We start from the raw sequence: 111,623 nt of genomic DNA, 5'->3' as shown, positions 1-111,623 counted from the left end.
CCGGTGATCATCCCGGCCACGACCACAATCAGCAGTGGCTGATCCATGGCGAGGGCGATGTTGCAGCCCATGATGGTGAAAACCACAAGACCGATGGCATCGAGCACCAGAAACAGCGCGTGAAAGCGATGCACCACGCGCGCAAGCCCGATGGTCACGAGCGCCGCGCCGCCGGTCAGCAACAGCAGATAAGGGCTTTTCACCCACCACAGCGGATAGTGCCCGAGCAGCATGTCGCGCACCGAGCCGCCGCCGAGCGCCGTGATGCAGCCGAGCATGGCAACGCCAAGCCAGTCCATCTTGCGCCGCCCAGCCGCCAGCGCAGCCGTCATCGCCTCGGCAACGAGCGCGATCATGGCGAGCGGAAACAGCAGGGCTTCGGTATGGGGCATGGGACTCGTCGGCAGCGGATGACGGCGACCTGTAACACAAATCCGTGCATGCGGTGACCGGCGGCGGACAAATCCCCGCCATCTTCCTGAGCCTCCATCACAACCTCACAGCAGGAGGTGTCATGACCCGTCTGTTTCTCACTCTCCCCATTCTGCTCATGGCTGGCGCGGCCATGGCGGAGGACGCGCGGCTGTCGATGCCCTATTACGGCAGCGCCACCATGAATGCCGATGACAGCCTGGTGCTGCATTTCACCCGCACGGTGGACGGCAAGCCGGCTGACGGCTCGCAGACCTTTGCCCCCGGCGATCGCAGCTATGACAACGTGCGTCGCCACCTGAGCGGCATTGAACCCGGCCAGACCAAACCGCTGACGCCCTGGAGAGACTGAGCGTCAGCACAAACGGGCTTGCCCTACCAGTACCGGCGGCGCCAGTAACGACGACGGACCCGATAACGGCGACGCCAGCCCCAATGCCGGCGGCGATAACCCCAGAAACGACGCCGACGCCAGCCGCGGCGACGCCACTGGACTTGTTCAGGCTGGAGACGATCGACGTCGTCCTGCGACGCCACCGCGGCTTGAGGTTCTGTGTCCAGTTTGTGGTTGTCGAGCGGATTCGCCGGCAGCAGCGGCGCGGCCTGAGCCTGCGTGATGGCCTGAGCGGCCAAGCCGACACCCGCGGCAAAGCCGAAGGCGATCTTCAGAAAATGACGGCGTTCCATCGCGATCCCTCCTGATATCCGTGAGGGCATCAGGATCGGACCAGTGGCATGAATGGAAACTGAATGTGCGCGGGAACTCACACATTCGGCATCTCGCCGTTATCGAAAGCCCGCGGCCAGTCCGACGACCTGACCATCGAGGCCGTTGAAACCATGATATCCCCGCGCCTCGCACGGATCGCCGTCGTTGCGTCCGCCGCTCAGCCACGCCACGCGGGCGCGCCCGGCCGACCATTTCACGAAGGGATCGACGCCCGCCGGCGCGGTAAACTTGCAGCCGTCATTGCGATGATGGATGACCAGCGTACGCGGCAATGCCGAGGGCGAGCCGACGATCGACATCACATTGCTGCCGCCACCCGACTCCGCACTGAGAAAGCCCGAGGTCAGCACCAGCGCATCCGGCCGCGCGCCGCGCGCAATCCCCTCGGCGGCACGCTGCGTGCCACGGCTGGTGGCCACCACCGTCACCGGACGCTTGATCGCGGCCATGTATTGCACGGCGCTGGACAGATCGGTCCCAGCATCCACCACCAGCACCGCGAGCCCCCGCGCCGCATAGGCGCCGCGGGTCCGCACCAGCTGATTGCCCTTCAGCCCGTTGATCTCGCCATGCTCTCCCGGGCTGATGGCGCCGCTGCCGCCCGGCATCAGGATCACGCTGGCGCGCGGCGATGCGGGTTTGATGAGCACGGCGCGTGAGCCACCGACGGTGACGGTTTCGTCGGCAATAGCAATACTGTTGGAAAAGCAGATCAGGGTTAGAAAAGCCGCGATCCGGAGGACCCAGACAGGAGCCTTCGTCATGTCAAACCTCGCTGGTCGACTATCAAGGGTGCTGCACCCACTATACTATACTGTGCGCTAATCTGGTAATTTCCCGCCCGCAGCTTGGTAAAAGCCGGCAAGTTGATTTGCCAGCAGTGACGCTAACAGCGTCTCCATCTTGGACACATCAATCTTGCCTTCCCGACACGCGGCATCCGCGGCGTCCAAAGCGTCGAAATATGGTTTGCGATTGTCTACGATCTGATCAGGTATCGTTGGCGTGCCAGGAAGTATCGCTCCCGCTCGGATCGAAAGAACAACATAGGAAATAATGCGAGAAGTTCGTCCGTTTCCATCAGCGAATGGATGGATCCAGTTCAACCGCCACATCAGATAGGCGGCGAGATGGATCGGCGTGCTATCGTTCCAGTGTTCATTGACGTAGTCGCACATGTCCTCGATCAATTCGGGGACAAGATGCGCTCCAACAGGCTCGTGCCTGCTTCCCTCGATAGCAACCCCGCCTGGACGATAGTTGCCAGCGTAAGAGCTTATGCCGACCAGCGCTTCTCGCTGAAGGCCGAGAATCAATGAAGGGCGCAACTTAAACGAACCACGTTCCAACGCGGTTTGGATTGCACCAAGAGCTGCGTCGTATTGCCGAAAGCCGTTGCGGGCTTCGGCTGCAGCCTTCGCTTGCGGATCGGTAATTAACTCAGGCTCGAGCGCGCGGCTATCTCGCCGTTCGCGCTCTTCTCCAGTCATTTGCCTTCCTTGGCAAGCTTTTCGGCTTCACGATCAACCATGTCGCGGGTGATCAAATCGTTCTCGAAATGAGTATTGCCATAGACAAAGCTACGCCGCTGCTGCTCACGGTGCTCAGGGCTTGGCTGAGCAGTTTTTGCAGCATCAAGAAGTTTTTTTAGAGCGTCGGTCATCACTGCAATATAAGCGACTCGCCCGAGGGATTCCACGAAAATTCATCACCCAACTGATGGGTGCACCCAAGTTCCACTCTACAACGGCATATTGTCGTGCTTCTTCATCGGCACTTCCAAATGCTTGTCCTTCAGCATCGCCAGCGCGCGGGCGATGCGCTTGCGGGTGGAGTGCGGCATGATCACGTCGTCGATATAGCCGCGTTCGGCGGCCACAAACGGCGACAGGAAGCGGTCTTCATATTCCTTGGTGCGCGCGGCAATCTTGTCGGCGTCGCCGATGTCCTGGCGGAAGATGATCTCCACCGCGCCCTTGGCGCCCATGACGGCGATCTGCGCCGTCGGCCAAGCATAGTTCATGTCGGCGCCGATTTCCTTCGAGGCCATCACGTCGAACGCGCCGCCATAGGCCTTGCGGGTGATCACGGTCACCAAGGGAACGGTGCACTGGCTGTAGGCGAACAGCAGCTTGGCGCCGTGCTTGATGAGGCCACCATATTCCTGCGCGGTGCCCGGCAGGAAACCCGGCACGTCCACGAAGGTGACGATCGGAATGTTGAAGGCATCACAGAAGCGTACGAAGCGCGCAGCCTTGCGCGAGGCGTCGCTGTCGAGCACGCCGGCCAGCACCATCGGCTGGTTGGCGACGAAGCCCGCAGTCTTACCGGCGATGCGGCCAAAGCCGGTGACGATGTTCTTGGCAAAGGTCTCGGCGATCTCGAAGAAATCGCCCTCGTCCACGACCTTGAGGATCAGCTCCTTCATGTCATAGGGCTTGTTCGGATTGTCGGGGATCAGCGTGTCCAGCGACAGGTCGGTACGCTCGATGTCGTCGAAGCTCGGCCATTCCGGCACGCCTTCGGTGTTGTTGGCCGGCAGGAAGTCGATCAGCCGGCGCATCTGCAGCAGCGTCTCGACGTCATTCTCGAACGCGCCGTCGGCGATCGAGGATTTCGTCGCATGCACGCTGGCGCCGCCGAGTTCTTCGGCGGTGACAACCTCGTTGGTCACGGTCTTCACGACGTCGGGACCGGTGACGAACATATAGCTGGTGTTCTTCACCATGAAGATGAAGTCGGTCATCGCCGGCGAATAGACGTCGCCGCCGGCGCAGGGTCCCATGATGACGGAGATCTGCGGGATCACGCCGGAGGCCTGGACGTTGCGGCGGAACACGTAGGAATAGCCCGCGAGGGCCGCGACGCCCTCCTGGATGCGCGCGCCGCCGGCGTCATAGAGGCCGATGATCGGCGCCCGCGCCTTCATCGCCATGTCCTGCAGCTTGGTGATCTTGAGCGCGTGGGTCTCGGACAGCGAGCCACCGAACACGGTAAAATCCTTGGCGAAGACGAAGGTCTTGCGGCCGTTGACGGTGCCCCAGCCAGTGACGACGCCGTCACCGGGAATCTTGGACTTTTCCATGCCAAATTCTACGGAGCGGTGTTCGACGAACATGTCGAATTCCTCGAAGGACCCCTTGTCGAGCAAAAGCTCAATGCGCTCGCGGGCGGTCAGCTTGCCCTTGCTGTGCTGCGACTCGATGCGCGTCTCGCCGCCGCCCAGTTTGGCGCCTGCACGACGCGCTTCGAGGGTGTCCAGGATGTCTTTCATGTGCTCCAGCCCGTGAATGTCACGTGTTATCGCCCGCGGCGGCCGCGGGGTTTGGGCGAGGTTCTAGCATGGGGTTTTGAGCGGTGGAAACGCCCATCAGGAAGGGTTGAATCCCCCAAAATCGCATGGCGCCGGCGGCGATCCTGCCTATATCCGGATCAGACAAGGGAGAGCGCCGGATGACCAATATCGTGATCAATGAAAATAGTGGCGCAGCCACGGGCGGCGTACGCGATCTGCTGCGCTGGGAAGGCGCGGCACTGTTTGTCGGAATGACGCTGTTCTACTGGATCTCGGGTGGGCCCTGGCAGATCTACGCCTTGTTTTTCTTCGTCCCGGACCTCAGCATGCTGGCCTATCTGGCCGGCCCGCGGATCGGCGCAGGGGTCTATAATCTGGTGCATGCGACCATCGCGCCGCTACTGCTCGCGCTCGCCGGTATCGCTACCGCCGAGCCGATCGCCGGTTCGATCGCACTGGTCTGGTTCGCCCATATCGGCTTCGACCGCGCGCTCGGCTACGGGCTGAAATACGACGCCGGCTTTCGCTTCACCCATCTCGGCCGCATCGGCAAGGATGCGACCGCACCGGCCACGGCGGAAAACCCGACAACCGGCAACCCGATCAAGGCTGCCTGACGCGTCGGCCTCACGGCTCGCCGGGCTTGAACGGCGCCTCCTTGCCGGGCGGTGTGCTCTCCTCGGCCATCGCCAGCAACATCGCCACCATCACATAATTGCCGGCTACGGCCGTGAGATCGACGATCTGCTGATCGTTGAAGATCTTCTTGGCGCGCGCATAGGTCGCGTCGGAGACCTTGTGCGTGCTCGTCAGCTCGGTGACGAAGTCGTACACCGTCGCCTCGTCTTCAGCCATGTTCGCCGGCCGCTTGTTGGCCTTGAGATCGGCGATGATATCGGGCGACAGCCCCGCCTTCTGCGCCAGCGGCGCATGCGCGAACCACTCGACCTGCGAGCGCCATTGCCGGCCGATGATGATGATCGCGAATTCATTGAGCTTGACCGGAACGGACGTGTCCCAGCGCAGATAGGCGAACAGGTCGAACAGCTTTTGCCCGAGCACCGGGCTGCGCATCATCGGATTATAGGGACCGGCGAGCCCCACGCTTGAGACCTTCATTACCTGCTCGCCGAGCGGCTTCTGGCTGGCGTCGAGCTGATCCATGGTGAGCTGCGGAAAACGCGGCTCCTTGCTGGTGGCAGGCTGCGCAAACATGGTGGCGGCAAACCAGCCGCTGGCCGCTGCAAGCGCGAGCGACGACAGTCCGATGGACGACATCCAGAGTGATGGGGACTTCATGATTTCCTCCGTGAGCTTTTTTCTTGTTCACGAAGGCTAGTTCAACGGGCATAGCAGCGCCAGTTCCGGAGCGTCCCAGAACGACCGCCTCGCCCCGCAGAATGCGCGGAGCTCAGTGACCGTTCATCACCAGCGTCTTGACAGGAAGCAACAACGCCTGGATCCGCAGCAACATCGCGTGGACGACCCCAACGGCATCGACGGCATGAAGCGCCAGCCACTTGAAAGAACCGATCCCCTTCGCAGCGATGGCGTCATGATTGCTGGTATAGGCATTGACGATACAACTGCTGCCGGGCGTCACGCCGTCGAGACCGCCCTGATAGATTGGCTCCAGGAATGTGAGGATGGTACCCGGCGCGCGGACTTGCTGCGCTTCCACCAACTGCTCGCCGCCGCGAAACTGACCGGCCGCGATATAGTTCTGGACGCCGGTCACCACCATCGGGATGACGGTCCACGGCTTCGAAATACAGGTCGCCTCGGCAACCATGCCGACCTTCATTACCTGCGCTTCAATCTGCCCAAACCCTGCCGAGAGCACGCGGCCCGCATTCTCCGGAATGAGAATGCCCGCTGATCGCATGACGGGATTGACGACATCGCCGACGCGAAGCGTGAACTGCTCGACGCGCCCGTCCACGCCTGCGCGAATGAACGTCTTGTCGAGATCGACTTGCGCCTCCGCGAGTGCCGCCTGCGCGCTGGCCTTCTCCGCCGGCAGCAGCGCGGAGATACGCGTCATCGCGGATTGTCGCGCGGCCATGGCTGCATCAAGCGCCCCCTGGCGGCCGGTCAGCAGCACCTCGAGTTTCTCGATATCACGTTGCGGCACCATACCGGGATTGCGCTTCTGCAGCTCACGCTTGGTATCGAGTTCGTCCGAGGTCTGCTGATAGGAACCCTTGGCCTCCTGCGCTTGTCCTTCGGCCTTCAGAATATCGGCCTGCGCCGCCAGCATGGCCGCATCGACCTCGGCAATCTTGCGCCGCGCGGTCTCCATCGACGCTTCCTGCTTGGCGTTATCGAGACGAAATATCACATCGCCCTTCCTGACCGGCGCGCTGAACAGAACGTGCACCTCCGCCACCCGGCCATTGACCTCGGGCAGGATCGGCACGGTCCGATAGAACAAGGTCGCGCTTGTCGTCGACGGATGAAAATAGAAGATGACGGTGATCAGAGCGACGGTCAGCATGACGCAGGCCGTGATTCCCCATCTGAGTTCGAACCACACCGAATAGAACGTGATCTCCCGGCCCAGGCGCTTGCCTTGTGCGTAGCGGCGATAGAGATAGTCCGGAAAAACCGTCAGCAGCGAGCAGAGGAGAAGTTCAAGCATGACCGTGCCCTCCGGCTTCGCCGGGACGGCTCGATGTTTCTGCCGTGACAGGGAGCGGTGGTGGTTCACCGGACAGCTCGGTGGTTTCGCTGGTAGCATCGCCGTCGGCAATCTTCCGCACCGATCCTGCGATACTGCGCAGCGGCGTGCTGAAATCCGGCAGATCGATCATCGCCAGCAACAGCCCGATTATCCAGAATAGATGGTTGTGGGTGAACAACGCGATCAAACCCAACACGGCCACGATTTCAAACTGCAGCTTCTGCGACTTGTGCGCCATCCGCTCCGGCATGCTGTGCAGGCGCAGATACAGATTGCCGACCATCATGATGGAGCCGATCAGAACGATTCCGACCACAACCATGAGCGTATCATTCTCACCGGGAGGGGTAATGAAGCCAGGCAGATGATGCGGAGCGTTCGGATGCAGCGTCTCACTCACGTGATCCCCCATTCCCACAGCGTCAGGCGAGCACTAGCCTCTCCCGGGTTTCATAGTTGCACAAAGCTGGGACTTGGCAAGCATCAGCTTGTGCGCGATAGGAAATGCGCTGCAACAAATCTACATTCATGCCGGGCGGACTGAGGGTTGATAGCTCGCGGATGCGAGATCACCAGCCTCGAAAGGTCGACGCAGAACAGTTCAACGATCTGACATGTATCGCGGCCGAATGACGAGGCTAGTGTGCGCGGCCCGACAGCCTGAGCACGAAGACCAGCACTTCCGCGACAGCCTTGTAGAGCTCGGCTGGAATCTCATCACCGATTTCGACATTCGATAGTGCGCCGGCGAGTACTTCATTTTCCTCGATGGGAATATCGTGGGCCTTGGCGACCTCGATGATCTTCTCACCGATCGCGCCCTTGCCTTTCGCGGTGACAACAGGCGCGCCGGTCTTGTCGTAATGCAGCGCGACGGCGAGCGATCTTTTGGGCTGCACGATCATAGCGCGCGATCCAGAAAATGCCCCGCCGATGCCGGCGCGGGCTGCATCGGTGCACCCTCGCGGACCACGATGTCGCCCGGCTGCAGATTGGCGCGGATCAGCGCCTGATTGAGCTGCGCCGTACCGGCCTGCAATTGCAGCGCTGTCGCCGCACGCTCGGCCCACATCCGCACCGACGTCTTGTCGCCAGTCAGCGAGACCAGCGCATGGACCGGGCCAGCGGGCTCGACATCGAGCGAAAAGCGCGCCCGCCAGACCTGCTTGGCAGCTTCAGCCTCGCTGCCATTGCCGCCATCACGCGAAATCTCGAACTGCGCCATGGCGGTGCCGTTCGGTACAGCAAACGGAATTTCAAAACTCCAGCGCGGCGATGCCTGATCGAGCCGCGGCGCTGCAAGACCGTCCGCACGATCCGGCAAGGATGCCACCTGCAGCAGGGTCTGGCGCGCCAGCGCCGCATCGGTATCCGCGAGCAGATGATGCACGGTGGTGCCCAGCGGCGCATTTGCCGGGAGTGTCGGCAAAGCCATCGGCTGTGCCGTCGGCAACCCGCCGCGCAACGGCGGCGGCGGCAGGGTGTTGCGCGCGATGTTCGTTTCGACACCCGGCTGGCCCGCTGGCGCCTTCGTAGCGGGCAGCAGATCCATCATCATGCTGTCGTCGAACACCAGCGATGCCGCACTACCCATGCCCTTGGGAGCCGTCTGCAGCGCGTCGCGAAGCAAGTTGAACGCGGCCCGGTTCGCCGTCAGTTGTGCAGCCGCTTCGGGGGCTTTTGCCACGGCCGGCGCGCTTTGAGCCACAACATCGAGTCCGGGCTCATCTGCAGCGAGAAGTCCAGCCTGCTGCAGCGGATCGTTCTTGATGCTGGCCTTGGGCAACATGGCTGCTGTCGCCGCAGCGGCTTGCGCCTGCTGTACGGTGACCTGCGCCACGACATTGGGGAGCGCGTTTGCCAATGCCGATACTGGCTGCTCCAGCGTCGCTGCATTCGCCGGTACTGACGTCGTGCTCTGGGTCGGACTCGCGGTGGCGAGCGTCGTCGCCAACGCCTGGCGCAACACGATCAACGCCGCTTTCATGTCGGGCAGCCCGCCTTGCGGCAGTGATCCCTTGGCCAGCGATGACTCCAGAAACAGGCCGGAATTCTGGAACGCCGATTTGACTTCCTCGCCGGTGAGCTGGGCGTCGAGCGGCGGACGTTGCGCCAGTACCTGCGCGACCGCCTGCTGGAGCTGCGGCGGCAGACCCGTCAGCGAGGTGGCGGCTCCGAGATTGGCAAATAGCGTGGCCAGGCTCGCCTGCTGCGTCACGGCACTTTGCGTGGCGGTGGAGACCGCCTGTGCTTCCAGCGATGTCAACTGGATCTTGGAGGTCGCGATGGCATTGGCGAGATTGATCGGCAGGTCTGGCGCGAGGGTCACGTCGCCGGAGGACGTACCGCCCGCCTGCCCCGCAGCTGTATTCTGCGGGGTGACGACGGCAAGCTGGACATTGCCGTTGTCCGTCTTCGACACTGCGAATTGTAGAACTTGCCCGGCCTGCAACGGCACCTGCGATTGCACGTCGATCGTGCTGTGCCCGATGGCGAGACGGACCTGATTGTCTGGCGAGACCAAGAGCACGCGGCCGGCAATCACGCTGCCGGGCTGAAACGCGACTTCGCTCGCCACGCCCTGCGCGGAGACAACCGGTAAGATCGAGTTGACGGGAGTCGGCATGGTGAGCGGCACCGGACAATGGTGCAGCTACGCTAGTTAACAGCCGTTAACTTCCGATTAACCCGCTGACGGCGTGACCGCCTTCAGTACCAGCACGGCAGCCTTGAAATCCACCTGCCGCGCCGCGCGCCGCGCAGCGACTTCCTCGTCGAGGCCCCACTTCTCGATGTTCCAGTCCTCGTCGACAAAGGCGGCGGTCCAGACCTGATCGGCATTCAGATGGCCATGGAGCAGCGCCAGCGCGAGCAGCGCCGAGCCGGTGATCGTCGTCACCAGATGCAGCGCGGCGATCGCCCATGGATCGCTCGGCAGCGCCGCACGGGCAGATGCGACGGCCTGTTCGGGCTGGCTGACATGCACGATGCCCTCAGCCAGGATGAAATGCGCGCCGAGATCATCGGCAGCCCAGAACAAGACAGGGTCCCATGCCGCAGCCTCGCGCGCGATAAGCGCCTCGGGATAGCCGGCGCGATAGAACAGCAGATCGGTGCTGAAGTATTTTGCGATATCGTCAGCCACTGCCTGGGTCTGCGCCTCATCGCGGATCGCATCGATTACGCTGTTGGCGAGGCGCGTCACCGGCATGCTCGTGGGATCGATAACATCCTGCTGCGCATCCCATTCCGCAACCATGACCTCGGCAATGGCTGATGTAGGAACGACCAGCGGATGGCGCGACGGCGTGCGCACGGTCTTGTCGTCGAGCATGATGGCAAAGCCATCCGGTGTCTCGCTCATCCCAACGGTCTTGTAGAAGCGCTTGCGCTGCGGACCTCGCGTCGACCGTCGCACCGCCTCTTGCGGATCGAGCTGCGACTGGCCGTACACTTCGTCAAACAATTCACGCATCGATGGTCTCAATTCCTGTTCGCCAGCCGTCAATTTACGCGACAGACGGGCGCCACGCGAGACCAAATCGCTCGTATTAGCGATTGGCGCAGGCTCGCGAATAGGTCGCACGATCATTCGGGCCGAGACCCGCAGCGGCGCCATCCTGCAAACAGTCGGTGATACGATCGCTGAAGGACCTCCGCGCCTGCGGCACATTCTGCTGCCGCGGCAGATCGCCGAGCTGAGGCACGACAGGTACTTCTATCCGCGGCGGTGGCGGTGCGGGCGGCAGTGGCGTGATCAAAGCCGGGTTGCCGGGCACTCCGATAACCTGCGCGACCGCAGGCGCAGCAGAGAGCGCCGCCGCAACGGCGACCAACAGAGCGAATGGGATGGAGCGATGTCTCATTCGTCTCATGTTGTCACGATCCCGCATCACATCAAGTGTCAGCGCCGGACAATGTGATCCGCTGCCGAATGACGGCGTTCCCATCCGGCGCGCTCGAGTTCCGGCCGATCGTCGTCGATCTCCGGATAACCGATGCAGAAATAGCCGATCAACCGCCAGTCACGAGGTATATCGAGGGTCACGGCAATCGCAGCAGGATCGAGGATCGAGACCCAGCCCATGCCGATGCCTTCAGCGCGCGCGGCGAGCCACATGGTTGCGATCGCCGTCACCACCGAATAGTCCGCCATCTCCGGCATGGTGCGGCGGCCAAGGCCGTGGCCGACATCCGTCGCGTGGTCTGCAAATACCGCGAGGTGGCATGGCGCTTCGCGCAGACCGGCGAGCTTGAGCGTCGCATAGCTCTGCGCGAGTTCGCCGGTATAGGCGCTCAACGCCTCGGCATTGCAGGCGCTGAAATTCTCCAGCACCGCCTGACGACGTGACGCATCGTCGACGATGACAAAGCGCCATGGCTGGCTCAGGCCCACCGAAGGCGCGAGGCACGCGGTATCGAGCAGGCGATCGAGAAAGCCCGCGGGCAGTGGATCGGACTTGAAGCGCCTGATATCGCGACGCCACACAAACAGATCATGCAGACGCGCGCGAAACGCGGCGTCGAAATCGGGCACGTCGGCGGTTGCCGACGTCGCGCACGGGATGTTGTCGGAGCCCGACAACGCCCTACTCTTCCGGCGCATTCTCGATCGGATCGAACCGGTCGTGTTCGAGACCGAGCAAGTTCCACGACTGCAGCATATGCGGCGGCAGCGGCGCCGTCGCGTCGATCACGCCGCCGCGCGGATGCGGGATCACGATGCGGCGCGCCAGCAGATGCAGGCGCTTCTGAATGCCGCCCGGCAAATGCCAGTTCTCGATGTTGAAATATTTCGGGTCGCCGACGATGGCGTGGCCGATATGCGCCATATGCGCGCGCAACTGATGCGTACGCCCCGTCACCGGTTTCAGCGACACCCAGGCGAGTTTTTGCGCTGACGTCTCCACCACGGCGTAATAGGTCACCGCATGGCTTGCGCCCTCGTCGCCATGTTTGGCGACGCGCATGATGGTGTCTTCTTCGTTCTCTTCCTTGGCCAGATAGGTCGAGATGCGTCCCTGCTTAGGCTTCGGTACGCCGGCAACCAGCGCCCAGTAGATTTTTCGCGCAGAGCGTTCGCGGAACGCGCCGGTGAGCTTGGTCGCCGCAAACCGCGTCTTGGCGATCAGCAGGCAGCCCGACGTTTCACGGTCGAGACGGTGCACCAGGCGCGGCTTCTGTCCCTTGGCGTCGCGCATCACTTCCAGCATCATGTCGACGTGACGTGTCATGCCCGAGCCGCCCTGCACGGCAAGGCCGGCAGGTTTGTTCAGCACCATGACGTCGGCGTCCTCGTAGATCGTCATCTCCTTGAGCGCCTGTAGAGTCTTGTTGGCAGCCTCGGAGAGTTCACCGACGACCTTCGGCGCATCGAGCTTCAGCGGCGGAATGCGGACGGTCTGTCCCTCTTCTAGGCGATCCTTGCTGTCAGCGCGCTTGCCGTTCACACGCAGCTCGCCTTTGCGGACGATGCGCTGGATATGGGAGAACGACAGGCCGGGGAAATGCGCTTCGAGAAAGCGATCGACGCGCATGCCGTTCTCGTCAGGCGTGACGATTACGTTCTGCACGGCGGTGGGGAGCGGCGCCGGCGCGACTTCCGGCTTCGCCGGTTCTTCATCGAGATAAGGCGCGGGCATCCGCGGCTCACGCAGCGGCGCGTTGCCATAACGCGGCGCGGCCTTACCGCCCGGACGCGAACCGGAAGGACGCGCGCTTGGCGGACGCTTGCCGGCCGGACGCTCGGACCGCTGCGGCGCATCGAAGCGCTCGGCTCGTTCGGCACGCTGAGGGCGTTCGGATCGCTCGGCACGTTCCGGCCGCTCGGCCCACTCTGAGCGTTCACCGGCACGCGCACGCGGCGGACGCGCACTCATCGGGCGATCGCTGCTCACGCGGCCAGCCTTGCCGAATGACGGCCGCTCGCCCTTCGACGCGGCGGCCTTGGTTACAGCGCCCTTCGGGGCGGCACCCTTGCCACGCGGCGCCTTGCTGCGCTCACCACCGGGACCACGCTTGGCGAGAGGCTTCTTGTCGCGACGGCTCATGATTGTCTCTCGTTCCTCAGTCTGGTCCAGTAATCCAGCCGCTTGCGAATCTCGCGTTCGAACCCGCGCTCCGGCGGATCATAGAAGGTCTGACGCCCCAAGGCTTCCGGGAAATAGTCTTGGCCAGAGAAAGCTTCGGGCGTGTCGTGGTCGTATTGGTACCCGTCGCCATAGCCTTCGGACTTCATGAGCTTGGTCGGCGAGTTGAGGATGTGTTTCGGCGGCAGCAGCGAGCCACCCTCTTTCGCAGCCCGCATCGCGGCCTTGTAGGCCATATAGGCAGCGTTCGATTTCGGCGCGGTGGCGATGTAGATCACGGCCTGGGCGATGGCGAGTTCGCCTTCGGGATGGCCGAGAAAATCATAGGCATCCTTGGCGGCGTTGCAGATCACCAGCGCCTGCGGATCGGCGAGACCGATGTCCTCCACCGCCATCCGCACCACGCGGCGCGCCAGGAACAGCGGATCCTCGCCGGCGTCTAACATCCGGCACAGGTAATACAGCGCTGCGTCGGGATCGCTGCCGCGCACCGACTTATGCAGCGCCGAGATCAGATTGTGGTGGCCATCGGCCGACTTGTCGTAGATCGGCGCACGGCGTTGCAGGATGTCCTGCAGTTGCGCGGCATTGAAGATCTCATTGGTCCGCGCGGCGCGCCAGACTTCTTCCACCAAAGTCAATGCAGCGCGGCCATCGCCATCGGCCATGCGCACCAGCACGGCGCGCGCCTCGGCATCGAGCGGCAATGCACGGCCTTCGACCTTCTCCGCATGCGCGAACAGTTTCTCGATGGCGGCCGCATCCAGCGACTGGAACACCAGCACACGCGCGCGCGACAACAGAGCGGCGTTAAGTTCGAAGGATGGATTCTCGGTGGTGGCGCCGACCAATACCACGGTGCCGTCTTCCATGACCGGCAAGAATGAATCCTGCTGCGCCTTGTTGAAGCGATGCACCTCGTCAACGAACAGCAGCGTACCCTTGCCCATCTCGCGGCGGGCACGTGCGGCTTCAAATACTTTCTTCAGATCGGCAACACCGGAGAACACCGCTGAAATCTGCTCGAACTGCAACTCAGTGGCATCGGCCAGCAGGCGCGCGACGGTGGTCTTGCCGGTGCCGGGCGGTCCCCAGAACACCAGCGAACCCAGCGTGCGGGTTTCCAGCATGCGCGTCAGCGCACCATCGGGCCCGAGGATGTGATCCTGCCCGACCACGTCGGACAGCACACGCGGCCGCAGCCGCTCCGGCAGCGGACGCGGCGCGTCCTGCTCCAGCCCGGCTGCGGCAAACAGGTTTGCGGACAGAGTGGGTTGTTTCGGGCTCATCCGCCGAGTGTAACGTTGATCTGCTGACCGCCGCGCACCACCACGATGCGCCACAGCCGCGCGCCGTCGCGCGTCACCTTGTCGAGATCGCTGGTCTTGCCGATCTTGGTGCCGTTGACCGCGATGATGAGATCGCCCTTCTGGAAGCCGACGCCAGCCGCAGTGGCCGAGTCGGTCAGCTCCGTAATGACGACGCCTTCGGTGCTGGAATCCAGCCGCAACTCGTCGGCAACGGCCGGCGAGATATTGGCGACCTTGGCGCCCTGGAATGGCGAACGCGCCGTCAGCGTGATCTCATCGCGGCCGGTGTCGGGCGCAGCTTCGAGCGCAACGGTCAGCTTCACCGGCTTGCCGCTGCGTTGTGCATCGAGCTGCGCAGTGCCGCCGAGCGGGCGCGTCGCGAAGCGATATTCGAACGCGTTCGGATCCTCGATGGCCTGGCCATCGATGGCAGTCACGAGATCGGAGACCTTGAGACCGGCCTTTGCAGCCGGGCTGTTCGCGGTGACATTGACGACCAGCGCACCCGAAGGCGTCTTCAGGCCGAGCGTCTCGGCGATCTCAGGCGTGATGTTCTGCAGCCGCGCGCCGAGCCACGGACGCTTCACGGCCTTGCCGCCGCTCTTGGCGGAGGCCACGACGACGCGCACCATATTCGCCGGGATCGCAAAACCGATACCCTGCGAGCCGCCGGAGCGCGAGAAGATCGCGGTGTTCACACCAACCAGCTTGCCGGTCATGTCCACCAGCGCGCCACCGGAATTGCCGGGATTGATCGCAGCATCGGTCTGGATGAAGAACTGATAGTCGGTGATGCCGACCTGGGTGCGCGCAAGCGCCGACACGATACCGTGGGTCACGGTCTGGCCAACGCCGAACGGATTGCCGATGGCGAGGACGACGTCACCAACCAACAGATCGTCGGAGTTGGAGAAATCCAGCGTCGGGAATTTCTCCTTGCTGTCCTTGATGCGCAGCACCGCCAGATCGGTGCGGCTGTCCTTGAGCACGATCTCGGCCTCGAACTCGCGCTTGTCCGCCAGTGACACCTTCACCTGGTCGGCGCCTTCGATGACGTGGTTGTTCGTAACGACGAGGCCCGATGCGTCGACCATCACGCCCGAACCGAGTGAGCGCTGCATCTGTTCCGGCTGCATACCCTGGCCGCCGAAGAAGCGGCGGAACACCGGATCGTCCAGCAGCGGATTGCGGTTCTGCACCGTCTTGGCCGCATAGACATTCACCACGGCCGGCTGCACCCGCTGCACGATCGGCGCGTAGGACAGCTTCATTTCCGTGGGCGATGTCGGGACCCGGCGATCTTGTGCAACAGCCGGCGCGAGCGCGGACGACAGAACAATGGCGCACAGAGCGGAAGCGGTCGCAGCGTTGCGGAAAAATGGGATCATCGGGGCCTCTTTGAGGAAATCGCGGCGAATATAGGCTGCTGAGCGGGGCAATAGAAGGGCGGGAACTAACTTGCGTCCGCCGGCACATCCTTCTCCACCGGCGCCTTTTTGCCCGGCTGGGGCGCTACGGCCGCGGCCGACTTCTGGCGCATCTTGTGCGCATCACCCCACGCCTTGAGGGCATCGATGACCGGGCGCAATCCGAGCCCGGTTTCCGACAGTGCATATTCGACCCGCGGCGGGACCTCGGCATAGACCGTCCGGACGATCAGCCCATCCTCCTCAAGCGCGCGCAGCTGTTTGGTCAGCATACGTTGGGTGATCCGTGGCATCAGCTTGCGCAGCTCGCCGAAACGCAGCCGCCCCTGCTGCAGATGATACAGGATCACGCCCTTCCATTTGCCGTCGATCAGATCGAGCGTCACCTCGACCGGACAGCCCGGCCCATTGCCGAAATCACGCCGTTTCATCGCAAATATCCAATAGTATCCATTTGGTGACTATATCCCTGAAATGACAGTACTTGCAATTATTGTCGCCTCGGGACACCTCTTCGGGACATTCCCGCCAGGAGCTATGGAGCGCACCCAATGAAGGCAGTCGGCTACACCAAATCCCTCCCGATCGACGCCGCTGACGCGCTGGTCGATTTCGAGGCTCCGAAGCCCGAACCGACCGGTCGCGACATCCGCGTATCGGTGAAGGCGATCTCGGCCAATCCCGTCGATTTCAAGGTGCGCAAGCGCGCGGCGCCAACCGCCGGCGAAACCAAGATCCTCGGTTATGACGCCGCCGGCGTCGTCGATGCTGTCGGCCCCGATGTGACGATGTTCAAGCCGGGCGACGATGTGTTCTATGCCGGCTCGATCCAGCGCCAGGGCACCAATGCCGAGTTCCATCTGGTCGATGAGCGCATTGTCGGCCGCAAGCCCTCCTCGCTTTCCTTCGCACAGTCTGCGGCGTTGCCGCTCACCGCGATCACCGCCTGGGAACTGCTTTTCGATCGGCTCGGCGTCACACCCGGCAAGAGCCTCGATCCACGCACGCTGCTCATCATGGGTGGCGCCGGGGGTGTCGGTTCCATTCTCATCCAGCTTGCACGCCGCCTCACCGGGCTCACGGTTGTGGCAACGGCGTCGCGGCCGGAAACGATCAAGTGGTGCCAGGATCTCGGCGCACATGCGGTGATCGATCACAGCAAGCCGCTGAAGGAGCAGATCGACGCATTGAAACTGCCGCCCGTCGCCCTCATTGCCAGCCTCACGGGGACGGAACAACACTACAAAGCACTTGCCGATCTGATCGCACCGCAGGGCAAGCTCGGACTGATCGACGATCCCGTTGAATTCAACATGTCCGCGTTCAAAGGCAAGGCCGTCTCGGTGCACTGGGAATCCATGTTCACGCGATCGTCATTCCAGACGCCCGACATGATCGCGCAGCATTACCTCCTCAACGACGTCGCAGATCTCATCGACAAGGGCGTGCTGCGCACCACGCTCGACAAGACCTTCGGCACCATCAATGCCGCGAATCTCAAGCGCGCGCATGCGCTGCTCGAATCCGGCAAGTCGCACGGCAAGATCGTGCTCGAAGGCTGGTGATCACGGAACTGCTACCCACGAAATTCCCGCCTGGAGACACCTACGATAACAGAGCGCATCCATGGATGCGCTCTTCTCATATAATAGCTAATTACGATAGCTAATTATCTAAATCGCTTGTGATCGAAAAGCGACACCGCGGTGTCGTTCACTACAATGCGATGCGGGTTTTACAAAACTGTCGCAAAGCTTGCCTAATTTGCCCGCGAGCTCAACGGTAGCTCGCTTGTTAAATGTGAACGGCGCCTGGCGAGAGCCTCCGGACGTTCTCTTTCGCAAGATCACAAACACAGATCCATACGCGTCCATCACCTGCGGAGCAATTCGCGGGGCGTGTCGGATTTTGTCTTCTACAGGGGTACTCCATGTCTTTCACGACACACAAAATCCTGGGCACACTCGGCGTGATCGGCGCGCTGGCCGCAGGCCCGGCGCATGCGCAGTCATCGAATGATGAGATCGCCGTATTGAAAGCGCAGCTCCGCGCGCTGGAAAAGAAGCTCGATAACGTTCAGAAGCAGGCCAACACCACGCAAAAGCAGACGGAATCGGTCAAGCAGAATTTTGCGAATGCCAACGCTGCCATGCACAAGAAGGCTGTGCCCTTCATCAACGCGAACCTGACGATGCCCGGCAACCGTCCGACCTTCTGCACCGACGACGGTCTGAACTGCATCGCCATCACCGGCCGTCTGCACCTCGACACCGCCGCCTATTCGTTCTCGCCGAAGTCCGCCGGCACCAGTCCCCAGAGCGTGAATGACGGCATCAACGCCCGTCGTGCCCGCCTCGGCCTGATCGGCACCTTCAACAAGGATTGGGAATACGGCGTGATCGTCGATGCCGGCGGCACCACCGATGGCGACGTCACGCTCAACAACGCCTATGTCGCCTATAAGGGCATCAAGGGCTTGCTGATCCAGGGCGGCTATATCGACGTGCCGTATACGCTGGATGAAGCGACCAGCTCGAACAACATCATGTTCATGGAACGCGCAGCTTCACAGGTTCTCGCGACCAGCCTCGCGGCAGGCGACAACCGCGCCGCGTTCGGTGGTCAGGTATTCGGCGATCAATACTGGGTCGGCGCTTACGTGACCGGTCCGACGACCGGCCTCAACGTCAATCACAGCCAGCCGCAGCCGCTCGGCGCCACCTTCCGCGCCGTCGGTCTGCCGATCAACAACGAAGTCGGCACCGTCCTCGTCGGTTTCGACGCGCTGTATCTCGCCCAGACCGGTGGAGTGACCAACAACACACTCGGCATGTCCGATCGCATCGAAGTTCGCGTCGATCCGGCGACCAACGCATTGCTTAACACCGGCACTATGAACTTCGTGAACAATGCCCGTGTGCTGAGCGGTGAAGCCGCCGTCAAGTTCGGCAGCTTCATGGCATCGGGCGAATACTTCGACTACAACATCCAGCGCAGCAACGGTCTGTCCGACCTGAGCTTCAATGGCGGTTACGGCCAGGCCAGCTACGTCATCACCGGCGAACAGCACAAGTACAACACATCGGCCGGTGCCTTCGGCGGCATCAACCCGGCTCGCCCGGTCAACTTCGCGACCGGCGATCTCGGTGCGTGGGAACTGGCGGTGCGCTACAGCTATGCCAGCCTGAATGACGGCGTCATTCGCGGCGGCGAGCTGAAGAACACCACGGTCGGCGTGAACTGGTATGTGAACCAGAACATGCGCTTCATGTTCAACTGGATCCACGGCACCGTCGACAAGTTCGCCGTCAACAGCAACGTGAACACCGGTGCTGACTACGACGTGTTCGCGATGCGCACCCAGGTGGCCTTCTAAGCGCACGCATCGTCTCCGCGGTCTCGCGGCATGACGTCCTCAACGAATAAAGGCGGCGCTTCGGCGCCGCCTTTATATCTTTGCGGGGCGTACGCTTATGCGATGGTCTGGACGATCCCGCCTTCCGCACGCAACGCTGCACCGTTGGTCACCGATGCCTCCTTCGACGAGACATAGACGACCATGTTCGCGATCTCCTCGACGGTCGCAAAACGCTGGATCAGCGACGTCGAACGGTGCTGCTTGACGAAGTTGGCAGCAGCCTCTTCGACCGATTGCCCATTCTGTTTGGCGAGATCCTTGACGAAGGTCTCCACGCCTTCCGACATGGTCGGTCCGGGCAGCACGGAATTGACCGTCACAGCCGTGCCCTTGGTGAGCTCCGCGAGGCCACGCGAGATCGCGAGCTGCGCTGTCTTCGTCATGCCGTAGTGGATCATCTCGCCAGGAATGTTCAGTCCGGACTCCGATGAGATGAAAACGATGCGACCCCAGTTGCGCTTCAACATGCCCTGCATGTAGGCGCGCGACAGACGGATGCCTGACATGACGTTGACCTCAAAGAAGCGGGTCCAGTCCTCGTCGGGAATGTCGAAGAAACCCTTGGGCTCGAAGATACCGGCATTGTTGATGAGAATATCGACCTCGGGGAGCGCCGACGCGAGCGCGTTGCAGCCCTCCGCTGTCGACACGTCGGCAGCGACACCTTTCACCTTGGCCCCGGGCACGACCTTGGTGATCGTAGCGATTGCCGCGTCCACCTTGCCCTGACTGCGGCCGTTCACAACAACCTGAGCGCCAGTGGCGGCCAGGCCCTTGGCAATGGCGTGACCAATGCCCGAGGTTGAGCCCGTCACGAGTGCTGTCTTGCCCGTCAGATCGATCTTCATATGCATACTCCCGTTTGAATGACGGAGCTGATATCGGAACGCGGATTGAAAGATGCAACTGCATCCAAAAGACGAAAGCACAACAAAAAAGCGGCGCACAAGGCGCCGCTTTTCCGAAATTCTGATGTGCAGTGGCTTACGCCGCTTCGGAAGCGCCCTGCACCGGACCCGAATCCTTGCCCTTGGCGTCTTCGTCGCGATCGACGAATTCGATCAGCGCCATCGGGGCGTTGTCGCCGTAGCGGAAGCCGGCCTTGATGATGCGGGTGTAACCGCCCTGGCGATCAGCGTAGCGCTTGGCCAATACGTCGAACAGCTTGCGGACCTGATCCTGGTCCTTCATCTCGCTGATAGCCTGGCGGCGCATGTGGAGGCCGCCCTTCTTGCCGAGGGTGACGAGCTTCTCCACGATCGGGCGGAGCTCCTTTGCCTTCGGAAGCGTGGTGATGATCTGCTCGTGCTTGATCAGCGACGCGCACATGTTGGCGAACATCGCCTTGCGATGTTCTGCGGTGCGGTTGAGCTTGCGATGAACCTTGCCGTGACGCATTGGAATATTCCTTATATTTCAGTTTGCCGCGACGGTTCGTCGGACATCATGTTGCAGGTGGGCTGCCTGCGTTCGCCCATAACGCCATGGCCGGGTTAGACCCCGGCCACGCCGCTCGTGATGCTCAGTAGTGATCTTCGAAGCGCTTGGCCAACTCGTCGATATTTTCCGGCGGCCAACCGGGCACTTCCATGCCGAGGTGCAGACCCATCTGGGCGAGCACTTCCTTGATTTCGTTCAACGACTTGCGGCCGAAGTTCGGAGTGCGGAGCATTTCTGCTTCCGACTTCTGAACGAGGTCGCCGATGTAAACGATGTTGTCGTTCTTCAGGCAGTTTGCCGAACGTACCGAGAGCTCGAGTTCGTCGACCTTCTTGAGGAAAGCCGGGTTGAAAGCGAGATCCGGAATGACTTCCTGAGCAACTTCCTTGCGGGGCTCTTCGAAGTTCACGAACACGTTGAGCTGGTCCTGCAGGATGCGCGCGGCGTAAGCGACCGCGTCATCCGGCGTCAGCGCGCCGTTGGTCTCGATGGTCATCGTCAGCTTGTCGTAATCGAGGATCTGGCCCTCACGGGTGTTCTCGACCTTGTACGACACCTTGCGAACCGGCGAGTACAGGCTGTCGATCGGGATCAGGCCGATCGGCGCGTCTTCCGGACGGTTATGCTCGGCAGCGACGTAGCCCTTGCCGCCGGCAACGGTGAATTCCATGCGGATCTCGGCGCCCTCGTCGAGGGTGCAGATCTGCAGGTCGGGATTGAGAACGGTCACATCGCCGACAGTCTGAATGTCGCCGGCGGTCACGACGCCCGGGCCCTGCTTCTTCACGACCATGCGCTTCGGGCCTTCGCCCAGCATCTTGATCGAGATGTCCTTCACGTTCAGCACGATGTCGGTGACGTCTTCACGCACGCCGGCAATCGAGGAGAATTCATGCAGCACGCCGTCGATGTGCACCGACTGCACGGCAGCGCCCTGCAGCGAGGACAGCAGGATGCGGCGGAGTGCGTTACCGAGGGTCTGACCGAAACCGCGCTCAAGCGGTTCGGCAACCAGGGTCGCAAAACGGGTAGGATCGCTGCCAGGGGTTACCTGCAGCTTGTTCGGCCGGATAAGTTCTTGCCAATTTTTCTGGATCGTCACTGTGTCACCCATGCCATCAAACTCACCGGCGTTGGAGATCGCGGATCAGTCCGCGTAAGTCGCATCGCAAAAGCGATCGCGGGCAGCCGAGCCACCCGCGATCAAAAAGTATCAAACGCGCCGACGCTTGCGCGGGCGGCAACCGTTGTGCGGGATCGAGGTCACGTCGCGGATCGAGGTGACCGTGAAGCCCGCGGCCTGCAGAGCGCGGAGAGCCGATTCACGACCCGAACCCGGACCGCCGACTTCGACTTCCAGCGTGCGCATGCCGTGTTCCTGCGCCTTCTTCGACACGTCTTCAGCAGCAACCTGCGCTGCGTACGGGGTCGACTTACGCGAGCCCTTGAAGCCCATCGTACCAGCCGACGACCAGGCAATCGTGTTGCCCTGCGCGTCGGTGATGGTGATGGTCGTGTTGTTGAACGACGAATTCACGTGCGCGATGCCCGATGCAATGTTCTTGCGCTCGCGGCGACGAATACGTCCGGCTTCCTTTGCCATCTCTAACCTTTCTGAGGATCTCAACGCCGCCGTAATGCCAGCGGCTACACCAAAAAATAATTGCAGAAGCGGATGATCATCCGCTTCCGCAAACTCGTATTCGAAAGCTTACTTCTTCTTGCCGGCGATCGACTTGGCCGGACCCTTGCGGGTGCGCGCATTGGTATGCGTGCGCTGGCCACGAACCGGCAGACCGCGACGATGACGCAGGCCGCGATAGCAGCCGAGGTCCATCAGACGCTTGATGTTCATGCCCGTCTCGCGACGAAGATCGCCCTCGACCAGATAGTCGCGGTCGATGACTTCGCGGATCTGCAGAACTTCCGCGTCGCTGAGCTGATTGACGCGGCGTTCAGGAGTGATCTTCACCTTCTCGATGATATCGGCGGCGTTCTTCTGGCCGATGCCATGAATGTACTGCAGCGCGATCAGCACGCGCTTGTTGGTCGGGATGTTTACACCGGCGATACGGGCCACAACTTCTCTCCTGTCACCAGTCCATCACGAACCGGCATTATCATCATTTGTCGGGCGGGTATTCACAAACGCGAACACGACGCCCGTCCCCTGGATTTCAGTGGGGCCCGGCATCGTTGGAATCTTCCGACTGGATGAGGGCCTTATTAAAGTATTCGACTTCGTTTCGTCAACCTGCTCTAGCGTTTGACGCGCTTTTTGCCGGCTTTCTTGGCCACTTTACCGGCCTTCTTGGCCGGCTTTTTGGCCGACTTGCTGGTTTTGGCCTTCGAAGCCGATTTTACAGCCTTTTTGGCTGCTTTTACCGCCTTTTTGACCGTTTTCTTGACAGTCTTCTTTACGGCTTTCTTGGCCGCCTTTGCCTTCTTGGCGACCTTTACCGGCGCCTTCTTGGCCTTCTTGACTGCCTTCGTAGCTTTTTTGGCCGATTTGGCCGCTTTCTTGGCCGGAGCAGATCCACGCTTGGCGGCAGCGGCCTTCTTGGCGGGCTTGCGAGCCGACTTCTTCGCCGACTCATCGGCGGCGAGAATCGCTGCCAGCACGCGGTTGATTTCAGCCGTCACCTCTTCGATGGTCATCATGCCATCGATGGTCACCAACTTCCGCTTCTCCGAATAATAATGCACCAGCGGCTCGGTCGAGGTGCGGTAGCTCGCCAAACGCTTCGACAGCACTTCCGGCGTATCATCGATGCGCACGGTCTCGCCGCGCTCCATCATCTGCGCGACCCGGGCTTCGACACGCTGCAACAGCGCGCTTTCATTGACGCGGAGCTCAACGGCAGCATCGAGATGAAGCCCCTTGGACTTCAGCAGTGCATCCAAGGCTTCAGCCTGCGGCACGGTGCGCGGAAAGCCGTCGAGGATGAAGCCGTTGGCGGCATCCGGCAGCTCGATGCGATCCGAGATGATCCCGATCACAATATCGTCGGGCACCAGGCCGCCAGCGGCCATGATGTCCTTGGCCTTGAGGCCAACTTCGGTCTCGGCGGCCACGGCAGCACGCAGCATGTCACCGGTGGACAGCTGAACGATGTTGTGACGTTCGACAAGACGATGTGCCTGAGTTCCCTTGCCCGCCCCCGGCGGCCCGAGAAGAATCAACCTCATTTGCGCCGGCCCCTCAGCTTCGACTTGCGGATCAAACCTTCATACTGGTGCGCCAGCAGATAGCCCTGCACCTGCGCCACAGTGTCCATGGTGACACTGACCACGATCAGCAGCGACGTGCCGCCGAAGTAGAAAGGCACCGAGGCGTAGGAAATCAGGATCTCGGGGATCAAGCAGACCACGGCGAGATAGGCAGCGCCGAGTACAGTGATGCGCGAGAGCACATAGTCGATGTATTCCGCGGTCCGCTCACCCGGGCGAATGCCTGGGATGAAGCCACCATGCTTCTTCAGATTGTCGGCAGTCTCGGTCGGGTTGAACACGATCGCCGTATAGAAGAACGCGAAGAACACGATCAGCGACACATACATGATCAGGAACAGCGGACGACCATGGCTTAGCTGCGTGGTCAGCCACTGGAACCATTCCGGCCCCTTCCCTGCGTTGAAGCTCGCGATGGTCGCTGGCAGCAACAGCAGCGATGACGCGAAGATCGGCGGGATCACACCCGAGGTGTTGAGCTTCAGCGGCAGATGCGAGGACTGGCCCTCGAACATCTTGTTGCCGACCTGGCGCTTCGGATACTGGATCAGCAGGCGGCGCTGGGCGCGCTCCATGAACACGATGAAGGCGATCACGACCACGGCCATCACGATGACGACCAGGATCAGACCGGTCGACAGTGCGCCCTGACGACCCAGTTCGAGCATATTGGCGATCGCCGACGGGAGCTCCGCCACGATGCCGGCCAAAATGATCAGCGAGATGCCGTTGCCGATGCCGCGCGAGGTGATCTGCTCACCCAGCCACATCAGGAACATCGTGCCGCCGGTCAGCGTGACCGAGGTCGAGATCAGGAAGAACATGCCGGGTTCGCTGACGACATTGCCTGCGCCCTGCAGACCCGCCGCAATGGCATAGGACTGGAATGCAGCGAGGATGACAGTCAGGTAACGGGTATACTGGTTCAGCGTCTTGCGGCCCGCCTCGCCCTCTTTCTTGAGAGCTTCGAGCTGGGGCGACACGGTGGTCAGCAGCTGAATGATAATCGATGCCGAAATATACGGCATGATGTTCAGCGCAAAAATCGCCATGCGGTTGATGCCGCCGCCCGCGAACATGTTGAACATGCCGAGGATGCCGCCGGCCTGCTGCTTGAACACCTGTTCCCACGCGGCCGGATCGATGCCGGGCAGCGGAATATAGGTGCCGAGCCGATAAACAAGCAGCGCACCCAGTGTGAACCAGATGCGCTTCTTCAGTTCATCGGCCTTGCCGAGGGCCGAAAAGTTGAGGTTTGCTGCTAATTGCTCTGCTGCAGAGACCATGTTTGGCTTTCTCCCGCGCCCCTTTCGCCATCATGCCCCGAAAGAGCGGGGCATGCAGCGGAGGCCGGACATTATTTGGTGCTCGGCATTGATAAAATCTACTGCCACATCACGCAAGGCCGCCCACAGACGCAGGCGATGCCGCAGATGTTACGCAGCTTCGCCGTCGGCCTTCTTCGGCGCGATGATCTTCACCGAACCGCCGGCCTTCTCGATGGCTTCGATCGCCGTCTTGGTGGCGCCGTGCACTTCGATGTTGATCTTGGCCTTGATCTCGCCACGGCCGAGAACACGCACACCAGCCTTCGAGCGGCGCAGAACGCCAGCCTTCACCAGCGATTCAGCGTTGATCACGGCCTTGATGTCGATGGTCTTCGCATCGATCGCGTCCTGGAGGCGATCCAGGTTGATCTCGGCGTAATCTAGACGGAAGATGTTGTTGAAGCCGCGCTTCGGCAGACGACGATGCAACGGCATCTGGCCGCCCTCGAAGCCCTTGATGCGGACGCCGGAACGCGCGGTCTGGCCCTTGCCGCCGCGGCCCGCGGTCTTGCCCTTGCCGGAGCCGATGCCACGGCCGACGCGCATACGCTTCTTACGGGAGCCGGCGTTATCGGCGATATCGCTGAGCTTCATCGTTCTTTTCCCTGTTTCGCCCTGTCTTCCCGAGGCTTACCGGCAGATCCGGACCTCGAAGGTCAACAGTGTCATCCCTGCGGCAACCTGGCGGCCGCAGTGAGACGACGTGAACTTACTTATCCTCGACCACGCGGACGAGGTGCTGCACTTTGGTGATCATGCCGCGAACTTCAGGAGTGTCCTGCAATTCGCTGACGCGACCGATCTTGTTGAGCTTGAGGCCGATCAGCGTAGAACGCTGCGAGTGGTGCCGGCGAATTGCGCTGGCGACCTGCTCGACCTTGATCATCTTTGCGGCCTTGGCCATCGTGATAACTCCAAAAAGTCTTTTTAGAGGGCATGATCCTTATCAGAAAAGCGGAGATCCACTTTTCCGAATCATGCCTGTTATTCGGCAACCAGCTCGGCGTCACCGCCAACGCGGCGCGACTGCAGGGTGGACACCTTGATGTTGCGGCGAGCAGCAACCGAACGCGGCGAATCCTGATGCTTCAGCGCGTCGAAAGTGGCGCGAACCATGTTGTAGGGATTCGACGAACCGATCGACTTGGCCACCACGTCCTGGATACCCAGCGTTTCGAACACAGCGCGCATCGGACCGCCGGCGATGATGCCGGTACCAGCCGGAGCGGCACGCAGATACACGCGACCCGCGCCATGACGGCCAGCGATGTCGTGATGCAGCGTGCGACCTTCGCGCAGAGCGACGCGCGTCAGGTTGCGCTTGGCCGACTCGGTTGCCTTGCGGATTGCTTCCGGAACTTCACGGGCCTTACCGTGACCGAACCCGACCCTGCCCTTCTGATCGCCAATGACGACCAGAGCTGCAAAGCCGAAGCGCTTACCGCCCTTGACGACCTTCGCCACACGATTGATGTGGACGAGCTTGTCGACGAACTCACTATCACGCTCTTCCCGGGGGCCCCGGTCGCGTCCGCCGCGTTCGCGTTCACCTGCCATGGTGTTTTCCAATCCTTGCGAAGCTTTCGCTTCTAACCCTGTGTCCGTTCAAATCTGCAACTTGCAAATCAACGAAAGTGAAATCGCTTAGAAGCTGAGCCCGCCTTCGCGAGCTGCATCTGCCAGCGCCTTGACGCGGCCGTGGTACAGATACTGACCACGGTCGAACACCACTTCCTTGACGCCATTCTTGACCGCGCGCTCTGCCAGCAGCTTGCCGACAGCCTGCGCCGCATCGACGTCCGCACCGGTCTTGCCGGTTTCGCGCATCGCCTTCTCGAGCGACGACGCGGAAGCGAGCGTCTCGCCCTTCAGGTCGTCGATGACCTGCGCGTAGATGTGCTTCGACGAGCGGAAGATCGACAGGCGCGGACGGCCATTGGCAGTCCGGCGGAGCGAGAGCCGCACGCGTTGCTTGCGCCGGGCATTCGTAATCTTGAGTTTCGACATGACCGGCTCCGTTACTTCTTCTTGCCTTCCTTGCGGAAGATAAACTCGTCGGAATAACGTACGCCCTTGCCCTTATAGGGCTCTGGCGGACGATAGCTGCGGATCTCCGCTGCTACCTGACCGACGCGCTGCGAGTCGTTGCCGGCGACGTTGATCTCGGTCGGCTTCGGCACCGTGATGGTGATGCCTTCCGGGATCGCGTAGACGACATCGTGGCTGTAACCGAGCGCCAGCTGCAGGTTCTTGCCCTGCAGGGCCGCACGATAACCGACGCCGGTGATCTCGAGCTTCTTCTCGAAACCCTTGGTAACGCCTTCGAGCAGATTCGCGATCTGCGCGCGAGCGGTACCGTACAGTGCACGGGCGCGATTGGTTTCGACGCGAGGAGCAACCTTGATTGCGCCCTCTTCCATCTTCACCACCACGTCGTCGTGCACGACGAACTGAAGAGCGCCCTTGGGGCCCTTCATCTTGACGGTCTGGCCTTCGACGGACGCGGTAACTCCCGCGGTCACCGCCACTGGCTTCTTGCCAACTCGTGACATGACTGATCCTTCCTCAGAACACCGTGAAGAGAACTTCACCGCCCACATTCGCGTCGCGCGCGTCGTGGTCGGCCATAATTCCCTTGGGCGTCGACAAAACGGAGATACCGAGGCCGTTCTTCACGCGCGGCAGGTTCTTCACCGAGACGTAAACGCGACGTCCTGGCTTCGAAACACGCTCGATTTCGCGGATGACCGGTTCGCCATCGAAATACTTGAGTTCAATCTCGAGTTCCGAACGGCCCGACGAATGCTCGACGCTGGCGAAGCCACGGATGTAGCCTTCGTTCTTCAGCACTTCGAGCACGTTGGCGCGCATCTTGGAGCCCGGGGTCGAAACCTTGGACTTGGTACGCATCTGCGCATTGCGGATACGGGTGATGAGATCGCTGATTGGATCGTGGGTCGACATGTTCCGCCCCCCTTACCAGCTGGACTTCACGAGCCCGGGAACCAGGCCCTTCGAGCCCAATTCACGCAGCGCGATACGGCTGAGCTTGTTGATACGATAGACCGAATGCGGACGACCGGTGATTTCGCAACGGTTCATGATCCGAACGGGCGATGAATTGCGCGGAAGCTCGGCGAGCTTCAGCGTTGCGGCGAACCGCTCTTCCATCGGCTTGGTCTTGTCGGCGATGATGGCCTTGAGACGCGCGCGCTTCGGCGCAGCGTTCGCGGACATCTTCTTCCGACGGTTGTTCTTCTCGATCGAACTCTTCTTTGCCATGCTTGGCTCCTGGGTTACCGCGTTTGAGAAGCTTTTCAGCTACTCACTGCCGGAACGGGAAATTGAAAGCGGTCAACAAAGCGCGGGCCTCGTCGTCGGTGCGCGCAGTGGTGCACACCGTGATGTCCATGCCCAGCGGCGTATCCCCGGCCTTGTCGAAATCGATTTCCGGGAAAATGATGTGCTCTTTGAGACCGAGCGAGTAGTTGCCACGGCCGTCGAAGCTCTTGGCGTTCAGGCCACGGAAATCTCGCACGCGCGGCAGAGCGACGTTCACCAGACGATCAATGAACTCGTACATCTTCGTCTTGCGGAGAGTCACCTTGGCGCCGATCGGCTGGTTTTCACGCAGCTTGAAGGTCGCGATAGCAACGCGCGAATAGGTCACGATGGCCTTCTGACCGGCGATCAGCGACAGGTCGCTGGCAGCGGTTTCGGCCTTCTTGCGGTCGTTCACAGCTTCGCCAACGCCCATGTTCAGGACGATCTTGTCGAGGCGCGGAACCTGCATGACGTTTTCGTAGCCGAACTGTTCAGTCAACTTGGCACGAATGGACTTATCATATTCGACGCGCAGGCGCGGAATGTAGACGGTCTCAGACATCGATCTCTGCTCCCGAACGCTTGGCGATACGCACCTTGGTGCCATCAGCCTGGATCTTGAAACCAACGCGAGTCGGCTTGCCGTCCTTGCCGACGATCGCGATGTTGGACAGTTGGATCGGCGCCTCTTTCGAGATGATGCCGCCTTCCTGTGCCTGGGTCTGCTTCTGGTGACGCTTGACCAGGTTGACGCCGCGAACCAGCGCCTTGCCCTCGGTCGGGCGCACTTCAAACACTTCGCCGGTACGGCCCTTGTCGCGACCGTTCAGCACGATGACCTTGTCACCCTTGCGAATTTTGGCAGCCATTACAGCACCTCCGGCGCAAGCGAGATGATCTTCATGTGGTTCTTGGCGCGCAGCTCACGCGGCACGGGCCCGAAGATACGGGTACCGATCGGCTCGGACTGATTGTTGATCAGCACGGCAGCGTTGCGATCGAAGCGGATGACAGAGCCATCCGGGCGGCGAATGTCCTTGCGGACGCGCACGACGACCGCCTTCATGACGTCGCCCTTCTTCACCTTCCCACGTGGGATGGCTTCCTTGATCGATACGACAATTACGTCGCCAACGGATGCATAACGGCGCTTGGATCCACCAATCACCTTAATGCACATGACACGGCGTGCGCCTGAATTATCGGCCACGTCGAGGTTGGTCTGCATCTGAATCATTGATGCACCTCGTCCTCTGTTTATGCGCTAATGCGCGATTTTTAGGCAGTCTTCTTCTGTTCGCCCCGGACAACCGTCCAGTGCTTCAGCTTCGACATCGGCTTGCTCTCTTCGATCCACACCATGTCGCCCGGCTTGAACTCGTTGTTCTCGTCGTGGGCATGGTAGTTTTTCGAACGGCGAATGGTCTTCTTGTAGATCGGGTGCGTAAAGCGACGGTCAACGCGAACAACAACCGTCTTGGCTTGCTTGTCGCTGACGACCACGCCCTGCAGAGTACGTTTCGGCATGTTCGGCCCCTTACTTCGACTTACCGTCGCGCTTCTGCGCGGCGATGGTCTTGATTCGTGCAATATCACGACGCGCCTCACGAAGGCGAGAGGTGTTTTCCAGCTGCCCGGTGGCGCGCTGGAAGCGCAGGTTGAAACGCTCCTTCTTCAGATTGAGGACGGCGTCGTCCATCTGATCGGGGCTCATTGCGCGGATATCGCTGGTTTTCATTTCGGCCATGGCTCTACTCCGCAATGCGCGTAACGAAACGCGTCTTGATCGGCAGCTTGGCGGCAGCGAGGGTCATCGCTTCCTTGGCAATCTGCGTGGTGACACCGTCGATCTCGAAGATCACTCGGCCTGGCTTGACGCGCGCAACCCACAGTTCCGGGGTACCCTTGCCGGAGCCCATTCGGACTTCAGCGGGCTTCTTCGAAACCGGAAGATCCGGGAACACACGGATCCAGACGCGGCCGGCACGCTTCATGTGACGGGTCAGCGCGCGACGGGCAGCTTCGATCTGACGCGCGGTCAGACGTTCCGGCGCCATTGCCTTCAGGCCGAACTGACCGAAAGCCAGCGTGGCGCCCGAAGTCGCAACGCCGTGGATCCGGCCCTTATGCGCCTTCCGGAACTTGGTCTTCTTTGGTTGCATCATGGCTTACGCCCTCAAACCTTCTAATTAAACGCTCAAGCAGCGTCGCGACGCGGCCGGGAATTGTCACCCTCGGCCATGCGCTTGTCCTGAGCCATCGGATCGTGCTCGAGGATTTCGCCCTTGAAGATCCAGACCTTGACGCCGCAGGTGCCGAACGTCGTGAACGCGGTGGCTACGCCGTAATCGATATCCGCACGCAGCGTGTGCAGCGGCACGCGACCTTCGCGATACCATTCCATACGCGCGATTTCCGCACCGCCCAGACGACCCGAGCAGTTGATACGAATGCCTTCGGCGCCGAGACGCATGGCCGACTGCACTGCCCGCTTCATCGCACGGCGGAACGCAACGCGGCGCTCGAGCTGCTGTGCGATCGACTCGGCGACCAGGGTCGCATCGAGCTCCGGCTTGCGGATTTCGACGATGTTGATCACCACGTCCGACGATGTGATGTCGGCAACCTTCTTGCGAAGCTTGTCGATGTCGGCGCCCTTCTTGCCGATGACAACACCCGGACGAGCCGACTGAATGGTCACGCGGCACTTCTTGTGCGGGCGCTCGATGATGATCTTGGCGACGGCAGCCTGCTTGAGCTCCTTATGCAGGATCTCGCGGATCTTGACGTCTTCGTGCAACAACTTGCCGTATTCGTTCTTGCCGGCATACCAACGTGAATCCCACGTACGGTTGATGCCAAGACGCAGACCGATTGGATTGATCTTCTGACCCATCTTATTCTCCTGCGCCTGCTTACGCTGCTGCTTCTGCTTCGACCTGACGAACGACAATCGTCAGCTGCGCAAACGGTTTAAAGATACGGCCCGAACGGCCACGGCCGCGCGGACTGAAACGCTTCATCACGATGCCCTTGCCGACATGCGCCTCGGAGACGATCAGTGCGTCAACGTCGAGGTCATGGTTGTTCTCGGCATTGGCGATCGCCGATTCCAGGCACTTCTTCACGTCGACCGCGATCCGCTTGCGCGAGAACTGCAGGTCGGCGAGCGCAGCCGAGGCCTTGCGGCCGCGGATCATCTGCGCAACCAGGTTCAGCTTCTGCGGGCTCACGCGCAACATGCGGGCGATCGCCTTGGCCTCGTTATCCGGGAGGCTCCGTTCGCGCTTTGGCTTGCTCATGACTTAGTCCTCAGCCCTTCTTGGCTTTCTTGTCGCCGGCGTGGCCATGGAAGGTACGGGTCGGCGAGAACTCGCCGAACTTGTGACCAACCATTTCCTCGTTCACAGCGACAGGTACATGCTTCTGGCCGTTGTAAACGCCGAAGGTGAGACCCACGAACTGCGGCAAGATCGTCGAGCGACGGCTCCAGATCTTGATCACATCATGACGACCAGACGAACGAGCGGCATCTGCCTTCTTGAGCAGCGAACCCTCGACGAACGGGCCTTTCCAGACTGAACGAACCATGTCCGGCGATCCTTACTTCTTCCGCTTGTGGCGGCTGATGAGAATGAACTTGTTGGTCGACTTGTTCGACCGGGTCTTCTTGCCCTTGGTCGGCTTGCCCCAGGGCGTAACCGGGTGACGACCACCCGAGGTACGACCTTCACCACCACCGTGCGGATGGTCGATCGGGTTCATGACGACGCCGCGGTTATGCGGACGCCAGCCGAGCCAGCGGGTACGACCGGCCTTGCCGATCGAGATGTTCATGTGATCCGGGTTCGACACAGCGCCGATGGTGGCGGTGCAACGACCGTGAACCAGGCGCTGTTCGCCCGAGTTCAGACGGATGATCACGTAATCATGGTCACGACCGACGAGCTGGGCGTAGGTGCCGGCGGAACGAGCGATCTGGCCGCCCTTCCCGATCTTCATCTCGACGTTGTGGATGATCGTACCGATCGGCATGTTGCCGAGCGGCATGACATTGCCCGGCTTCACGTCGACATAGCTGCCGGCGATGACGGTATCGCCAACGGCCAGACGCTGCGGCGCCAGGATATAAGCCTGCTCGCCATCGGTGTACTTGATCAGCGCGATGAACGCGGTGCGGTTCGGATCGTATTCCAGACGCTCGACCACGGCCGGAACGTCGACCTTGGAACGCTTGAAGTCGACGATACGATAGGACTTCTTGTGGCCACCGCCACGGAAGCGCACCGTGATGCGACCGGTGTTGTTACGACCGCCAGCCGAGTGCTTGCCTTCGGTCAGAGCCTTGACAGGCTTGCCCTTGTACAGCGCGGAACGATCCACCATGACCAGCTGACGCTGGCCGGGTGTCGTTGGGTTGAATGTCTTAAGTGCCATCGTTGATCGCCCTTACAGTCCGGTCGTAACGTCGATGCGGTGGCCCTCTTCGAGGGTCACGATCGCACGCTTGACGTTCGACTGTGAACCGAGGTTGCCACGGAAGATCTTCGTCTTGCCCTTGCGAACCAGCGTGTTCACGCTCTTTACCTTGACGTCGAACAACTTTTCGACGGCTTCCTTGATCTGCGGCTTGGTGGCCTTGCCGTCGACCTTGAAAACAACCTTGTTGAATTCAGAAGCGACAGTGGCCTTTTCCGTCACCACAGGGGCGACGATCACGTCGTAATGGCGCGGGTCGATGTTCTTCATTTGAAGCGCGCCTCCAACGCATCAAGCGCCGCCTTGGTCAGAACCAGCTTCTGACGACGCAGAATGTCATAGACGTTGATGCCCTGGATCGGCAGCACGTCGATGTTCGGAATGTTACGGGCCGCCTGAGCGAAACCGACATGAACCTCGGCGCCGTCGATGATCAGCGCATTGGTCAGGCCGAGACCCGAGAAGTGACCGAGCAGAGCCTTGGTCTTGGCGGCTTCCAGGTTGGCGTTCTCGATCACGATCAAGCCGCCGTCCTTGGCCTTCGCCGACAGAGCATGCTTCAGCGCGAGTGCACGGACCTTCTTCGGCAGATCGAACGCATGGGAGCGAACGACCGGACCGAAGGCACGACCGCCGCCGCGGAACTGCGGAACGCGAGCCGAACCGTGACGAGCACCGCCGGTGCCCTTCTGCTTGTACATCTTCTTGCCGGTGCGCCAGATTTCGGCGCGGCCCTTGGCCTTGTGGTTGCCCGACTGGCGCTTTGCGAGCTGCCAGTTGACGCAACGCTGGATGATGTCGGCGCGCGGATCGAGACCGAAGATGGCATCCGACAGCTCGATCGAGCCGGCGTCCTTGCCCTCAAGCGTGGTGACGTTCAGTTTCATCTCACGCTCCTTCCTGCTCAGCCGCAGGTGCTTCAACGGTCGCACCCTCTCCTGCCAGCTTGAACTTGCCGGGCTTCGGCGCGTCCTTCGGCAGAGCCTTCTTCACCGCATCGCGAACCGAAATCCAGCCGCCCTTGGAGCCGGGAACGGCGCCTTCAACGAGGATCAGGCCGCGCTCGACATCAAGCTGCACGACGCGCAGGTTGAGCGTGGTGATACGATCGACACCCATGTGACCGGGCATCTTCTTGTTCTTGAAGGTCTTGCCGGGATCCTGACGACCACCGGTCGAACCGATCGAACGATGCGAAACCGACACACCGTGCGTGGCGCGAAGACCGCCGAAATTCCAGCGCTTCATACCACCGGCGAAGCCCTTACCGACCGAGGTGCCGGTGACATCGACGAACTGGCCAACCACGAAGTGGTCTGCCTGGATCTCGGCGCCGACCGGGATCAGCGCGTCTTCCGACACGCGGAATTCCGCGACCTTCCGCTTGGGTTCAACCTTGGCGACCGCGAACTGGCCGCGTTCAGCCTTGGGCAAATACACGGTCTTGCGCGAGCCCGATCCGAGCTGCAGCGCGACGTAACCGTTCTTCTCGCTGGTGAGGTGGCCAACCACCTGGCAGTTACCCAGCTTGAGCACGGTCACAGGGATATGTTCACCGGCGTCTGTGAAGACCCGGGTCATCCCGACCTTTTGTGCGATCACTCCGGAGCGCATCGGCGTGCTTCCTGTTCTTTCTGTCCGTTTGACCGGACGGGACCTAAATACTTAGAGCTTGATCTCGACGTCGACACCGGCGGCCAGGTCGAGCTTCATCAAAGCATCGACTGTCTGCGGGGTCGGATCGACGATATCGAGAAGACGCTTATGAGTGCGCATCTCGAACTGCTCGCGGCTCTTCTTGTCGACGTGCGGCGAACGGTTGACCGTGAACTTCTCGATGCGCGTCGGCAGCGGGATGGGTCCACGGACCTGTGCACCCGTGCGCTTCGCGGTGCTTACGATCTCACGGGTCGATGCATCGAGGATACGATGATCGAACGCCTTGAGACGAATGCGGATATTCTGGCCGTTCATTGCCGTGTCTTTCTTTGAAAGCGAATGGTTGTTGCGAGTAGCGAGTAGCGAGACCCGCTACTCACGACTTCCTGTTCGCGTCCTTACTCGATGATGCTAGCGACGACGCCTGCACCGACGGTGCGGCCGCCTTCACGGATGGCGAAGCGCAGCTTCTCTTCCATCGCGATCGGCACGATCAGGTGCACTTCCATCGCGATGTTGTCGCCCGGCATCACCATTTCGGTGCCTTCCGGCAGATGCACAACACCGGTCACGTCGGTGGTGCGGAAGTAGAACTGCGGACGGTAGTTGGTGAAGAACGGCGTGTGACGGCCACCCTCTTCCTTGGTCAGAATGTAAGCCTCGGCCTTGAACTTGGTATGCGGCTTCACCGAACCCGGCTTGCACAGCACCTGGCCGCGCTCGACGTCTTCACGCTTGGTGCCGCGCAGCAGCGCGCCGATGTTGTCGCCGGCCTGGCCCTGATCCAAGAGCTTGCGGAACATTTCAACGCCGGTGCAGATCGTCTTCTGCGTGGCGCGGATGCCGACGATTTCGATTTCCTCGCCGACCTTGACGATGCCGCGCTCGACGCGGCCGGTCACGACCGTACCACGGCCCGAGATCGAGAACACGTCTTCCACCGGCATCAGGAACGGCTGGTCAACCGGACGCTCCGGCTGCGGGATGTAGCTGTCGACGTTCTTCATCAGTTCGAGAATGGCGTCGTGGCCGAGCTTCTGGTCCGAGTTTTCGAGAGCGGCCAGCGCCGAGCCCTTGATGATCGGAATGTCATCGCCCGGGAAGTCGTACTTCGAGAGCAGTTCGCGCACTTCCATTTCCACGAGCTCGAGCAGCTCCGGATCGTCGACCATGTCGCACTTGTTCAGGAACACGACCAGCGCGGGAACGCCGACCTGGCGGGCGAGCAGGATGTGCTCGCGGGTCTGCGGCATCGGGCCGTCAGCGGCCGACACGACCAGGATGCCACCGTCCATCTGCGCGGCGCCGGTGATCATGTTCTTCACATAGTCGGCGTGGCCGGGGCAGTCGACGTGGGCGTAGTGGCGGTTGGCGGTCTCGTATTCGACGTGCGCCGTCGAAATGGTAATGCCACGGGCCTTCTCTTCCGGCGCCTTGTCGATCTGGTCGTAAGCGGTGAACGTGGCACCGCCCGTCTCTGCCAGCACCTTCGTGATCGCCGCCGTCAGCGACGTCTTGCCGTGGTCAACGTGACCGATCGTACCAATATTGCAGTGCGGCTTGTTACGTTCAAATTTTGCTTTGGCCATGACTCTCTCCGTTTAGTCGTCAACTGTCGCTAACGACAATCAGGCAAACTTCTTCTGGACTTCTGCCGACACATTGGCCGGCGCTTCCGCGTAGTGATCGAATGACATCGAGAACGTTGCACGACCCTGGCTCATCGAGCGCAGCGTGTTCACGTAACCGAACATGTTCATGAGCGGCACCATCGCGTTGATGACGTTGGCGTTGCCGCGCATGTCCTGACCCTGGATCTGACCGCGCCGCGAGTTCAAGTCGCCGATGACCGAACCGGTGTAGTCTTCCGGGGTCACGCATTCGACCTTCATGATCGGCTCGAGCAGAACGGACTTGCCCTTCTGCAGCGCGTCGCGGAGTGCCGCGCGCGAAGCAATTTCGAAGGCCAGTGCCGACGAGTCGACGTCGTGATAGGCGCCGTCAACCAGCTGGACATGAACGTCGACCACGGGGAAGCCCGCGACCACGCCCGAGGTCATGACGCTGTTGAGACCCTTTTCGACGCCTGGGATGTATTCCTTCGGAACCGAACCACCGACGACCTTGGATTCGAACACGAAGCCCGAACCCGGCTCGCCCGGCTCGACCACGAACTTGACGCGGGCGAACTGGCCAGTACCACCGGTCTGCTTCTTATGGGTGTAGTCGACCTCAGCGCGCTTCGTGATCTTCTCACGGAACGCCACCTGCGGTGCGCCGATATTCGCATCGACCTTGTAGGTACGGCGCAGAATGTCGACCTTGATGTCGAGATGGAGTTCGCCCATGCCCTTCAGGATGGTCTGGCCGGACTCGTGGTCGGTCGACACGCGGAACGACGGATCTTCTGCAGCGAGCTTCGCCAGAGCGACGCCCAGCTTTTCCTGGTCGGCCTTGGACTTCGGCTCGATCGCGATTTCGATCACCGGCTCCGGGAATTCCATGCGCTCGAGAATGACCTGCTTGTCCGGATCGCAAAGCGTGTCACCGGTGCGGGCTTCCTTGAGGCCAGCCAGAGCGACGATGTCGCCGGCAAAGGCTTCCTTGATGTCTTCGCGGTTGTTCGCATGCATCAGCAGCATGCGGCCGATACGTTCTTTCTTCTCACGGGTCGAGTTCACGACACCGGTGCCGCTCTGCAGAACACCCGAATAGATGCGGCAGAACGTGATGGTGCCGACGAACGGATCGTCCATGATCTTGAATGCGAGCAGAGCCAGCGGCTCCTTATCGTCCGCCTTGCGGAGGATCTCGTTGCCGTCTTCGTCCGTGCCCTTGATGGCAGGAACGTCAACCGGCGACGGCAGATAATCGACAACCGCGTCGAGCAGAGGCTGCACGCCCTTGTTCTTGAAGGCCGAGCCGCAGAGAACCGGGTAGAACGCGCCAGTCAGCACGGCCTTACGGATCAGACGCTTGAGGGTCGCCTCGTCCGGCTCGGTGCCGTCGAGGTAAGCAGTCATCGCCTCATCGTCGAGTTCGACGGCGGCTTCGAGCAGCTTCTCGCGATATTCCTTGGCCTTCTCGACCAGGTCAGCCGGAATGTCGACGGTCTCGTACTTCGCGCCGAGGGCCTCGTTGTTCCAGATATAGGCCTTCATGATCACGAGATCGACCATGCCGACGAAGTCGTTCTCAGCGCCGATCGGCAGCTGGATCGCAACGGGCTTCGCGCCGAGACGGTCGATGATGTCCTGCAGGCACTTGTAGAAGTCAGCGCCGGTCTTATCCATCTTGTTCGCGAAAACGATCCGCGGAACCTTGTACTTGTCGCCCTGACGCCAGACGGTTTCGGTCTGCGGCTCGACGCCCTGGTTGGAGTCGAGAACGCACACGGCGCCGTCGAGCACGCGCAACGAACGCTCGACTTCAATCGTGAAGTCGACGTGGCCGGGGGTGTCGATGATGTTCAGGCGATGGCCGTTCCAGAATGCAGTGGTGGCAGCGGACGTGATGGTGATGCCACGCTCCTGCTCCTGCTCCATCCAATCCATCGTCGCGGCACCTTCGTGCACTTCGCCGATTTTGTGGCTCTTGCCAGTGTAATAGAGGATGCGCTCGGTCGTTGTCGTCTTACCGGCATCGATATGCGCCATGATACCGAAGTTACGGTAGTCCTCAATGGCATGTACGCGAGGCATGGGATGTTCCTTAAATTCCGGAGTTTCGCCGTTACCAGCGATAATGCGAGAATGCACGGTTGGCTTCCGCCATCTTGTGCACGTCTTCCCGCTTCTTCACGGCGTTACCACGGTTGTTCGACGCATCGAGCAGCTCAGCCGAAAGACGCTCGGTCATGGTCTTCTCGTTGCGAGCGCGCGCAGCGGTGATCAGCCAGCGAATGCCCAGCGCCTGGCGCCGAATGCTGCGGACTTCAACCGGCACCTGATAGGTGGCACCACCGACGCGACGCGAACGAACTTCGATCGTCGGCATCACATTTTCCAGAGCCTGCTCGAACACGCCGAGCGGACCCTGCTTGGTCTTCGCTTCGATCATTTCGAAAGCACCGTAAACGATGGTTTCGGCGGCAGACTTCTTGCCGTCATACATGATCGAATTCATGAACTTGGTGACGATGACGTTCCCGAACTTCGGATCCGGGTTAACTTCACGCTTTTCAGCTGAATGGCGACGAGACATCGATCAGACCCCGGCTTACTTCGGACGCTTCGCGCCGTACTTCGAACGACGCTGCTTACGGTTCTTGACGCCCTGGGTATCCAGCACGCCGCGGAGAATGTGGTAACGCACGCCGGGCAAATCCTTGACGCGACCGCCGCGGATCATGACCACGGAGTGCTCCTGAAGGTTATGACCTTCACCCGGAATGTAACCGATGACTTCGAAGCCATTGGTCAGACGCACCTTGGCAACCTTACGAAGCGCCGAGTTCGGCTTCTTCGGAGTCGTCGTGTAGACGCGCGTGCAAACGCCGCGCTTCTGCGGCGACTGCTGCAGCGCAGGAACCTTCTTGCGCGACTTCTGAATTGCGCGCGGAGTAGCGATCAGCTGGTTGATCGTCGGCATGTCAGCCTTCACCCTTTAGTTCGCTCGAAGCCGTAACGGCTTCCTCAAAATCACTCGGAGCAACCTGCCCCACGGTTCGCATCACGTGAAAAGCTTCACGCAAAACGAAATCACGCCAACCATTCATTGCTGAACGGAAAGCGCTTAACGCCACAGAGGACCGCGATCATGACCGCCAGACTTACGTCTTTAGGTCTGCACCGAGGTCATGCATTCGAATTTAATCTCAAGAGAGAAGTCTCTCAGGAGACAAACGTCGTTTTGGCATTGCCTTGATATAGCGACAGCGTTTGAGCTTCTTGGTCGAGGTTGGTGCCCGATTAACTCCGAAAAGCCGATTGGGTGATCCGTTCCGACACTGGCGAAGCTCACCGCCTGTCGTTGAATGGCCGGGTTGTATCCGCAGGGGATACCCAAGTCAACAACAAAGCGCGATGAAAGAAACGCTTCTCGCACTGCATCTTCTAGCATGTGGATCATGACAGAACATACGCGATTTCGACGCCCGCCATGTCATCCACGAAAGAATCTGCGACTCGGATTCGTTGCAGTTTGATGAAAGAGAATCGCCTGGGTTGCGGAATTTTTGCGCCCTGCCCCGCCGACTCGCATCCGACGCAAGCCGTATCGCGTCCCGAATCGGCACACCGGGCAGCGCCGATCAGCAGCAAATATTACCGGAGCGTCGAGTGGAGCGGTACGCCGCCGCTCATTCGACGCCCACGGTCGGCCAATCAGGCGGATGCAGGGAGGCGTGCGATGACCTTGATCTCGAAATCGAAGCCCGCGAGCCAGTTGACCCCGACCGCGGTCCAGTTCGGGTAAGGCGGTTCACCGATCACGGCCAATCGGACGGCATTGACCGCCGCGAACTGGGTGGCCGGGTCGGTGTGGAAGGTGGTGACGTCGACCACGTCGTCGAATGTGCAACCTGCAGCCTTCAGCACGGCCGCGAGGTTATCGAATGCCAGCTGGACCTGCTTTTCGAAGACCGGCTCCGGCGAGCCGTCTTCCCGGCTGCCAACCTGGCCGGAGACAAACAAGAGGTCGCCCGATCGTATCGCCGCCGAATACCGGTTGATCTCGTAAAGCGCCTGCCGGCCGGCCGGGAAAATCGCGTCGCGTTTGGTCATGGTGTCAGTCCTTGTTCAGAGATTATATACGCCCCGTATGTCAGCATAATCTGACATACGCCACGTATGTCAATACACATACAGCGCGTATGTTATTTTGCGGAGATGACAGTGGTCGCGAGACGACGAGCGGAAATGGTGGAGGAAACCCGGGCCAAACTCATCCGGGCAGCCAGGACGGCTTTCGCCGCCAAAGGCTATGCTGCGGCATCGATGGACGATCTGACCGCCGAAGCCGGCCTGACGCGCGGCGCGCTCTATCACAACTTCGGCGACAAAAAGGGTTTGCTGCAGGCCGTCATCGACCAGATCGACGCGGAAATGTTGGCGCGCATGCGCGCTGCCCGCGGTCAGGCGGACACCGCATGGGACGGGTTTCTCAACGAGGGCGTCGCCTATATCGAAATGTCCCTCGAGCCGGAGATCCAGCGCATCATGCTGCTGGATGGCCCCGCCGTGCTCGGCGATCCCTCGCAATGGCCGAACCAGACGGCGTGTCTGCGCACGACAACACAGGCGATTCAACGGCTGATCGACGATGGAACGGTCAAGCCTGTCGATGCCGAAGCAGCGGCCCGCCTGATCAATGGCGCGGCGCTCAACGCCGCCCTCTGGATCGCTGCCGCGGATGATCCCCACGCGGTCCTTACGAAAGCTGTCGAGGTTTTCCGCCAGCTCGCGGCGGGCTTGCTGCGAATGGCGGGATGACCGCCTCACACATCTTCAGATGCGCTCACTCGTCGTCATCCTCGTCATCATCATCGTCGTTAGCAGATGACCTGTGCCGCTGGTCGTCCCAGAGCTGGCGATAGGTACCGTTCAGCGCCAGCAGCTCCTTGTGCGAGCCGCGCTCGATCGCCTTGCCGCCATTGATGACGATGATTTCGTCCATATCCACCACGGCGGCCAGCCGGTGCGTCGACGAAATCAGGGTACGGCCCTTGGCGAGTTTGAACAGCGTCTTGTTGAGCGCCGCCTCGGTTGTCTGGTCGAGGGCCGATGTCGCCTCATCCAGCAGGAGCACCGACGGATTGCGGACGACGGCCCGCGCGATCGCAATGCGCTGGCGTTGGCCGCCGGATAGCGTATCGCCGCGCTCGCCAACCTGGGTGTCGTATTTGTCCGGAAGGCTCATGATGTAGCGATGGATCTCGGCCTTGCGCGCCGCCTGCTCGACTTCCTCGTCGGTGGCGCCTTCCTTGCCGAGCCGGATGTTCTCGCGGATCGACATGTTGAACAGCATGTTCTCCTGGAACACCACGGCCATGTGTCCGCGTAGGGACTCGCGCGTGATCTTGCGGATATCGACGCCGTCAATGGTCACCCTGCCCTCGTCAGGCATATAGAGCCGCAGGATCAGGTTCAGCAACGTGCTCTTGCCGGAACCGGACGGACCGACAATGGCGACGGTCTTACCGACATTGATCTTGAGGCTGAGATTGTCGAGCACCGGCTGCTGGCTGTTCTCATACTTGAACGAGACGCGATCGAACGTGATGTCGTTGACGATGCGCGGCAGCTCCGGTGAGCCGGGCTTGTCGGCACCGCGGGTGGGCTCATCGAGCATCTCCTCCATGTGCCGCACGGCCGCGGCCGCCTGGATCGACACCGGGATGAAATGCATGACATGGGCGATGTTGTAGGACACCTCCCAGAACGCGCTTTCGAAGGTGACGAAGGTACCGACAGTGATCTGCCCCTTGGTGGCGAGATAGGCGCCGATCGCCAGAACCACCAAATGCAGCAGCAATACCGAGACGGTGACCGAGCGCTCGACCATGGTCGACAGGAAGGTCGCCGCCGCGATCCTGTCGCGCGTTTCGTTGTTGCGCAGCCGGAACCAGCCCATGGTACGGCGCTGCAGGCTGAAGGCCTTGATCACCGCCTGTGCCGCGATGTTCTCCTGCACCATGCCGAGCACTGAAGCTTCGCTGAGCTTCTGGTCGTAATTGGCCTGCACGGCCTTCGGCGTCAGGATGCGCGGGCCGATCAGTGTGATCGGGAAAATCAATAGCGCGACAGCGGCAAGCTGCCAGTTCAGATACAGCATCAGCCCGATGCCGGCGATCAGTTCGAGGAACGGCAGCAATGCGCTGTTGGCGAAACTCTTGATGGCCGTCTCGAAAGACGACAGATCGATCGAGAAGCGGGACAGTATCTCGCCGCGCTTGGTGCGGGCGAAATAGGCCGACGGCAGATCCTGCACGTGATCGAACAGGCGCGAGCGGACGTCCGCGATGATCGAGGCTGCCAGTTTGGCGTCCCAACGCTCATACCAGATCGCAACGATCGACGTGACAATGCCGGCGACGGCCAGCACCGACAGGATCTTGAACAGCGCGTCGAAATCTTCCTCGCCGAGCGCGTCGTCGATCAGATATTTGAGGCTGAGCGGCATGATGACGTTGAACAGCGTCTCGACCAGAACGCCGAAGCCAACGAAGCCAAGCAGCTTGCGGTACTTGCCGAGCAATGGCCGCGTGAAACGATAGACCGTTCCGAATGCGCCGGCGGCCTCGCGCGCGGTGAAGACGACGAGTTCCTCGTCATCATCGTCATCGAGCTCGTCGTCTTCATCCTCGTCGTCATCATCGACGGCAGGCTTGGCTTTTGCCGTCTTCTCGACAGCCGGCGGTTTCGTGCTGGGAACCGAAGCAGCGGCGGCGCCAACCGGGAGCGCAAACTTGTCATCGAGCGGCGTGGCCGGCTCGGCCGCGTTCTTGTCGTCAGATGGAGGTTTGGGAGGTGGCTTCGACGCCATGGAACGAACCGTTGCTGCACGGTCCTTCGACCGCAAGAATCAATGAAGCGGCCCGGACAGCCACGGCAATGATCCTATGCGATCAGAATGTCCTCGGCAAAGCAACCGAAGGCCGACGCCAAAGATCAATCCTCGGCATCGACCTTGTCGAAGAACGAGTAACGCAGGCTGTCCGCGTCGGCATACCAGTGGCCCGGCCCCTTGCCGGCGGCCAGTGTCGCTTCCCACACCGCCTCGGTGCAGTCGCGGCGATGCATCGACAGGTCGAAGCCGTTGCCGAAGAACAGTTCCGACCATTCCCACCAGGTGCCGAGCTTCTTGACGCCGCGCAGCAGGTCATAGCGATCGATCACCGCCGGCGCCATGTCGGACGTGACCGAGCCGAACACGAGGCCGGTCTTCACGACGCGGTTGAGCTCCTGCACGGCCGTCACCACCTGCTTGTCGCTCACGTGACACAGGCTGGTCTCGAATACGAAATCGAACTGCCCGGCCTTGAAGGGCAGATCGGTGATCGATCCGAGTTTGTTGAACTTCTGCAGCGCCTTTGGCGTCCTGGCGTGGATCGCCTTGTTGTTCTCGACACCCCAGGCGTCGATCCCCCTGGCACGCAGCGCGCCGACCAGTTCGCCTGATGCCGAGCCCGCGACCAGCAGCTTGTAGCCCTTGGCGCGGCCCCAGACGATTTTGATGAGATTTGTCAGATACGCCGGATCGGTGAACTGGCTCCAGACCTCGCTATAAGGACCGACACCGCGATAGTTCTGGAAATAGTCGCGATCGATCTTGTCGGAGATCGTCGTGCCATTCTGACCCTGCGCACGGCGCAGGCGCATCATCTCGGTGAGGATGATGTCGGTGGCGGCATCGGAGGAGTCGAGCAGACCGTTCAGCGTGGAGTCGAACAGATAATCGCCGACCACGACGAGCCCCGGATGATCCTTCGGCTCCGGCCGGTGATTGGTCATGACGTCGCGCACCGGCATGCCGCCGGGGATCGCGTTGACCGACGACAGCCAGCGATGGATCTTGCCTTCCAGCAGATGCTCACGCGCATCGCCAAACGAGGCCGGCAACGACTTCAGCGCGGCATCGATCAACTCATCATCTGTGAGATTGGCAAAGGCCAGCGCGTCGGAGCCTGGCACCAGCCAGTTCAGTACGCCATGCTTGCCGACATCGTGGCGCGCGCCCTCGTTATAGACACAGCAGCCGCCGAAGGCTTCCGACATGAACCAAGCACCGGGAATCTGATCGCCCCAGAACGGGGTGTCGAACAGCAGCGAGATCCGCAGATAATGCGCCGGGCGGTCGAAGTAAGAGACATGCTTGACCATCGACTTGCGCAGCTGCTCGCCGTCCCAGCGCATGGTCGCCAGCCATGAATGCGGCAGGCACATCACCACGAGATCGAAATCGCGGGTGTCCGGCCCCTTGCCGTTCATCATGTCGAGCTGATAGCGGCCCTGCTCGGTCTTGCCGACCTTGAGCACACGGTGATTGAGCCGGATGTCGGCATCGACTTCCGACTGCAGGCAGGAGATCAGCTGCTCGTTGCCGTTCTGGATCGAATAGAGGCCGATATAGCCATCGACATCCATCACGAAGTTCTTCAGCGCATTGAGGCCGTTGGTGTTGTGCGTCTCGGTCGCGATGTCGGAGCGCGCCATCACCTTCAGGAAGCGCTTGGCAATGGGATCGCTGACTTCCTTATCAAGCAGCTCCTCGGCATTTATCCATGCCCAGGGGTGTTCGTTGTCGTGCGAACCGACGCCTTCGTAATATTCGATCGGCGACACCATGCTCGCGCACTTCTTACGGAAGGCTTCAATGGCGGCTGCGGTCTTGGCGCCGTATTTCTTGCGCATGCCCGGCACGTCGTTGAGCAGCTCGCCGTCCAGCTGCACCTGCTCGGCATCCATCGGAATGGTCTGCAGGCCGAAATGCTGGATCAGCTCGCGCAGCGGATCCGGCCCTGTCATCGAGTAATCGTAGATTTCCGCAACGCCAGCTTCGTACATGGCTGGCGCGGTATCGAATTTGCGCGTGAGAATCTTGCCGCCGACGCGGTCGGACGCCTCGTAGATGGTGACACGACATAGATCGCCGAGCTTCTTCTTGAGATACCAGGCGCTCATCAGGCCGCCTGGACCACCACCAACAATTGCAAGATCAAGCATAGGTTTCTTTCACGCGTCGTGTTTGCCGGCGGCAATATTCGGCAACGGTCGATGTAACGTATTCCCAGCCAAAGCGGAATCCGCTGACGCTGCAAGGCTGGCCCGTCGACCCCGTCGACTCGCGCTAACCCCCTCCAAGTGAAAACATTTTTCAGCTGAAGGAAAGATGAACAAAAGCATGTAGTGCGCTGCAATACACGTCACACGCGAAAAAGGCTGGCTTTCGCCGGCCTTTTCCATGGCATTGATGTGATCTGCAGTGGCAAGTCAGTTGGTCGGCGACAAGACACGCTCCATGACGATGGTCCGCTCCTCACCGTGATAGGCCTCGCGAACGGCCGTGAAGCCCAGTCTCGCGTAAAAAGCCTCTGCGGTGACCGTCGCCGGAACCGTCAAAATCGCAAGCTGTCGTTCGCGGGCGACCCTCTCGATCCGCTGCACCAGCAAACGGCCGATGCCGCGCCCTTGCACGTCCGGCAAGACGAACATGGTCCGCAGGGCCTGCCCATCCAGGCTCGCCGTGCCGACAACACGATCGTCCATCTCGGCAACGAACACATCGCGCTGGTCGATCAATCGTTCGACAGCCGCGGGGCTGAAACTGAGTTCAACCCGCGCGATGATATCGGGCGTGTAATCCTTCGCATTGGTTTCGCGCAGCGCGCGGATGATGACGCGGCTGATACCTGCTGCATCGCCGGCTTGAGCCGGCCGAATATCGCATGTCATCTGACCGCTCTCCGTTACCAACCGAATGAACAGATCAAAACGAGAAAGGGCCAGCTTGCGCCGGCCCTTTCGTTTCTTAAGTCTGCCCAGCCCGATTACTCGGCCGACGGCAGCATCAGCGGCTCGGGCTCCGGAGCCGACGGCACGATCGCCGCCTGCTTCTCGCGCTCGTCGAGGATCATCTTGTCGCGCTTCATTGCGACTTCGCGGATCTTCGCCATCGAGGCGCCGGTACCGGCCGGGATCAGGCGGCCGACAATGACGTTTTCCTTGAGGCCTTCGAGCGGGTCCACCTTGCCGTTGACGGCAGCTTCGGTGAGCACGCGCGTGGTCTCCTGGAACGACGCTGCCGAGAAGAACGAACGGGTCTGCAAGCTGGCCTTGGTGATGCCCAGCAGCACAGGGTTTCCGGTCGCGATCTTCTTGCCTTCTTCCTTCGCCTTCAGGTTCAGCGCGTCGAACTCGATCTTGTCGATCTGCTCGCCCGAGATCATGTCGGTCTCGCCCTGATCGGTAATCTCGACCTTCTGCAGCATCTGACGGACAATCACTTCGATGTGCTTGTCGTTGATGAGCACGCCCTGCAACCGGTAAACTTCCTGGATTTCGTTGACCAGATAGGCAGCGAGTTCCTCGATGCCCTTGATCGCCAGAATGTCGTGCGGCGCCGGATTGCCTTCGACGATGTAATCGCCCTTTTCGACGATGTCGCCGTCCTGCAGATGGATCTGCTTGCCCTTCGGAATGAGGTACTCGCGGGTCTCCTCGTTCTTGTCGAGCGGCTCGATCGAGATGCGACGCTTGTTCTTGTAGTCGCGTCCAAAGCGGATGGTGCCGCCGATTTCCGCGATGATCGCCGCGTCTTTCGGCTTGCGCGCCTCGAACAGTTCGGCCACCCGCGGCAGACCGCCGGTGATGTCACGCGTCTTCGCGCTTTCCATCGAGACACGGGCAAGAATGTCGCCCGAGGTCACCTTGGCATCGACGTCGACCGACAGAATGGCGTCGGGCGATAGCATGTAACGGGCGTCGCCGCCACGTGCGAGCTTGAGGACCTTGCCGTCCTTGCCCTTGATGACGATAGCCGGACGCAAGTCCGCACCGCCACGCGACGAACGCCAATCGGTAACGACGCGCTTGGCGATACCGGTGGACTCGTCGAGCGTTTCCGTAATCGACTGGCCGTCGATCAGGTCCTCGAACCCGATCGTGCCGTCGACTTCGGTCAGCAGCGGACGGGAATACGGATCCCATTCCGCGATACGCTGGCCACGCTTGATCATGTCGCCGTTGGCCACGTGAACGCGAGCACCGTACTGGATACGGTACGTCGCACGCTCGGTGCCATCGGCGTCAGAGATGGCGATGACCATGTTGCGCACCATTGCAACCATGTGGCCTTCGCCGTTCTTGGCGATGTTCTCGTTCTTGATCGTGATCTTGCCGTCGAAGTTCGACTCGATCACCGACTGCTCGTTGAGCTGCGCCGCGCCGCCGATGTGGAAGGTACGCATCGTCAGCTGCGTGCCAGGCTCACCGATCGACTGCGCCGCGATGACGCCGACGGCCTCACCGTGGTTGACGGGCGTGCCGCGGGCCAGATCGCGGCCGTAGCAGGTGCCGCAGATGCCGTTGACCAGTTCGCAAGTGAGAGCCGAACGGATCTTCACTTCCTGGATGCCGGCCTGCTGGAGAAGATCGACGTCCTTCTCTTCCATCAGCGTGTTGCGCTTGATCAGCACCTTGTTGGTCGCGGGATCGCGAATGTCTTCGCAGGCCGAACGACCGAGGATACGCGACGCCAGCGATGCGACCACCGAACCGGAGTCGATGATGGCGCGCATCTTGATGCCGAGATTGGTGCCGCAATCGGTCTGCGTGATGATGCAGTCCTGCGCCACGTCGACGAGACGGCGGGTCAGGTAGCCCGAGTTCGCGGTCTTCAACGCGGTGTCCGCGAGGCCCTTACGAGCGCCGTGGGTCGAGTTGAAGTATTCGAGAACCGACAGACCTTCCTTGAAGTTCGAGATGATCGGCGTTTCGATGATCTCGCCCGACGGCTTGGCCATCAGGCCGCGCATACCACCGAGCTGACGCATCTGGGCCGGCGAACCACGGGCACCGGAATGCGCCATCATGTAGATCGAGTTGATCTGGGCTTCTTCACCCGCCGCATTCCTCTTCACCGAGGAGATTTCTTTCATCATCTCCTTGGCGACTTCTTCACCCGCCTTCGACCAGGCGTCGACGACCTTGTTGTACTTCTCACCGTGGGTGATCAGACCGTCATTGTACTGCTGTTCGAAGTCCTTCGCGAACGCACGGGTGGCGTCGACGATCTTCCACTTCGAACCCGGCACGACCATGTCGTCCTTGCCGAACGAGATGCCGGCCTTGAACGCGTTGTAGAAGCCGAGCGCCATGATGCGATCGCAGAAGATCACGGTCTCTTTCTGACCGCAGTGACGGTAGACCTGATCGATGACGCCCGAGATTTCCTTCTTGGTCATCAGCTTGTTGATGACGTCGAAGGGCATCTTCGGCGACTTCGGCAGAACCTGACCGAGCATCGCACGACCGGCAGTGGTTTCCACCATGCGCGTGACCGGCTTGCCGTCCGCATCGAGACCGGACCAGCTGTACTTGATCTTGGTGTGGAGGTGGATGACCTTCGCATGCAGCGCATGCTCGATCTCCGCCATCTCACGATACAGCTTGTTTTCGCCCGGGAGACCCGCACGCATGGTCGACAGGTAGTACAGACCCAGCACGATGTCCTGCGACGGCACGATGATCGGCTGACCGTTCGCAGGATGCAGGATGTTGTTGGTCGACATCATCAGGACGCGCGCTTCCAGCTGCGCTTCAAGCGACAGCGGAACGTGCACGGCCATCTGGTCGCCGTCGAAGTCGGCGTTGAAGGCCGAGCAGACCAGCGGATGCAGCTGGATCGCCTTGCCTTCGATGAGCACCGGCTCGAACGCCTGGATGCCCAGACGATGCAGCGTCGGCGCGCGGTTCAGCAGCACGGGATGCTCGCGAATAACCTCGTCGAGGATGTCCCAGACTTCGGGACGTTCTTTTTCAACGAGCTTCTTCGCCTGCTTCACCGTGGTGGACAGACCCTTGGCGTCAAGACGCGAATAGATGAACGGCTTGAACAGTTCGAGCGCCATCTTCTTCGGCAGGCCGCACTGATGCAGACGCAGCTCGGGACCGACGACGATGACGGAACGGCCCGAATAGTCGACGCGCTTGCCGAGCAGGTTCTGACGGAAACGACCCTGCTTGCCCTTCAGCATGTCGGCCAGCGACTTCAGCGGACGCTTGTTGGCGCCGGTGATGACACGGCCACGGCGGCCGTTGTCGAACAGTGCGTCGACGGCCTCCTGCAGCATGCGCTTTTCGTTGCGGATGATGATGTCCGGCGCGCGGAGCTCCATCAGACGCTTCAAGCGGTTGTTACGGTTGATGACGCGGCGATACAGATCGTTCAGATCCGACGTCGCGAAGCGGCCGCCATCCAGCGGCACCAGCGGACGCAGATCCGGCGGGATCACCGGCACCACCGTGAGGATCATCCACTCCGGCTTGTTACCGGAATAGCGGAAGGCCTCGACGATCTTCAGGCGCTTGGCGAGCTTCTTGTGCTTGATGTCGGATTCGGTCTCCTTCATCTCGACGCGCAGCTGCTCGTCGAGCTTCTCGAGCTCCAGACCCTTCAACAGTTCACGGATCGCCTCGGCACCGATCATCGCGGTGAACGAGTCCTGGCCGTATTCGTCCTGCGCCTTCAGATATTCTTCTTCAGACAGCAGCTGACGGTCCTTGAGCGCGGTGAGACCCGGCTCGAGAACGACGTAGTATTCGAAATACAGGATGCGCTCGAGATCCTTGAGCGTCATGTCCAGCAACTGGCCGATGCGCGACGGCAGCGACTTCAGGAACCAGATGTGCGCAACCGGAGCGGCCAGTTCGATGTGGCCCATGCGCTCGCGTCTGACGCGCGACAAGGTCACTTCGACCGAGCACTTCTCGCAGATGATGCCCTTGTACTTCATGCGCTTGTACTTGCCGCACAAGCACTCGTAATCCTTGATGGGCCCGAAGATGCGGGCGCAGAACAGGCCGTCGCGCTCGGGCTTGAAGGTACGGTAATTGATGGTTTCCGGCTTCTTGATCTCGCCGTAGGACCACGACAGAATCTTCTCCGGGGACGCAATCGAGATCCGGATCTGGTCGAAGACCTGAGCCGGAGTCGTCGGATTGAAGAGATTCATAATTTCTTGGTTCATCGTCTTCTCCTCGCGTGCCGATCGCCATCAGCAGCAAATTCGAAATTCTTTAGAGCCACACACCCTGCCCCACGTCCCGGCTGGGTGCGGACGCCCGGCCATCAGGCCGGGCGTAACGCTTGTTCTTACTCGGCAGCTTCGGAGGTCGGCCCCGGCAGCTTGGAATTGTGCAGGTCGACGTTGAGGCCGAGCGAGCGCATTTCCTTGACCAGCACGTTGAACGATTCCGGGATACCGGCCTCGAACGTGTCGTCGCCGCGCACGATCGCCTCATAGACCTTGGTACGGCCTGCGACGTCGTCCGACTTCACCGTCAGCATTTCCTGGAGCGTGTACGCCGCGCCGTAAGCCTCGAGCGCCCACACTTCCATTTCACCGAAGCGCTGACCGCCGAACTGCGCCTTACCACCCAGCGGCTGCTGCGTGACGAGCGAGTACGGACCGATCGAACGCGCGTGGATCTTGTCGTCCACGAGATGGTGAAGCTTGAGCATGTAGATGTAGCCCACGGTCACCTTGCGATCGAACTGGTCGCCGGTCCGGCCGTCATAGACGGTGGACTGACCGGACGCGTCGAAGCCAGCCATCTTCAACATCTCTTCGATGTCGGCTTCCTTCGCACCGTCGAACACCGGCGTCGCAATCGGCACGCCGGGCTTCAGGTTACGCGCCAGTTCAAGCAGCTCGGTGTCGTTCAGCGACTTGATGACTTCGTCTTCGCCGTAAACCTTCTTCAGGGTGTCGCGCAGCGGCTTCAGATCCTGCTTCTGGTAATAGGCGTCGATGGTCTGACCGATCTTCTTGCCCATGCCTGCGCAGGCCCAGCCAAGATGCGTCTCCAAGATCTGACCGACGTTCATGCGCGAAGGCACGCCGAGCGGGTTCAGCACGATGTCCGCATGCGTACCGTCTTCAAGGAACGGCATGTCTTCGATCGGAACGATCTTCGACACCACGCCCTTGTTGCCGTGACGTCCGGCCATCTTGTCGCCGGGCTGAATCTTGCGCTTCACCGCGACGAAGACCTTGACCATCTTCATCACGCCTGGCGGCAATTCGTCGCCACGCTGCAGCTTCTCGACCTTGTCGAGGAAGCGCTGTTCAAGGCCCTTCTTCGACTCGTCGTACTGCTTCCGCATCGCTTCGATTTCGGTCATCAGCTTGTCGTTCGCGGTGGCGAACATCCACCACTGCGACCGCGGATTTTCGTCGAGCACGGCGCGCGTGATCTTGCCGTCCTTCTTGAAGCCCTTCGGACCGGCGATGCCGACCTTGTTCTCCAGAAGATCAGCCAGACGGCCGTAGACGTTACGATCCAGGATGGCCTGCTCGTCGTCACGGTCCTTGGCGAGACGTTCGATTTCTTCCCGCTCGATCGCCAGAGCACGTTCGTCCTTGTCGACGCCGTGCCGGTTGAACACGCGGACTTCGACGATCGTGCCCTGCACGCCCGGAGGCACGCGGAGCGAGGTGTCGCGAACGTCCGACGCCTTCTCACCGAAGATGGCGCGCAGAAGCTTTTCTTCCGGCGTCATCGGGCTTTCGCCCTTCGGCGTGATCTTGCCGACCAGGATGTCGCCGGCGCGGACTTCAGCGCCGATATAGACGATGCCGGCTTCGTCGAGGTTCTTCAGCGCTTCTTCCGACACGTTCGGAATGTCGCGGGTGATTTCCTCAGGGCCGAGCTTGGTGTCGCGGGCCATCACTTCGAATTCCTCGATGTGTATCGAGGTGAAGACGTCTTCCTTCACGATCCGCTCCGAGAGGAGGATCGAGTCTTCGAAGTTGTAGCCATTCCACGGCATGAACGCGACGAGCACGTTACGGCCGAGCGCGAGTTCACCGAGATCGGTCGACGGACCGTCGGCAATGATGTCGCCCTTGCGAATGACGTCGCCAACCTTCACCAGCGGACGCTGGTTGATACAGGTCGACTGGTTCGAACGCTGGTACTTCATCAGACGATAGATATCGACGCCCGACTTGGTCGGATCGAGATCTTCGGTCGCGCGGATAACCACGCGGGTTGCGTCGATCTGGTCGATGACACCCGAACGGCGGGCAGCGATCGCAGCACCGGAGTCGCGGGCCACGACGGCTTCCATGCCGGTACCGACGAACGGCGCTTCGGCGCGCACCAGAGGCACGGCCTGACGCTGCATGTTCGAGCCCATCAGCGCGCGGTTGGCGTCGTCGTTCTCGAGGAACGGGATCAGCGCCGCAGCGACCGAAACGAGCTGCTTCGGCGACACGTCCATGTAGTCGACCTTGTCGGCCGGCAGCGGCAACACGTCGCCGGCATGACGGCAGATGATCATGTCTTCGGTGAACTTGCCCTTGGCGTCGAGCGACACGTTCGCCTGCGCGACCGAGTAGCGGCCCTCTTCCATCGCGCTGAGGTACACGACCTCATCGGTGACGCGACCGTCCTTGACCTTGCGGTAAGGGGTCTCGACGAAACCGTACTTGTTGACGCGCGCGAAGGTGGCGAGCGAGTTGATCAGACCGATGTTCGGGCCTTCCGGCGTCTCAATCGGACAGATACGGCCATAGTGGGTCGGATGCACGTCGCGGACTTCGAAGCCGGCGCGCTCGCGGGTCAGACCACCGGGGCCAAGCGCCGAAAGACGACGCTTGTGGGTGATTTCCGAGAGCGGGTTGGTCTGGTCCATGAACTGCGACAGCTGCGACGAACCGAAGAACTCGCGCACCGCGGCAGCCGCAGGCTTCGCGTTGATCAGGTCCTGCGGCATCACGGTGTCGATGTCGACGGACGACATACGTTCCTTGATGGCGCGCTCCATGCGCAGCAGGCCGACGCGATACTGATTTTCCATCAGCTCGCCGACCGAACGCACACGGCGGTTGCCGAGATGGTCGATGTCGTCGATTTCGCCCTTGCCGTCGCGCAGATCCACCAGCGTCTTGATGACGGCCAGGATGTCTTCCTTGCGCAGCGTGCGATGAGTGTCCGGCGCGTCGAGTTCGAGGCGCATGTTCATCTTCACGCGGCCCACGGCCGAGAGATCGTAACGCTCACTGTCGAAGAACAGCGACTGGAACATGTTCTGCGCGGATTCGAGCGTCGGCGGCTCGCCCGGACGCATCACGCGATAGATGTCGAACAGCGCGTCTTCACGCGTCAGGTTCTTGTCTGCTGAAAGCGTGTTGCGGATATAGGCACCGATATTGACGTGGTCGATGTCGAGCAGCGGGAGTTCCTTGTAGCCCTCCTCGTTCAGCGCCTTCAGCGACTTCTCGGTGATTTCCTCGCCGGCTTCGGCGTAGATTTCACCGGTCTTCACGTTGACGAGGTCCTCGGCGAGATAGTTGCCGACCAACTCTTCATCGGTCAGACGCAGCGCCTTGAGGCCCTTCTCGGCGAGCTGACGGGCAGCGCGCACGGTGAGCTTCTTGCCGGCTTCGAGCACGACCTTGCCGGTGTCGGCATCGATCAGGTCGTTGACGGTGGAGTAGCCACGGAAACGGGTGGCGTCGAACGGAACGCGCCAGCCTTCCTTGATCTTCTTGAACTGGATCTTCTTGTAGAACGTCGAGAGAATCTCTTCGCCGTCCAGACCCAGCGCGAACATCAGCGACGTCACCGGAATCTTGCGGCGACGGTCGATACGCGCAAACACGATGTCCTTGGCGTCGAACTCGATGTCCAGCCAGGAACCGCGATACGGGATCACGCGGGCAGCGAACAGCAGCTTGCCCGACGAATGGGTCTTGCCCTTGTCGTGGTCGAAGAACACGCCCGGCGAACGATGCATCTGCGAGACGATGACGCGCTCGGTGCCGTTGACGACGAAGGTGCCGTTCATGGTCATGAGCGGGATATCGCCCATGTAGACGTCCTGCTCCTTGATGTCCTTGACGGACTTGGCGCCGGTTTCTTCGTCAATATCGAACACGATCAGGCGCAGCGTCACCTTCAGCGGCGCAGCATAGGTCATGCCGCGCTGGCGGCACTCATCGACGTCATATTTCGGCGGCTCGAATTCGTAGCGCACGAATTCCAGCATCGAGGTGCCCGAGAAATCCGAGATCGGAAACACCGAACGGAAAACAGCCTGCAGACCTTCGTCGAGGCGACCGCCGGTCGGCTCATCGACCATCAGGAACTGGTCGTAGGACGCCTTCTGAACCTCGATGAGGTTCGGCATCTCTGCGACTTCTTTAATATGACCGAAGAACTTGCGAACGCGCTTGCGACCTGTGAACGTCTGCTGACCCATCGTGGCCTCTCATTGCGTCGCCCGAAAGGGGCGAACCTTCCAGAGCGCGACTGCCATCGCCTCCGGGTTGAATTTCCAAGAACGCTCCGAATTCAGCGCCCAATGTGAGGAACAAAATCCCTCTCCCGAGCATTTGAATCGCAGAACGCAAAACGACGTGCGCGATGCCCGACTGCATCTCGCCCGTCCAAACCGTCTAGCTACGGACCGAAAAGCCCGAAAATTGCCCATCTCCCAACGGCTTAACCGGAAACGTCGCCGTTTCCGCTGTCAGACCGTGTTTTTCGTGCTGCCGTCCCGATATGGGATGGCAATCATGGAGATTCGAGGGTGGTTCCCAGCGCATCCCCACACATTCCTGTGTAGTCCATCGGGTTCCGGCCCAGAGGGCGACCAAATGGCCGCCCTCCAGATGGAACCCATAAAGGGTCTTACTTGAGTTCGACCTTCGCGCCAGCCTTCTCGAGCTGACCCTTGATCTTCTCGGCTTCGTCCTTAGCAACGCCTTCCTTGACGGGCTTCGGAGCGCCTTCGACCAGGTCCTTGGCTTCCTTGAGGCCAAGACCCGTGATCGCACGGACTTCCTTGATGACTTCGATCTTCTTGTCGCCGGCCGAAGCCAGGACGACAGTGAACTCGGTCTTTTCTTCAGCAGCAGCAGCACCGCCGCCGCCAGCAGCCGGACCAGCAACTGCAACAGCAGCAGCAGCCGAAACGCCCCACTTTTCTTCGAGCATCTTGGCGAGGTCGGCAGCTTCGAGCACGGTCAGGCTCGAGAGATCGTCAACGATTTTCTGTAGGTCAGCCATTGTCTATTTCCTTAAGCGTATTTGGTTCGAACCAGGGTTTGAATGCGAAGGGCGTCAGGCCGCTTCGCTCTTTGAGGCATAGGCCTGAACAACACGCGCGAGCTTCGCCGCGGGAGCTGTCGAGAGCTGAGCGATCTTGGTCGCCGGCGCCACAAGGAGGCCGAGGATCTTCGCGCGCAGTTCGTCGAGCGAGGGCAGCGCGGCCAAGGCCTTGACGCTGTCGACGTTCAGGACGGTTTTACCCATCGAGCCGCCAAGGATGACGAACTTCTCGTTCGCCTTGGCAAATTCGACGGCAACCTTCGGCGCAGCTACCGGATCGTCCGAAGTGGCGATCACAGTCGGGCCCTTCAACAGGGAACCGATGGCAGCAACATCCGTGCCTTCAAGAGCAATTTTGGCGAGACGGTTCTTCGAGACCTTCACCGAGGCGCCAGCCAGCTTCATCTGCGAACGCAGGTTCTGCATCTGGGCAACGGTGAGGCCGGAATAATGGGCGACAACCGCAACGCTGGTGGTCTTGAAGACCCCGTTCAGCGCGTCGACCGCGTCCTTTTTAGCCGCTCTTTCCACAGCAAGCTCTCTCCGGTTGGCGGCCTCTATCGAGATAGGACCGCCGGGTTACACCCACCGTCCCACCTGAACCTGACCTCGAGACACATGCTCGTTAAAACACGTGGTCTAAAGACACGTCGGGCGAGACGATATGATAGCCTGCCCTCCCGAACCGTCCTGGCGAACCAGCGCTGGCGCGGGGTGTCGAGGTTCGAACCAAATACGCGTCATGTCGCACAAAACGACATGGGCGAAATCCAGTCTTCACCCGTCTATGCTGGCTGCATCAAGTTTTACGATTAAGCCGTTGATGAAACTTACGTTTATCTAAGGCGCCAGCAGTCTCGGACAGGATTCAGGATCATCGATAAGCCATCATCCGGCCTATTGGTGACCCCCGCCCGCCTTCCTCAAATCCGCGTCGCGCGTCCCATCCCCGTCGAGCGATCCATATGGACAGCCTGAAAGGAAAAGTCTCCTGCGATGTGGGTTGTCGGAGTGCGAACACAGACGCGCCAGCTACCAGCCAGCACGCCCGGAAACGGTTGTTTAACGAGTCTTTTTCGTGTTGCCAAGCGCGAAATGCCGATGTGGCATCTTTTCTGCAGGGAGCCGTTTAGGGCGCTCAGAGCGCAAAAGTGGAACCGGCTGAACCGGCTCCACTTTTGATTGCATCACCCCTTCGGGCAGGCCGCTCCCGCATCGGCCCAGGCCTTGATCAGTTCACCGAACTGTTTCTGGGTGCCCGGCGCCGGGGTTCGGTTGCCACCGGGATGCCAGCCCCAGCCGACCAGTTCGTCTTCGGCCATGTGCTTCACAAGTGCGGCCATGTCCTTGCCGCCATTGCGCTCCTTGTCCTTGATCTGGGTGCAGATCTGGCCAAGCGTCTTGCCTTGCCAGGCCATCTCGATGGGCGCCAGCGCCCACTTCGGATTGCCGGGGACGTTGGCGGCATCGAAGTTGTTCTCGTGGTGACAGGTGGCGCAAGCCAGACCACCGGCCGCGCCGACGCCGCCCTCGCCGCGCACGACCAGCGGAATATGCGGCCGCATGCGGTCAGTCTGGGTCGGACGCTCTGTCGCCGGATGGCAGTTCATGCAGCGCGGCGACTGGATGACCTTGCCGGCTTCCGTGAACAGCGCCACGGCACGCTCGTTCTTGTTCTTGATCTTGGCGAAGGCCGAGACCGACTGCAGCTTGGTCGGATTGCTGACCGCTGCATCGGCCTCCTGGAAGCTCGGCTCCGCGAATGCGAGGAGACCCGCCGCGAGGCCGCCGGCAACCAGCGCCAGCATCGAATGTTTGAACAAGCTCATGCTGAGGCTCCAGGTACGATCGGCAATTGCCGCGGTCTTCCCACTCCGAGTTTCGCCAGCGCGTTGGCAACGGCAGGCCCGAGCGGAGGCACGCCGGGTTCGCCGACGCCTGATGGCTTCTCGGTCGATTTCACGATGACCACTTCGATCTCCGGCATCTCGTTGATGCGCAGCGAACGATAGGTGTCGAAATTGCCGGACACGGGCGCGCCGGCATCCAGCGTCTGTTCCGCATAGAGGATGTGACCCAGGCCGAAGCCGATGCCACCTTCCATCTGCGCGCGGATGATGTCGGGGTTCACGGCGACGCCGCAATCCACCGCGCACCACACCTTGTGCACCTTCGGACCATCGTCGGTCATGGACAGTTCGACGACCTGAGCGACGAAGGTGTTGAAGCTCTCGACCACCGCAACGCCGCGCGCGCGGCCTGCCGGCACCTTGTAGTTCTTCCAGTCGGCGAGTTCGGCGACAGCCTTGAGAGCCCCTGCGTGGCGCGGCTTCTTGCTCAGGAGTTCAAGCCGACCTTCGATCGGATCCTTCCCGGCGGCCTCGAGCAGTTCATCGACAAAGGCTTCGACGACATAACCAGTATGGGTGTGGCCCACCGAGCGCCACCACAACACGGGCACGCCGACATCGACCTGATGCATGTCGCAGCGGAAGTTTTCGACGTCGTACGGGATTTCGTTCGAGCCTTCATAGGACGTCGGGTCGAGGCCGTCCTTGAACATCATGGACTCGAAGAAGGAGCCCTTCATGATCGACTGCGAGACAATGGTGTCGCTCCAGGCTTCGATCTTGCCGTCGCGCACCGTACCGCGCATGCGGTGGATGCAATACGGCCGATAGTAGCCACCGCGCATATCGTCCTCGCGCGTCCACACCAGCTTGACCGGCTTGCCCGGTCCGATCGCTTTCGCGACTTCGGCGAGCTCGATGGCCTGATGCGTGCTCTGCTGGGCGCGGCGGCCGAAGCTGCCGCCGGCAAGAAGAACGTCGATCTTCACCTTCTCGATCGGCAGCCCAAGCACCTTGGAGATCGCCATATGGTCAGGCGTCGGAAACTGGCAGCCGTAGCGCGCATAGGCGGTGTCGCCGTCCCATTTCAGATAGGCGTTGAGCGGCTCCATCGCGGCATGGGCCAGATACGGGAAGACGTATTCAACCTCGATCACGCGGCCACCTTTGGCCATCGACTCTTCGAACTTGCCCTCGGCCTTCACGAGTTTGCCGGCCGTCTTCGACAGCCCGCGGAATTGCTGCAGCAGTTCCGCGCTGCCACGCTTCTCCGCCTTGCTGTCGTCCCAGGTGATCTTCAGCGCGTCACGGCCCATCTTCGCGGGCCAGAAACCCTTGGCGTAGACAGCGACGCCATTCGACACCTGCTTGACGTCGACGACACCAGCCACGGCTTTCGCAGCCGTCGCATCGAAGGACGCGACCTTGCCGCCGAATTTCGGCGAACGCGCCACGACCACCGTGAGCATGTCCGGTTCGTTGATATCGAGCGTGTAGAAGGCCTTGCCATTGGTCTTGTCGGCGCTGTCGAGGCGTTTCACGACGCCTTCCTTGCCGATCAACCTGAACTGCGACGGATCCTTCAGTTTCGGATCGGCAGGCACCGGCATGGCCATCGCCTTGTCGGCGAATTCGCCGAAGCGACCTTCATGGCCTGACGCGTGCTTGATCACACCGTTATCGACAGTAATCTCCCCCGCCGGCACCTGCCACGCATCGGCCGCAGCCGCGACCAGCATCTGGCGCGCGGCGGCGCCGACCTGTCGCATCTGGATGTAGGAATTGGCGATGGCGGTCGAGCCACCGGTGCCCTGCATGCCGAACGCCAGATTCTTGTAGAGCTGCGGATTTGACGGCGCGTGATCGGCACGCATCTGCGCCCAGTCTGCGTCGAGTTCTTCGGCGACCAAAGTCGCCATGCCGGTGAACGGCCCCTGCCCGAATTCGATGCCCTTGCACAGCACCGTGACGGTGCTGTCGGGCTTGATGATCAGGAAGGTGTTCGGCGCGATATTGACCGACGGCTTTGCCGCCGCCTGCGCAAACAGCTTGTCGGCGCGCGCAACATAGGCGCCGAGCACGAGGCCAGCGCTGCCCTTGAGCAGCGTACGACGGGAGAGTTTGGTGTCATGAACGGTCATGGCTCAACCCTCCAGCGATTTGGCGGCGCCATGAATGGCGGCGCGGATGCGGACATAGGTGGCGCAGCGGCAGATGTTGCCGTTCATCGCCAGATCGATATCGTTGTCGGTGGGGGTCGGATTGACGCTAAGCAGCGCGGTGGCGCTCATGACCTGGCCGGATTGACAGTAGCCACATTGCGGCACGTCAAGCGCGACCCAGGCAGCCTGCACTGCCTTGGCTTCCTTGGAGTCGAGCCCTTCGATGGTGGTGATTTCGCTGGTGCCGATGGCCGAGACGGGCATTGAACACGAGCGGACGGTCTGGCCGTCCACATAGACCGTGCAGGCGCCGCATTGCGCGACCCCGCAGCCATATTTGGTGCCGGTGAGACCGGCCCCATCTCGAATTGCCCAGAGCAGAGGTGTGTTGGGATCGACGTCGACCTCACGGGCCTGACCGTTGATCTTGAGAGTGAACGCAGCCATCGCTGATGTCCTATGTCGTCGAATGTACGCCTACATTCGAGTTGTTCTAAACAGCCGACATCTACATCCGCATTGCGGAATAACCCATTCAATTATTTTTGTACCGCGCGGGAACGAAATTGGTTCTTGCGAAACGGCCCTTCAGACCAGTCGTCAGCTTTTCAGAGGCGCCGCGACGCTTCGATGCCGCTCAGGATAAGATCGATTCCGGCGATAAAGTCGTTGCGGTCATCGTGCCCCCGCAAATGTGCAGCCATGCTGCGGGTGAACGCATACGCGTTCGGATCGAGCTGAGACCAGGAGGTCGCCACCGCGTCCAGAAAGTCAGACCTGTCGATTCCTCGCATCCGGCCGAGCTGCCCGTTGGCTGCGTTCTGCGCACCGACGCCGAGGATGTAGTTCAGCAACGCACCCACCGTCGCCCACTGTTCCTCGTCAGGCACGCCAAGGGCGCTCACCTGCCGGCCGATGCGTTCGAGTATTCGCACCATGGGCAACTGCCCGGGAGCGCGTGTGAGCGCCGACCCAACCCACGGATGCGCGTCGATCGCGTCAAACATGCCCAGCGCGAGGGTGCGAATGATGGCCTGAGGCGTCGCGCCGACCAGGGGCGCGTTCATCGCGCGGGCGATGATGGCGTCGCAGGCGGCAGTCAGCAGATCGCCCTTGTTGGGCACGTGCCAATAAATAGCCCCGGGACCAGTGGCGAGCCGCTCCGACAGGGCACGGAATGTCAGACCATCTTCCCCGCTGCCGTCCAGGATCGCGATCGACGCTTCGATGATGCGATCCCGGGAGAGCGAGTCTTCGCGTCGTGGGCTGCTGCGAGTTTTCTTGGCCATGTCCCCACCTTGACATAAATGGAACAACGTTCCAATGGAATGGAATGACGTTCCATTCTAGGTCTTGGGGAATGTCCCGGGACAGCCTGCGACTGCGAAGGTGGCGAGATGAATACTCATGTGGCGATTGTCGGCGCGGGGCTCGGCGGGCTGACGCTTGCCCGCGTGCTCCATGTTCACGGTATCGCAGCGACGATCTATGAAGCTGAAGCCTCGGCCAACTCGCGGGCACAAGGAGGTCTGCTCGATATTCACGAATACAACGGGCAGCTCGCACTCAAGGCTGCTGGATTGTTCGAAGCTTTCCGCGACATCATCATCGTCGGGGCCGATGCCAAGCGGATACGCGACAAGGACGGCAAGCTGCTGTTTGACAGGCCCGGCATGGGCAACGGCGGTCGACCTGAGGTGGATCGAGGAGAGCTTCGCCAGATTCTGCTCGATTCCCTTCCTGCCGACACGATCCGCTGGGGACACAAACTTGCAGCGGCGGCTCCGCTCGGCGACGGGCGGCACGTGTTGACCTTCTCCCACGGCTCGACGGTCACGACCGATCTCCTCATCGGCGCCGACGGCGCGTGGTCACGCGTTCGCCCGCTCCTCTCCGGGGAGAAACCGGCCTATGTCGGCACCTCATTCATCGAGACGTTTCTTTTCGATGCCGACACCCGTCACAAGGCCAGCGCGGAAGCGGTTGGCGACGGCACACTGATGGCGATTGCGCCGGGCCAGGGAATCTTTGCGCACCGTCATGCCGATGGAACGCTGCAGGGCTACGTGGCCCTGAACAAGCCTGAGGACTGGATTGCCCGCATCGACTTCTCGGACTGGACGAATGCCCTCGCCCGCATCGCCGCAGAATTCGACGACTGGGCTCCGGAACTGACAGCGCTCATCACCAACAGTCAGGCCGCCCCTGTGCTTCGCCCGATCTATGCGCTGCCGATCGAACACCGATGGGAGCGCGTACCGGGGGTAACACTGCTCGGCGATGCCGCGCACCTGATGTCACCATTCGCCGGCGAAGGCGCCAATCTCGCAATGTTCGATGGTGCCGAACTCGGGCTCGCTCTCGCCGCTCATCCAGACGATGTCGAAGCCGCGCTTGTCGCTTATGAAACGGAACTCTTTCCCCGCAGCGCGTCTGTTGCTGCGGAGACCGACCGGAATCTGAAGCTGTTCTTCAACGACAACGCGCCTCAGAGCGTGGTTGACCTGTTCACCAGTTTCCAGATCACCGAATAGCTGCCCTAGACCGCCACCGCGTAGGGCAGCCCCTTGCCCGCGTAAAACGCGTCGAGATTGGCAATGACGCAGTCCTGCATCGCCGTGTGCGAGTCGAGCGTGTGGCCACCGATATGCGGCGTCAGCACGACATTCGGCAAAGCCGTGAGTGCGTCGGGCGCGTGGGGCTCCTTCTCGAACACGTCGAGGCCGGCGCCGGCGATGGTCTTGTCGGCCAGCGCCGCTGTCAGCGCGGCCTGATCGATGACCGAGCCGCGCGAGATGTTGACGACGACGCCATTGGCGCCGAGCTTCTTCAGCATCGCGGCATCGATGATGCGGTTGGTATCGGCTCCTGCCCGCACCGCGATCATCAGCACGTCGCACCATTCGACCAACGCTTCGAGGCTGGGCTCATAGCGATACGGCACATCATGCTTGCTGCGGCTGTGATAGGCGACGTCGCATTCGAAGGCGGCGACGCGCGACGCGATTTTGCGGCCGATCTCGCCCATGCCGTAAACGCCCACCTTGCGGCCCGGATTGCCGGGCTGCGGCGACATCAGCGGCGACGGCTTTGCGGAGGACCAGCCGCCTTCGCGCAGATACTGATCCGCTGGCAGCAGACGGCGCGTCACCGCGAGCATCAGCGTCAGTGCCAGATCGGCGACCGAGGCCGCATTTGCGCCCGGGCTGTTGCCGACCACGATCTTGCGCTCGGCCGCGGCCTTGAAGTCGACGCCGTCATAGCCGGTGCCGTAGCAGATGATGGCGCCGAGCGCCGGCATCATGTCCATCACGTCTGCCTTGAGCACCTGACCGCCCGCGGTGATCAGCGCGCGCACGTCTTTCAGTTGGTCAGCGGAAAAGGTCTGCAGCGGTGGCTTGCCTGCAGCGTCTAGTAGGTCGAAGTGCTCGCCGATGCGCACCATCTGGGACTTCGGGAAACGCGAATAGATCAGAACCTTCTCGGCCATCGTGACATTCCTGCTGGGTCAAAGAGCGGAAGACAAAAGAAAGGGCGGAACCGGTTGCCCGATTCCGCCCTGGTTTCTTGCAAGCCTTGTTCCGGCTTAGCCGAGCACGGTGCCCGTCTCAACCTTGACGCCGGGGCCCATGGTCGAAGACACAGCAACGCGCTGCAGATAGGTGCCCTTGGCGCCAGCCGGCTTCGCCTTGGAGACGGCATCGACCAGAGCCTTGATGTTTTCGACGAGCTTCTCTTCCGAGAAAGATGCCTTGCCGATACCAGCCTGCACGATGCCGGCCTTCTCGACGCGGAACTCGACCGAACCGCCCTTGGCACCCTTGACTGCGCCGGTGACGTCCATGGTCACGGTGCCGATCTTCGGGTTTGGCATCATGCCGCGCGGACCGAGCACCTTACCAAGGCGACCGACCAGCGGCATCATGTCGGGGGTTGCGATACAGCGATCGAAATCGATCTGACCGGCCTGGACCTTCTCGAACAGGTCTTCTGCACCGACGACGTCTGCACCGGCAGCCTTGGCTTCTTCAGCCTTCGGGCCACGGGCGAACACGCCGACGCGCAGGGTGCGGCCGGTGCCGTTCGGCAGGGTGACGACGCCACGGACCATCTGGTCGGCGTGACGCGGATCGACGCCGAGGTTCAGCGAAATTTCGATGGTCTCATCGAACTTCGACTTGGCGCGTTCCTTGACCATCTTGATGGCCTCGGCGACCGGATAGAGCTTCTCGCGGTCGATGCCCTCACGGGCCTTCTTCAAACGTTTTCCAATTGCCATGACCGTTTACCCCGCGACCTCGACACCCATCGAACGGGCAGAGCCCTCAACCATCTTCATGGCCGATTCAATGGTGTCGCAATTCAGATCCTTCATCTTCGCTTCGGCGATCTCGCGCACCTGCGCTTTGGTCACCGCGCCGGCCTTGTCACGACCCGGCAGCTTGGAGCCGGAGGTGAGCTTGGCGGCCTTCTTGATGAAGAAGGACATCGGGGGGGTCTTGAGGGCGAAGGTGAACGAACGATCGGCGTAGATCGTGATCACCACTGGGATTGGGGTGTTCTTTTCTTCCTTCTGCGTCTGCGCGTTAAACGCTTTGCAGAATTCCATGATGTTCAAACCGCGCTGACCAAGCGCGGGACCGATCGGGGGCGAAGGGTTCGCCGCACCGGCCGGCACCTGAAGCTTCAGGTATCCGGTCACTTTCTTTGCCATGTGTCACTCCTGTTGTGCCGGTCATCGACCGGCTGTTTCAGGTTTCGTGGTTCGGTCGACAAGCGGTTGGCAACCGCCCTCTTCCTCCCACGGCCTTAGAAACGCGAGGCGAACCTCGCGCTATTGCGATCAGACCTTTTCGACCTGACCGAATTCCAGTTCGACCGGCGTGGCGCGGCCGAAGATCGACACTGCGACCTTCACGCGCGAGCGTGCCTCGTCGATTTCCTCGACGACGCCGGAGAACGACGCGAACGGACCATCGGCCACCTTCACGTTCTCGCCGATCTCGAACGACACCGACGCCTTCGGGCGCTCCACGCCTTCCTGCACCTGGTGCAGAATGCGCATGGCTTCAGCTTCCGAAATCGGCATCGGCTTGTTTTCCGCGCCGAGGAAGCCCGTGACCTTCGGGGTATTCTTGATCAGATGAAACGCTTCGTCGGTGAGCTGCATCTTCACCAGCACGTAGCCCGGGAAGAACTTGCGCTCGGCGTCCATCTTGCGACCGCGACGTATTTCGGTGACCTTCTCGACCGGAACCAGAATCTGTTCGAACAGCTCTTCCAGGCCACGCTGCTTGGCCTGTTCCTTGATCGACTCCATCACCTTCTTTTCGAAATTCGAATAGGCGTGAACGATGTACCAGCGCATGCTCATAATTCTGTTCCGTCAGTGCATCGTGAGCAAAAAGGCGACGAGGTAGCGGATGACCTGATCCGCCGCAAAAAAGAAGATCGACGACAGCGCCACCATGACGAAAACCATGATGGTCGTGATGGTCGTCTCGCGTCGCGAGGGCCACGTGACCTTGTTGGTCTCGGTGCGCACTTCCTGCAGGAATTTGAACGGGCTGAACGCCATCGTTATGTGATCCGCATCCGTCGTGAGACGATTGAATTGGTTTCAGAATCCGAACAGCCCTCTTGCGCCCAACCCTTTATTCAAGGATGAGCCGCCAAGCGGGCTCGTTCGTTCGGGGATTTGCCGCGTCGGATATCCGGTCACCGGGCCGACAGCGAGTGCAGCTTCCTACTTCGGACCGGACCAAAGGTCAAGGTATCCGGGCCGGACCAGCGGGAACCCTTCCCGCCACCGGATACCACTGGATCAGCGTCCGCCCACCCCCGGCGACGGTTTGCCGACCGCAGCACGGACGTGCCGGACGACATGATCGGCGACGATGGCGTGGCCCTCCGCGGTCGGGTGCACCGCGCCGCTATACATGGCCGCATAGACCGGCTGCAGGATGTCGAACTGGGTAAAGCCCGGCGAATGGACGTTTGCGGTCAGAAACGCGTCATTCGGGGTCCGGAACAGGCGCCAGCGGGACGCATAGGGCAGATAGGCCGCCGGGGAATACGGCGTAAACTCCTCCTTGCCGATCCAGCGTCGCGGCATCGCCATCGCCTCGCCGTCCGCCTGCGGCCGCTTCGGATCGCGCGCACAGAGCCCGCGTTTGGCAAATTCGCTCTGGTGATCGGTGATGAGCTGGAAGCCGGTTCCGGCTCCGGTAGCCAGCGCCGGGCAGCCCCCGCCCCGCCCGTTGGTGATGCAGGCGGTCCGGGCGAAGAAATCGTTGAGAAAGCTCACCGTCTCGGCCAGCCGTTCGCGCGACAGCACCAGCTTCTTGTGGACGTCGAGGCCGAGCGTCGGCTGCGCGCCGCACAAGGCGCCCGTCTCGTCGAACTGGATCGGCTCGTAAGCCGTCTGCAACACCTTCGCGGGCGCCACGCCAAAGCCGTCGCGCAAGGCATCGCGGAGCGCCACCATGCGCTCGTCGAGCTGCTCCATGTAAGCGCGCGAAACTTGCGGCGAGAACCGGATCTGCTTGCCGAGCAGGTTCGCGATCGGTGCCAGATCGCCGGCGGACTCGGTCATCGCATAGACCATCAGCGGCGAGAAGCCGACATCGTTGCCGCCGATCGACAGCAGCAGTGTGTCGATCGGCCGCTTGCGCTCGGACGGCGCACACCAGGATTTTGTCACCGGCATATTGGCAATCTGCACACTGCCGCTCGCGTAGGTCGGCAGATTGTAGGTCGCACGCTGCGTGCGACCCGCGGGGCTTTTGCAGATGAGATCGGCGAGTTGATCGAGCTGCGAACGCACCATCGCGTTGCCCGCGCCCTCACGCGCCTTCTTCTCGAGGAACAGACCTTCGGTCACCTCGGAGCCGGTACAGGCCAGGCTGACCAGCGTGATCGACCGGTGCGGATTTTCCAAACTGAGTTGCAGCCCGACGCGAAACGGATAGCCGTATTGCGAGCGGTGGCAATCGGGGCTGAGCCAGCGCGGATTGGCGGCATTGAACGCCTTGTCGAACTGCGCCGATGCGAGCGGGAAATAGAGCTCCTGCTCCTCGTCGGCGAGCTTGCGCCGCGGCAGGTTTTTGTAGTCGAAACTTCCCACGGGTGCAGCGGGGGTCAATTTCTGCAGCGACTTGGCCGTGCTGCGCGTCGCCATCTCCTCGCGCATCAGGGTGGGATCGTAGACCATCTCGCGGACGCCGCTGAATGTCACCGGAACGTCCGGGTTGCTTTCGCCCGAGGCAAAGGAATCGCCGAGCGCAACGATGAACAGATCCTCGACGACGACCTGCGGGTCGCTCAACACGCGACCGTCGGGCAATTTGACCTGGACCGATGCACCGGACAGGCTGCGATCGACGGCATAAGGCAGGCGCGTGATCTTGAGCGGCGTCGCGCAGGATTGCGTTGTGGACTCGGTCCTGCTGCCGGGCCGCCGCGGCGTCCAGCTCCAGACGCAATCATACGCGCCGGCTTCGGCAATGCGCTCGGGCGACAGCCGGATCAGCACCGTATGCGCATCCGGCAGTACGTAATCTTCCTTGGCCGTGCCCCACGAATAACGCCGGTCGCAACTCGCGAGATAGCGGCCCTGCCGGCTGTCGTAGCAGACGGCGTCGACGGTCTGCGACGCCCAGCCGAGACGCGAGCGATCGTAGCGCGCCCGCGCGGTGTCGGCGCAACTGGTCGGACTGGTCATGTCGCGGCAATCGGGATCGTTCAGCCGCCGCTCGGTGCGCCACACCACATCGGCGGGCGGTAGCACCAATTCATTGCGCGCAGCGGGATAGCCGCGCTCATACATCGCGAAGGATGCTGCATTCTTGAAGAAGCGAAATGGACTTTCCACCTGCCAGAGCAGATCGGCGGCATGAGCGCCATGACTCAATGACAAATGTCCAAAGGACGACACCAGCAACGTCGTGGCCCCCACGACGAACGTCACAAGTAATTTCATTCTCGACTTCCGGCTGAAATTCCCAACGGGTGTGTCGCGCGCGCGGCAAGCCAGGTTCATCGCCGCGACCGCACGCCGCAGGGACGCAGCGCAACGGAAACGCGGGGAGCAGCACGATCGCGCATGATTGGCAAAGCCGATGTCGGACATGACCATCAGCCTATTGCGCAAATTGCCCCGCGGATCGTCAGATTCCATTAACCCCGCGGCCAGACTAAAACGCGAGAAGCTACCCAGGTACTCCAGTAAGTGGATGTATTAGCAGACCTAAATGTTTTGATCGGCAGATTGCTTGTTTGATCGGCAATGCGACGGGCATCAGCGAATGACCAGCATCACCACCCTGTCCGAGGGAACCGACGCCTCCACGAGGGACCTCCGCAAGGATTCGGCATTGCGGATCGCGCGGCGCCGAACCGCCTATATCGCGCAGGCGTCGAGCTATCTGATCGATGCCGCGATCCTGCTGCTGTACGCCGTGATCGGCGTGACCACCGTGGCGACGGGGGTCGTGTATCTGGCCATCAGGCTCGCTGTGGTCGGCATTGCTGCCTATCTCTCGGAAATCCAGGTCAACGAGCGTTTCAAGGACCCGTACCTCACGGTCCCTCTCTCCATCGTCAGCATCATCGTCCAGATCGGCGCGATCTATCTCGTGCCGCAGATCGGCTTCTACTTCATCTCCATCATTTTCGTCGTGCTCGGCTTCGCCGCACTCCGCATGAGCGCGCGCCAGACCGGCATCGTCTGGTCGACTGCAACGCTGGGCCTCGCACTACTTTTCCTGATGACCGACAAGCCGATCGGCATTCCCATGGCCACCGCGACCGAGCGCGCTCTGGCGCTGGCCTGTTTCGTCAGCGCGCTTGGCCGCTGTGCCAGCGCCGGCCTCTACGGCAGCTCGATGCGCGAACTGCTGTATCGCCGCAGCAATGACCTCGCGGCCGCCAATGCGCGGATCGAGGAACTGGCGCAACTTGACGAACTCACCGGCGCATTGAACCGGCGCTACATCATGAAGTGCCTGAACGACGAGATCGCCAAGGCCCAGCGCAACGCCACAACCTGCTGCATCGCGATCATCGACCTCGATCACTTCAAGAAGATCAATGATCACTTCGGACATCCGGTGGGCGATGAAGTGCTGCGCGCCTTCGCCATCTCGGTCTTCGCCAATATCCGCACCATCGACAGGTTCGGCCGTCAGGGCGGCGAAGAGTTTCTGCTGATCCTGCCGGACACCGACATTGATCTTGCGATCCAGACGCTCGATCGATTGCGCGGCCTGATCACGGAACTGAACTGGTCAGCGATTGCGCAGGATTTGACTCTGACGATATCCGCCGGGATCAGCGCCATCAGGCCCAACGATACGCCGGAAGACATTTTGGCGCGCGCCGACCTTGCGCTCTACAGAGCCAAGGATACCGGCCGCGACCGCGTGGTGGCAGCGCCGCAAAAGCGGCAGTTCAGCTGAGCGGCAGTCGGAGACCCGCCTGAAAAGCGCGCTTAGGCTAAAATATATCGATATTTCAAAGGCTTAAAATGGCAGGGGCGGTAGGGCTCGAACCTACGACAACCGGTTTTGGAGACCGGTACTCTACCAACTGAGCTACACCCCTACAGGAAAACGGCGCACCGTCATTTCCGCGCTGTTTGAAGCATAGGCGACGCCTGATTTGCAAGAGGCGAAACCAAGGCCGGGAATCAAAACGGCGGGCAAGGGACAAATCCCCTGCCCGCCGTTTTTGTCGATTACTCGATGATGCTAGCGACGACGCCTGCACCGACGGTGCGGCCGCCTTCACGGATGGCGAAGCGCAGCTTCTCTTCCATCGCGATCGGCACGATCAGGTGCACTTCCATCGCGATGTTGTCGCCCGGCATCACCATTTCGGTGCCTTCCGGCAGATGCACAACACCGGTCACGTCGGTGGTGCGGAAGTAGAACTGCGGACGGTAGTTGGTGAAGAACGGCGTGTGACGGCCACCCTCTTCCTTGGTCAGAATGTAAGCCTCGGCCTTGAACTTGGTATGCGGCTTCACCGAACCCGGCTTGCACAGCACCTGGCCGCGCTCGACGTCTTCACGCTTGGTGCCGCGCAGCAGCGCGCCGATGTTGTCGCCGGCCTGGCCCTGATCCAAGAGCTTGCGGAACATTTCAACGCCGGTGCAGATCGTCTTCTGCGTGGCGCGGATGCCGACGATTTCGATTTCCTCGCCGACCTTGACGATGCCGCGCTCGACGCGGCCGGTCACGACCGTACCACGGCCCGAGATCGAGAACACGTCTTCCACCGGCATCAGGAACGGCTGGTCAACCGGACGCTCCGGCTGCGGGATGTAGCTGTCGACGTTCTTCATCAGTTCGAGAATGGCGTCGTGGCCGAGCTTCTGGTCCGAGTTTTCGAGAGCGGCCAGCGCCGAGCCCTTGATGATCGGAATGTCATCGCCCGGGAAGTCGTACTTCGAGAGCAGTTCGCGCACTTCCATTTCCACGAGCTCGAGCAGCTCCGGATCGTCGACCATGTCGCACTTGTTCAGGAACACGACCAGCGCGGGAACGCCGACCTGGCGGGCGAGCAGGATGTGCTCGCGGGTCTGCGGCATCGGGCCGTCAGCGGCCGACACGACCAGGATGCCACCGTCCATCTGCGCGGCGCCGGTGATCATGTTCTTCACATAGTCGGCGTGGCCGGGGCAGTCGACGTGGGCGTAGTGGCGGTTGGCGGTCTCGTATTCGACGTGCGCCGTCGAAATGGTAATGCCACGGGCCTTCTCTTCCGGCGCCTTGTCGATCTGGTCGTAAGCGGTGAACGTGGCACCGCCCGTCTCTGCCAGCACCTTCGTGATCGCCGCCGTCAGCGACGTCTTGCCGTGGTCAACGTGACCGATCGTACCAATATTGCAGTGCGGCTTGTTACGTTCAAATTTTGCTTTGGCCATAGATCCACCTGTTAAGCCACGCCCGTGCGCAGCACCAAACCGGCGGCTGGTTACAAGGGAAAACGGCCCTGTTCAAGCCCGAACTTCTGGGCCAAGCTCGTCCAACCATGCCGGCGAGCCCCCTATGTAAGCCGGCAAATGACAAGATCAATCAAAGCACTATCGGGAGCCCCCATGAACGCCCAAACTGCCGCAAAACACGCCATTTCCCTCGAGACCCCCGAGCTGCCGCAGGCCCGGCCGGAAACGCTGGGATTGTCATCAAACCGTCTTCAAATCATGTCGGACGCGTTCAAGCGCGAGATCGACAAGGGCACCACGCCGGGCGTCACCATGCTGGTCTCCCGCCGCGGCCAGATCGGCTATTTCGAGGCCTTCGGCAAGCAGACCCCGGATGGCTCCGCGGCCATGACGCGCGACAGCCTGTTTCGCATATTCTCGATGACCAAGCCGATCGTGTCGCTGGGCATCATGCAGCTGGTCGAGAACGGCCATATCCTGCTGAACGACCCGCTGGCGAAATACATCCCCGCATTCGCCGAGACCAAGGTCGGCGTCGAGCGCAACGGCGCGCTCGAACTGGCGCTGCCGCTGCGCCCGATCACGATCCAGGACCTGCTGCGGCACACGTCGGGCATCTCCTATGAGATCACCGGCAACGGCATGGTGCAGCGGATGTACCAGAAGTCGAACCTGCGCAATCGCAATATCACCAATGAGGAGCACGCCAAGATCGTCGCCGGCCTGCCGCTGATCTGCCAGCCCGGCAGTGAATGGAATTACAGCCGCTCCACGGACATTCTCGGCCGCGTCATCGAAGTCGTGTCCGGGAAGTCGCTGGGCAACTATCTCACCGAGAATATTCTTGCACCGCTGCAGATGGCGGAGACCGGCTTCCACACAGCAAGCACGAACAAGGACCGTATCGCGCAGCCCTTCCCCACCGATCCCTGGACCGGCGAGAAAGTCGCGCTGTTCGATCCGCTCGAAATTCCGAAGATGGAATCCGGCGGCGGCGGACTGGTATCAAAGACCATGGACTATGCGCGCTTCTGCCAGATGCTGCTGAACGGCGGCACGCTGGACGGCAACCGCGTGATCGGCAGCCGCACACTGCACCTGATGGCGTCCAATCACCTCAACCCCAACGTGAAGCTGGAGACACATCTCGTGCCGCCCGGCCACAGCTTCGGCCTCGGCTTCGCCGTGCGCACGGACGATGGTCACGCGCCCTATGCGGGATCGAAGGGCCAGTTCTTCTGGAGCGGCGTCGCCGGCACGTTCTTCTGGATCGATCCGCAGGAAGAGCTGTTCGCGGTGTTCATGTCGCAGGGACCGGGCCAGCGGGAATATTTTAGGACGCTGATCCGGAGCCTGGTTTACGCCGCGGTGGAGTGACGACGAAGTCGTCATTCCGGGGCGTGGCCGGCAATTGCCGGACACGAACCCGGAATCCCGACATGGCCTGGCGCTGTCGGAGACTCCCACGCGAGGTTCCGGGTTCGCGGCCGCCGCCTTCGGCGACGTCCTCGCCCCGGAATGACGAGATTGATCTCAGCTAATCGTCGCGCCGCCGTCGATCACCATGGTCTGGCCGGTCATGAAATTCCCGGCCGCCGATCCCAGGAACACCGCGGCGCCCGCGATCTCATCGGGGATGCCGATGCGCAGCAGCGGCGAGCGTGCGGTGGAGGCCTTGAGGTTCTCTGGATTGTCCCACAGCGCCTTGGCAAAGTCGGTCTTGATCAGGCCCGGCGCGATGCAGTTCACGCGCACATTGAACTTGCCGTATTCGCAGGCAAGATTGCGGGCGAGCTGCATGTCGGCGGCTTTCGAGATCGCATAGGCACCCAGGATCGTCGAGCCTTTCAACCCGCCGATCGACGACACGATGATCACCGAGCCGTCCTTGCGTTCGATCATGTCCGGCACGACCATGCTGGTCAGCCAGTTGTTGGCGACGATGTTGTTGTCGAGAATCTTGCGGAACTGATCGTCGGAAATGCCGGCCAGCGGCCCGTAATACGGATTCGATGCGGCGTTACACACCAGCACGTCGATCTTGCCGAACGCCTTCTTGCTCTCGTCGACGAGGTTCTGCAGGTTCTCCTTGCTGGAGATGTTCGCGGCGATGGCCACCGCCGTCCCCGCGCCGAACTGCGCGTTGATCTCCTTCGCCACCTCGTCGCAGACATCCTGCTTGCGCGACGAGATCACCACCTTGGCGCCGTGCTCCGCCATGCGCTCGGCAATGGCGCGGCCGATGCCACGCGTCGAGCCGGTGATGACGGCAACTTTTCCGGTCATGTCGAACAGGTTCATGTGTGTTTCTCCCTAGTTTTTTCTGTTTGAGTTTTCCTCCGTCATTGCGAGGAGCGAAGCGACGAAGCAATCCAGTCCTTCTTGTTGACGAAAAGAACTGGATTGCTTCGTCGCCAAGAGGCTCCTCGCAATGACGGCTATGACTAAGCCAGTTTCGTCGGCGTCACTTCCGGCCCCGCCGGCTGATGCATCGCTGCATGCGACGGATCGGCGATCCATGGCTGCTGGTTGACCATTGGAATGCGCCAGCCACTGTGGCCGTCGCTGGCGAGATGATCGAGCCGCGTCACCGAGCAGTTGTCGATGGTGAAAGCGAGGCCGCGATCCGGCTGATCGTTGAGCGCAAGACCGATGGCCGCCTTGATCGTGCCGCCATGCGCGACCGCAATGATATCCTTGCCGGCGTGCTCGACATTGATGCGTTCGATGCCACGGCGGACGCGGTTGTAGAGGTCCATGAAACTTTCGCCATTCGGCGATGGCTCATCGATCGGCGCGAACCAGTAGCTGCCGACATTGATGGGACGGCTGGCGAAGAACGCCGCGCGGTTCATGCCCTGCCAGTCGCCGAGATGCTGTTCGGCGAAATCCGCTTCATGCGGCATCGCGTCGGGCTTCGGAAATCCTGCGGCCCAGATCGCACTCGCCGTCTGATGCGTCCGCTTGAGATTGCTGGCGACCCAGACAGCATTGCGCGGCAGGATCTTGCCGACCGCATCGAACACCACGCGGTCGCTGCAGTCGCAGTCCATGTCCTTCTGGCCGTAGATATTGCCGCCGTCACTCCGCACCGGGGCGTGTCGCACCCACCACCACCGCGTCGCCGTCACACCTTGAGGGACTGTATGCTGCGCCACGAACGGTTTCTCGGCGTTGGACATCGTGACCACCCTTCAATACTGTTTCATCCGTCCTACGTCAGAGCGCGAAGCGCCTCAAGCATCTTCGCAGCTTGGCACGCATCATTGAATTCCATATGGCGGCACGCCGCACAAAAAACATACAGGGAGAGAGTTATGGGCCGCCTCGCAGGCAAATCCGTCATCATCACCGGCGCAGGTAGCGGCATCGGCCGCGCCGCAGCGCAATTGTTCTCGCTGGAAGGCGCGAAGCTCATCATCGTCGACCGCAGCGAGAGCGTGCATGAGACCGCCAAACTTGTGAGCGATGCCGGCGGCACCATTGAAGCGATCACGGCGGATGCCGGTTCCGAGAGCGATGTGAAAGCCTATATCGAAAAGGCGCTTTCAAAATACGGCAAGCTCGACGCGATCTGGGCCAATGCCGGCATATCAGGCGGCCTCGTGCCACTGCTGGAGCAGACCGTCGAGCAATGGCAGGAGATCCTGCGCATCAATCTGATCGGGCCGTTCCTCGCGATCAAGCATTCCATGCCGCATATGGTGAAACAGGGCCACGGCTCCATCGTCCTCACCGCCTCTGTCGCAGGTCTGAAGTCCGGCGCCTCCGGCCATCCCTATGCGTCCAGCAAGGCCGGCGTTATCAGCCTGGTGCAGACCACGGCCTATTCGCTCTCCGGCACCGGCGTGCGCATCAATGCGGTATGCCCCGGCCTCATCGAGACCGGCATGACCAAGCCGATCTTCGACAATGCGAAAGAACGGGGCACCCAGGGCAAGATCGGCCAGCTCAATCCGCTGAAGCGCGCCGGCCAGCCGCATGAACTCGCGGCGATGGGACTGTTTCTGGCGAGCGACGACGCGTCCTATGTGAATGGCCAGGCGATCCCGGTGGACGGCGGCCTCACGGCGTCGATGCCTTACGCGGGCAAACCAATCTAAGACGGAATGCGGGATGGGTTTGGCTTCGCTCAACTCATCCTGCGATCCAGAACAACTGCCGCGTTCGTCGCCCGCGGGGCGGCCAGCAAAGCAAGCGCCGAGGCCACCTGAATGGCGACGCCGATGAAAATCGGTGTCGCGTAGCCGCCCGTAAGGTCTCGCAGAAGCCCCATGGTTGCCGGCCCACACGCATTGATCACGCCGGCAATCCCGATGGACAGCCCGAGCACCACGCTGAACGCGTTCGACGGGAATTCGCGCTGAACGATTAGCGCCGGCAGCGTGATCAGATTGCCCATCGAAAAGCCGAACACCGCACAGGCAAGGAATAGCCCGGTCGTGCTGGTCGAGAATCCCAATACGCTCAGTGCCGCAGCCTGGCTGAAGATCGATACCGCGGCAGCGCGGCGTGGGTCGACGCGGTCGGCAACGAGACCAAGCGTAATGCGCCCGACCAGCGACATGGCCGTTGTGAGCGAGACCGCGCCGCCCGCCGACTGAAATCCGATTATCGGCGTCAGGATCGATATCTGATGCACGATGAACGCAACCTGCACCAGGATTGCGAATGCGAATGGTGCGGTCAAGCTCCAGAACCCGGGATCGCGCAGGAGGTCTGCACGTGACAATGGCGGAGCCGCATGTGCAGCTTCGGCAATCCGCCGTTCCCCTGCACGCGGGAATCGAACCATGATGGCCAAGACCGGCACGAGCACGATCGCCAACACGGCGGCGGCGATATCCAGCGCGTGGCGAAATCCGGTCGCTTCGACCAGCAGGACCAGGCCGGGCATCAACAAGATGCCACTGAACGTCGCCCCGGTGAAGGTGAGACTGATCGCCAGGCCGCGCTTGCGGTCGAACCAGGCACCGACGATCGCCGCAGCGGTGATCGTGCCAAGGCCGACCCAGGCCAGCGCGAGCACGACAAAGCCTGCATAGAGATGCAGGAGGGAGTCCGCCGATGCCAGCAATACAAGACCTGTCGCAAGCGCGGCGATACCCGCAAGTACCAGGCTGCGCGGCCCGATCCAGCGCAACAGATCGCTGACGAACATCGATAGCAGGGAGCCCAGTACGAGACAGAGCGTACTTCCCGTTGCGATTAGCCCGGTCGGCCAATCGTTGAGGCGGCGGAGTTCGGCGACATAGATGCCCTGCCCGTACAGGCCGAAACCGAAGATCGAGATCTGGACCAGAAACAGGGCGGCAACAATCCGCCAGCCCATATAGCGCAACGACGTCTCGTCAGCCGGATCGGTCTCGGCCATCGCATGCGTTTGCATTTCCCCACCGCCGCGCTCAATGCGTCCCCATAGAACGCTACCTATGATTGCGGCGCCATGCCATCGCGGCGTATCGGTGCGCGGTCAAGAAATAACGCAGACAGTTACAATCCGTCAGGCGGAGCGTTCGATGAATTCGTCGCCAGCAAACGGTCGCGCACGCGCTCGCGGTGGAATGTGTAGATGCCGGACAGCACGATGACGCCCGCGCCGAGCACCATCATGGCGTCGGGCACGTCACCGAAGACCAGATAGCCCAGCAGCATCGCGTAGAGCATCTGCGAATAGCGCATCGGCGCGACCGACGAGACATCGCCGACGCGCAGCGCGAGGATGACGCACTGGAATCCGATCAGCGTCATCACCGCCGCCAGCGCCAGCAAAGCGAGCGAATGAAACGATAGCGCAGTCCAGTCCCCGTGCAGCAGAGTGAACACTGCCCCAGCCAGGGTCACCGCAACGGCGGTGAGAAAGGTCACGAACAGCGTGGGAATTTCGGCCGGGATGCGTTTGGTGACGAGATCGCGCGTGGCGTAGAACAACACCGATAGCAGCGCCACCAAAGTGAACTGGCTGAACCCCTCGGCGCCCGGCCGCACGATGATCAGCACGCCAATGAAGCCCGCGGCAATCGCCAACCATCGGCGCCACCCCACCGGCTCGCCCAGAATCAGCACGGCGCCGCAGGTCATCACCAGCGGCAGCGATTGAACGATGGCAGTCACATTGGCGAGCGGTAGCGCGCTGACCGCGACCAGGAACAGCGCCGAGCCGCCGATCTCCCCGGAGATGCGCAGCGCCACTGACGGCACGAACAGCAGCCGCAGCGGCCGTAGCGCGCCCTGATGCACCGCCAGCGCACCGATCATGACGCTGGCGAACAGCCCGCGCAGCATCATTACCTGGCTGAAATGCATCTGCACGGTCAGAAATTTGGCAATGGCGTCGTTGACACTGAAGGTTGCCATGGAGACAGCCATCAGCAGGCTGCCGCGCAGATTGGGAGAGAGAGGCAAGACAATCCTGGGTGAGTTACGGTCAGAGCAGACAGGCCCCGAACAGAGCAAGACTCAGGCCAAATGATTGCGCCTCATGTGCACGAAGACGGACGTGCGAGCCAGATGGCTCACGCGTCCCTGCCATTCACTGCGCGCCGGACTGATGGCCCGGCGCCAAGCCTACAACCCATCCGGCGGCATGCTCGGCGCACTGGCCGCCGGCAACCGGTTGCGAACACGCTCGCGATGAAATGCATAAAGACCGGACAGCACGATCACCGACGCGCCGAGAACCATCGGGCCGTCCGGCACATCGCCGAACACGAGGTAGCCAAGCAACATGGCCCACAGCAGTTGCGAATACCGGAACGGCGCAACAGCGGAGATATCGCCGGCGCGCAGTGCCAGAATCACACACTGATATCCAATCAGCACCAGCACAGCGGCGAGCGCCAGCAGGCCAAGCGACCGGTTCGAGGGCGGCGTCCAGCCGCCCAGCGGAACAAGCAGGATGGCGCCAACGATCGTCACGACGATCGTCGTCAAAAACGTGACGAACAGTGAAGGGATTTCGGCCGGAATGCGCTTGGTCGCGAGATCGCGCACGGTACAGAACGCGACCGACAACAGCGCCAGCAGCGAAAACTGGTTGAATCCCTCCAAACCGGGCCGGACCACAATGAGAACGCCGATGAAGCCCGCGGCAATCGCCAGCCAGCGACGCCAGCCCACCTGCTCACCGAAGATGAGTGCCGCACCGAGCGTGATCGCGAGTGGCAGCGATTGAAAGATCGACGATACATTCGCAAGGGGCAGATGTGCGAGCGACGCCAGAAAAGTCACGGTGCCGCCGATCTCGCCGAATACGCGCAGCGCCACAGACGGCACGAACAGGATGCGCAGCGGACGCAGGGCCTTCCGCTGGGTGGCGAGCGCGCCGATCAACACGACGGCGAACAGACCGCGCACCAGCATCACCTGGCCGAAGTTCATGTGCAGCGTCAGGAATTTCGTGAGCGCGTCGTTGAGGCTGAAGCCGGCCATGGCTATGGCCATCAGCACGCTGCCGCGAAGACTGGGAGAGAGAGACAAGTGCGTTTCCAGGTCGATCGACGCAGCAGCACTTGCTGCGGCCGGCCCTCTTGGCGGGGCATCTCTGAAGCGATCATGAAAGAGGCGCGATCCCCAGTCGGTCGCGCCTCTCTATGGTTTATTTCGCGCCCGCGAGCTGCGCGTATTTCCACGACGCCTGCGCCAGCGGCACGGTGCGCTTGGCGGATTCCATGGCCTTGGCGGAGGATGCCGTGCCATCGCGGACGCGGCCGGCAATGCCCTGCAGAATGCCGGTGAGCCGGAACAGGTTGTAGCAATAGTACCAGTTCAGATCCGGCACGCTCTTGCGGCCAGCCTTGTCGCAATAGATCTTGGCGGCTTCATCCATGGTCGGGATGTTGAGCGCCTTGAAGTCGAGCCCGTCGAGGCCCGGCATGATCCACTGCATCAAAAGATAAGTGAAGTCGGCCATCGGATCGCCCAATGTCGACAACTCCCAGTCGAGCACCGCCTGCACCTTCGGCTGCGTCGTATGGAACACCATGTTGTCGATGCGATAGTCGCCATGCACCACCGACACCCGCTCCTGCTCTGGAACGGAGGTCGGCAGCCATTCGATCAGCCGTTCCATTTCCGGAATGAGCTGCGTCTCCGAGGCGCGGTACTGCTTGGTCCAGCGATCGACCTGACGGGAAAAGTAATTACCGGGACGGCCGAAGTCGCCGAGCCCGATTTTTTCGGGATCGTAGCTGTGCAGTTGCGCCAGCGTCTCGATCTTCGCCGTGAAGATCGCGCGGCGATCTTCCTTCGGCACCGTTGGCAGCGCCGGATCCCAGAAGATCCGGCCGTCTTCCATCGACATGATGTAGAACGCCGAACCGATGACATTGTCATCGGTGCAGAGTGCGTAGGCCTTGGCGACCGGGAAGCCCTGCTTGCCCAATGCCGCGATCACCTTGTATTCGCGATCGACGGCGTGCGCCGATGGCAGAAGCTTGCCGAACGGCTTGCGCCGCATCACGTAGGACTGCTTCGGCGTATTCAGCCGATAGGTCGGGTTGCTTTGTCCGCCCTTGAACTGCAGGACGGTCAGCGGTCCCTCATAGCCTTCCACATGCTCGCGCATCCAGGCTTCGAGGCTCATCTCGTCGAAGCGATGCCGCTCCTCGACTGGCCTCGTGCCGTTATACTCGTCGTCGCGCTTCACACCATCGGTCACGTCAGTCTCCGCTTAGCGTTTCTTAGTGCTTCGACTCATTGGCATACTTGCGCAGTTCGAGCCGCGCAATGGCACGGTTGTGCACCTCGTCCGGACCGTCGGCGAGACGCATGGTGCGCATCGACGCATAGTCACGGGCGAGACCCGCATCGTCGGACACGCCGGCGGCGCCGTAAGCCTGGATCGCGTTGTCGATGATCTTCAGCGCCATATTCGGGCCGGAGACCTTGATCATCGCGATTTCGAGCTGGGCGGTCTTGTTGCCGACCTTGTCCATCATGTCGGCAGCCTTGAGGCAGAGCAGACGGTTCATCTCGATATCGGTGCGGGCTTCAGCGATGCGCTGCTCCCAGATCGAATATTCGATGATCTTCTTGCCAAAGGCGGTGCGCGACGACAGCCGGCGCACCATCTTCTCCAGCGCTTCCTCGGCCTTGCCGATGGTGCGCATGCAGTGATGGATGCGGCCCGGACCGAGACGGCCCTGCGCGATCTCGAAGCCGCGGCCTTCGCCCAGCAGGATGTTGCTGGCGGGCACGCGGACATTGTCCAGCTTCACCCGCGCGTGGCCGTGCGGTGCATCGTCGAAGCCGAACACCGGCAGCATCTTCTCGATTGTCACACCCTTGGCATCGCGCGGCACCAGGATCTGCGACTGCTGCTGATGCTTCGCCGCGCTCGGATCGGTCTTGCCCATCACGATCATCACGGCGCAGCGCGGATCGCCCATGCCCGACGACCACCACTTGGTGCCGTTGATGACGTATTCGTCGCCGTCGCGCTTGATCGAGGTCTCGATATTGGTTGCGTCCGACGACGCGACATCCGGCTCGGTCATCAGGAAGGCGGAGCGGATCTCGCCGTTCATCAGCGGCTTCAGCCACTTCTGCTTATGCTCTTTCGAGCCATAGCGCATGAACACTTCCATATTGCCGGTGTCAGGCGCCGAGCAGTTGAACACTTCCGACGCCCAGCCGATATGGCCCATCTGTTCGGCGAGCAGCGCGTATTCCAGATTGCTCAGTCCCGCACCGTGGAATTCGTCGTCTTCATGCGACGACGGCGGCATGAACATGTTCCACAGGCCTTCGGCCTTCGCCTTCTTCTTCAAGTCCTCGACGATGGGGATCACCTTCCAGCGCTCGCCCGCTTCGTCCTGCTGACGATAGATCGGCACGGCCGGACGCACATGCTTGGTCATGAAGGAGGACACGCGCTCGAGCCATTCGCGCTGGCGGTCCGACATATTGAAATCCATGGGGCGATCCTCGCGTTTTTTAGAATTGTTGGCGGCACTGTTGTCCCGTCGCTGGATCACCGCAAGAGCAAATTTGTCTCTGCTGATGCGGCACAGATCCGCGCGGGGGCGATGGCGTTGAGCAGATGCAATATGCCATCAGGCGCACATTGACATTTCCCGACGCTCAAACGATAGTTTCATACACGCGTTTGAAATGCAATGACCCCGATCCGCGCCACTTGCATGGGGCCATGTTGCAAAAGGACCGTTTTGATCAGGACGATCGCATGGCAGCAGACCACACACGGACGGCGATCATCACCGCAGCCGAACGGCTCTATGCCGAGCGCGGCTTTGCGGATGTGACCATGCGCGACATCGTGGCCGCGGCGGACGTCAATCTCGCGGCGGTGAATTATCATTTCGGCAGCAAGGACGAGCTGATCGCCGAACTGTTCGTGACGCGCAGCCTCGCCACCAATCGCGAGCGCCTGCGTGAATTGAAGGCGGCGGAGGAAGCCGGCGACGGCCGCGCCGACATCAACGCGATCTTTGCCGCCCTGGTCGGCCCGACGCTGCGCGGCTGCCTCGGTCCGGAGAAGCAGCGCTCGGATGCCGCGCGCTTCATGATCCGCGCCTCGATCGAATCCGTGCCGCCGATCCGCAAGATCAAGAACCGCGAGGTCGATCACCTCAAGCGCTTCGCCGCGGCGATGCGCCGGTCCCTACCCGATCAGGACCCCGCCGATATCTTCTGGGCGCTGCATTTCGCGCTGGCCATGGCGCACCAGACCATCCGCGACAGCGAACGCCTGACGCGCATGTCCGACGGATTGTGCGATCTCAACGATGTGCAGGCGATCACCGACCGCGTGGTTGCGGTCGCTGTCATGGCGCTGACGGGGAAACCGGCCAAAGCCCCGCTGAAGGAACCGGCCAAAGCGAAAGCGCGCGCCTGAACGGTAAAGCCCGGTTCCCGCTTCAGATTGCTCGTGACGTCCCGCCGATTCGCGGCGTAGGACGGGAGCGGATCGGGACCCCAGCATGAGCGCACAGGACGCCATCGACTTCGTGTCGGACAATATCGCGGAAGTGGGCACGCTGATGCGCTCGCTGTCCGGCCGCTATGAAGGCATCTTCGGCAATCTGCGCGCCGCCTATGGCGTCGCCTTCGAACAGGCGAACAGCATCGCGGACGCCGCACGCGATGCGACCGCCATTGCGGACGCCGCCACGACAGCCATTCGCGACAACATCCCGAACCAGCCCGGCAATGCCTGCACCAGCGGCTGCGCCGCCTGCTGTCATCTCTATGTCCAAGTGCCGCCCGGTACCGCGACGGTGATGGCAAGGCATATCGCCGCGCATTTCACGCCGGACGAACAGACGGCACTCCGCGGCCGCCTCGAAGTTGCCGCGGCTGCCGCACGCGATGCCGCCGACGTCATGAAACTTCGCATGCGCTGCGCGCTGCTCGGATCGGACAATCGCTGCACGGTCTATGAGGTCCGCCCGCTGACCTGCCGCGCCTTCACCTCGCGCTCGGTGGCGCGCTGCCACGACGTGGTGTTCGGCGACGTGCCTGAGGGCACCGGCGTCGAACAGAACGCCGCGCATTTCCGCATTCACATGGAAGCGACCTTCGCGCTGGAGCAGTCAGCGCGCAATCGCGGCCTGCCCGATACGCAGAAGGGACTGGCGCAGGCGCTGCTGGACGAGATGGGAACCATCGATGGGCGTGCACCGGACGCGAAGCGCCATGCCGGTTCGTGATGGCGAATGCGCGACCCCGCTCACGACCAACAGCCGACATGATCGATGAGTATTTCCGTCCCTTCGTCGCGCGACTCTCCGTTCATATCCAGGGGCTGACACCCTCCCCGCCACTGGCTATCGGCGCCGCGATTTGCGTGAGTGCTGGACTGGCGCAGGCGCAGCCGGCTGCGACACGAGTGAGCCCGATTGGTTTGTGACGTAGCCGCGCGATTCCTGCAGCCGGCGCTGATAGCCCGGCGAGTTCATGAAGCTGCTGCCACCGCCTCGGGCAGATGCCGCGTCAGCGAGCGCGAGTTCAGCAACGGCAGCCAGGACGAGCAGCGCAGCCTTCTTCGAAATAATGTTCATTGTTCGAACCTCTCCGACCTGAGCAAGCAGAGCAAGGCAAAATCGTTCCGACAATCACATGGCACATGGAATGAGGCTGCGGGAGCGCACCAGTGTTCCCGATCACCGCACCGTGATCCTCGCCTACGTAATCATCGCGATCCCCGAACGTAACGCTATCGGCACCAAGCCAGAGCGTTACGTGAAAGGACGAAATATGAGAGCGTTTTCTGCTGTAATCACCGGGCTGGGCATTGCCCTGCTAAGTGCAGCCAGCATTTCCGCCGCAAGCGCAGCCGAGACGGTTCGCGTGCGCGGCACGGTCGAGAGCGTCGACGGCGCGAAGCTAACGGTCAAAACCCGCGAGGGCAATTCGACCGCGATCAAGCTGAACGACAACTGGAAAGTCACCGGCGTCGCCAAGGCCTCGCTCAACGACATCAAGCCCGGCGACTTCGTCGGCATCGCCTCGCTGCCCAAGTCGCGCGGCGGCGACGGCGCCCTCGAAGTCCTGATCTTCCCGGCCGGCATGAAGGGCACAGGCGAAGGCAGCTATCCCTGGGATCTGAAGCCGAACAGCACCATGACCAACGCCACCGTCACCAACGCCGTCAAGGACGTCGACGGCCGCAACATCACGGTGACCTTCCACGGCAAGGAAAAGACCATCTCGGTCGCGGATGACACCACGGTCGTGACCTTTGCGGCTGCCGCGCAAGGTGACCTGAAGCCGGGCATGACGGTGTTCGTGCCGTCGCAGAAGGCGGACGACGGAACGCTCTCCACCGGCAACGTGGTCGCCGGCACCAATGGCGTCGTGCCGCCGATGTAGCCCGCGCGAAGCGCGCATTGCGCCGGGGGATCAGTCGAGCGGTTTGTCGTCATCGGTCGGAGGCTCTGCCTCCGGCGAGCAGATGTCGCCGCCGCCGAACTGATCCTCCGGAGCGGGATGGTCGCCGAGGATCGTGAGCGGGTCCGGCTTTTCGCCCGGACATTCCGGAGCCCGCTCCGCTGGCTTGCGAACATTCATGCTGGTGCCTCCCTTTGCAAGCCAACGCCGCCCCGTGCAATCCGTTGCATGGGAGGCGGCGGCCCTTCGAACGGGAGAGTCCGAGCTCCGCGCCGCGATTAGCTGACGGATAAACTCCGGCGCCTTCGCGCTGGAACAGGTGGCGCGCAATTGCGGACTGCCGGATGTGCAGAAGGGACTGACGCAGGCGTGCTGGACGAGATGACGGGTTGATACGGGCCCTGCTCGATGCCGGACGCAACGACTGGCCGGAGAGCTATTTACCGCGCATTAAGCATAAACTGCCATCTTCCCATCGAAGCTGCCGACATAGGTGCCTCAGATGATTTCGGAAGCACAAATTTTACGTTTGATTGCCCTGCCACTGGCAGGTTGCGCCTTCCTGATCGCCGTTTATCTCACGACCGGAATCGGCTTGAGATAAAGCGACGCGGAAGCCGAGCAGCGGCTCATCCGGAAGCGGAAGAATACGCTATCCCGCAACGCCCCGCCTGCGTTGCCTCCCTTGCGCGGCACCGCCAAGGTGCGAGCTTTAAAGCTCCACGTCCAAACGGAAGCGTCCTAGCTCCGCGCCGCGATCAGTTGCCGGATGAATTCCGGCGCCTTCGCGCTCGGCAGCCACCGCGTCACCGCGATCATATCGGCGTCGCGATCGATCCAGATCATGTTGCCGCCGGCCCCGAGCGCATAGACGGCCGTCTCCGGCGCATTCTTGTTGGCATGCGGCCCGCGGTTCAGCCACCACAGGAAGCCGTAATTCGGCTGCTGGGAAGACTGCGCCCACATCGCATCGACCCAGGCCTGCGACAGCAGCCGCCGGCCATTCCAGTCGCCGCCGCGCGCCATCAACAGGCCGAAGCGCGCATGGTCCTCGGCGCCGATGAACATGCCGCCGCCCCAATGGCCGCCGCCCGGCACCGACTGCATCCGCTGGCCGTCGATCTCGACGAAGGAATTGTCATAGCCGACCCACTCCCAGTCACCGGATGCGCCGATCGGATCCATGATGCGCGCACGCAGCACCTCCGGCAGCGGGTGCTTGAACAGATGCAGCAGGCTGAGCGACAGCAGGTTCACGCGCACATCGTTATATTCGTAGAAGCTGCCCGGCGTTTGCAGCTCGCGCAGCTCGCCCTTGCGGCTGTTGTCGGCATTCGGCGCGACCAGACGGTTGTGATCGATCTGGTCCGGCTTGCCGAACAGCTCGCCGCGCCATTCGCTGGTCTGTTCGAGCAGATGCCGCCAGGTGATCGGAGCATTATGCGCATCCGCAAACAGCGGCCCCGGCACGCGCTTGCCCACGGGCTCGTCGATATCCCCGATCAGCCCGTCATCCAGCGCGAGGCCTGTGAGCGTGGCGAGATAGCTCTTGGCGATGGAGAAGGTCATATCCGCCCGCGCGATCTCGCCCCACGCCGCCAGCACGCGGCCATTCTGCAGCACTAGGCCCGCCGACCCGCCGCGCTCGCGTACCGGACCCAGCACCGCGCTCCATGGCCCGACCTCATTCCAGTCCACATTCGGCGCGTAGCGGCCGTCCTCGTAATAGAACCCGCGCGGCCAAGGCGTTTCATTGGCCTGCGCGAAGGCGACGGCGGCGGCGAGCTTGTCCGGCGCGTAACCGGCGGCGCGCGGATCGATCTTGTCCCAGGCATTTGCGGCGGGGAAATAACGGGGGTCTGTCATGGGGATATCAGGCTCTCATTGGACAACAGGCGGCGGTTATTGACCGGATGGGAGCGGACGGCAACTGTATGCCCACGGCCAATGAGATTCGGTCAACCCTTCCATTTTGGTTTGCGCGGCCGCGGGCCGAATACATGCTCAAACAGAAGCATTTCTCCTCGCTCGCTTCTATGAATTGAGGTTTTTAGAACTGGCGAAATCTCGTGATGATTGGAGAATAGCGCGAAGTGAGAATCTGCTCCGGACAAGATCATCCGATATCCAAATTTGGCGACGACCGAATTATAGTGATGAATCTCGTCTGGCCGACCGACAATAGTGTGATTGAATTCGCGTGAGCCAAACCTAGTGTAACCACGCAGCAGGAGCTTTGCGCTTATTGGGAAGATCAACTCAATCGGACCATTTGGCGGAAAAACTGTATAGGGCTGTCGAACCGCTTCCGGTATCAACGGATCAAAGTAACAAACCGGAGAGTCACTAGTTAAGAATTGATCATCGGTCGCATTATGTAAAATTTGGTAGCTCAATGCGTCGATCACTCGGCCAACTCCCTTCGCAAGATCAGTCATCGCCAAAATCGAACGGTGAGGATCAATCGACACTTCAAGCATGTTTAGGAGATCAGGAAACTCCTTGGGGGGCGCTGGCAAGCGTCCCGCACGGTCCAAAGCACGTGTTGTCGCTTTGACAGATTCAGCTAGCGACAGCTCAACCATATCACGAGCCGCAGGCACTCGAACGCGCATCATTAAAACAAAGGTGAGCAATTCCAAGAGGTCTTCGGAAGCTATAGAGTTCGCTGAAAGACGCGCCACGAGCGCAGGCCAGCCAGTCTCGAATTTTCCGAATGCATCCTCGATTGCATTGTTGTTGCGACCACCGTCCGACAAAGGTTGAGAGTAATAGTAATTCTCAAAACCAATCTCATCCGGTTTCAAATGGATTTTGTCGTTAAGTGGAGAATCCTTCAGAAAAGCTCTGATTTTTTCGCTCGGATCACAAAAGCCCTTCAGATAGCTAACAGGGACAAAGTGGTGGCGCTTTTTTTCGTTCATCATTGTTCTCAATGGGAGTCGGGCGCTTTCCGCTAATATGAGACACCACGAAGGCACGTTGGCGTTTGCGGTAGTCCAGAACACCACAACACGAACCCAAGGGCGCATTTTTGGCGCCCCCACATCTCATCCGCTACGAACGAGTCCAATCTCACCTAGTATGCAGTGATCACTGCCACCATTTCGTATGAGTACGAGCAAGCAAGGGAGACGATTGTTGTACCGTTCTGCACGGCGCGGCGGCAGTGCGCCTCTGACGCACCCAAATTTTAGGAAGGCACGCCACTGGAGCGGGTAGAGGGAATCGAACCCTCGTATTCAGCTTGGAAGGCTGCTGCTCTACCATTGAGCTATACCCGCGCGCGGCATCAGGTAACACGTCACGCGGCGGGTCTCAACCTCATGTGAGGTCGCATCCCCTGCCCGCTGCGACCGGCGGATTGCGGTTTGATTTCAAAGGGATGGCGCGAGGACATGGGGTTTGAGGCTGAAGGCCAGCCGTGGATGCCGGGCCGCCTTTCTCGTCATTCCGGGGCGCGGCCGGCACTTGCCGGACGCGAACCCGGAATCCCGACATGTTCAGCGCAGAACAGGCCGAGATTCCGGGTTCGCGATACGCCGCCTTCGGCGCCTCCTCCCGCCCCGGAATGACGAGTGTGGCGCGGGCAAGACAGCGCTCACACATTTTTTCCTATATCACGTTGACAGTATCCCTATATTGATTATATTCCCTATCGTCCGGCCTCGGTGAGAGGGGCGAGCGCGATCGTCACGTTCGCGGGGCTGGATGCGGTGGACGCCGGAGATGCGGCGTTACGCGGTTCATGGGGAACGTCTGTCTTCGGGCAGGACGGATCTGCGCCAGCACTGCCACTGGCAAGGACACGGCCGACCTTCGGATGGACAGACCCCTGGACAGTGTGACGGACGACCAAATCGAAACGCGTCCGGCTTAAGTGCTTGAGGCTACCCTGTCCCTCCGCCCTGGGACACTAATTTTGGTGATGGGGCCGTTCGCCAAGGCAGATGTGCAGGCAACCGAAAAAACACCGCAGGCGGAACGCCGGGCACTTGCTCGGCGCCTCCGAAAGTCCTGATGCACTCACAATTGCGGAAGACCGCATCGCATCAGGCCCAAGGGTGCAACGGGCACCCGGCGTTCCGCACGCCCTCTCGATTGAGGGTGGGAAGGAATGCGCAAAACTCGGACGCCATTGGCGCCGCGAGAATGCGAGCGCGTGGCTCTTTGAAATTTTGGAGATGCGATGGCGCGACGGCGCCAGAAATATCCCTCCCCCCGCGCGAAGCGAAGCTTCGCTAGGCGGGAAGGGTCGGCCGAGCGAAGCGGAGGCCGGGGTGGGGGTTGCCCCACGTGAGGGCGCCGCTTGTGGCACCCCCACCCGACCGGCCAAGCGGCCGGCCACCCTCCCCGCAAGGGGGAGGGAAAAGAAGGACCTTACCAGGTCGCGAGCACCGAGCCCTTGAACTTCTCGTCGATGAACGCCTTCACCTCGGGCGACTGATAGCTTTCCACCAGCGTCTTCACCCAGGGCTTGTCCTTGTCCACGGCACGCACGGCGATGATGTTGGCGTAAGGACCCTTCGGGTCCTCGCGCAGGATCGCGTCCTTCACGGGATCGAGGCCGGCCTGGGTGGCGTAATTGGTGTTGATCCCTGCGACGTCGACGTCAGGCAGCGTGCGCGGCAGCTGCGCGGCATCGACTTCGGTGATCTTCAGCTTCTTCGGATTGTCGGTGATGTCGAGCAAGGTCGGCTTGAAGCCGACGCCGTCTTTCAGCTTGATGATGCCCTTGTCGCGCAGCAGGATCAGCACGCGGCCGCCATTGGTCGGATCGTTCGGGATCGCCAGCGTTGCGCCGGTCTTGATCTCGTCCCAGGTCTTCACCTTCTTCGAATAGATGCCCATCGGGAAGTTGATGGTGTTGCCCACCGCAACGATCTTGTATTTGCGATCGGCCACCTGGTTGTCGAGATAGGGCTGATGCTGGAACGAATTGGCCTGCAGGTCGCCGGCTTCCAGCGCCGCATTCGGCACCACATAGTCGGAGAATTCGATGATCTGGATGTCGAGGCCCTTCTTGGCGGCGACGGCCTTGGCAGCTTCCAGCACCTGCGCATGCGGACCGGGTGTCACGCCGACCTTGATGGTCTCGGCTGACGCAGCACCGGTGAGCGCGGCGAAAGCGAGGATGGAGAGAAGATAGCGACGAAGAGACATGGTGTTTTCCATTGTGAGTAACGAGTATGAACGGGCCCGCTGATGCGGGTGACCACTCAGGAATGTCGCGTGCGCTTGTCGAGGCGGCGCGAGATGAAGTCGCCAAGGCTCTGCACGCCCTGCACGAGACAGATCAGCACGGCGACGACGGTCGCCATGACTTCCGGCATGAAACGCTGATAGCCGTAGCGGATGCCGAGATCGCCGAGGCCGCCGCCGCCGACGGCGCCGACCATGGCCGAATAGCCGATCAGGCTGACGGTCGCGAGCGTGAGCGCCAGCGTCACCGCCGGCATCGCTTCAGGCAACAAGACCTTCCAGACGATCTGCAGCGGGCTCGCGCCAAAGGCACGCGCGGCTTCGACCAGGCCCTGATCGACTTCGCGGATGGCGCCTTCGATGACCCTGGCGATGAACGGCGTCGCGGCAATGGTTAGCGGCACCACGGCAGCACTGGTGCCGATCGAGGTGCCAGCGATCAGGCGCGTCAGCGGCACGATGGCAACGACGAGAATGATGAACGGCGTCGAGCGCGTGGCATTGACGACGAGGCCAAGCAGCCGATTGACGTTCGGCGCCGGGAACAGCTCACCCGCGCGGCTCGTCGCCAGAAAGATGCCTAGCGGCAGACCGGCCAACGTGCCGAAAATGCCAGCCAGCGCGACCATGGTGAGCGTGTCCAGCGTCGACCACAGGATCATGTTGATCAGTTCAGGCGACATAGCCGAGATGCTCCACGGTGTTGCGGGTCGCGGTGAGATCGGCGATCAGCTTCGCCTGCAGCTCCGGGTCTGCGGCGACGGATGCGATCAGCGTGCCGAACGGATGGTCGGCGACATATTCGATCTGCCCATGCATGATGTTGAAGTCCACGCCATAGGTGCGCGTCAGCCTGGACAGCACCGGCTCGTCCGCATCGGCGCCGGTGAAAGCGATGCGGATCACCGCCTGACGGCCGGGCGCATAGTCCGCAAGCAGCTTGGCCTGCAGCCATTCCGGCACATTGCCGCCGGTGACTTCGCCGACGAAGCGCTTGGTCGTGGCGTGGGTCGGCTTCGAGAAGATCTCGTAGGTGGTGCCCTGCTCGATGATCTGCCCGCCTTCCATCACAGCGACGCGCTGGGCGAGCTTCTTCACCACGGACATTTCATGGGTGATGAAGAGGATGGTGAGATTGAGATCGGCATTGATCTGCTTGAGCAGCGCGATGATCTGCGCCGTGGTCTCCGGATCGAGCGCCGAGGTCGCCTCGTCCGACAGCAGCACTTTCGGTTTGGTGGCCAGCGCACGAGCGATGCCGACGCGCTGCTTCTGTCCGCCGGAGAGTTCGGCGGGATAACGGTCGCGCTTGTCGGCAAGGCCGACCATGTCGAGCAGCGGCTCGACGATTCCCTTGATGTCTTTCCGCGGCGTGCCGGCGATTTCCAGCGGCAGCGCGATATTGTCGAAGGCGGTGCGCGACGACAGCAGGTTGAAATGCTGGAAGATCATGCCGATGGAGCGGCGCGCCTGACGCAACGCCTTCTCGTCCAGCGATCCGATGTCGAGGCCGTCGACGGTGACCTTGCCATGGGTCGGCTGCTCGAGCCCGTTGATCAGGCGGATGAGCGTCGACTTGCCGGCGCCGCTCTTGCCGATCACGCCGACAATGGCGCCTTCGGGCACCACGAGGTCGATAGCGTCGACCGCCTTCACCTCGGCGGAATCCTTCCGCGACGGGAAGATCTTGCTGACGCCATCGAAGGAGATGATGGCACGCCCTTGTTGGCCAGGATCTTGCGGATCGAGAACTGGCACGGGCGCTCCGGTCGGCTTGGACAGGGGAGCGTTCATTGAATGACGTTTCTGCGCAGTTGTGAAGCACGGGGCCGGCCTGCGTGTCGCGGGCGCCGTGGCTGCAACCTACTGATTTCGGGCATTATTTCAACCGCACTGCACAAATGAGGAAAATCCAGCGGTTTCAATGGCCTGCGGGAGTAAAAGAGTGCCGGGAGACGGCTGGTGACAGCGCTAATCGTCTCCCGGCGAGTTTTCGGGAGCTCAGGAGCCCGGAGTCCAGGTCCAGACGATGTCCTTCACATTGATCGCCTTGGGGATCAGGCCGAGCTTGTGGAAACGATCCGCCGTTTCCTGCTGGGTGGCAATGATCCGGTCATTGATCGGCACCACCGTGTAGTTCGACCGCTCGACGGCCCGCGTGGTCGCCGCCTTGTCGACACCGGTCGCCTCCTGCAGCCGCGTCGCAACCTCGGCGCGATTGGCTTCGGCCCACTTTCCTTCATCGGCAAAGGTCTTGTTGAACAGCGCGACGATGTCCGGATGCCTGGTGGTGAAATCCTTGTTGGCGAGGAAGAACGAAATGGAATCCTGCACATCCTTGGAGAAGGCAATCACCCGCGCCTGTTTGCCCTCGGCGAGCGCCAGATACGGATCCCAGATCGACCACGCGTCGATATTGCCACCGGCGAATGCCGCCACCGCGTCGGCGGGGCCGAGATAGACCGGCGTGATATCCGCATAGGTCAGTCCGGCCTTCTCCAGCGCGGCGATGATCGTGTTATGCGCGCTCGATCCCTTGCCAAAGCCGACCTTCTTGCCTTTGAGATCGGCGAGCGTCTTGATCGGCGAATTCTCGGGAACGACGATGCCCTGATTGTAGCCGCGCGACGGGATGGCGGCGATATAGACGAGATTGGCACGCGCAGCCTGCGCGAAGATCGGCGGCGCGTCGCCGGCATAGCCGAAGTCGACATTGCCGGTATTGATGGCTTCAAGGATCGGCGGCCCGAACTGGAATTCGACCCATCGGACGCTGATGCCCTTTTCCTTGAACACCTTCTCCAGCGTCGCGCGCTGCTTCACCGCCGGGAAGATGCCGGCCTTCTGGAAGCCGATGCGGATTTCCTTCAACTCCTGCGCCGCGGCTGGCGATGCGATCAGCCCCGCTGACAGCAACAGTGCTGCGGAGAGACCTGCGACCACAGATCGTCGGGAATAGGACATGCGCTGTTGCTCCATTTGCGCCCGGGGGATGCAAGGGCGTGATGGTCAAACGCTACGCGCGATTGCGAAGATTGTGCTTTCAAAGGTCGCGGGCAGTCTGCAAGTTTTGCAATCCTGACGTCGGCTCCCGGAGCAGCTTCATCTCCGCCGCGGGGAAATAACCTGCTCTTCCGGAGCCACCCGGAAGGCATGCAGAGAACGTTTCCGCTGCACAACAAGGCCATCGCAGCATGCCTGCATCGCCGCGCCCGGAACTACAGTTGGCCATTTCATTGACGGAAACGCGCCGCTCTCGCACCTTTGCTGCTCACGAAACATCATCAGCAAAGCAGTGCCAACATGCTTCCGATCCACATCGCCCGCTTCATCGAACGCTTCGTGTTCCGGCGCACCCGGGCGCTGCAACTGGCCGCCGTGGCCTCCATGCTGTCGGTCTCCTTCGCTTGCGCGCAGACACCGGACACGGTGCGCATCGGCTATCAGAAGTCGTCGACGCTTATCGCCGTGCTGAAGACCAATGGCGAATTGGAGAAGGCGCTCGCGCCGCTCGGCGTGAAGATCAGCTGGCATGAATTCACCAGCGGCCTGCCGCTGCTCGAAGCCATCAACACCAACAATGTCGACTTCGGCGCCGACGTCGCCGACACCGTGCCGCTGTTCGCGCAGGCGGCCGGCGCCAAGCTCGCTTACATCGCCGAGGAAGCCGCCTCGCCTGCCGCGCAGGCGATTGTGGTGCCGGCGGAATCGCCGCTCAAGACGGTCGCCGATCTCAAGGGCAAGAAGGTCGCGGTGACCAAGGGTGCCGGCAGCCACTTCCTGCTGCTCGCTGCGCTGAGCAAGGCCGGCCTCACCTTCAAGGACATCCAGCCAGCCTATCTGCCGCCGGCCGACGGGCGCATCGCCTTTGTCGGCGGCAATGTCGATGCCTGGGTGGCATGGGACCCGTTCCTCACCAGCGCACAGCGCCAGTCCAACGCCCGCGTGCTGGCCGATGGCAGCAACGGCCTTGCCAGCTACAAGCGCTACTACCTGTCGTCGGCCGCCTATGCCGACAAGCGCGGCGATGTCCTGAACGTCATTTTCAAGAAGCTCGATGAAACCGGCAAATGGGCCAAGGCCGAGCCGAAGGAAGCCGCCAAGCTCCTCTCAAGCCTATGGGGCATCGACGCCGCCACTGTCGAGGAAGCCAACAGCCACCGCTCCTACAAGGTCGGCGCCGTCACCAAGGCCGGCCTGTCCGAGCAGCAGATCATCGCCGACGCCTTCTTCAACGAAAAGCTGATCCCCGTGAAGGTCGATGCCAGCGACGTGAAGATCTGGGCGCCGAAGTAATCCCATTCTGACATTCCCTGAAAGACAACGACAATGAAGACCGTCCTCTCCGTCATCGCCGCCGCGATGCTCGCCCTCGTCTCCTTTGGCGAGCATGCCAATGCGCAGTCCGCCACCAAACCCGAACTCAAGGTCGGTTTCGTGCCCGGCCCCTATATCGACGGCTTCAAGAAGGGCGTCGAGCCCGAGCTGAAAAAGAAGGGCTACACCGTCAAATATTATGAGTTCTCGACGGGCCTGGAAGCCAACACCGCAGTGTTCAAGAACGACATCGACGCCAATGTGATGCAGCATACGGTGTTCCTCGACAGCTATAACCAGCGCCAGAAGACCGATCTCACTGGCATCATCACGGTGCCGACGCCGCCGATGGGTCTCTATTCGACCAAGCACAAGACATCCGATGCCGTGAAGGCCGGCGCCACCGTGGTGGTGCCCAATGATCCCGTGAATCTGCAGCGCGCGCTGTGGATCCTGCGCGATCTCGGCTGGATCGAGATCAAGGACAACAACCCCGTCGATGTCACCGAGCTCGACGTGATCAAGAATCCAAAGGGCATCAAGATCGTGCCGCTGGAGAATGCGCAGGCGCCGCGCGCCCTTGGCGATGCCGACTTCGCCGCCGTACAGGGCAATTTCGCGATCTATAGCGGGCTGAAGCTGACCGAGGCCTTCGCGCTGGAAAAAATGACCAAGCCCTACACCAATGTCGTGGCTGTCCGCCGGGGCAATGCCGAGGCGCCATGGGCGAAGGACATCGTTGCGGCCTATCAATCGGACACGTTCAAGACCGCGATCCGCAACGACAAGTTCTACGCCGGCTTCACCCTGCCCGAATACTTCAACTGAGCGCAACCTACGCGCGCAGGCTGCCCTGGCGCGACGATCATACCGAGCCGCGGATTTGACTCCCAGCGCGGCTCGGTTACGCTTTCCGGAGGCGTTATGAGACGCCTTCGGAAACGAGGGACATGAGAGATCGGATCGTCGGGGTATTGCTGGCTTTGTGCGCGATCGCCACACCGGCGACCGCCCAGACGCTGTCAAACTTCGAGATCGCCGCCCGCTCCCGCGGCACCCCCGACATTCCCGGTCTCAACATGGTCTGGCTAAGGCCATGGACGGATCTCCGCCACGCCCGTGAATGGCGCAACATCGTCGTCCATCAGTCGGAAGGCGCGGTCGGCTCCGCCTGGCGTAACGCGGTCGCGCAGATGCAGAAACCCGATCGTCGCGGCGTCGCCATCTGGATCGAGACCGACGGCACGGTTTACTGGTCGACGCCCGAATGGGCGGTGCCGAACCATCTCAACCGCGGCAACCGCAACGACAACAAGTATATCGACAACAGCGGGACCTATCAGCAGATCGACAATGACTCATCGATCGGGGTCGAGTTCGTCGGCAACTACCCCAATGTCCGCAAGCCGCCGACTGACGCGCAGATCGCAGCCTGGCGCGTACTCGTCCGCGTGTTGCAGGCCCGCTACGACATTCCGAATGAGCGCGTCTTCGCCCATAACTGGATCGACTACAAGGATCGCCGCTACTGCGAGGGCTGCGAGCTTGCCAGGATCGCCCGGACCCAGGGAATCGAGACTGCGCAGCAGATAGCCCCTGCGCATCAAGCCGAGAGCAGCAAGTAGGCCTTACGTTCCGACGCGCAGCGCCGCGCGCTGCTTGCGCAGATAGGCAATCACCGACAGCGCGGTGATGCGGCCGGTCTTCGGGTTCTCTGACGGGATGTTTTCGATCTGCATCGAGAACCGCGCGGAATCCGAATTCACCTCGACACGATGGACGTTGCGGGTCAGCGCCGGATCGGCCCAGATTTCCAGCGTCGTGGCATCAGGCCCCGCGCCTGCGAGCGATAGCGCGACGGCGACATTGAGATTGGCGGGAAAGCCCTTGGCGGCTTCGCGCGCCGTGCCCTCGAAAATCTTTAGGGGTTCGGTGATGTTCTCGATGTCGATCTTGTTCTCGACGATATAGGGCGCGCCGGCGAGACCCTTCACCGGCTTGCGCGTTACCATGCGGACCGAGTTGATCTTGCCCTCGGCTGCAGCCGTCACCGCGTCGAGGCCGATCAGCGCCCCGGTCGGCACCACGATCTGACCGCCGTTCTGCTTGGCCAGCGCGACGAGATCCTCATTGAACAACAGCGCTCCAGCGCTCAGCACGATCGCGGTCTTGCCCTTGCTGACGAACGGCTTGACGATCTCAGGCAGCAACGCCGCGGGCGCACATTCGATCACGATATCGGCGACATCCACGAGATCCGCGATCGGCAGCACCGGCGGCGCCTTGCCGAGACCGGACAGGAACGCCTGATGCTTCTCCGGATTCTGCACGGCGACCGCCGCCAGAACCAGACCGTCGATACCGCGGTCCAGGGCTTCGGCTACCTTGCGGCCGATCGGGCCAAGGCCAACAATGGCCACGCGCGTGGGAGACTTTGCTTCAGTGCTCATTACGTCGATCTCGTCCAATGATTCAGGGGCATGCCGCCACATCCGGAAACGGTTCTCCCCCGGAAAGGCTGCAATGTCCATGCGGTGACGTCACCCAGTTTAGAAGGCTTCCGGCCTCACGCCATCGTGCAGCACGTGCGACAATCCCGGGCTTGCACGTAAAAGGACGTTTCGCTACCTCTGCCGTGATTGCTGTCTCGGCGAGGCCGCACGTAAGCGTTAACGTGAACCAACGCGCCGATCGAACCTGATCCAGGCTCGACCTGCGCGACATCGTGTCAAACAGGCCGATCTGGATTCCCCGGGAATCCACATGACCGACACATCTTCAGACACCATTTCCAACGATCGTCATCGCATCACGCGCGTTCGTCACGAGTTGAAACGCCGTCTGCTGACCGTCAAGCGCGTGACGCCGGTGACGCCGCATATGAAGCGCATCACCCTCACTGGTGACGACCTCGATGGCTTCGTCAGCGCGTCCTATGACAACCACGTCAAGGTGTTCTTCCCGCGCCCCGGCGAAGCCGAGCCCCTGATGCCCGCCTTCAGCGAAGGCCGCGTGCTGGTCGATGAGAGCGCGCGGCCAATCGCGCGGGACTACACGCCGCGGCGCTATGACGAAGCCGCGAAAGAGCTCGACATCGATTTCGCCATTCATGATGCGGGGCCTGCCACGACCTGGGCCACCCAAGCCAAGCCAGGCGATAAAGTCGGTATCGGCGGCCCGCGCGGCTCGTTCGTGGTGCCGGACGACTTCGACTGGTACCTGCTGATCGGCGACGAAACTGCCCTGCCCGCCATCGGCCGCCGACTTGAAGAACTGCGTCCTGCCACACGGGCCATCGTGATCGCGGAAGTCGCCGATGCTGCCGAGGAGCAGATCTTCGCATCCAAGGCCTCCGTCACCATCAACTGGTTGCATCGTGGCCAGCAGAGCGCCGGTTCGACCACCCTGATGGAAGATGCCCTGCGCAGCCTCAAACTTCCCGTTGGCGACGGCTACGCCTTCATCGCCGCGGAATCCGAAGTCGCCAAGCGCCTCCGCAGGATTCTCGTCGACGAGCGCCAGCATCCCAAGGTGTGGGTCAAGGCGTCTGGCTATTGGAAAGGCGGCGCAGAGAACTATCATGAACCGCATGACGATTGATCGTCACATCTGCAGATAGCAGGGAGTACCGGTGTCCCATCGTTTCACGCGCCGCGATTTTGCCGGAGCGGCCGGCGCGCTCGCCGCCGGCCTCGCCGTCCCGACTGCGCAGGCCGGGGCTCAAACAGTCTCGGTCACACCGGCGGCGCTTCCCAACGACCGGCGTTTTCCGGCGGATTTCGTCTGGGGCACCGCAACGTCGGCCTATCAGATCGAGGGCGCCGTCTCGGCCGAAGGCCGCGGCCCCTCAATCTGGGATAGCTATTCGCACACGCCGAACAAGATCCGTGGCGGCGGCAACGGCGACCACGCGGTGGATCATTTCCGTCGCTACAAGGAAGACATCCAGCTAATGAAGGCGTTGGGCGCCAAGGCCTATCGCTTCTCCATGTCATGGTCGCGCGTATTTCCGACCGGCGTGGGCACGCCCAATCCGCAAGGGCTGGATTTCTACAACCGCCTCATCGACGAGCTATTGGCCAATGGCATCGAGCCATACGCCACGCTGTATCACTGGGATCTGCCACAGGCGCTGCAGGACCGCGTGGGCGGCTGGGCGTCGCCAGATACATCGAAGGCGTTTGGTGATTATGCCGCCCATGTCGCACAGCGCATCACCGACCGCGTCAAAAACATCTTCACCATCAATGAATGCGGCACCTTCGTGGATTTCGGCTACGGCCACGGCCCGGTGGAGCTCGCGCCCGGCCTCAAGCTGCCACAGTCGCAGCTCAACCAGGTTCGCCATCACGTCGCACTGGGCCACGGCATGGCCGTGCAGGCGATCCGCGCCAATGGGCGTACGGACACCAGGGTTGGCCTCGCCGAGAATGTCGCATCCTGCGTCCCGGCCATTGAGACGCCTGCCAATATCCGCGCAGCCGAAATCGCAACGCGCGAGATGAATGGCGGCTACATGACCGTCATTCTCGAAGGCAGATATACCGATGCATTCCTGGCCTATGCCGGCAAGAATGCGCCGAGCTTCACCGCCGAAGAACTGAAGATCATTTCTTCCCCCGTCGATTTCGTCGGTCTCAACGTCTACATGCCGCAATATTATGTGGTAGCGAGTGGGGATCAAAACGGCTTCGCACTGGTGCCGTTCCCGACCTCGTTCCCGCGCATGGATTCGGACTGGCTGCGGATCGGGCCGGAGGCGCTGTATTGGGCGCCCCGCAATGTCGCCAAGGTCTGGAACGTCAAGCAGATCTATATCAGCGAGAACGGTACATCGGCCGCCGACCGGCCGGCCGGTGACGGCAAGATCCACGACCTCGACCGCGTCATGTATCTCAGGAACTATCTCACGCATCTGCAGCGCGCGACGTCGGAAGGCATCCCCGTAAGGGGGTATTTCCACTGGAGCCTGATGGATAATTTCGAGTGGTCGGATGGCTATGAAAAACGCTTCGGGCTGTATCACGTCGACTTCGCGACGCAGAAACGAACGCCGAAGCTGTCAGCCGAATTCTATCGCAGCCTGATCGCGGCCAACGCGCTGGTCTAGCTCAGAGCAACTTCCCATCCGCGCCGAAGAACGGATGCGGGCCGTCGAAGTCGCCGATCGGCACCTGATGCGTGACCAGATGGCCGCCCTCCTCGCCATCCGGAAACCAGACATGCAGGTGGAAAGCCGGCGGCTCGACACGGAAGGACGGCGGACGCAATTCGGCGATGTCGAGATCGACCGCATGGTTCGGCGCCGGGCAAATGGTCGCAACCGTCCCGGCGAATGTCGTCAGTGTCGCGCGATGGACGTGGCCGGCGGCGACGATGCGCACGCGCGGATGCCTGCGGACGATGGCAGCGAGCTCATCCGCGTTGAACAGGTCCTGCACGTCCATATGGGTGATGCCCGTGCGGAACGGCGGATGATGCAGGAACAACAATGCCGGCCGCTCGCGCGATGATGCCAGCGTGGCATCCAGCCACTCCAGCGTTGCCGCTTCCAGCGTGCCGTGCGGCTTGCCCGAAACATGCGAGTCCAGCAGGATGATATCGAGCGGGCCAACCGTCCGCGCCTGATCGAGCGGGCCCGACGACTTGGCATAGGCCCAATCGGGAAATGCCGCGCGCATCATGTCGCGGGCGTCGTGATTGCCGGGAACACCGATGAACGGGATCTTGAGCGGCGCCAGCAGTCGCCACAGATACTCGTATTCGCCGGGCGTCGGCGTATCCACGAGATCGCCGGAGATGACGACGAGATCGGGCCGCGGATCGAGTGCGTTCAGCTCGGCCACACAGCGCTCCAGCGCCTTGGCCGTGTCGACCTTGCCATAGGCCAGCTCGCCCGGCGCCTTGATATGCAGATCGGAGATCTGCGCGATGATGGTGGGCTTAGGCTTCAACATCAGTCTTCTTTCGGCAACACGCGAACCGCTTGAGGCGTGACCGACAGGCCGACGCGCTCCCCTGCACGCACATTGATGGTGTTCGGCGCGTCCACCGTCAACGGCTTGTTCGCCGCACCCGTCACCACGAGGCGCTGGCGATCACCGATAAAGGCGACGCTTTCGACCATGCCGCGCAGGAAGGCGTCCGCCTCGGCGACAATTCCGATGGTCTCCGGCCGGATCATCGCCACTGCCGCAGCGTTGTCGGCGGCGGCATCGAGCGCCAGCCAGCCACCGGGCAGCGTCAGCCGACCGCCGCTCACCGGCCCCTCGACGATATTGGCCGCACCGACGAATTCGGCGACGAAACGATTCTGGGGAGCAAAGTAGATCTCGCGCGGCGTGCCGATCTGCGCGATGGCGCCCTTGCGCATGACAACGATACGGTCGCCGAGTTCCATCGCTTCGGCCTGATCGTGAGTCACATAGATCGCGGTGATCCCGAGCGAGCGCAGCAGGTTGTTGAGTTCACTGCGCAGCCGGTCGCGCAGCGACGCATCAAGCGCTGTCAACGGCTCATCTAGCAGCAGCACGCGTGGACGCACGGCCACCGCCCGCGCCAAAGCTACGCGCTGACGCTGGCCGCCAGATAATTGATCGATACGGCGGTTTTCGAGCCCGCCGATATTGGTCAGCGCCACCATTTCGGCGACACGCGCCGCGCGCGCGGCCTTGTCAACGCCGCGAATCTTCAGCCCGTAGCCAATGTTCTCGGCCACCGTCATGTTGGGAAACAGCGCATAGGACTGGAACACCATGCCGACATGACGCTGCTCGATCGGCACCGCAGTCATGTCTGTCTCGTCGAACAGTACGCGGCCGCCGACATCGGGTGTCTCCAGCCCGGCGATGATCCGCAGCATGGTGGTCTTGCCGCAACCGGAAGGGCCGAGCAGAACCAGCGTCTCGCCTGACACGATATCCAGCGAGGCCGGCGCCAGCGCCTGCGTGCCATCCGGAAAGGTCTTGCCGCAATTCTCGATATGAACGGCCGCACCGTGGCCCGCAATCCCGCTCATTTCTTTTCGCCCTTCTCGGCAAACATCTGCATCGCCACCAGAAGAGGCACAATCATGATGAAAAAAATCAGTGTGTAGGCCGATGCCACTTCGAGCCGCATCGACGCGTAGCTGTCGGCGAGACCGACCGGCAGCGTCTTGGTGAGCGGCGTGTGCAGCATCCAGGTCAGGTTGAATTCGCCGAGCGACAGCGTCACCACCATCAGCGATCCGGCGAGAATGCCGGGCATGGCGTTCGGAACGATGACATTGCAAAACCGCGCCCATGGCGACGCACCGAGCGAGGCAGCCCCCTCGTCCAGCGTCTTGATGTCCACCGAAGCGAACACCGCCATCACCGAGCGCACCATGAAGGGCATGGTGAAGACCACATGGCCTGTGAGGATGAACAGCCACGACTGCCGGAAGCCACCGAAACCGCCATAGGTCAGTAGCAGCGCCAGCGCGATAGCCAGGCCGGGAATCGCCAGCGGCAGCGTGATGATCTCCTCGATCACGCGCGACAACCTCCCGCCCTTCACGTGTAGTCCATAAGCCGCGGGCACGCCGACAACCAGCGTCACCGCCAGGGTCGCGAAGGCGATCAGGAACGACAGCCCGATTTCACCGGCATAGAGGTTCCAGACCTGCACCACCCATTGCAGCGTGACGCCCGACTGGATACCGCGAAAGTAATTGACGGTGACGCCGGCGGAAATCGACAACACAACGGGCACGACGAGAAACGCCGCAACGAGCAGTGTAAATCCGAGCTGGCCAGCGAAGATGAGGCGATCGCGCATCGGCTTACCCCGCTGCCGCGACAGCGCCGCCGCTCATTGAGCGGGCCAGCGCGAGGATTGCCCAGGCGATCACGCCGAGTCCGATCGACAGCGCCGCCGAGATCGCGAAATTCGCCGCCAATGTGAACTCGGTATAGATTAGCATCGGTAGCACATCGATGTCGGTCGCAAGCGTGAAGGCTGTCCCGAACGCACCCATAGCCGTCGCGAAGGCGATTGCGCCCGAGGCTACGAAAGCCGGCCCGAGCGCCGGCAGTACCACGTCGCGCTGGACCGCCCACGGGCTCGCACCGAGCGAACGCGCCGCCTCCTCCAGCCCGATATCGAGCTTTTGCACCGCGGCCATCACCGTGAGGATCACGCGCGGAATCGAGAAATAGAGATAGCCGAGAAACAGACCGAAGATCGAATAAGCGAACACGACTTTCTCACCCGTCACCGCGGCGGTGATGGCGCCGATCAGGCCCTGACGTCCTGCAAGGAGAATGATGAGAAAGCCGACCACGACGCCGGGAAATGCCAGTGGAAATGTCAGCATCGCGATCAGCACAGCGCGGCCGGGGAAGCGGTGACGCTGCAGGAACAGGCCGGCGATGGTGGCAATCACCAGCGTGGCGACGGTCGTCGCCGCAGCGAGTACGACCGTATTGATCAGCGTGGCGCGATAGCGCGGCTCGGTGATGATCGCGAGATAGGCGGACACGCCGCGCGATCCACCGGCACCGACGGCGAGCAATTGCGCCATCGGCAAGAGGAAGAAGGCTGCTGTCACCACCACGAGCGGCAGCAGGCAGATCCAGATGAAATTACGATGCGACATGAAATTATGGTGCCCCTGCCCCCGCCGGGGCACCATTGTGCATCAACGGACTTCGGCGAGATAGCGGTCGCTGAAGCCTTTCTGCGCCAGCTCCATCTTGCCCCAGTCCACGCTCTTGGCGCGGGCATATTCGCTGTCCGGCAGGAACTTGGCCTTCACGGCTTCCGGCAGTTCAATCTTGCGGGCCGGACGGAGGTAAGCATTGGTCCAGATCGCCTGGCCCTTGTCGGACAGGAGATAGTCCATGACCTTCTTGGCCTTGTCCTTGTGCGGCGCGTTCTTCACGAGACCGACCACATAGGGAAACACGACCGAGCCTTCGCAGGGAATGACGAATTCGAAACTGCCCTTCTCGGAATACTTGGCGCGATAGGCATTGAAATCATAGTCCAGCAGGATCGGCATCTCGCCGGAGACGACGCGGGCATAAGACGTCTGCTTCGGCACGATCGCGTCGTTCTTCTTCAGCTCCTTGAAGAAGGCGATGGCCGGATCGAAATTCTGGTCGGTGCCGCCGAGCGCGAGATTGACCGCAACAGCACCGACATAGCCGACGGCGGCCGAGGTCGGATCGAGATAGCCGACCATGCCCTTGTAGTCGGGCTTGGCGAGATCCTTCCAGCACTTCGGCACCGGCTTGCCAGCGAGGGCATCCTTGTTGACGAAGAAACCGAGCGTGCCGGAATGGATCGTGGTCCAGTAGCCTTCGGAGTCCTTCAGGCCGGCATCGACCTGATCCCAGCCAGCGGGCTTGTAGGGTTCGAGTGCATCCTGCGCCTTGGCCTTCATACCGAAGGTGACGCCGAAATAGCCGATGTCGCCGACCGGATTGGCCTTCTCGGCGAGGATCTGCGCCAGCGCCTGACCGGAATTCTTGTTGTCATGCGGCATCTCGATGCTGAGGTCGGTCTTCACCGCCTTGATCATCGACGCCCAGTCGGCCCATTCCGGCGGACAGTTGTAGCAGATGACATCCGCAGCACGGGCGGGCTGCGATAGGGCGGCGAGCGCCAGCGCGGACAGAGCAAATACCAAGCGGAACGGTTTCACGGCGATCGTCTCCATCCTGACGCAGGCTTTAAGGCCGGCGCATAGAAGTCTGAGGGGAATGCGTGACGCCCCACTATAGGCCGCGGATGAAACTTTTGCGACAAAGCCAACCCGCAGCGCATTTGTGCACCGCAATGACCGTGAAGCCCATCGACAACACCCCGCGGAGGATGTGAAATCGCCCGTCGCCGCTGATATTGGACCGTTGATGTGAAAGAGACGCCCGAACGCGATCGAGGCCTGCTCGGTCTGGTCGAACGACTCATGAGGAGGCCAGGCGATCCCGAACCGATCAGGACTGAGCCAGACGCGGACACCAGAGACGGTTTCGATCCGGTCGTCGCGGAGGAGAGTCCGGCGGCATCGCTGGAGCCGCAACTTGCGGTCGAGAGCACCCGCACGCTTGACCGCTCGGAAATCGCGGATGTGATCCTGCGCGCGCTAAGGGGTATCGATGGCTGTCCGACAGCCGGCTTCGAGGTGGTCGTCTATGGTACGCGCCCATGGAACGCCATGTTGCGCATCACGCCGGCCGCCGGCGCTGTGCCTGACGCGCGTGCCTGGCGCCAGCGGGTCCAGGACATGGTTCAGCTGTTGCGACATCAATACGAGTTGCGCGAATAGACCGGAGGCCTAGCCTTCCATGCGCACCAGCACGACCTCAAACGGCACACCGGGCCGTTGCTTGACGACACCTCTGCAGGACGCCGTCGTGGTCTTGGATGTCCCGACCAGATCAATCTCGACCTCGTCGATGCCGAAGATCGTTGGCTGGCCGTCCGCATGCCGGCGGGTCGCAATCGTCGCCGTGAAAGCATCGCCGTTCTGGATATAGGAACCGCTATAGGCAATCACCGTATCGCCGCCCGACAATCGACCATCAGCGAGCGTGATAATCCCCATGCCTTCCTTTTCGGGAATACGAAACCACGCCGAGTAACGGCCATCCGGGAGCATGACAAACCTGAACTGTAAGTTGCGGTACAGCCAATTACCACCAACCCATCAGAAAGACGTTAACCAGATCGGTCGCATTGAAACGATCGATCTCGCCTTCCCCAATGTAATGCCGCGCTACTTGCCGCCCCCGATATTGCCGCCCTTGATATGGCCGAGCGAGTTGCTGCCATAGGCAGAATTGCCGTGATTGCCGCTCATCGCGGCATTACCACGAAAGATCGCCGGCCCCCGCATCTGGCCATAGGCCCCGTAATATCCGTGGTGCGCCTTGTAGCCACGATGGACTTTCTTTGCAGACGCCGCCGTCGCCGTGAAACTCGCGATCATCAGTGCAGCTGCCGCCGTCGCCAGAATCTTTTTCATGTTCAACCCTCTGTAACGCCCTGCAGGAAAACGCCGGTAGCTGCGTCTCGTTCCGGCACAAAAACGATCTTACGACGATCTCCGGACATCCCTTCCATCGGTCTGGTAACGCTTTGCTCACCATACAAAATGGGTGGCCCCGACCGCGATCGGTGGTAAGTGGGTGCTGCTTATTGCGCATCAAATAAATTACACCGCGTTCGGACATCATGTTGCTAGATCAGTCCTCCATCTTCGCAGCGATCGGACTCTCGAGCGCGGCGCTCGCGCTCACATTGCTCGCCACCTGGCTCGTCGCGCGATCCGAGACCTATCTGCTGACTTGGTCGATCGGTCTCGCGACCACGGTCGTTGCCGTCATCATCTATGCAGGCTTCGAACAATATGATTCGAGGCTACAGCTCGCTGCATTCATATTGCTGCTTGTCGGCTTCGGGGTGATCTATGCGGGCACCACGCAATTCTGCTCGAACCAGGCACATTGGATCCGCGCCGCCCTCGTCACTACTGCAGGGCTCGTTCCGATGATCATCGGCTTTGCGCTTGGTTACACCGGCACCGGCACGATGGCCGCGAATTTTGGCACGGGCCTTCTCGTTGCGCTCTCGGCTGCGCAATATTGGCACGCGCGTGCCGAAGCACCGCTGCTGATGGTCGCAAATGCGCTACTCTATCTCGTCACGGCCGCATCGTTCGTGGCTTGCGGTGCCGAACTCTTGCGTACCGGGCAATTCGTGCTGACCGATCGACCGATGAATTGGGCAGAGCAGTTCAATTCACTGATGGTGATTGTCGGTCTGACCGGGATCGGTGCGCTGTCACTGACGATCAACCAGATCCGGACGTCGAACCGGCATAAATCCGATGCCATGACCGATCCTTTGACCGGCCTGCTCAATCGGCGCGCGCTGTTTGGCGAAAAGGTAACGGAGACAGCATCCAACACTGCAATTCTGGTGATGGATCTCGATCACTTCAAAACGATCAACGATCAGTTCGGCCACGCCGCCGGCGACCGCGTGCTGCGGGCCTTTGCCGAAGTCATCTTCTCGAACATTCGCGCCGAAGATGTTGCCGCGCGTCTGGGCGGCGAGGAATTCTGCATTGTCCTATCCGCGTCGAGCCCAAAAGCAGCGGCCGCTGTCGCCGAGCGCATCCGATCAACGCTGGAGACAAAGACGTTCCCGACTTCCGCCGGTGTTATCCACGCCACGGTCAGCGTGGGAATCGCGATCCGGTCAGCCGAGCCTGAAACGCTGCAGGCATTGCTTAGCCGAGCAGATGCTGCGCTCTACCAGGCCAAGGCGGCAGGCCGAAATCGCGTACAGATTTCTGATTTTCATCTGGCCGCCTGAGCCGCGCGACGCCCGGTTCCACGAAAAATTAAGCACTGGCTGGCAGCGTAAGATTTTTCGGCAGAATGCCCCGATGCCCGGTCAGAAAACCATTGCCATAGAGACGCTCAATCTGCTGCGCGCCTCAGAACCACGTCCCAACGACAGCCACCTCAAGGCGGCGTCGATCGTCGCTTTTCCGCTCGGCCCCATCGAGGTCGAGCAAATCACGCCGCGGTTCTTCGCCTCCTTCGCCATCGAAAGCCTGCTGCGCTCGATCTGCTACCGTGAAGAACAATGGCTGATCGACGCCCGGCACAGCCATGCCATGCGGATGACACTGAACTGGGTCGAGGCTGAAAGCTGACGACCGAATTACCCCTCGGCCGGAAACGTATCTCGCAATGACGGCCGCTCCGACACGGTTGCGAACCAGTCGGTCAGGGCCGGCCGCGAGCTGCGCCAGTCGAATGATGCGAAACGGAAATCCAGATAGCCGAGCGCACAGGCGATGGTGAGGCTGCCGATGCTGATGCGGGTGCCGAACACTGCGACCGTACTTTCCATCTGATCGAGCGCCGCGGCGATCTTGGTCATCTGACCATCGATCCAGTCCGCCGATCTGATCTCCTCGCTCCGGCAGGTATTTTCATAGCGCGTGAGCAGCGCCGCATCGAGCAAGCCATCTCCGAGCGCCTGCTCGGTGAGCACCTGCCAGCGCTCGGCGCCGCGCGGAAACAGCGAACCGTGTCCGAGGTCGTCGAGATATTCGCAAATCACCCGGCTGTCGAACAGCAGCGTGCCATCCGCCAGCTTCGCCGCGGGCACCTTGGCCAGCGGATTGAAACTTGCGATCCGCGCGTCGCGCTTGAGCGGATGCGCCGCACTCGGCAGCCGCACGATGCGATCGGCGATCCCCAGCTCGAGCGCACAGGCCATGACCTTGCGGACATAGGGCGATGTCGGCGCGTAGAACAGTTCGATCTTGGCGCTCATGGCTCCTGATCCTCCGCGTCGATGGCTGCCAGCGCGGCACGCGCGACTTCGACATCCTGCGCGCCGGTGCCCGACCCGACGCCGACCGCGCCGACGCACTGGCCTGCAATCACGATGGGCAATCCGCCTTCGAGATTGGTCAGGCGGCCACCGCCTGCGATGGCCAGCTTGATCTCGTCGGCGGGATTGAGCCGCGATGTCGGCTGCCGATGCGACGCGGCCGTGATGGCCTTGGACATCGATGTTTCCCGCGACAGCAATTTGGCGCCGTCCATGCGGACGAAAGCCAGCAGATTGCCGCCGTCGTCGACGATCGTGACGTTCTGCGCCACGCCGAGCTCTTCTGCCTTGGCGACGGCACCAGCCAGCGCTTTGAGCGCGCCTTCATGTGTCAGCTTGAGAGAGGGTTTAGTCATCGCCATGGGACTGCTCCTGTATCGATATGCGGCCTTTGCGCTCGACATCGCTACTCATGCGGCGGCGCCGGCCGGCAGCAGCAGCACTTTGCCGATGTTTTCATTGGCTTCCAGAATGCGATGGGCCTGCGCTGCCTCACCGAGCGGCAGCGTCCGCCAGATCAGCGGCCTCACCTCACCAGATGCCACCAGCGGCAGCACCTCGGCGCGGAGCGCGGTAGCGATTGCGGTCTTCTCCTCGTCGGACTTCGGCCGCAGCGTCGACGACGTCAGATACAGCCCCTTCCGCATCACCAAACCGAGATCGATCGGCACCACGCCGCCTTCCATGAAGGACAGGCTGACATGCCGTCCGCCCGGCGCCAGCGCATCGAGATTGCGCGCCACATAGGAACCGCCGACGATGTCGAGCACAACATCGACGCCCCGCCCGCTTGTGGCGTCGCGCGCTGCGACAACGAAGTCGTCGGTACGATAGTTGATGGCGATGGCGCCGAGCGCTTCCACCGCCTTCTTCTTGGCATCGCTGCCGACCGTGACGATTGGCGTCGCGCCGCGGGCGATGGCCATGCGGATGGCAATCGTGCCGATACCACTGGCACCGCCATGCACCAGCACGGTCTCGCCCTTCGACAACCGGCCGCGCTCAAACAGATTGTGCCAGACGGTGAACAGCGCTTCGGGCAATGCCGCCGCCTGCTCCATCGTCAGCCCCTCGGGCACCGCAAGACAATGCGACGCCTTGGCGATGCAATAGCGCGCATACCCCCCGCCTTTCACCAGCGCCATCACCACCTGCCCCTGTAAGGCCGCATCGCCACCGATCACGCGGCCGGCGACTTCGAGCCCGAGCACGTCAGTGACACCCGGCGGCAGCGGCACGGCACCACTCCGCTGCATCAGGTCCGGGCGATTGACGCCGGCTGCGGCGACCTCAATCAACACTTCGCCGGGGCCAGGAACGGGCACGGGTCGTTCAACTTGCGTAAGCACCTCGGGTCCGCCTGCCTGCGTTGCGATAATGGCCTGCATGGTGGACGTCATCGCCGAGCTTCCGTTCTTCATCAATTTCGTATCCACTCTTCACTCGGCCGACGCAGCAAATCCGCCAGCCTGTCCATCATCACGTTTGCGGCTGCGAGTTCGTCGAAGCCGATCCACTCGTCGGCTTTGTGCCCCCGCGCCATATCGCCGGGTCCGCAGACCAGCGTCGGAATCCCCGCCTCTGCGTAGAGGCCGGCCTCGGTACCGAAGGCGACTGTAGTTGCGGGTTGCGTATCGCCTGCCATTCTTGCGACCAGACGCGTCACAGCTGCGTCGGCGGCAGTATCGAGCCCGGGATAGGCCGACAGTTCCTCGGAGACGATGTCAGCTTCCGGCGCATTGGCGCGGAGCCGATCGCGCTCGCGTGCAACCACCTCATCGATCCGCGCGAGAATTTCGCCCGCGTCACGGCCGGGCATCGTGCGGATCTCGTATTCCAGCGCGGCCCGTTCCGGCACCAGATTGACCATGCTGCCGCCATGCAGCGAGCCGACGTGAATGGTCGTGTATGGCGGATCGAACGCCGCATCGCCGCCGCGCGCGACTTCCTCATCAGCGAAGGCACGCAGCGTATGCGCGATCGCAACGCCCGCATCGACCGCATTGGCCGCACGATGCGGCATCGCCGAATGACCGGTACGGCCTGTTACTGTCAGGCGACGCGCGACCTTGCCCTTGTGCGCGCGAACGACGCGCATCGTGGTGGGCTCGCCGATGATGGCGAGCACCGGTGGCACGACGGACTGCATGAGCGCACGCACGAGATCGGGGGCGCCGCGACATCCGACTTCCTCGTCATAGGAAAACGCAAGGTGCACGGGCGCAGCTGTCGCGGCTTCCTTCAGGCGCGGTACGTTTGCAAGAACGACGGCGAGGAAACCCTTCATGTCGGTCGCACCTCGACCATAGATGCGCTCGTCACGGATGACGCCAGCGAATGGCGGCACGGTCCAGGCCTGCCCCTCCACCGGCACGACGTCCGTATGCGCTGACAGGACCACGCCAGGACGATCCACGGGACCGATAGTCGCGAGCAGCGAGGCCTTGCGGCCATCAGGCGACGGCACGCGGCGCGAAGACACGCCCGCCGACGCTAGTATCCGCTCGATATACGCGATGATATCGAGATTGGAATTCACACTTATACTTTCAATACTGATCAGCTCGCAAAGTATTTGAGCTATTCGATCGATCATCTATACTCCAAATACTTTTACGATTGCGGGAGCATCACGATGACCTATTCCATCTCGGCACGTTGTCCGGAGACCGGCGCGTTCGGCATTGCCATTACGTCGTCCAGCATTGCCGTGCCGGCGCGCTGCGCCTGGGTGGGACCGCTCGGCCTCGTGGTGTCGCAGAATGTCACTGATCCGTCGCTTGGCCCGACTGGCCTCGCACTGCTGCGTCAGGGCCTTGGCGCCGGTGCGGTGCTGAGCAATCTGACACAAGGCACGCCGCAGCCCGCATGGCGACAAGTCGGCGTGATCGATCGCTACGGCCAGGTGGCGTGGCATTCCGGCGCGCAGGCGCTGCCGATCGTTGGCATTGCGCAGGGCAATGGTTGTCTCGCGATGGGCAATCTGCTGGTCGATGAAAAAGTCCCGAGCGTGATGATCGCAAAGTTCGAAGCTACGGCCGGACAGCCGCTGGCGGAGCGATTGCTGTCGGCGCTGGAAGCCGGTCTCGACGCCGGCGGCGAGACCGACGACGAACATGCGGCGGGCCTGCATGTCGCCCACATGTTTGACTGGCCGGTGGTCGACCTGCGTGTCGACTGGCACGACGCTCCGATCGGTGAACTCCGCGCGCTGTGGGAGCGCTACCGGCCGCAGCAGAAGGACTATATCGCGCGCGCGATGAATCCGGGCGCTGCGCCGTCGTTCTAGACGCGACCGCCTCACGCCGCCTCACCCGGCGGAAACGCCACGATATCGTCGGAGCCGATGGTCAATCCGATCTCGGCTCCGACCGGACAGGACGACAGCGCCGCAATGCCCGGCGAACGCAGCAGGATGCGCTCGCCCGCACTGCCGGGCGCGTCGATATAGAGATCGACATGACCGCCTTGAAACACCTGCGTCGTCACGGTGCCGGGCAGCGATCCCGAAGCGCCGCGCGACGTGACGGCGAGATGCTCCGGCCGCACGAAGACATCCACGGCATCGCCGATCGAAAGCGCGGCAATCGGCGCCGCAGGAACGTCGGCGCTGATGTCGCCGACCGAAACGACCGCGACATCGCCGCGCTTCTCGACAAGGCGCCCGTTGAGGATATTGGCATCACCGACAAAGGACGCGACGAAGCGATCGGCCGGACGGCGATAGATATCGTCGGGTGCCGCGATCTGGCGGATGCGCCCGGCCGACATCACCGCGATACGATCCGACATCGACAGCGCCTCACCCTGATCATGCGTCACGAAGATCGTGGTGACGCCGAGCTCGCGCTGGATCTGCTTGAGCTCGACCTGCATCGAGCCGCGCAGATTCTTGTCGAGCGCCGAGAACGGCTCGTCGAGCAACAGCACCTTCGGCTTGATCACCAGGGCCCGCGCAAGCGCGACGCGCTGCTGCTGACCGCCTGACAGCTGTTTGGGCTTGCGGTCGGCAAAGCCTGACAGCTTGACCAGCGCCAGCGCCTCGTCGACGCGGCGCGCGATCTCCTTCTTTTCGACGCCACGGGTCTTCAATCCGTAAGCCACGTTCTTGGCGACGCTCATATGCGGGAACAGCGCGTAGTTCTGGAACACGATGCCGATCTCGCGCATATGCGCGGGCGTTTCGGTGACCAGATCGCCATCGATGAAGATCTCGCCATTATCGGCTTCGAGGAAGCCGGCAACCAGATTGAGCAGCGTCGTCTTTCCGCAGCCGGATGGGCCCAGCAAGGTCATGAACTCGCTCGGCCGGATCTTCAGCCAGGCCTCATGCAGCGCCATGGAATCGCCGAAGCGCTTGGTGACGCCGTCGAGCTGTACCGCCGGACGGATCTTGTCGCTCGCCGCGGCTGGCGTGTGTGCCGTCATTGGATCAGTGCGCATCAACATTCAGGATTTTCCCGAGGCCCAGGAAGGAATTTGCGATCGTGAGCAAAGTCGCCGTCACGACGATGTAGATGACCGACAGTGCGGCCAATGTGGGATCCGCGAATTCGCGGACGTAATTATACATGGCGACCGGCAGCGTCTGCGTGGCCTGGCTGCTGACGAACAGCGTCGCCGTGAATTCGTTGAACGACAGGATCGCGGCGAACAGCCAGCCGCTGAGCAAGCCCGGAATCAGCAGCGGGATCGTCACGGTAAACAGGATCCGCAGCGGCGTGGCACCGAGACTGGACGCGGCCAGCTCCAGGCGCGTGTCGAGATTTTCCAGCGAAATGTAAGTGCTGCGCATCACGAAGGGCAACACCATCACCACATGGGCGAAGATGACGAGCGGAAAGCCGCGTCCAATCCCCGTCTGCGAGGCGAGGATGAGAATGCCAAGACCGACGGTGTAATGCGGGATGATCAGCGGAGACAGCAGAATGCCTTCGAGGAAATCCCTGAGCGCGAATTTATAGCGATGAATGGCAAAGGCAAAGGCCGATCCCACGACGACCGCGATGCTGGATGCCCAGACCGTCACGGTCAGGCCATTCCAGAACCCCTTCGCGAAATCGGCATAAGAGAAAGCGCGATAGAACCAGCGCAATGACCAGGACTGCGGCGGAAACTGCAGGATCGCGCGATCGTTGAAAGCCGAGATCGCCACGACGACGCCGGGCAACAGCACGAAGAGGAGAATGACGGCGACGAGGACGCGGCCCGACCAGCGCAGCGCGAGGGTTGCAGGTGAGCGCTTCATGTGGTGCCCGCCATACGTTCGAGCGGGCTCGCGGCT

General features: G+C 61.6%; 120 protein-coding genes and 2 tRNA genes (2 of these 122 only partly in view). 21 read left to right on the top strand and 101 right to left on the bottom strand.

What is annotated here, in order from left to right; translation table 11 throughout:
* Positions 1-392: the 5' portion of a trimeric intracellular cation channel family protein gene (locus AB8A23_RS17185; protein WP_439058821.1), read on the bottom strand. It extends 241 nt beyond the left edge of the window; the window shows 392 of its 633 coding nt (coding positions 1-392); the start codon lies at positions 390-392; its stop codon lies off the left edge, out of view.
* 122 nt (positions 393-514) lie between these two features.
* Between AB8A23_RS17185 and AB8A23_RS17180 the strand changes: the two genes are divergently transcribed.
* The gene (locus AB8A23_RS17180; protein ID WP_139212566.1) at positions 515-784 is read left to right on the top strand and encodes a hypothetical protein; all 270 of its coding nucleotides are present in this window, start codon (positions 515-517) and stop codon (positions 782-784) included.
* 23 nt (positions 785-807) lie between these two features.
* Here AB8A23_RS17180 and AB8A23_RS17175 read toward each other — a convergent pair whose 3' ends face one another.
* From AB8A23_RS17175 to AB8A23_RS17155, 5 genes are all read right to left on the bottom strand, one after another.
* Complete coding sequence (locus AB8A23_RS17175; RefSeq protein ID WP_439058822.1) at positions 808-1,119, bottom strand: twin-arginine translocation (Tat); 312 nt, start codon at positions 1,117-1,119, stop codon at positions 808-810.
* Between the two features lie 99 nt (positions 1,120-1,218).
* Positions 1,219-1,926, bottom strand: coding sequence for an alpha/beta hydrolase (locus tag AB8A23_RS17170; RefSeq protein WP_439058824.1), 708 nt, complete (start codon positions 1,924-1,926; stop codon positions 1,219-1,221).
* 57 nt (positions 1,927-1,983) lie between these two features.
* On the bottom strand, positions 1,984-2,652 hold the full coding sequence (locus AB8A23_RS17165) for a Fic family protein (protein WP_439058825.1): 669 nt from the start codon (positions 2,650-2,652) through the stop codon (positions 1,984-1,986).
* Positions 2,649-2,861 carry a hypothetical protein gene (locus AB8A23_RS17160; RefSeq protein ID WP_139069822.1) on the bottom strand — a complete coding sequence of 71 codons (213 nt, stop codon included), beginning with the start codon at positions 2,859-2,861 and terminating at the stop codon, positions 2,649-2,651. The genes AB8A23_RS17165 and AB8A23_RS17160 overlap by 4 nt, the downstream gene beginning before the upstream one ends.
* Before the next feature lie 42 nt (positions 2,862-2,903).
* On the bottom strand, positions 2,904-4,436 hold the full coding sequence (locus AB8A23_RS17155) for an acyl-CoA carboxylase subunit beta (protein ID WP_439058827.1): 1,533 nt from the start codon (positions 4,434-4,436) through the stop codon (positions 2,904-2,906).
* A gap of 179 nt (positions 4,437-4,615) precedes the next feature.
* Here AB8A23_RS17155 and AB8A23_RS17150 point away from each other — a divergent pair, with 179 nt between their 5' ends.
* A complete protein-coding gene (locus AB8A23_RS17150) occupies positions 4,616-5,074 on the top strand; it encodes a DUF4260 domain-containing protein (protein WP_184517839.1) in 459 nt (152 codons plus the stop codon).
* A gap of 10 nt (positions 5,075-5,084) precedes the next feature.
* On the opposite strand, the gene AB8A23_RS17145 is transcribed toward AB8A23_RS17150, so the two are convergent.
* The 12 genes from AB8A23_RS17145 to AB8A23_RS17090 form a co-directional block, all read right to left on the bottom strand.
* Positions 5,085-5,756: a carboxymuconolactone decarboxylase family protein gene (locus AB8A23_RS17145; protein WP_089268192.1), complete on the bottom strand. Its 672-nt coding sequence runs from the start codon at positions 5,754-5,756 to the stop codon at positions 5,085-5,087.
* Positions 5,757-5,868: 112 nt separating this feature from the next.
* Positions 5,869-7,098: an HlyD family secretion protein gene (locus AB8A23_RS17140; protein ID WP_439058830.1), complete on the bottom strand. Its 1,230-nt coding sequence runs from the start codon at positions 7,096-7,098 to the stop codon at positions 5,869-5,871.
* Positions 7,091-7,540: a hypothetical protein gene (locus AB8A23_RS17135; protein ID WP_439058831.1), complete on the bottom strand. Its 450-nt coding sequence runs from the start codon at positions 7,538-7,540 to the stop codon at positions 7,091-7,093. Before AB8A23_RS17135 ends, AB8A23_RS17140 begins: the two co-directional genes overlap by 8 nt.
* A 238-nt stretch (positions 7,541-7,778) precedes the next feature.
* The gene (locus AB8A23_RS17130; RefSeq protein ID WP_093761235.1) at positions 7,779-8,045 is read right to left on the bottom strand and encodes an EscU/YscU/HrcU family type III secretion system export apparatus switch protein; all 267 of its coding nucleotides are present in this window, start codon (positions 8,043-8,045) and stop codon (positions 7,779-7,781) included.
* Positions 8,042-9,766 (bottom strand): flagellar hook-length control protein FliK, encoded by a 1,725-nt coding sequence (gene fliK, locus AB8A23_RS17125; protein ID WP_439058832.1) that lies wholly within the window; start codon positions 9,764-9,766, stop codon positions 8,042-8,044. Before fliK ends, AB8A23_RS17130 begins: the two co-directional genes overlap by 4 nt.
* A 57-nt stretch (positions 9,767-9,823) precedes the next feature.
* Positions 9,824-10,615, bottom strand: coding sequence for an ATP12 family chaperone protein (locus tag AB8A23_RS17120; protein WP_439058833.1), 792 nt, complete (start codon positions 10,613-10,615; stop codon positions 9,824-9,826).
* A 76-nt stretch (positions 10,616-10,691) separates the two neighbouring features.
* The gene (locus AB8A23_RS17115; RefSeq protein ID WP_231080296.1) at positions 10,692-11,015 is read right to left on the bottom strand and encodes a hypothetical protein; all 324 of its coding nucleotides are present in this window, start codon (positions 11,013-11,015) and stop codon (positions 10,692-10,694) included.
* A gap of 29 nt (positions 11,016-11,044) precedes the next feature.
* Positions 11,045-11,677, bottom strand: coding sequence for a 5,6-dimethylbenzimidazole synthase (bluB, locus tag AB8A23_RS17110; protein WP_244628637.1), 633 nt, complete (start codon positions 11,675-11,677; stop codon positions 11,045-11,047).
* Between the two features lie 52 nt (positions 11,678-11,729).
* Entirely contained in the window at positions 11,730-13,190 is a 1,461-nt protein-coding gene (locus tag AB8A23_RS17105; RefSeq protein ID WP_439058835.1) for an RluA family pseudouridine synthase, read from the bottom strand.
* Entirely contained in the window at positions 13,187-14,518 is a 1,332-nt protein-coding gene (locus AB8A23_RS17100; RefSeq protein ID WP_439058836.1) for a replication-associated recombination protein A, read from the bottom strand. Before AB8A23_RS17100 ends, AB8A23_RS17105 begins: the two co-directional genes overlap by 4 nt.
* Positions 14,515-15,927: a DegQ family serine endoprotease gene (locus AB8A23_RS17095; protein ID WP_439058837.1), complete on the bottom strand. Its 1,413-nt coding sequence runs from the start codon at positions 15,925-15,927 to the stop codon at positions 14,515-14,517. Before AB8A23_RS17095 ends, AB8A23_RS17100 begins: the two co-directional genes overlap by 4 nt.
* 65 nt (positions 15,928-15,992) lie before the next feature.
* Complete coding sequence (locus AB8A23_RS17090) at positions 15,993-16,397, bottom strand: winged helix-turn-helix transcriptional regulator (RefSeq protein WP_439058838.1); 405 nt, start codon at positions 16,395-16,397, stop codon at positions 15,993-15,995.
* Positions 16,398-16,517: 120 nt separating this feature from the next.
* Here AB8A23_RS17090 and AB8A23_RS17085 point away from each other — a divergent pair, with 120 nt between their 5' ends.
* Both AB8A23_RS17085 and AB8A23_RS17080 read left to right on the top strand, forming a co-directional pair.
* A complete protein-coding gene (locus tag AB8A23_RS17085; protein ID WP_439058840.1) occupies positions 16,518-17,531 on the top strand; it encodes a zinc-binding alcohol dehydrogenase family protein in 1,014 nt (337 codons plus the stop codon).
* Positions 17,532-17,896: 365 nt separating this feature from the next.
* The gene (locus AB8A23_RS17080) at positions 17,897-19,342 is read left to right on the top strand and encodes a porin (RefSeq protein WP_439058841.1); all 1,446 of its coding nucleotides are present in this window, start codon (positions 17,897-17,899) and stop codon (positions 19,340-19,342) included.
* 95 nt (positions 19,343-19,437) lie between these two features.
* Here the strand turns inward: AB8A23_RS17080 and AB8A23_RS17075 are convergent, their stop codons facing one another.
* The 33 genes from AB8A23_RS17075 to AB8A23_RS16915 form a co-directional block, all read right to left on the bottom strand.
* Positions 19,438-20,232 carry an SDR family NAD(P)-dependent oxidoreductase gene (locus AB8A23_RS17075; RefSeq protein ID WP_439058843.1) on the bottom strand — a complete coding sequence of 265 codons (795 nt, stop codon included), beginning with the start codon at positions 20,230-20,232 and terminating at the stop codon, positions 19,438-19,440.
* Between the two features lie 136 nt (positions 20,233-20,368).
* Complete coding sequence (gene rplQ / locus AB8A23_RS17070; protein WP_089268182.1) at positions 20,369-20,782, bottom strand: 50S ribosomal protein L17; 414 nt, start codon at positions 20,780-20,782, stop codon at positions 20,369-20,371.
* A 124-nt stretch (positions 20,783-20,906) separates the two neighbouring features.
* Positions 20,907-21,938: a DNA-directed RNA polymerase subunit alpha gene (locus tag AB8A23_RS17065; RefSeq protein WP_089268181.1), complete on the bottom strand. Its 1,032-nt coding sequence runs from the start codon at positions 21,936-21,938 to the stop codon at positions 20,907-20,909.
* A 99-nt stretch (positions 21,939-22,037) separates the two neighbouring features.
* A complete protein-coding gene (gene rpsK / locus AB8A23_RS17060) occupies positions 22,038-22,427 on the bottom strand; it encodes a 30S ribosomal protein S11 (RefSeq protein ID WP_068731453.1) in 390 nt (129 codons plus the stop codon).
* 108 nt (positions 22,428-22,535) lie between these two features.
* Positions 22,536-22,904 carry a 30S ribosomal protein S13 gene (rpsM, locus tag AB8A23_RS17055; RefSeq protein WP_068731455.1) on the bottom strand — a complete coding sequence of 123 codons (369 nt, stop codon included), beginning with the start codon at positions 22,902-22,904 and terminating at the stop codon, positions 22,536-22,538.
* A gap of 179 nt (positions 22,905-23,083) precedes the next feature.
* Positions 23,084-24,013, bottom strand: coding sequence for an adenylate kinase (locus AB8A23_RS17050; protein ID WP_439058846.1), 930 nt, complete (start codon positions 24,011-24,013; stop codon positions 23,084-23,086).
* A complete protein-coding gene (gene secY / locus AB8A23_RS17045) occupies positions 24,010-25,341 on the bottom strand; it encodes a preprotein translocase subunit SecY (RefSeq protein ID WP_089268179.1) in 1,332 nt (443 codons plus the stop codon). The genes AB8A23_RS17050 and secY overlap by 4 nt, the downstream gene beginning before the upstream one ends.
* 150 nt (positions 25,342-25,491) lie before the next feature.
* On the bottom strand, positions 25,492-25,977 hold the full coding sequence (rplO, locus tag AB8A23_RS17040; protein ID WP_068731461.1) for a 50S ribosomal protein L15: 486 nt from the start codon (positions 25,975-25,977) through the stop codon (positions 25,492-25,494).
* A gap of 115 nt (positions 25,978-26,092) precedes the next feature.
* Positions 26,093-26,287, bottom strand: a complete 195-nt coding sequence (gene rpmD / locus AB8A23_RS17035; RefSeq protein ID WP_068731463.1) for a 50S ribosomal protein L30 — start codon at positions 26,285-26,287, stop codon at positions 26,093-26,095.
* A gap of 80 nt (positions 26,288-26,367) precedes the next feature.
* Positions 26,368-26,940, bottom strand: a complete 573-nt coding sequence (rpsE, locus tag AB8A23_RS17030) for a 30S ribosomal protein S5 (RefSeq protein ID WP_068731465.1) — start codon at positions 26,938-26,940, stop codon at positions 26,368-26,370.
* A gap of 87 nt (positions 26,941-27,027) precedes the next feature.
* Positions 27,028-27,390 (bottom strand): 50S ribosomal protein L18, encoded by a 363-nt coding sequence (gene rplR / locus AB8A23_RS17025; protein WP_068731467.1) that lies wholly within the window; start codon positions 27,388-27,390, stop codon positions 27,028-27,030.
* 11 nt (positions 27,391-27,401) lie between these two features.
* Positions 27,402-27,935: a 50S ribosomal protein L6 gene (rplF, locus tag AB8A23_RS17020; RefSeq protein ID WP_089268177.1), complete on the bottom strand. Its 534-nt coding sequence runs from the start codon at positions 27,933-27,935 to the stop codon at positions 27,402-27,404.
* A gap of 13 nt (positions 27,936-27,948) precedes the next feature.
* Entirely contained in the window at positions 27,949-28,347 is a 399-nt protein-coding gene (gene rpsH / locus AB8A23_RS17015) for a 30S ribosomal protein S8 (protein WP_089268176.1), read from the bottom strand.
* A gap of 12 nt (positions 28,348-28,359) precedes the next feature.
* The gene (gene rpsN, locus AB8A23_RS17010; RefSeq protein WP_089268175.1) at positions 28,360-28,665 is read right to left on the bottom strand and encodes a 30S ribosomal protein S14; all 306 of its coding nucleotides are present in this window, start codon (positions 28,663-28,665) and stop codon (positions 28,360-28,362) included.
* Between the two features lie 43 nt (positions 28,666-28,708).
* Positions 28,709-29,269 carry a 50S ribosomal protein L5 gene (gene rplE, locus AB8A23_RS17005; protein ID WP_120291946.1) on the bottom strand — a complete coding sequence of 187 codons (561 nt, stop codon included), beginning with the start codon at positions 29,267-29,269 and terminating at the stop codon, positions 28,709-28,711.
* Positions 29,262-29,576 (bottom strand): 50S ribosomal protein L24, encoded by a 315-nt coding sequence (rplX, locus tag AB8A23_RS17000; RefSeq protein WP_068731477.1) that lies wholly within the window; start codon positions 29,574-29,576, stop codon positions 29,262-29,264. Before rplX ends, rplE begins: the two co-directional genes overlap by 8 nt.
* Complete coding sequence (gene rplN, locus AB8A23_RS16995) at positions 29,576-29,944, bottom strand: 50S ribosomal protein L14 (RefSeq protein ID WP_068731479.1); 369 nt, start codon at positions 29,942-29,944, stop codon at positions 29,576-29,578. The genes rplX and rplN overlap by 1 nt, the downstream gene beginning before the upstream one ends.
* Positions 29,945-29,985: 41 nt before the next feature.
* Positions 29,986-30,234: a 30S ribosomal protein S17 gene (rpsQ, locus tag AB8A23_RS16990; protein ID WP_089268173.1), complete on the bottom strand. Its 249-nt coding sequence runs from the start codon at positions 30,232-30,234 to the stop codon at positions 29,986-29,988.
* A 10-nt stretch (positions 30,235-30,244) separates the two neighbouring features.
* Positions 30,245-30,454, bottom strand: a complete 210-nt coding sequence (rpmC, locus tag AB8A23_RS16985; RefSeq protein ID WP_089268172.1) for a 50S ribosomal protein L29 — start codon at positions 30,452-30,454, stop codon at positions 30,245-30,247.
* A gap of 4 nt (positions 30,455-30,458) precedes the next feature.
* Positions 30,459-30,872, bottom strand: a complete 414-nt coding sequence (gene rplP, locus AB8A23_RS16980; RefSeq protein ID WP_089268171.1) for a 50S ribosomal protein L16 — start codon at positions 30,870-30,872, stop codon at positions 30,459-30,461.
* Positions 30,873-30,904: 32 nt separating this feature from the next.
* The gene (gene rpsC / locus AB8A23_RS16975) at positions 30,905-31,603 is read right to left on the bottom strand and encodes a 30S ribosomal protein S3 (protein WP_068731624.1); all 699 of its coding nucleotides are present in this window, start codon (positions 31,601-31,603) and stop codon (positions 30,905-30,907) included.
* 19 nt (positions 31,604-31,622) lie between these two features.
* Complete coding sequence (gene rplV, locus AB8A23_RS16970; RefSeq protein WP_068731486.1) at positions 31,623-32,009, bottom strand: 50S ribosomal protein L22; 387 nt, start codon at positions 32,007-32,009, stop codon at positions 31,623-31,625.
* Positions 32,010-32,019: 10 nt separating this feature from the next.
* A complete protein-coding gene (gene rpsS / locus AB8A23_RS16965) occupies positions 32,020-32,298 on the bottom strand; it encodes a 30S ribosomal protein S19 (protein WP_089268170.1) in 279 nt (92 codons plus the stop codon).
* Positions 32,299-32,310: 12 nt separating this feature from the next.
* Positions 32,311-33,144, bottom strand: a complete 834-nt coding sequence (gene rplB / locus AB8A23_RS16960) for a 50S ribosomal protein L2 (RefSeq protein WP_068731490.1) — start codon at positions 33,142-33,144, stop codon at positions 32,311-32,313.
* A gap of 12 nt (positions 33,145-33,156) precedes the next feature.
* Positions 33,157-33,456, bottom strand: a complete 300-nt coding sequence (locus AB8A23_RS16955; RefSeq protein WP_068731492.1) for a 50S ribosomal protein L23 — start codon at positions 33,454-33,456, stop codon at positions 33,157-33,159.
* Positions 33,453-34,073: a 50S ribosomal protein L4 gene (rplD, locus tag AB8A23_RS16950; protein WP_120291944.1), complete on the bottom strand. Its 621-nt coding sequence runs from the start codon at positions 34,071-34,073 to the stop codon at positions 33,453-33,455. The genes AB8A23_RS16955 and rplD overlap by 4 nt, the downstream gene beginning before the upstream one ends.
* 1 nt (position 34,074) lies before the next feature.
* Positions 34,075-34,800 carry a 50S ribosomal protein L3 gene (gene rplC / locus AB8A23_RS16945; protein WP_068731496.1) on the bottom strand — a complete coding sequence of 242 codons (726 nt, stop codon included), beginning with the start codon at positions 34,798-34,800 and terminating at the stop codon, positions 34,075-34,077.
* A 51-nt stretch (positions 34,801-34,851) separates the two neighbouring features.
* Positions 34,852-35,160 (bottom strand): 30S ribosomal protein S10, encoded by a 309-nt coding sequence (rpsJ, locus tag AB8A23_RS16940; protein ID WP_013166261.1) that lies wholly within the window; start codon positions 35,158-35,160, stop codon positions 34,852-34,854.
* Positions 35,161-35,243: 83 nt separating this feature from the next.
* Positions 35,244-36,434 (bottom strand): elongation factor Tu, encoded by a 1,191-nt coding sequence (gene tuf, locus AB8A23_RS16935; protein ID WP_184517871.1) that lies wholly within the window; start codon positions 36,432-36,434, stop codon positions 35,244-35,246.
* A gap of 39 nt (positions 36,435-36,473) precedes the next feature.
* Positions 36,474-38,546, bottom strand: a complete 2,073-nt coding sequence (gene fusA / locus AB8A23_RS16930; protein WP_089268268.1) for an elongation factor G — start codon at positions 38,544-38,546, stop codon at positions 36,474-36,476.
* A gap of 31 nt (positions 38,547-38,577) precedes the next feature.
* The gene (gene rpsG / locus AB8A23_RS16925; protein WP_068731502.1) at positions 38,578-39,048 is read right to left on the bottom strand and encodes a 30S ribosomal protein S7; all 471 of its coding nucleotides are present in this window, start codon (positions 39,046-39,048) and stop codon (positions 38,578-38,580) included.
* A gap of 15 nt (positions 39,049-39,063) precedes the next feature.
* Positions 39,064-39,435, bottom strand: coding sequence for a 30S ribosomal protein S12 (rpsL, locus tag AB8A23_RS16920; protein ID WP_068731626.1), 372 nt, complete (start codon positions 39,433-39,435; stop codon positions 39,064-39,066).
* 734 nt (positions 39,436-40,169) lie between these two features.
* Positions 40,170-40,568: a RidA family protein gene (locus AB8A23_RS16915; RefSeq protein WP_175365590.1), complete on the bottom strand. Its 399-nt coding sequence runs from the start codon at positions 40,566-40,568 to the stop codon at positions 40,170-40,172.
* Between the two features lie 135 nt (positions 40,569-40,703).
* Between AB8A23_RS16915 and AB8A23_RS16910 the strand changes: the two genes are divergently transcribed.
* Complete coding sequence (locus tag AB8A23_RS16910) at positions 40,704-41,276, top strand: TetR/AcrR family transcriptional regulator (protein WP_439058852.1); 573 nt, start codon at positions 40,704-40,706, stop codon at positions 41,274-41,276.
* A 25-nt stretch (positions 41,277-41,301) separates the two neighbouring features.
* On the opposite strand, the gene AB8A23_RS16905 is transcribed toward AB8A23_RS16910, so the two are convergent.
* The 11 genes from AB8A23_RS16905 to AB8A23_RS16855 form a co-directional block, all read right to left on the bottom strand.
* Complete coding sequence (locus tag AB8A23_RS16905) at positions 41,302-43,329, bottom strand: ABC transporter ATP-binding protein (protein WP_439058854.1); 2,028 nt, start codon at positions 43,327-43,329, stop codon at positions 41,302-41,304.
* Positions 43,330-43,454: 125 nt separating this feature from the next.
* Positions 43,455-45,509, bottom strand: coding sequence for an FAD-dependent oxidoreductase (locus tag AB8A23_RS16900; protein WP_439058856.1), 2,055 nt, complete (start codon positions 45,507-45,509; stop codon positions 43,455-43,457).
* Between the two features lie 267 nt (positions 45,510-45,776).
* On the bottom strand, positions 45,777-46,238 hold the full coding sequence (locus AB8A23_RS16895) for a GNAT family N-acetyltransferase (RefSeq protein WP_439058858.1): 462 nt from the start codon (positions 46,236-46,238) through the stop codon (positions 45,777-45,779).
* A 95-nt stretch (positions 46,239-46,333) separates the two neighbouring features.
* Positions 46,334-50,533, bottom strand: a complete 4,200-nt coding sequence (gene rpoC / locus AB8A23_RS16890; protein ID WP_089268272.1) for a DNA-directed RNA polymerase subunit beta' — start codon at positions 50,531-50,533, stop codon at positions 46,334-46,336.
* A 125-nt stretch (positions 50,534-50,658) separates the two neighbouring features.
* On the bottom strand, positions 50,659-54,774 hold the full coding sequence (rpoB, locus tag AB8A23_RS16885) for a DNA-directed RNA polymerase subunit beta (RefSeq protein WP_120286934.1): 4,116 nt from the start codon (positions 54,772-54,774) through the stop codon (positions 50,659-50,661).
* Between the two features lie 431 nt (positions 54,775-55,205).
* The gene (gene rplL, locus AB8A23_RS16880) at positions 55,206-55,583 is read right to left on the bottom strand and encodes a 50S ribosomal protein L7/L12 (RefSeq protein ID WP_089268274.1); all 378 of its coding nucleotides are present in this window, start codon (positions 55,581-55,583) and stop codon (positions 55,206-55,208) included.
* A gap of 54 nt (positions 55,584-55,637) precedes the next feature.
* Positions 55,638-56,156: a 50S ribosomal protein L10 gene (gene rplJ / locus AB8A23_RS16875; protein ID WP_089268275.1), complete on the bottom strand. Its 519-nt coding sequence runs from the start codon at positions 56,154-56,156 to the stop codon at positions 55,638-55,640.
* Positions 56,157-56,812: 656 nt separating this feature from the next.
* Positions 56,813-57,454, bottom strand: coding sequence for an Isoquinoline 1-oxidoreductase subunit (locus tag AB8A23_RS16870; protein ID WP_231080285.1), 642 nt, complete (start codon positions 57,452-57,454; stop codon positions 56,813-56,815).
* Positions 57,451-59,616: a xanthine dehydrogenase family protein molybdopterin-binding subunit gene (locus AB8A23_RS16865; protein ID WP_089268277.1), complete on the bottom strand. Its 2,166-nt coding sequence runs from the start codon at positions 59,614-59,616 to the stop codon at positions 57,451-57,453. The genes AB8A23_RS16870 and AB8A23_RS16865 overlap by 4 nt, the downstream gene beginning before the upstream one ends.
* A gap of 3 nt (positions 59,617-59,619) precedes the next feature.
* Positions 59,620-60,084, bottom strand: coding sequence for a (2Fe-2S)-binding protein (locus tag AB8A23_RS16860; protein WP_175365586.1), 465 nt, complete (start codon positions 60,082-60,084; stop codon positions 59,620-59,622).
* A gap of 161 nt (positions 60,085-60,245) precedes the next feature.
* On the bottom strand, positions 60,246-60,926 hold the full coding sequence (locus AB8A23_RS16855; protein WP_439058861.1) for a TetR/AcrR family transcriptional regulator: 681 nt from the start codon (positions 60,924-60,926) through the stop codon (positions 60,246-60,248).
* A 108-nt stretch (positions 60,927-61,034) separates the two neighbouring features.
* On the opposite strand from AB8A23_RS16855, the gene AB8A23_RS16850 reads away from it, so the two are divergent.
* The gene (locus AB8A23_RS16850; RefSeq protein WP_439058862.1) at positions 61,035-62,171 is read left to right on the top strand and encodes an FAD-dependent oxidoreductase; all 1,137 of its coding nucleotides are present in this window, start codon (positions 61,035-61,037) and stop codon (positions 62,169-62,171) included.
* Between the two features lie 5 nt (positions 62,172-62,176).
* On the opposite strand, the gene AB8A23_RS16845 is transcribed toward AB8A23_RS16850, so the two are convergent.
* From AB8A23_RS16845 to AB8A23_RS16820, 6 genes are all read right to left on the bottom strand, one after another.
* Positions 62,177-63,127 carry a 2-hydroxyacid dehydrogenase gene (locus tag AB8A23_RS16845; protein ID WP_439058864.1) on the bottom strand — a complete coding sequence of 317 codons (951 nt, stop codon included), beginning with the start codon at positions 63,125-63,127 and terminating at the stop codon, positions 62,177-62,179.
* Between the two features lie 96 nt (positions 63,128-63,223).
* Positions 63,224-63,916: a 50S ribosomal protein L1 gene (rplA, locus tag AB8A23_RS16840; protein WP_089268281.1), complete on the bottom strand. Its 693-nt coding sequence runs from the start codon at positions 63,914-63,916 to the stop codon at positions 63,224-63,226.
* A 6-nt stretch (positions 63,917-63,922) separates the two neighbouring features.
* Positions 63,923-64,351, bottom strand: coding sequence for a 50S ribosomal protein L11 (gene rplK, locus AB8A23_RS16835; protein ID WP_068731528.1), 429 nt, complete (start codon positions 64,349-64,351; stop codon positions 63,923-63,925).
* A gap of 129 nt (positions 64,352-64,480) precedes the next feature.
* Complete coding sequence (nusG, locus tag AB8A23_RS16830) at positions 64,481-65,011, bottom strand: transcription termination/antitermination protein NusG (protein ID WP_439058866.1); 531 nt, start codon at positions 65,009-65,011, stop codon at positions 64,481-64,483.
* A 12-nt stretch (positions 65,012-65,023) separates the two neighbouring features.
* Positions 65,024-65,215: a preprotein translocase subunit SecE gene (secE, locus tag AB8A23_RS16825; protein ID WP_068731532.1), complete on the bottom strand. Its 192-nt coding sequence runs from the start codon at positions 65,213-65,215 to the stop codon at positions 65,024-65,026.
* Positions 65,216-65,461: 246 nt separating this feature from the next.
* The gene (locus tag AB8A23_RS16820; RefSeq protein WP_439058868.1) at positions 65,462-67,618 is read right to left on the bottom strand and encodes a hypothetical protein; all 2,157 of its coding nucleotides are present in this window, start codon (positions 67,616-67,618) and stop codon (positions 65,462-65,464) included.
* Between the two features lie 325 nt (positions 67,619-67,943).
* Between AB8A23_RS16820 and AB8A23_RS16815 the strand changes: the two genes are divergently transcribed.
* Positions 67,944-69,095 carry a diguanylate cyclase gene (locus AB8A23_RS16815; RefSeq protein ID WP_439058870.1) on the top strand — a complete coding sequence of 384 codons (1,152 nt, stop codon included), beginning with the start codon at positions 67,944-67,946 and terminating at the stop codon, positions 69,093-69,095.
* A gap of 69 nt (positions 69,096-69,164) precedes the next feature.
* Here the strand turns inward: AB8A23_RS16815 and AB8A23_RS16810 are convergent.
* Positions 69,165-69,240, bottom strand: a tRNA-Trp gene (locus AB8A23_RS16810).
* A gap of 133 nt (positions 69,241-69,373) precedes the next feature.
* Positions 69,374-70,564: an elongation factor Tu gene (tuf, locus tag AB8A23_RS16805; RefSeq protein WP_184517871.1), complete on the bottom strand. Its 1,191-nt coding sequence runs from the start codon at positions 70,562-70,564 to the stop codon at positions 69,374-69,376.
* A gap of 174 nt (positions 70,565-70,738) precedes the next feature.
* Between tuf (AB8A23_RS16805) and AB8A23_RS16800 the strand changes: the two genes are divergently transcribed.
* On the top strand, positions 70,739-71,962 hold the full coding sequence (locus AB8A23_RS16800) for a serine hydrolase domain-containing protein (protein ID WP_439058871.1): 1,224 nt from the start codon (positions 70,739-70,741) through the stop codon (positions 71,960-71,962).
* Positions 71,963-72,118: 156 nt separating this feature from the next.
* Here the strand turns inward: AB8A23_RS16800 and AB8A23_RS16795 are convergent, their stop codons facing one another.
* Both AB8A23_RS16795 and AB8A23_RS16790 read right to left on the bottom strand, forming a co-directional pair.
* A complete protein-coding gene (locus tag AB8A23_RS16795) occupies positions 72,119-72,886 on the bottom strand; it encodes an SDR family NAD(P)-dependent oxidoreductase (protein ID WP_093762164.1) in 768 nt (255 codons plus the stop codon).
* Positions 72,887-73,029: 143 nt separating this feature from the next.
* Positions 73,030-73,767, bottom strand: a complete 738-nt coding sequence (locus AB8A23_RS16790) for a histidine phosphatase family protein (protein ID WP_120293136.1) — start codon at positions 73,765-73,767, stop codon at positions 73,030-73,032.
* A 135-nt stretch (positions 73,768-73,902) separates the two neighbouring features.
* Here AB8A23_RS16790 and AB8A23_RS16785 point away from each other — a divergent pair, with 135 nt between their 5' ends.
* Entirely contained in the window at positions 73,903-74,688 is a 786-nt protein-coding gene (locus AB8A23_RS16785; protein ID WP_439058872.1) for an SDR family NAD(P)-dependent oxidoreductase, read from the top strand.
* A 29-nt stretch (positions 74,689-74,717) separates the two neighbouring features.
* Here AB8A23_RS16785 and AB8A23_RS16780 read toward each other — a convergent pair whose 3' ends face one another.
* The 5 genes from AB8A23_RS16780 to AB8A23_RS16760 all read right to left on the bottom strand — a co-directional run bounded on the left by AB8A23_RS16780 (position 74,718) and on the right by AB8A23_RS16760 (position 80,502).
* Positions 74,718-75,974, bottom strand: coding sequence for an MFS transporter (locus AB8A23_RS16780; RefSeq protein WP_439066024.1), 1,257 nt, complete (start codon positions 75,972-75,974; stop codon positions 74,718-74,720).
* 104 nt (positions 75,975-76,078) lie between these two features.
* Complete coding sequence (locus tag AB8A23_RS16775; RefSeq protein WP_439061183.1) at positions 76,079-76,990, bottom strand: DMT family transporter; 912 nt, start codon at positions 76,988-76,990, stop codon at positions 76,079-76,081.
* Between the two features lie 162 nt (positions 76,991-77,152).
* Positions 77,153-78,064, bottom strand: a complete 912-nt coding sequence (locus tag AB8A23_RS16770; protein ID WP_439058877.1) for a DMT family transporter — start codon at positions 78,062-78,064, stop codon at positions 77,153-77,155.
* 118 nt (positions 78,065-78,182) lie between these two features.
* A complete protein-coding gene (locus AB8A23_RS16765) occupies positions 78,183-79,244 on the bottom strand; it encodes a phosphotransferase family protein (protein ID WP_068731551.1) in 1,062 nt (353 codons plus the stop codon).
* A 22-nt stretch (positions 79,245-79,266) separates the two neighbouring features.
* A complete protein-coding gene (locus AB8A23_RS16760) occupies positions 79,267-80,502 on the bottom strand; it encodes an acyl-CoA dehydrogenase family protein (RefSeq protein WP_315842732.1) in 1,236 nt (411 codons plus the stop codon).
* A 269-nt stretch (positions 80,503-80,771) separates the two neighbouring features.
* Between AB8A23_RS16760 and AB8A23_RS16755 the strand changes: the two genes are divergently transcribed.
* Positions 80,772-81,443, top strand: a complete 672-nt coding sequence (locus AB8A23_RS16755; RefSeq protein WP_068731633.1) for a TetR/AcrR family transcriptional regulator — start codon at positions 80,772-80,774, stop codon at positions 81,441-81,443.
* A gap of 85 nt (positions 81,444-81,528) precedes the next feature.
* Positions 81,529-82,257 (top strand): YkgJ family cysteine cluster protein, encoded by a 729-nt coding sequence (locus AB8A23_RS16750; protein WP_439058879.1) that lies wholly within the window; start codon positions 81,529-81,531, stop codon positions 82,255-82,257.
* Positions 82,258-82,374: 117 nt separating this feature from the next.
* Here the strand turns inward: AB8A23_RS16750 and AB8A23_RS16745 are convergent, their stop codons facing one another.
* Positions 82,375-82,608: a hypothetical protein gene (locus tag AB8A23_RS16745; RefSeq protein ID WP_231080270.1), complete on the bottom strand. Its 234-nt coding sequence runs from the start codon at positions 82,606-82,608 to the stop codon at positions 82,375-82,377.
* Positions 82,609-82,804: 196 nt separating this feature from the next.
* On the opposite strand from AB8A23_RS16745, the gene AB8A23_RS16740 reads away from it, so the two are divergent.
* The gene (locus AB8A23_RS16740) at positions 82,805-83,419 is read left to right on the top strand and encodes a hypothetical protein (protein ID WP_439060506.1); all 615 of its coding nucleotides are present in this window, start codon (positions 82,805-82,807) and stop codon (positions 83,417-83,419) included.
* Positions 83,420-83,449: 30 nt separating this feature from the next.
* Here the strand turns inward: AB8A23_RS16740 and AB8A23_RS16735 are convergent, their stop codons facing one another.
* From AB8A23_RS16735 to AB8A23_RS16700, 8 genes are all read right to left on the bottom strand, one after another.
* On the bottom strand, positions 83,450-83,617 hold the full coding sequence (locus AB8A23_RS16735) for a hypothetical protein (RefSeq protein WP_439058880.1): 168 nt from the start codon (positions 83,615-83,617) through the stop codon (positions 83,450-83,452).
* 561 nt (positions 83,618-84,178) lie between these two features.
* Positions 84,179-85,303 carry a serine hydrolase domain-containing protein gene (locus AB8A23_RS16730; RefSeq protein WP_439058882.1) on the bottom strand — a complete coding sequence of 375 codons (1,125 nt, stop codon included), beginning with the start codon at positions 85,301-85,303 and terminating at the stop codon, positions 84,179-84,181.
* A 92-nt stretch (positions 85,304-85,395) separates the two neighbouring features.
* Positions 85,396-86,361 (bottom strand): DUF4238 domain-containing protein, encoded by a 966-nt coding sequence (locus AB8A23_RS16725; RefSeq protein WP_439058884.1) that lies wholly within the window; start codon positions 86,359-86,361, stop codon positions 85,396-85,398.
* 286 nt (positions 86,362-86,647) lie between these two features.
* A tRNA-Gly gene (locus tag AB8A23_RS16720) sits at positions 86,648-86,721 on the bottom strand.
* Between the two features lie 1,096 nt (positions 86,722-87,817).
* Entirely contained in the window at positions 87,818-88,612 is a 795-nt protein-coding gene (locus AB8A23_RS16715) for a MetQ/NlpA family ABC transporter substrate-binding protein (protein ID WP_439058885.1), read from the bottom strand.
* A 44-nt stretch (positions 88,613-88,656) separates the two neighbouring features.
* Positions 88,657-89,322 (bottom strand): methionine ABC transporter permease, encoded by a 666-nt coding sequence (locus tag AB8A23_RS16710; RefSeq protein WP_068732062.1) that lies wholly within the window; start codon positions 89,320-89,322, stop codon positions 88,657-88,659.
* Positions 89,312-90,433, bottom strand: coding sequence for a methionine ABC transporter ATP-binding protein (locus tag AB8A23_RS16705; protein WP_439058888.1), 1,122 nt, complete (start codon positions 90,431-90,433; stop codon positions 89,312-89,314). The genes AB8A23_RS16710 and AB8A23_RS16705 overlap by 11 nt, the downstream gene beginning before the upstream one ends.
* A 207-nt stretch (positions 90,434-90,640) precedes the next feature.
* Positions 90,641-91,603, bottom strand: a complete 963-nt coding sequence (locus tag AB8A23_RS16700; protein ID WP_439058890.1) for an aliphatic sulfonate ABC transporter substrate-binding protein — start codon at positions 91,601-91,603, stop codon at positions 90,641-90,643.
* 423 nt (positions 91,604-92,026) lie between these two features.
* Between AB8A23_RS16700 and AB8A23_RS16695 the strand changes: the two genes are divergently transcribed.
* The 3 genes from AB8A23_RS16695 to AB8A23_RS16685 all read left to right on the top strand — a co-directional run bounded on the left by AB8A23_RS16695 (position 92,027) and on the right by AB8A23_RS16685 (position 94,581).
* Positions 92,027-92,935, top strand: a complete 909-nt coding sequence (locus AB8A23_RS16695) for an aliphatic sulfonate ABC transporter substrate-binding protein (RefSeq protein WP_089265635.1) — start codon at positions 92,027-92,029, stop codon at positions 92,933-92,935.
* A gap of 66 nt (positions 92,936-93,001) precedes the next feature.
* Positions 93,002-93,784: a MetQ/NlpA family ABC transporter substrate-binding protein gene (locus AB8A23_RS16690; protein WP_439060507.1), complete on the top strand. Its 783-nt coding sequence runs from the start codon at positions 93,002-93,004 to the stop codon at positions 93,782-93,784.
* Positions 93,785-93,906: 122 nt separating this feature from the next.
* Positions 93,907-94,581, top strand: coding sequence for a peptidoglycan recognition protein family protein (locus AB8A23_RS16685; RefSeq protein ID WP_093762138.1), 675 nt, complete (start codon positions 93,907-93,909; stop codon positions 94,579-94,581).
* A gap of 3 nt (positions 94,582-94,584) precedes the next feature.
* Here the strand turns inward: AB8A23_RS16685 and AB8A23_RS16680 are convergent, their stop codons facing one another.
* Positions 94,585-95,406 (bottom strand): aspartate dehydrogenase, encoded by an 822-nt coding sequence (locus AB8A23_RS16680; protein WP_439058891.1) that lies wholly within the window; start codon positions 95,404-95,406, stop codon positions 94,585-94,587.
* Between the two features lie 313 nt (positions 95,407-95,719).
* On the opposite strand from AB8A23_RS16680, the gene AB8A23_RS16675 reads away from it, so the two are divergent.
* Both AB8A23_RS16675 and AB8A23_RS16670 read left to right on the top strand, forming a co-directional pair.
* A complete protein-coding gene (locus AB8A23_RS16675) occupies positions 95,720-96,556 on the top strand; it encodes a siderophore-interacting protein (RefSeq protein WP_439058893.1) in 837 nt (278 codons plus the stop codon).
* A gap of 31 nt (positions 96,557-96,587) precedes the next feature.
* The gene (locus tag AB8A23_RS16670) at positions 96,588-98,066 is read left to right on the top strand and encodes a GH1 family beta-glucosidase (RefSeq protein WP_089264755.1); all 1,479 of its coding nucleotides are present in this window, start codon (positions 96,588-96,590) and stop codon (positions 98,064-98,066) included.
* Between the two features lies 1 nt (position 98,067).
* Here the strand turns inward: AB8A23_RS16670 and AB8A23_RS16665 are convergent, their stop codons facing one another.
* The 5 genes from AB8A23_RS16665 to AB8A23_RS16645 are packed head-to-tail and all read right to left on the bottom strand — an operon-like array spanning position 98,068 to position 102,626.
* Positions 98,068-98,913 carry a phosphodiesterase gene (locus AB8A23_RS16665; RefSeq protein ID WP_439058895.1) on the bottom strand — a complete coding sequence of 282 codons (846 nt, stop codon included), beginning with the start codon at positions 98,911-98,913 and terminating at the stop codon, positions 98,068-98,070.
* Positions 98,913-99,974 carry an ABC transporter ATP-binding protein gene (locus AB8A23_RS16660; RefSeq protein ID WP_089264756.1) on the bottom strand — a complete coding sequence of 354 codons (1,062 nt, stop codon included), beginning with the start codon at positions 99,972-99,974 and terminating at the stop codon, positions 98,913-98,915. The genes AB8A23_RS16665 and AB8A23_RS16660 overlap by 1 nt, the downstream gene beginning before the upstream one ends.
* Entirely contained in the window at positions 99,971-100,756 is a 786-nt protein-coding gene (locus AB8A23_RS16655) for an ABC transporter permease (protein ID WP_089264757.1), read from the bottom strand. Before AB8A23_RS16655 ends, AB8A23_RS16660 begins: the two co-directional genes overlap by 4 nt.
* Positions 100,757-100,760: 4 nt before the next feature.
* Positions 100,761-101,576: an ABC transporter permease gene (locus tag AB8A23_RS16650; protein WP_439058896.1), complete on the bottom strand. Its 816-nt coding sequence runs from the start codon at positions 101,574-101,576 to the stop codon at positions 100,761-100,763.
* A gap of 42 nt (positions 101,577-101,618) precedes the next feature.
* The gene (locus AB8A23_RS16645; RefSeq protein ID WP_089265637.1) at positions 101,619-102,626 is read right to left on the bottom strand and encodes an ABC transporter substrate-binding protein; all 1,008 of its coding nucleotides are present in this window, start codon (positions 102,624-102,626) and stop codon (positions 101,619-101,621) included.
* Positions 102,627-102,836: 210 nt separating this feature from the next.
* Here AB8A23_RS16645 and AB8A23_RS16640 point away from each other — a divergent pair, with 210 nt between their 5' ends.
* Positions 102,837-103,250, top strand: a complete 414-nt coding sequence (locus AB8A23_RS16640; protein WP_439058897.1) for a hypothetical protein — start codon at positions 102,837-102,839, stop codon at positions 103,248-103,250.
* Between the two features lie 9 nt (positions 103,251-103,259).
* Here AB8A23_RS16640 and AB8A23_RS16635 read toward each other — a convergent pair whose 3' ends face one another.
* Positions 103,260-103,529, bottom strand: coding sequence for a hypothetical protein (locus AB8A23_RS16635; RefSeq protein ID WP_231080251.1), 270 nt, complete (start codon positions 103,527-103,529; stop codon positions 103,260-103,262).
* Between the two features lie 171 nt (positions 103,530-103,700).
* Positions 103,701-103,949, bottom strand: coding sequence for a hypothetical protein (locus AB8A23_RS16630; protein ID WP_089264761.1), 249 nt, complete (start codon positions 103,947-103,949; stop codon positions 103,701-103,703).
* A gap of 209 nt (positions 103,950-104,158) precedes the next feature.
* Between AB8A23_RS16630 and AB8A23_RS16625 the strand changes: the two genes are divergently transcribed.
* The gene (locus AB8A23_RS16625) at positions 104,159-105,304 is read left to right on the top strand and encodes a GGDEF domain-containing protein (protein ID WP_184517961.1); all 1,146 of its coding nucleotides are present in this window, start codon (positions 104,159-104,161) and stop codon (positions 105,302-105,304) included.
* Positions 105,231-105,650 carry a hypothetical protein gene (locus AB8A23_RS16620; protein WP_439066040.1) on the top strand — a complete coding sequence of 140 codons (420 nt, stop codon included), beginning with the start codon at positions 105,231-105,233 and terminating at the stop codon, positions 105,648-105,650. Before AB8A23_RS16625 ends, AB8A23_RS16620 begins: the two co-directional genes overlap by 74 nt.
* A gap of 8 nt (positions 105,651-105,658) precedes the next feature.
* Here AB8A23_RS16620 and AB8A23_RS16615 read toward each other — a convergent pair whose 3' ends face one another.
* Genes AB8A23_RS16615 through argE form a run of 4 tightly spaced genes read right to left on the bottom strand, consistent with a single transcriptional unit; the run spans position 105,659 to position 108,935 of the window.
* Complete coding sequence (locus AB8A23_RS16615) at positions 105,659-106,267, bottom strand: glutathione S-transferase (RefSeq protein ID WP_439060508.1); 609 nt, start codon at positions 106,265-106,267, stop codon at positions 105,659-105,661.
* An 8-nt stretch (positions 106,268-106,275) separates the two neighbouring features.
* Positions 106,276-106,701, bottom strand: a complete 426-nt coding sequence (locus AB8A23_RS16610) for a GlcG/HbpS family heme-binding protein (RefSeq protein ID WP_439058900.1) — start codon at positions 106,699-106,701, stop codon at positions 106,276-106,278.
* A gap of 48 nt (positions 106,702-106,749) precedes the next feature.
* Positions 106,750-107,760 (bottom strand): NAD(P)H-quinone oxidoreductase, encoded by a 1,011-nt coding sequence (locus tag AB8A23_RS16605; RefSeq protein ID WP_439058901.1) that lies wholly within the window; start codon positions 107,758-107,760, stop codon positions 106,750-106,752.
* Positions 107,760-108,935: an acetylornithine deacetylase gene (gene argE / locus AB8A23_RS16600; protein WP_439058903.1), complete on the bottom strand. Its 1,176-nt coding sequence runs from the start codon at positions 108,933-108,935 to the stop codon at positions 107,760-107,762. Before argE ends, AB8A23_RS16605 begins: the two co-directional genes overlap by 1 nt.
* Positions 108,936-108,974: 39 nt before the next feature.
* On the opposite strand from argE, the gene AB8A23_RS16595 reads away from it, so the two are divergent.
* The gene (locus tag AB8A23_RS16595) at positions 108,975-109,628 is read left to right on the top strand and encodes a DUF1028 domain-containing protein (protein ID WP_439058905.1); all 654 of its coding nucleotides are present in this window, start codon (positions 108,975-108,977) and stop codon (positions 109,626-109,628) included.
* Between the two features lie 11 nt (positions 109,629-109,639).
* Here AB8A23_RS16595 and AB8A23_RS16590 read toward each other — a convergent pair whose 3' ends face one another.
* The 3 genes in view from AB8A23_RS16590 to AB8A23_RS16580 are tightly spaced (each overlapping or abutting the next) and all read right to left on the bottom strand, a layout consistent with a single transcriptional unit that may run on beyond the window.
* On the bottom strand, positions 109,640-110,788 hold the full coding sequence (locus AB8A23_RS16590) for an ABC transporter ATP-binding protein (protein ID WP_439058907.1): 1,149 nt from the start codon (positions 110,786-110,788) through the stop codon (positions 109,640-109,642).
* Positions 110,772-111,587: an ABC transporter permease gene (locus AB8A23_RS16585; protein WP_439058909.1), complete on the bottom strand. Its 816-nt coding sequence runs from the start codon at positions 111,585-111,587 to the stop codon at positions 110,772-110,774. Before AB8A23_RS16585 ends, AB8A23_RS16590 begins: the two co-directional genes overlap by 17 nt.
* Positions 111,584-111,623, bottom strand: partial view of an ABC transporter permease gene (locus AB8A23_RS16580; protein WP_093762116.1) — the end only. It continues 815 nt past the right edge of the window; only the last 40 of its 855 coding nucleotides appear in the window; the start codon falls outside the window, past its right edge; it ends in the stop codon at positions 111,584-111,586. Before AB8A23_RS16580 ends, AB8A23_RS16585 begins: the two co-directional genes overlap by 4 nt.

The sequence above is a fragment of the Tardiphaga sp. 619_E2_N8_4 genome (assembly GCF_051810905.1).
GTDB lineage: Bacteria > Pseudomonadota > Alphaproteobacteria > Rhizobiales > Xanthobacteraceae > Tardiphaga > Tardiphaga robiniae.
This window is presented reverse-complemented; position numbering and strand designations above follow the sequence as displayed.

Bases quoted from the DNA above. Each gene is read 5' to 3' on its own strand.
- AB8A23_RS17050 (WP_439058846.1), bottom strand. From the start codon at position 24,013: ATGAGGTTGATTCTTCTCGGGCCGCCGGGGGCGGGCAAGGGAACTCAG.
- fusA (WP_089268268.1), bottom strand. From the start codon at position 38,546: ATGCCTCGCGTACATGCCATTGAGGACTACCGTAACTTCGGTATCATG.
- rplP (WP_089268171.1), bottom strand. From the start codon at position 30,872: ATGATGCAACCAAAGAAGACCAAGTTCCGGAAGGCGCATAAGGGCCGG.
- AB8A23_RS16895 (WP_439058858.1), bottom strand. From the start codon at position 46,238: ATGACATGCGATATTCGGCCGGCTCAAGCCGGCGATGCAGCAGGTATC.
- AB8A23_RS16900 (WP_439058856.1), bottom strand. From the start codon at position 45,509: ATGCTTGATCTTGCAATTGTTGGTGGTGGTCCAGGCGGCCTGATGAGC.
- rpmC (WP_089268172.1), bottom strand. From the start codon at position 30,454: ATGGCCGAAATGAAAACCAGCGATATCCGCGCAATGAGCCCCGATCAG.
- AB8A23_RS17145 (WP_089268192.1), bottom strand. From the start codon at position 5,756: ATGAAGTCCCCATCACTCTGGATGTCGTCCATCGGACTGTCGTCGCTC.
- AB8A23_RS16780 (WP_439066024.1), bottom strand. From the start codon at position 75,974: ATGCAAACGCATGCGATGGCCGAGACCGATCCGGCTGACGAGACGTCG.
- AB8A23_RS17165 (WP_439058825.1), bottom strand. From the start codon at position 2,652: ATGACTGGAGAAGAGCGCGAACGGCGAGATAGCCGCGCGCTCGAGCCT.
- AB8A23_RS16795 (WP_093762164.1), bottom strand. From the start codon at position 72,886: ATGAACCTGTTCGACATGACCGGAAAAGTTGCCGTCATCACCGGCTCG.
- AB8A23_RS17180 (WP_139212566.1), top strand. From the start codon at position 515: ATGACCCGTCTGTTTCTCACTCTCCCCATTCTGCTCATGGCTGGCGCG.
- AB8A23_RS16660 (WP_089264756.1), bottom strand. From the start codon at position 99,974: ATGAGCGGGATTGCGGGCCACGGTGCGGCCGTTCATATCGAGAATTGC.
- rpsJ (WP_013166261.1), bottom strand. From the start codon at position 35,160: ATGAACGGCCAGAATATCCGCATTCGTCTCAAGGCGTTCGATCATCGT.
- rplE (WP_120291946.1), bottom strand. From the start codon at position 29,269: ATGTCTGAGACCGTCTACATTCCGCGCCTGCGCGTCGAATATGATAAG.
- secE (WP_068731532.1), bottom strand. From the start codon at position 65,215: ATGGCGTTCAGCCCGTTCAAATTCCTGCAGGAAGTGCGCACCGAGACC.
- AB8A23_RS16735 (WP_439058880.1), bottom strand. From the start codon at position 83,617: ATGAATGTTCGCAAGCCAGCGGAGCGGGCTCCGGAATGTCCGGGCGAA.
- rplD (WP_120291944.1), bottom strand. From the start codon at position 34,073: ATGAAACTGAACGTCACCACGCTTGAGGGCAAGGACGCCGGCTCGATC.
- rplF (WP_089268177.1), bottom strand. From the start codon at position 27,935: ATGTCACGAGTTGGCAAGAAGCCAGTGGCGGTGACCGCGGGAGTTACC.
- AB8A23_RS16635 (WP_231080251.1), bottom strand. From the start codon at position 103,529: ATGGGGATTATCACGCTCGCTGATGGTCGATTGTCGGGCGGCGATACG.
- rplA (WP_089268281.1), bottom strand. From the start codon at position 63,916: ATGGCAATTGGAAAACGTTTGAAGAAGGCCCGTGAGGGCATCGACCGC.
- rplN (WP_068731479.1), bottom strand. From the start codon at position 29,944: ATGATTCAGATGCAGACCAACCTCGACGTGGCCGATAATTCAGGCGCA.
- rpsQ (WP_089268173.1), bottom strand. From the start codon at position 30,234: ATGCCGAAACGTACTCTGCAGGGCGTGGTCGTCAGCGACAAGCAAGCC.
- rplK (WP_068731528.1), bottom strand. From the start codon at position 64,351: ATGGCAAAGAAAGTGACCGGATACCTGAAGCTTCAGGTGCCGGCCGGT.
- AB8A23_RS16855 (WP_439058861.1), bottom strand. From the start codon at position 60,926: ATGGCCAAGAAAACTCGCAGCAGCCCACGACGCGAAGACTCGCTCTCC.
- rplX (WP_068731477.1), bottom strand. From the start codon at position 29,576: ATGGCTGCCAAAATTCGCAAGGGTGACAAGGTCATCGTGCTGAACGGT.
- AB8A23_RS16630 (WP_089264761.1), bottom strand. From the start codon at position 103,949: ATGAAAAAGATTCTGGCGACGGCGGCAGCTGCACTGATGATCGCGAGT.
- rplL (WP_089268274.1), bottom strand. From the start codon at position 55,583: ATGGCTGACCTACAGAAAATCGTTGACGATCTCTCGAGCCTGACCGTG.
- secY (WP_089268179.1), bottom strand. From the start codon at position 25,341: ATGGTCTCTGCAGCAGAGCAATTAGCAGCAAACCTCAACTTTTCGGCC.
- AB8A23_RS16625 (WP_184517961.1), top strand. From the start codon at position 104,159: ATGTTGCTAGATCAGTCCTCCATCTTCGCAGCGATCGGACTCTCGAGC.
- AB8A23_RS16755 (WP_068731633.1), top strand. From the start codon at position 80,772: ATGGCAGCAGACCACACACGGACGGCGATCATCACCGCAGCCGAACGG.
- AB8A23_RS16820 (WP_439058868.1), bottom strand. From the start codon at position 67,618: ATGAAATTACTTGTGACGTTCGTCGTGGGGGCCACGACGTTGCTGGTG.
- argE (WP_439058903.1), bottom strand. From the start codon at position 108,935: ATGATCGATCGAATAGCTCAAATACTTTGCGAGCTGATCAGTATTGAA.
- AB8A23_RS16790 (WP_120293136.1), bottom strand. From the start codon at position 73,767: ATGTCCAACGCCGAGAAACCGTTCGTGGCGCAGCATACAGTCCCTCAA.
- AB8A23_RS16715 (WP_439058885.1), bottom strand. From the start codon at position 88,612: ATGGAAAACACCATGTCTCTTCGTCGCTATCTTCTCTCCATCCTCGCT.
- AB8A23_RS16610 (WP_439058900.1), bottom strand. From the start codon at position 106,701: ATGGCGATGACTAAACCCTCTCTCAAGCTGACACATGAAGGCGCGCTC.
- AB8A23_RS16725 (WP_439058884.1), bottom strand. From the start codon at position 86,361: ATGAACGAAAAAAAGCGCCACCACTTTGTCCCTGTTAGCTATCTGAAG.
- rpoC (WP_089268272.1), bottom strand. From the start codon at position 50,533: ATGAACCAAGAAATTATGAATCTCTTCAATCCGACGACTCCGGCTCAG.
- AB8A23_RS16760 (WP_315842732.1), bottom strand. From the start codon at position 80,502: ATGGATTTCAATATGTCGGACCGCCAGCGCGAATGGCTCGAGCGCGTG.
- AB8A23_RS17080 (WP_439058841.1), top strand. From the start codon at position 17,897: ATGTCTTTCACGACACACAAAATCCTGGGCACACTCGGCGTGATCGGC.
- rpsC (WP_068731624.1), bottom strand. From the start codon at position 31,603: ATGGGTCAGAAGATCAATCCAATCGGTCTGCGTCTTGGCATCAACCGT.
- AB8A23_RS16590 (WP_439058907.1), bottom strand. From the start codon at position 110,788: ATGTTGATGCGCACTGATCCAATGACGGCACACACGCCAGCCGCGGCG.
- AB8A23_RS16665 (WP_439058895.1), bottom strand. From the start codon at position 98,913: ATGTTGAAGCCTAAGCCCACCATCATCGCGCAGATCTCCGATCTGCAT.
- rpsL (WP_068731626.1), bottom strand. From the start codon at position 39,435: ATGCCGACGATCAACCAGCTGATCGCTACTCCGCGCGCAATTCAGAAG.
- AB8A23_RS16595 (WP_439058905.1), top strand. From the start codon at position 108,975: ATGACCTATTCCATCTCGGCACGTTGTCCGGAGACCGGCGCGTTCGGC.
- rpsN (WP_089268175.1), bottom strand. From the start codon at position 28,665: ATGGCAAAGAAGAGTTCGATCGAGAAGAACAACCGTCGGAAGAAGATG.
- AB8A23_RS16870 (WP_231080285.1), bottom strand. From the start codon at position 57,454: ATGAGCTTGTTCAAACATTCGATGCTGGCGCTGGTTGCCGGCGGCCTC.
- AB8A23_RS16680 (WP_439058891.1), bottom strand. From the start codon at position 95,406: ATGAGCACTGAAGCAAAGTCTCCCACGCGCGTGGCCATTGTTGGCCTT.
- AB8A23_RS16905 (WP_439058854.1), bottom strand. From the start codon at position 43,329: ATGGCGTCGAAGCCACCTCCCAAACCTCCATCTGACGACAAGAACGCG.
- rplQ (WP_089268182.1), bottom strand. From the start codon at position 20,782: ATGCGTCACGGCAAGGTTCATCGCAAGCTCAACCGCACCGCAGAACAT.
- rpmD (WP_068731463.1), bottom strand. From the start codon at position 26,287: ATGGCCAAGGCCGCAAAGATGATCAAGGTCGAGCAGGTCGCCAGCGCA.
- AB8A23_RS16650 (WP_439058896.1), bottom strand. From the start codon at position 101,576: ATGTCGCATCGTAATTTCATCTGGATCTGCCTGCTGCCGCTCGTGGTG.
- AB8A23_RS16710 (WP_068732062.1), bottom strand. From the start codon at position 89,322: ATGTCGCCTGAACTGATCAACATGATCCTGTGGTCGACGCTGGACACG.
- AB8A23_RS16845 (WP_439058864.1), bottom strand. From the start codon at position 63,127: ATGGCCGAGAAGGTTCTGATCTATTCGCGTTTCCCGAAGTCCCAGATG.
- AB8A23_RS17150 (WP_184517839.1), top strand. From the start codon at position 4,616: ATGACCAATATCGTGATCAATGAAAATAGTGGCGCAGCCACGGGCGGC.
- AB8A23_RS16700 (WP_439058890.1), bottom strand. From the start codon at position 91,603: ATGTCCTATTCCCGACGATCTGTGGTCGCAGGTCTCTCCGCAGCACTG.
- AB8A23_RS17065 (WP_089268181.1), bottom strand. From the start codon at position 21,938: ATGGGTGACACAGTGACGATCCAGAAAAATTGGCAAGAACTTATCCGG.
- AB8A23_RS16740 (WP_439060506.1), top strand. From the start codon at position 82,805: ATGAGAGCGTTTTCTGCTGTAATCACCGGGCTGGGCATTGCCCTGCTA.
- AB8A23_RS17095 (WP_439058837.1), bottom strand. From the start codon at position 15,927: ATGATCCCATTTTTCCGCAACGCTGCGACCGCTTCCGCTCTGTGCGCC.
- AB8A23_RS17100 (WP_439058836.1), bottom strand. From the start codon at position 14,518: ATGAGCCCGAAACAACCCACTCTGTCCGCAAACCTGTTTGCCGCAGCC.
- AB8A23_RS16860 (WP_175365586.1), bottom strand. From the start codon at position 60,084: ATGGCTGCGTTCACTCTCAAGATCAACGGTCAGGCCCGTGAGGTCGAC.
- nusG (WP_439058866.1), bottom strand. From the start codon at position 65,011: ATGAGCATGCGCTGGTACATCGTTCACGCCTATTCGAATTTCGAAAAG.
- AB8A23_RS17115 (WP_231080296.1), bottom strand. From the start codon at position 11,015: ATGAGACGAATGAGACATCGCTCCATCCCATTCGCTCTGTTGGTCGCC.
- AB8A23_RS16705 (WP_439058888.1), bottom strand. From the start codon at position 90,433: ATGAACGCTCCCCTGTCCAAGCCGACCGGAGCGCCCGTGCCAGTTCTC.
- rplB (WP_068731490.1), bottom strand. From the start codon at position 33,144: ATGGCACTTAAGACATTCAACCCAACGACACCCGGCCAGCGTCAGCTG.
- AB8A23_RS16685 (WP_093762138.1), top strand. From the start codon at position 93,907: ATGAGAGATCGGATCGTCGGGGTATTGCTGGCTTTGTGCGCGATCGCC.
- rplR (WP_068731467.1), bottom strand. From the start codon at position 27,390: ATGTCGAAACTCAAGATTACGAATGCCCGGCGCAAGCAACGCGTGCGG.
- AB8A23_RS16850 (WP_439058862.1), top strand. From the start codon at position 61,035: ATGAATACTCATGTGGCGATTGTCGGCGCGGGGCTCGGCGGGCTGACG.
- AB8A23_RS16620 (WP_439066040.1), top strand. From the start codon at position 105,231: ATGCTGCGCTCTACCAGGCCAAGGCGGCAGGCCGAAATCGCGTACAGA.
- AB8A23_RS16695 (WP_089265635.1), top strand. From the start codon at position 92,027: ATGCTGTCGGTCTCCTTCGCTTGCGCGCAGACACCGGACACGGTGCGC.
- AB8A23_RS16675 (WP_439058893.1), top strand. From the start codon at position 95,720: ATGACCGACACATCTTCAGACACCATTTCCAACGATCGTCATCGCATC.
- AB8A23_RS16730 (WP_439058882.1), bottom strand. From the start codon at position 85,303: ATGACAGACCCCCGTTATTTCCCCGCCGCAAATGCCTGGGACAAGATC.
- AB8A23_RS17130 (WP_093761235.1), bottom strand. From the start codon at position 8,045: ATGATCGTGCAGCCCAAAAGATCGCTCGCCGTCGCGCTGCATTACGAC.
- AB8A23_RS17155 (WP_439058827.1), bottom strand. From the start codon at position 4,436: ATGAAAGACATCCTGGACACCCTCGAAGCGCGTCGTGCAGGCGCCAAA.
- AB8A23_RS16745 (WP_231080270.1), bottom strand. From the start codon at position 82,608: ATGAACATTATTTCGAAGAAGGCTGCGCTGCTCGTCCTGGCTGCCGTT.
- AB8A23_RS17140 (WP_439058830.1), bottom strand. From the start codon at position 7,098: ATGCTTGAACTTCTCCTCTGCTCGCTGCTGACGGTTTTTCCGGACTAT.
- rpsS (WP_089268170.1), bottom strand. From the start codon at position 32,298: ATGGTTCGTTCAGTCTGGAAAGGCCCGTTCGTCGAGGGTTCGCTGCTC.
- AB8A23_RS16955 (WP_068731492.1), bottom strand. From the start codon at position 33,456: ATGAAGAACATCGACCCGCGCCATTACGACGTGATCGTCGCCCCTGTG.
- AB8A23_RS16750 (WP_439058879.1), top strand. From the start codon at position 81,529: ATGAGCGCACAGGACGCCATCGACTTCGTGTCGGACAATATCGCGGAA.
- AB8A23_RS16865 (WP_089268277.1), bottom strand. From the start codon at position 59,616: ATGACCGTTCATGACACCAAACTCTCCCGTCGTACGCTGCTCAAGGGC.
- AB8A23_RS17170 (WP_439058824.1), bottom strand. From the start codon at position 1,926: ATGACGAAGGCTCCTGTCTGGGTCCTCCGGATCGCGGCTTTTCTAACC.
- AB8A23_RS16690 (WP_439060507.1), top strand. From the start codon at position 93,002: ATGCTCGCCCTCGTCTCCTTTGGCGAGCATGCCAATGCGCAGTCCGCC.
- AB8A23_RS17090 (WP_439058838.1), bottom strand. From the start codon at position 16,397: ATGAAACGGCGTGATTTCGGCAATGGGCCGGGCTGTCCGGTCGAGGTG.
- tuf (WP_184517871.1), bottom strand. From the start codon at position 36,434: ATGGCCAAAGCAAAATTTGAACGTAACAAGCCGCACTGCAATATTGGT.
- AB8A23_RS16915 (WP_175365590.1), bottom strand. From the start codon at position 40,568: ATGACCAAACGCGACGCGATTTTCCCGGCCGGCCGGCAGGCGCTTTAC.
- rpsH (WP_089268176.1), bottom strand. From the start codon at position 28,347: ATGTCGACCCACGATCCAATCAGCGATCTCATCACCCGTATCCGCAAT.
- rplV (WP_068731486.1), bottom strand. From the start codon at position 32,009: ATGAGCAAGCCAAAGCGCGAACGGAGCCTCCCGGATAACGAGGCCAAG.
- AB8A23_RS16785 (WP_439058872.1), top strand. From the start codon at position 73,903: ATGGGCCGCCTCGCAGGCAAATCCGTCATCATCACCGGCGCAGGTAGC.
- AB8A23_RS17175 (WP_439058822.1), bottom strand. From the start codon at position 1,119: ATGGAACGCCGTCATTTTCTGAAGATCGCCTTCGGCTTTGCCGCGGGT.
- AB8A23_RS16910 (WP_439058852.1), top strand. From the start codon at position 40,704: ATGGTGGAGGAAACCCGGGCCAAACTCATCCGGGCAGCCAGGACGGCT.
- AB8A23_RS16655 (WP_089264757.1), bottom strand. From the start codon at position 100,756: ATGCGCGATCGCCTCATCTTCGCTGGCCAGCTCGGATTTACACTGCTC.
- AB8A23_RS16815 (WP_439058870.1), top strand. From the start codon at position 67,944: ATGACCAGCATCACCACCCTGTCCGAGGGAACCGACGCCTCCACGAGG.
- AB8A23_RS17105 (WP_439058835.1), bottom strand. From the start codon at position 13,190: ATGAGCCGTCGCGACAAGAAGCCTCTCGCCAAGCGTGGTCCCGGTGGT.
- tuf (WP_184517871.1), bottom strand. From the start codon at position 70,564: ATGGCCAAAGCAAAATTTGAACGTAACAAGCCGCACTGCAATATTGGT.
- fliK (WP_439058832.1), bottom strand. From the start codon at position 9,766: ATGCCGACTCCCGTCAACTCGATCTTACCGGTTGTCTCCGCGCAGGGC.
- AB8A23_RS17075 (WP_439058843.1), bottom strand. From the start codon at position 20,232: ATGAAGATCGATCTGACGGGCAAGACAGCACTCGTGACGGGCTCAACC.
- rplC (WP_068731496.1), bottom strand. From the start codon at position 34,800: ATGCGCTCCGGAGTGATCGCACAAAAGGTCGGGATGACCCGGGTCTTC.
- rpsK (WP_068731453.1), bottom strand. From the start codon at position 22,427: ATGGCAAAGGAAGCCGGACGTATTCGTCGCCGCGAGCGCAAGAACATT.
- AB8A23_RS16605 (WP_439058901.1), bottom strand. From the start codon at position 107,760: ATGAAGAACGGAAGCTCGGCGATGACGTCCACCATGCAGGCCATTATC.
- AB8A23_RS17120 (WP_439058833.1), bottom strand. From the start codon at position 10,615: ATGCGTGAATTGTTTGACGAAGTGTACGGCCAGTCGCAGCTCGATCCG.
- AB8A23_RS16585 (WP_439058909.1), bottom strand. From the start codon at position 111,587: ATGAAGCGCTCACCTGCAACCCTCGCGCTGCGCTGGTCGGGCCGCGTC.
- AB8A23_RS17085 (WP_439058840.1), top strand. From the start codon at position 16,518: ATGAAGGCAGTCGGCTACACCAAATCCCTCCCGATCGACGCCGCTGAC.
- rpsE (WP_068731465.1), bottom strand. From the start codon at position 26,940: ATGGCAGGTGAACGCGAACGCGGCGGACGCGACCGGGGCCCCCGGGAA.
- rpoB (WP_120286934.1), bottom strand. From the start codon at position 54,774: ATGGGTCAGCAGACGTTCACAGGTCGCAAGCGCGTTCGCAAGTTCTTC.
- rplO (WP_068731461.1), bottom strand. From the start codon at position 25,977: ATGAAGCTCAGCGATATCGCCGATAACGCCGGCTCCCGTAAGAAGCGT.
- AB8A23_RS16800 (WP_439058871.1), top strand. From the start codon at position 70,739: ATGAACGCCCAAACTGCCGCAAAACACGCCATTTCCCTCGAGACCCCC.
- rpsG (WP_068731502.1), bottom strand. From the start codon at position 39,048: ATGTCTCGTCGCCATTCAGCTGAAAAGCGTGAAGTTAACCCGGATCCG.